Source organism: Pinirhizobacter soli (assembly GCF_015905305.1).
GTDB classification, from domain to species: domain Bacteria; phylum Pseudomonadota; class Gammaproteobacteria; order Xanthomonadales; family Rhodanobacteraceae; genus Pinirhizobacter; species Pinirhizobacter soli.
In genome coordinates this window covers 1387744-1500563 of record NZ_JADZLQ010000001.1, presented here as the reverse complement: position 1 = coordinate 1500563, position 112820 = coordinate 1387744, and the positions used below count along the sequence as shown (strand labels likewise).

Here is a 112820-nt window from a genome sequence, read left to right as displayed (position 1 = left end):
CAACTACGTCGACGAGCAGCGCAAGGCGGGGCGTTTCCGTTGGCCGAACAACGTGCGCCTGCGCGATGTGATGGATTTCCTCGATGCCGAGCACGTGGTGCCGGCCGAGACGCAGATCTCGCTGTTCGTATCGCTGGGATTCCTGGTGATCTGCCTGGTCAATACCGTAGGCCTGCTGCTGGCGAAGTTCATGCGCCGTGCGCCGGAAATCGGCGTGCGCCGGGCCCTTGGGGCCTCGCGTAAGGAAATTTATTTCCAGTTCCTGCTGGAGGCGGCCGCCGTGGGCGTGGCCGGCGGTGTACTGGGCCTGCTGTTGACGGGCCTTGGCGTGATGGGCGTGGGGCTGGTATTCGAACCGGCCATCGCCCGCCTGGCGACGCTCGATATCTCGCTGGTGCTGATCACCTTGCTGGTTGCCGTCGCTGCCACCTTGCTGGCGGCCTTTTATCCCACCTGGCGCGCAGCACAAGTGCAGCCAGCCTGGCAGCTGAAATCCAACTGAGGCCACCACGATGATGATCAAGCCGATTTTATCCGCGCTGCGCCGGCACAAGGCCGGCACCATCCTCATCGCCCTGCAGATTGCGCTGACCCTGGCCATCGTCTGCAATGCGCTGTTCATCATCCATCAGCGCGTAAGCCACCTGTCGCGCGGTACGGGCATCGATGAATCGAACCTGGTCATCGTGACCAACCGCCTGGTGGGCAACACGGAGAATTTCGTTCCGCTGATAAAATCCGATCTCCAGGCACTGCGCCAGATGCCGGATGTGGAGGCGGTTTACGCCACCAATTCCTACCCGCTGCGCAACGGCGGCTGGTCGATGGGCGCGCGGACCAATCCCGACCAGAAGAAATCCACCGGGCAGACGGCGATTTATTTCGTCGACGAGCATGCGCTTGCCACCCTGGGCGTCAGGCTGGTTGCCGGGCGCAATTTCAATGCTGGTGACGTCATCGACCAGGACCCGAAGAAATCCATTGCAGGTCCCGTGACGATCGTGACCAAGGCGCTGGCGGACAAGTTGTTCCCGGACGGTTCGGCGCTCGGCAAGAACATTTACCTGACCGAGGAAAAGAAGCCCAGCACCATCGTTGGCATCGTGGAGAAGACCCAGGTGCCATGGGTGAGTTCCTTTGCCTCCACGTGGGACCAGTACGTGACGTTCCTGCCGGCTGTGCTCAACACCGACTACAACGCCTATCTGGTGCGCGCCAAGCCAGGACAGGAGGCAGCCGTGCGCGCGCATGTGCTGGACGTGCTGGTGAAGAACAACCGCATGCGCACCTTGCCCGACGAGAACGGCGTGCAAACCTTTGCCGATGTGCGAAGCAAGGCTTATGAGCGCGATCGCGGCATGGCAATCATGATGGGCATCGTCTGCGCGGTGCTGCTGGCGATCACCGCGGCCGGCATCGTGGGTCTGACCAGCTTCTGGGTGGGCCAGCGCCGCAAGCAGATCGGCGTGCGGCGGGCACTTGGGGCCACCAAGCGTGACATCCTCACCTATTTCCTGACCGAGAATTTCCTCATCGGCGGGGCGGGCGTGGTGGTGGGCAGCGCCATGGCCATTGGCATGTCGATGTGGCTGCAGCAGCACTTCGAGACCGAGCGGATGTCCGTGGTGTACGTGCTGGTGGGCATGGTGCTGTTGCTGCTGCTGGGGCAGGGCGCGGTACTTGCGCCGGCCATGCGGGCCTCGAAGGTGTCGCCGGTGGAAGCCACGCGCAACGCCTGAACGACGGGCCTGCTAGAATTTTTTGGCGGGCCCTTTCAACCTTTCGGCGTGGAGATGCATCCATGCCTCTATGCGACGAGCAAAGATGCGAACTGTCCTGATCATCGACGACAACCCGGCCGTGGGCGACGCACTGTCGCTGGCCTTGTCGTTGCGCGAGATACGCCCCCTGGTGGCCCTTACGCCGGAAGACGGCCTGGCCATCCTGGAGCGCGAGAGCGTGGACGTTCTTGTCCAGGACATGAACTTCACCGCCGATACCACTTCCGGCAAGGAAGGCGTAACCCTGTTCCGCGCCGTGCGCGAACGCCACCCGGACCTGCCGGTGATCCTGCTCACGGCATGGACGCACCTGGAAACCGCCGTGGAACTGGTCAAGGCAGGTGCCGCCGACTACCTGGGCAAGCCCTGGGACGACGCCAAGCTGCTGGCCACGGTTGAAAACCTGCTGGAACTGGCGGAGTCCACCAAGGAAGTCACCCGGGCCCGGGTCGAGCGCCGCAAGCGCCGCGAGGCGCTGCAGCGCAAGTACGAGCTCGATGGACTGGTATTCGCCTCCGAGGCCATGGGCCGCACGCTGGAGCTGGCCTGCCAGGTGGCCCGTTCCGACGTCCCGGTGCTGGTCACCGGCCCCAACGGCGCCGGCAAGGAGCGCATCGCGGCGATCGTGCACGCCAACTCACCGGTAAGCCGAGGCGCTTTCATCGCGGTCAACTGCGGTGCACTGCCGGGTGAATTGATCGAAGCTGAATTGTTCGGTGCCGAAGCCGGTGCCTACACTGGCGCCAACCGGGCCCGCGAGGGCCGTTTCGAAATGGCTGATGGCGGCACCTTGTTCCTGGATGAAATCGGCAACCTGCCGCTGCCAGGGCAGATGAAGCTCCTGCGCGTTCTGGAGACCGGGCAGTTCGAGCGGCTGGGCTCAGGCCGCACGCACAAGGTGAAAGTGCGCGTGATCAGCGCCACCAACGCCGACCTCAAGGCCATGATCCGCGCCGGTACCTTCCGCGAGGACCTCTTCTATCGCCTGAACGTGATCGAAGTGAACCTGCCGCCGCTGTCCGAGCGCGTGGACGACATCCTTCCCCTGGCCGAGCATTTCCTCGATGGCCGGGCCAGGCTATCGGAGGAAGCCCGCGATGCCTTGCTGGCACACGACTGGCCGGGCAACGTACGGGAGCTGAAGAACGCCATCGAACGTGCCCGCCTGCTGGCCAGCGACGGCGTGGTCGCCGTGCGCGACTTGAACCTCCCGGCCGCTTCGCCCTCGGCCATGCGCAACCTGGACGAACCCTCCCGCGAGGCCGTCGAAACCGCGTTGGCCAGTTCCGGTGGCGTGGTGAGCCGTGCGGCGCAGACGCTGGGACTTTCGCGCCAGGCCCTGTATCGCCGGATCGAGCGCTACGGCCTGGCCGTGGCCGGCTGATTCCTTCCGGCCCTGTCGCGCGTCACACCAAGTGAGGTACAACGTGCCTCACGTGCCTGATCGAGGATGTAGCGCCATGGTCCGTCCTTTTGCCCTTGCCCTGTGCCTGGCCACGTTCGCCGGGGCGAGCTTCGCCCAGTCCGCGTCGCCTCAGGCGGCCGACCAGTTTGGGCCCGCCCGCAGCACCACGGCTGCCGCGGCCGCCGACGCTTACAACAATGCCCGGTCGTCCCGTACTGGCGAAGCCGACAGCCACTTCAAGTTCCGCGACAATAAACCCGCGTCGCTCAAAGATCCGTACCCGGATCGCCGGCCTTTCGAGAAAGCCGGCCAGCCGCCCACCGCGCAGGATGGCCGTCCGCCAGTGCAATGCGCACAGACCCCGATGGATCCTGCATGCCGGTGAGCCCATGCGGCTGTTAAGCCTTGAGGGCCGGCTGACCCTGCTGCTGGCCGCGGCCGCGTTGTCGGGCGCGCTGGTTTATGTCGGCGTGACCGTGTGGCCGCTGCCGCAGGTCATCGAAGCGATCAACACATGGTTCAAGCTCACCATTGCCGCGCCCGGTGGCGTAGGGTCGCTGGGCGCGATGCTTGCCACGGTCGTGGTTCTGCTGCCGTTGGCAAGCATGCTGGCCCATCGGGTGACCCGGCCCCTGCAGCGGCTGCTGCGCGCGCTGGAAGGTGCCGTGGCAAGTTATCGCGACGGCGATTTCAGCTTCTCCATCGCCTCGCATCGTCGCGATGAGCTCGGCGCGCTGATCCGTTCGCACAATGCCCTGGGCAATACCCTTCGCGAGCAGCGGCAGAACCTGGCCCAGCGCGAACTGCTGCTGGACACCGTGGTGCAGAATACGCCCGTGGCGCTGGTGCTCACCGACGCGGCGGGCAAGGTGACCTATGCCAACATCGCGGCGCGGCATTTGTTCAACGAAGGCCGCAGCCTGCACGGGCTGGGTTTCGAAGAGATCCTGGCAGGCACTTCCGAATCGCTGCGCAAGGCGATCGCCTCGGGCGAAGACGCCCTGCTCACCGTGGAGATGGAAGGAAGCGAGGAAACCTTCCATATCTCGCAACGCAATTTCCGCCTGCAGGGAAGACCGCATCGCCTGCAGTTGTTCCGCCGCATGACGCGCGAGCTTTCGCGGCAGGAAGTAGCCACCTGGAAACGGGTGATCCGCGTGATCAGCCATGAACTGAACAATTCCCTGGCGCCGATCTCGTCGCTGGCGCACTCGGGCGCCGAACTTGCGCGGCGAGGCGATACCGACCGGCTGCCCGGCGTCTTCGGCACCATCGCCGAACGCACGCGCCACCTGCACGGTTTCATCGCCGGCTACGCCAGCTTCGCGAAGTTGCCGGCGCCGCAACCGGTGGCGATCGATTGGCCGCCATATATCGAGTCGCTGGCCTTGCATTGCCAGTTCCGGCTCGACGGCCGCCTGCCGGAAGAACCGGGACACTTCGACGCCGCGCAGATCGAACAGGTGCTGATCAACCTGATCAAGAACGCCCACGAATCCGGTGGCCCGGACGACGAAGTGGCGGTGTCGGTAGCAGTGGTGGCGCGGATGGTTCGCCTGGAAGTGTCCGACCGCGGGCCCGGCATGAGCGAAACGGTGCTGGCGCAGGCGCTGCTGCCGTTCTATTCCACCAAGCGCTCAGGCACGGGCCTGGGCCTTGCGCTGGCGCGCGAGATTGCCGAGGCCCATGGCGGCCGCGTGGCGCTGGCCAACCGCGAGGGCGGCGGCCTGCGGGTGAGCCTGTTCCTGCCGCTCTGAACCCCTGCTGGTGGGTATACTGCGGCTTCACCTGCATGGAGCTTAGGTCATGGGAAGCATGGTTGCACTCGTTGTCGTCGTCCTGGTGGTCATCACCATTACCCGCCTGGTACGTATCGTGCCGCAGGGCTGGGAATGGACGGTCGAAACATTCGGCAAATACACCACCACCCTTAGCCCCGGGCTGCATTTCCTGATCCCGATCTACCATGCGGTGGGGCGCAAGATAAACATGATGGAGCAGGTGCTCGACGTGCCTTCGCAGGATGTCATCACCAAGGACAACGCGGTGGTGCGCGTCGACGGCGTGGTGTTCTACCAGGTACTCGATGCCTCCAAGGCAGCCTACGAGGTGGCCAACCTCGAGGGCGCCGCGCTGGCGCTGATCATGACCAATATCCGTACCGTGCTCGGTTCCATGGACCTGGACGAATCCCTGAGCCAGCGCGACGCGATCAACGCCAAGCTGCTGAATGTGATTGATGAGGCCACCCATCCGTGGGGCGTAAAGGTCAACCGCATCGAGATCAAGGATATTTCCCCGCCGCGCGATCTCGTCGATGCGATGGCCCGCCAGATGAAGGCCGAGCGCGAAAAGCGCGCCAATATTCTCGACGCCGAGGGCTTCCGCCAGGCGGCGATCCTGAAGGCCGAGGGCGAAAAGCAGTCGGCCATTCTTTCGGCCGAGGGCAAGAAGGAAGCGGCCTTCCGCGAGGCCGAGGCCCGCGAACGCCTGGCCGAGGCCGAGGCCAAGGCGACCACGATGGTGTCGCAGGCGATTGCCAACGGCAACGTCAACGCGCTGAACTACTTCGTGGCCAACAACTACGTCGAGGCGCTGAAGGAAATGGCCAAATCGCCCAACCAGAAAACCCTGCTGTTGCCGATGGAGACCACCGGCATCCTGGGCTCGCTGGCAGGTATCGCCGAGCTTGCGCGTGACGCGGTTTCCCAGCAGGCGGCGGCGCGCGCGCAACCGCCGCGTCCGGTGGGTTGACGGCCATGCCTGGATTGGCGATGCACTACCTGTGGTGGATCCTTGCGCTGGTGCTGATCGCTGGCGAGATGTTGGTGCCGGGCTATTTCCTCCTGTGGATCGGCATCGCCTCCGGCGCCATGGGCGTGGTGTTGTTCGCTGCGCCCGGCATGGGCGTGCTGACCCAGGCCATCCTGTTCGGGGTGTTCACCTTCGCCTCGTGCTTCGCCTACTGGAAATGGCTGCGTCCGCGTCTTGAGCGTGGCGAGCCCTCGGCTTCGTTGCTCAACCGGCGCGGGGAACAACTGGTGGGCCAGCATCTGGTGCTGGTAGAACCGATCGTCAACGGCCGGGGCAAGGCCCGCGTGGGCGACGGCGTGTGGCTGGTGTCGGGGCCGGAGTTGCCCGCAGGCATCGAAGTGGAGGTGGTGTCGGTGAGTGGCAGCCTGCTGCAGGTACGACCCGCGGCATGAACGCGGCGGACAGGCAGGCCGCGCCCGCCATCGGCTTCGCCACGGCGGCGCTGAATACGCGCATCGCGTTCCTGGTGGAGTTGGCGCGCCGCCTTCACCAGTACGGCACCACCGCGCCGCGCCTGGAGGGTGCCATGTCCAGCGCCGCCCAGCGCCTGGGACTCACGGCCGAAGTATGGTCCAGCCCCACCGCCATCATCGTCTCCTTCGCCGACCTTGCCCAGGGCGAGGAGGGCGTGGCCCAGGTTACCCAGGTGATGCGGCTGCCGCCCGGTGATGTCAACCTGGGCCGTCTGGTCGAGGCCGACCGCATCGCCGACGGCGTGATCGACGGCAAGATCGACTTGCGCGAGGGCTTTCGCCTGCTGCGAGCCTTGGGCGCACCGGAGTCAGCCAGAGCCCACGCAGCCGTCATCGCCAGCTATGGCTTGGCTGCAGCGACCGTGGTGGGCCTGCTGTTGCACTCATCGTGGGTGGACCTGCTTACCGCCGGATTCATCGGCGTTGTGATCGGTGCCATCACCGTGCTGTCGGTAAGTCGGCCGCGACTGTCGGTGGCAAGCGAGGCCATCAGCGCCCTGGTCGCCACCCTCATCGCCACCTTGGTCAGCGCATACATCGTGCCGCTGGCGCTGAAATCCGTGATCCTGGGCAGCCTGATCGTGTTGCTGCCCGGCATGGCGCTCACCACCGCCGTGCGTGAGATATCCAGCCAGCACCTGGTTTCCGGCGTCGCGCGCATGGGCGGCGCGGTGGCGACTCTACTCAAGCTCACCTTTGGCACCGTCGCCGCTACCCAGGTGTGCGCCGCGCTGGGCGTGGTACCACGCGATTACGCCCTGCCGGCGCTGCCCGGCTGGGCCGATTGGCCCACCCTGATCGTGGGCGCCTTCGCCTTCGCCATCCTGTTCCGCGCCGCCCGCCGCGATTGGCCGGTGGTGATGGCAGCGGTGGTGCTGGGGTACCTCACCACGCGCTGGGGTGGGGCGATTTCCGGTGCACCCTTCGGCGTTTTCGTCGGCGGCATCCTGCTGGGCGCGCTCAGCAACCTTTATGCGCGTTTCGCCCACCAGCCCGGTGCGGTGGTTCGCGAACCGGGCATCATCTTGCTGGTACCCGGAAGCGTGGGTTTTCGCAGTGTTTCCTACCTGCTCGATCGCGACGCGGTACTGGGCATGGATACCGGGTTGCTGCTTATTACCCTTCTGGGCTCGCTGGTGGCGGGTCTGCTGTTCGGCGATTTGCTGATTTCTCCGCGTCGCTCCCTTTAGCCTTCCAGCAAGGGCCACCTGCTGCTACGCATCGCACTTACCACGCGTAGCGCAAGCCGATATGTGCATCGAAGCCACGACGCTGGACGTTGTCGCCATTGCCCAGTTCGTGCTCGTAGCCGGCAGCGCCATAAAGTGACAGCCGTGGCGACAGCTGCGCGGTAAGGCCGCCGCCCAGCGATGCACGCGTGGCCTGGGGCACCATTGGCAAGGCGCTGGCCTCGCCGCTGCTTGCGCCGAATTCCGTGGTGCTGCGCGCTCCCCAATCGCGGCGGACATCCAGCCCGATGTAGGGCATCCACAACTGGCCGTTATGCCCGGTCAGCTGCCATTTGCCGCGCAGGCCGGCGCGCCCGGTGTTGCCGTGGGTGCTGCCGATCGTCACCTGGCCAAGCCCATCGTTGCGCGGCCCGAAGTTCACGTACTGGTAGATCGCCTGCAGTTGCGGTTCCAGCACGAAGCTTTCGCCCAGCCGCGGCATGGCGATGGGATAGCCAAATTCCAGCGAAGCAATGAAGCCCGTGCCCGGCAGGTTCAAGCGAGTGACTGACGTGGAAGCCGAACCGCGATACGTACTGGCCTGCGCAACGCCATCGAGATACCAGCCGGTGGGACCGTAGTGCGTCCAGTAGGCGCCCACCGAGGTCGCATGCAGGCTCAGCGAGCCGGTATGTTGCCTGACGTAGTCGGTAGCATCGGCATTGGTGACCAGGCCCCGTACATCGACGTTGGCACTGCCATAGGCCAGGTAACCACCGAAGCTGTCGGTATGGCCCGGCAGCGACTGTCCCTGCCACATGTCGACGCCCACCTGGAAGCCCGACAGATTGCCCTTGGATGCAGGTGCTGCATAAGCCCGGTAGCTTTGGTCGATCGTGGCGCCGAAAACGCGGCCCCAGGTTGTGGGGCCATGATCGACGTCGGCCTGGGCAGCGGTGGCCGGCACGCTGTCGCCGATGCGGTCGTGCAGGGTCGATAGCGTGCGCTGGCCAAGCTCGCGTGCGAGTGGCTGCACCGAAGCATAAGTGGCCAGCTCCGGACCGATGATCGGATAGGTGCCCGGCGGCAGTTCGTCAGGGGGCGGATCGGTCGGCAATTCCGGATCCGGGGGATTGGGCGGCTCAGGCGGCGGCGGTTCGGGTGGTTCGGGTTCGGGCGGCGGCACGACGAACTCGTTGCGCAGATACCAATTGTCCGCCTGGGTGCCGTCCAGGCTGCCGCGGAACAGGCGATAGTCGAGCGCGCCGCTGCGTACTTCGCCGGGCAGGTTGAAGGCGTCGGCGGTGGTGGTTCCGCCATTGATGGCCGATACGACCAGGATGCCGTCGCCTCGCGTTCCGGCACTGGCGGTCGCGGTGTCATGGACGATGACGGATGTATCGCCGCTGGCCGTACCGCCGTCGATCACCAGCCGGTCCGACGGCGAGCCATCGCCATCCAGGAAGGTGTTCAGTACGAGCATGCCGCCCTGGCCGACGTAGTTTCCGCGCACGGTCAGGCTGGCGTAGTCGGTTGCGCCCGCGACCGCGCTGCCCGGCCACACACGCCCCTGGTTGAGGACGTCGCCGTTAATGATGCCCGTGCCGGACAGCGTCGCCCCAGGCGCCACGGTGACGTTATTGGATTGCAGCGATCCGATGAGGGCCAGGGTGCCGGCCGATATCTGGGTCGGGCCGGTATAGGTCTGGTCGCCGTCCAGTTGCAACGTGCCCGGGCCGAGCTGGTTTACGCCGCCGGTGCCGCTGATGATGTTGGAAAACGCGACGGTGTCGGAACGGTTGAACGCCAGCGTACCGTTGTTGGTGATGTTGCCCAGAATGCTGCCGCTGGTGCCGCCGGCGCCCAGTTGCAGCGTGCCTGCGGCGATGAAGCTACCACCGGTATAAGTGTTGTCGGCGGTCAGGATGGTGGTGCCGGTACCGCGCTGCGACAGCGCGCCACTGCCGGAGATCGTTCCAGGCAGGGTCAAGGTATCAGTACGGTTGATCGTCAGCGCGCCGTCGTTCAAAACGTCGCCGACAATGCTGCCGCTGGTACCGCCATTGCCCAGTTGCAGCGAACCGGAGCTGGCGGCGATCGTCGTGCCACCCGTATACGTATTGTCGGCGGTAAGGATGGTGATGCCGCTGCCGAGTTTTGTTACGGCACCCATGCCCGAGATCGTGCCGTCGAAAGTGAGCGTATTGGACCGGTTGAAGGTAAGCATGCCATTGTCGACGACGTCGCCGACGATGCTGCCCGAGGTGAACCCATTGCCGACCTGCAGCGTGCCAGCATTGATCGTGGTGCCGCCCGTGTAGGTGTTGGCGGCGGAGAGTACAGTGCGACCCGCTCCCCGCTGCACCAATGCACCGCTACCGGTAATGGGCGTCAGGAAAAAAATGTCGTTGGAGTGATTCACCGCCAGCGTACCGTTGTCGACGATGTTGCCGGCCACGCTGCCGGTGGTTCCGCCGTCGCCAAGCTGCAGGGTGCCGCCGCTGATCGTCGTGCCGCCCGTATACGTATGGTCGGCCGTAAACACCGTGGTGCCGACGCCGCGCTGCTCCACTGCGCCGCTGCCGGAGATCAGGCCGGCGAGGGTGAGGGTGCCGGCCCGATCGAAAACCAGGTTGCCGTTGTCGACGATGTTGCCGACGACGCTACCACTGGCGCTGCCATTGCCTAGCTGCAGCGTTCCTGCACTGATGGTGGTGCCACCGGTATAGGTGTTGTCCGCCGCCAGGATCGTGGTGCCGGCACCGGCGTTGACCAGCCGGCCGCTACCGGAAATCACGCCCGGCAAGGTCACGGTGTCCGAGCGATTGATGGACAGCGCGCCGTTGTTCACCACGTTGCCGACCAGGCTGCCGCTGGTACCGCCGTTGCCCAGTTGCAGCGTGCCCGCGGAGATAAGGGTACCGCCGGTATAGGTCTGGTTGGCGGTGAACGTGGTGGTGCCCGTGCCCAGCTGCGATACGCCGCCGCTGCCGGAAATGCTGCCGGCGAATGTCAATGCATCGGAGCGATTGAACGCCAGCGAGCCATTGTCCACGACGTTGCCGGCCAGGCTGCCCAGCGTGCCTCCGGCGCCGATCTGCAAGGTGCCCCCATCTATACGCGTTCCGCCGGTGTACGTGTTCGTGCCCGTCAACGTCCATGTCGCCGGACCCGTTTTGGCAAGCGCCAGCGTGCCCGAACCGCTGTTGGCCAGGGTGCCGGCAAACTGGATGTTGTCGGTGATGTTTACGGTAAGCGAATTCCCCGCGCCCGCACCGGTCACCGTTGACCCTGCCACGCCACTCAAATTTCCGATACTCACTGCCGTGTTGGCATTGAGGAGCTGCAAACTGGCATTGCTCGCTGTCAGATCAACCGAAGCGTTGGGATTGGTCCAGTTGGCGGCAGCATAAATCAGCGAAAGATTGCCTACGCTGACACCGCTCAACGAATTCAGGCCGTCGGCGACAGCATTTCGCAACGCTGAGTTGGTAAGCGTTACGGTACCCGTGCCCAGAGCATTGGGCGCAAGTGCTGAAAGCCAGCCCAGCCGGCTTGCTGTCGCATTAGTTGATGTAACAACCCAGTTGCCCGTAAACGCATTGTTGGCACTAAGCACTCGAAAGTTTTTTACAACAATCCCGGTAGCACCATTCGCATCGATATTCAGATTGATGTTCGCGCCACCGCTGAGCGCTGATCCGAATGAGAGGCCTTGGGAGGCGCTGGCGCCGCCGCCTGAAACCATGTTTATGGTTACGCTACCGGTACTTGCCAGGGTGACCGGTGACATGATCGTCCACAGTGTCGTCGACGCCGAACTCGCTCCGACCAGCGTGGAACCGCTGTCTAGAATGAGTCCGGACCCGACGGTGTAGTTACCTGTTTGACCGTTGGAGGTGGTGCTGCTTGAAAATGTCAGTGTTCCGCCGGATTGCACTTGAAGGGAGCCACCCTGGAAGGAGTAGCTCGTCGTACCGCCATTGGAGCCGGCCAGGGTGTTGGCATTGACATTGAAGCCGCTGCCGATCAGGTAATTATTGTCGGTGCTTGGCGCGGAGCCATCGCTCCAGACCGTTGCCAGATTCCATTGGCCGTTGGCCACCGTGGTGACAGGCGCCGCCTCGACAGGCGCTCCGGCGATCCCAAGCAGGATCGCTCCATACATGCACGACATCTTAAGGGAGCGGAACAAGGCGGCTCTCCCCCTTATCTGGCATCGATGCACGCTATTTTCATTTTGCGTGCCCACATCGCCATCCTTGTGGCCGGCACTATTGAAAGGTACAACCGTCGCAAAAGGTGGTTTGCGTGCTACAGGCTTGCGGCCGTCCATATCAATGTCCTTTGATGTCACTTCAAGATTGGGGGTTCCATCCCCAATCTGTTCTTTCCCCTGAATCTGCAACTTCCCGGTTCGGTTTTTCTTCTCGATACATACATCTATCGAGGAATAACAGCAGCGAATAGCAAGCCGGGAATTCTATGGATGGACTTATAGACCTTTCTTTTAACCCCGACAACTGGCCGTCGGCCCAGCTTGGATCATTTCAGAAGATTTCTATGCAGCAGGAGCTAAACCTTTTCCCGCGCCACGACGTCATTGCCGAAAATGTCCCATCGCATGGGATCAAGCTGCGCGGGCGCCGCAAGAATTTCGAAGGAATGGGCGTGCCCTGTGCCAGGCATGGTAAATGCACCAGCCCGAAGCGAGCTGGTGCATTCATCGTGGACGAGGATCTGAGTGAACGCCGGTCGCCAGCGATCATGGGTACGGGTGCCCGTATATATCGCTATCCCATACGGCCGTGCCGGCATCGAAGCCCGGTATCGGCATGCAACCTCACGCGTATTAACCGATCAACAGGTCTTTTTCTTTCTTCCCGGCTTTGAGCGCATCGGAGAACCAGTGCGGGCGCTTGCCACGGCCTGTCCATGTCTGTTCCGGATTGGCCGGGTTGCGGAACTTGGGCTTGACCTTGCCGATGACCCGGCGCGGTTTGGCGCGGCCGCCGAAGACATCGTCGAAGGAATAACCTTCGGCCTTGATCAGTGCGTGGATCTTGTCCCGAAGCTTCACCACGCGCTCCTTGCGAAGCTCTCCCTGGCGCACCTGGGCGCGGGCGATCAGCTCATTGAGCTGGTTGTGGGTCAGGTTTTTCAAGTCGACGGCCATGATTAACTCCGTGGGTAATGGGCTGGATTCTCGCCGATGCGTTCGGGCAATGCAAAAATCCTTTTTGCAAACGTTATGAAGCCGGTTATTTAAAGCGATTAACGAGAAGGTTTGATGAAAACCGTGAAGATGACAAAAAAGGCCGCCCGGAGGCGGCCTTTTCATTACACCGCTGGCGCCTCTTACCCAAGCAGGGTGATGAGGTCCTCGCGGGGCAGGTTGCGGCTTTCGCTTTCGCTGCGGGAGCGATATTCGAAACTGCCTGCGGCCAGACCGCGTTCGCTTACCACCACCCGGTGCGGAATGCCCAGCAGCTCGATATCGGCGAACATCTGTCCCGGGCGCAGGCCGCGGTCATCGAGTACAGCGTCGATACCTTGTTGGCGGAGCGACTGATAAAGGTCTTCGGCTGCCTGGGCTACCTGGGCGTCGTTCTTGGGATTGATGACGCATACGGCCACGCGCCATGGCGCCATCGGCTCGGGCCAACGGATGCCCGCCTCGTCATGGCACTGTTCGATGGCGGCAGCGACGATGCGGCTGACGCCGATGCCGTAGCACCCCATGGACATCACGCGGATCTTGCCGGCGTCGTCCAGCACCGTGGCGTTCATCGCCTGGGCGTATTTCTCGCCAAGCTGGAACACATGCCCCACTTCGATGCCGCGAGCCAGGCGCAAGGTGCCATGGCCGTCGGGCGAGGGATCGCCTTCGACCACCTTGCGCAGGTCCGCCACGCGGTTGATGCGTGCGTCGCGCTGCCAGTTCGCGCCGGTGTAGTGGGTGCCGTCGGCGTTGCCGCCGCAGACGAAATCGGCCAGATGCGCGGCGGCATGGTCGACGATCACCGGGATGTCGTCGGGGAGGCCCGCTGGGCCGATGAAACCCGGGCGGGTGCCGGTAGCGGCAAGGATCTCCGCCTCGGAAGCCAGTTCCGATGTATCGGGAAGCTCGGGCAAGTGGGCTGCCTTGACTTCGTTCACTTCGTGATCGCCGCGCACGCATAGCGCCACCAGGCCACTGCGGCCCTTGACCAGGATGGTCTTCACGCACTGGGAGGGAGCCACCTTGAGGAAGGCTGCGACGTCGTCGATGGTCTTCTGGGTGGGGGTATCCACGCGGGTGAGCGCAGCCGAGGGCGCGGGCCGTTCGCCGCTAGGCGGCATCGCTTCGGCCTTCTCGATGTTGGCGGCATAGTCCGAGCCGTCGGAGAAGGCGATGGCGTCTTCGCCCGCGTCGGCCAGTACCTGGAACTCGTGGCTGGCATTGCCGCCGATGGCGCCGGTGTCGGCCTGCACGGCACGGAACTTCAGCCCGAGGCGGGTGAAGATGCGCGTGTAGGCGTCGTACATCGCCTTATAGGTTTCGGCCAGGGACTCGGGCGTGAGATGGAAGGAGTACGCATCCTTCATCAGGAACTCGCGCGCGCGCATCACGCCGAAGCGCGGTCGGATCTCGTCGCGGAACTTGGTCTGGATCTGGAAGAAGTTCAGCGGCAGCTGCTTGTAGCTGCGCAGCTCGTTGCGCGCGAAGTCGGTGATGACTTCCTCATGCGTGGGCCCGTAGCAGTATTCCTGCTCTTTCCGGTCGCGCATCTTCAGTAGCTGCGGGCCGAATTTCTCCCAGCGCCCGGTTTCTTCCCAAAGGTCGCGCGGCTGCACCGAGGGCATCAGCATCTCGATGGCGCCGGCACGCAGCATTTCCTCGCGGACCACGGCCTCGACCTTGCGCAACACCATGAGGCCCAGCGGCGACCAGGTGTACAGGCCCGCGGCCAGGCGGCGGATCATGCCAGTGCGCAGCATCAGCCGGTGGCTGGCGATCTCGGCCTCGGCCGGGACTTCCTTGACGGTATTGAGGTGGAACTGACTAAGACGCATGACGGGTCCGGTGGGGCGTGGAACCGTCGATTATAGGGCGCGCTGGCTCGCGGCGGCCCTACTTGGCGCAGTTCTGCTTGTATTGGTCCTGCGCCAGGGAAAGCTCTTGCCGGCGGTGGGTGTCGTCAAGGGCAACCTGTTTGCCGTTGGGGCCATCGATGCTCAAGGGCTCGGTGCCGCTGAGCAAGGCCATGTTCTTCTGCAGGTCCGTGCAAACGGACTTGTTTCCGGCGTCGGCGGAGGGCTTGGCGGCGCTGGACGATGGCGTGGGAACGGCCGAGGGGCCCAGGGGCGAGGTGCTGCCAGTGGTCTTGACGTTCTTGTAGTCGGTGCCGGTGGGAGGCGGGGTGTCGGAATAGTGCACCGTGCCGCTGGCATCCTTCCATTTGTAGGCCTGGGCTGAGGCCGCGGTGGCAACGACGATCAGCAAGAGGGGCAGCAGGCGGCGCATGGGAGATCCCGGCAAAGGTCGTGCGCACTAGTTAACATCCCGGACCCCGGGGCACAAGCTCCGGGGCCGCCGGGACTGGCAAATGTGGGATGCGGCCCATGGTTTACACTGTGGGCGTCATCTTACGGACGAGCCCATGAGCGACGCGTTGCCGCCCCGCCGGCCACCCCATCGCGGTATCTACCTGCTGCCGAACCTGTTCACCACGGGGGCGATGTTCGCCGGGTTCTACGCGATCGTGGCTTCCATCGGTGGGAACTACCGGGACGCGGTGATCGCGGTGTTCGTCGCGGCGATCCTGGATGGCCTGGACGGGCGGGTGGCCCGCATGACCCATACCCAGACCGAATTCGGCGTGCAGTACGACTCGCTTTCGGATCTTGTCAGCTTCGGCCTGGCGCCATCGCTGGTGCTCTACAACTGGTCGCTTAAGTACTTGGCGCTGCACGGGGAGGCCTGGGGCAAGGCGGGCTGGGCAGCAGCATTCCTTTACGCTGCGTGCGCAGCGCTGCGCCTGGCCCGGTTCAATACCCAGGTGGGCGTGGCCGACAAGCGCTACTTCCAGGGGCTTGCCAGTCCTGCCGCGGCGGGGTTGTGCATGTCGTTTGTCTGGGCCATGGAAGAGTTTGATATTCCCGGTAACGACGTCGATATCCTGTCGCTGATCGTGGCGGTGGTGGCAGGCCTCCTGATGGTCAGCCGGTTCCGCTATTTCAGCTTCAAATCGTGGCCAGAACGGGTGCCGTATACGTGGCTGGTGCTGATGCTGCTGGCGCTGGTGGCGTTGGCGGTGGCCACGGGAAGCGTGATGTTTTCCATCGCGCTGGTCTACGTGGCGTCGGGTCCGGTCATTACCCTGTGGGGACGCGCCACCCATCGGCGCCGCCCCCGCCGTATGTCGGAAAAGTCATGAACGCAAGTCTCCGCCAGCGCGAGGTCAATCGCCTGCTCGGGCTGTCGCCCGTGCGTCTTCGCGCGCGCGGCCCGATGATGGCTGACAGCGCTACGCCGGCAGCCGGCGAGCCGGCGGCGGACATGTCTGGCGCGGCCTGCGTACTGATCCTTCCGGCTGGCTGCAGCCCGAGCGCGCTGGACATGCTCGGCAGGGCCGTCCAGGCCTACGGCCCGACATTGGCGCGCGCGGCGCGCATCGAGGTTCGTGACGGCAGGCTGCCGGACGTCCCGGCCGCGCGTGCCTACCTTGCCTTTGGTAGCGAGCAGGCCCAGGCGCTCGGGCGCGAACTTCCTGCCGCGGTGCTCGCCGCCGCTGAAGTGGTGCTGGTGGATTCGCCGACGACCCTGCAAGGCGATGCTGCCGCCAAGCGGCGACTATGGACCGCCATGCGCACGGTACGCCGTGCGCTGCGGCCGAGGGCATGACCGATGGTGACCGCGGCCCTCCCTGCGGTGGAACTGCGTGCCATGCGGCGCGAGGACCTCGACCAGGTGCTTGCCCTGGAACTGGCCAGTTATGAATTCCCCTGGACACCGGGCATCTTTCGCGATTGCCTGCAGGCTGGCCACAACTGCTGGGTTTTGTTGCACGACGGTCAGGTCGCCGGTTACGGCATCCTGTCGGTAGCCGCCGGCGAGGCGCACGTGCTGAACCTGTGCACCGGGCCGATGTACCGCGGCATGGGATACGGACGACGGCTGCTTAAACGCCTGACTGATCTCGCCCGCTGGTATGGCGCCGAGCGCATCTACCTGGAAGTGCGCCCATCCAACCCGCAGGCGCAGGAGCTGTACCTGTCGGTGGGTTTTGTCGAGATCGGCCGCCGCCCGAACTATTACCCCGCGCATATGGGGCGCGAGGAGGCCATCGTGATGGCCTACGAGATCAAGCCGCTGGGAAGCACGCGACCATAGGGTCGCGGCAGCTAAAGCTTCCCGGACTGTTCCCGCAAGCCCTCAAGCTGCGCCGTCCAGTCGGTAATGCGCGCACGCTCCTGCGCCACCACTTCGGCCGGTGCATTGGCCACGAAATTGGCGTTGCCGAGCTTGCCCTCGCACTTGCGGATTTCACCTTCGATGCGGGCGATTTCGCGGGCAAGACGGGTTTTCTCAGCTTCCACGTCGATCAGGCCGGCCAGCGGGATCAGTACGCGCAGGGTGCCGACCACGGCGACCGCAGCGGCAGGTTCATCGGCCTTGGACTCGACCCAACGCGGTGGCTCGACACGTCCGAGGAAGGCCAGCTGCGCTGCGAACTTGGCCGAGCGCTCGCGATCCCTTGCATCGCCATCGGCGAACAGCAACGGTATGGCCTTGCCCGGCGGGATGTTCATCTCGGCCCGGATGCGGCGAAGGCCGGTGAGCACGCCCTTGATCCACTCCACTTCCGCTTCCGCCGCGGCATCTGCGGCGATGTCGGTGGCCTCGGGATAGGCGCGGGTCATGATGGTGTCGCCTGCAAGTCCCAACGGCGCCGCCACGGCGTGCCAGATTTCCTCGGTGACGAACGGCACCATCGGATGCAGCGCGCGCAGCAGGGTTTCGAGCACGTAAAGCAGCGTGTGGCGCGTTGAGGCGATGGCTACCGTGTCATCGCCATTCAGGGCAGGCTTGGAGAGTTCAAGGAACCAGTCGCAGAACTCGTTCCAGGTGAATTCGTACAGCGCCTGCGCGGCGAGGTCGAAACGATATGCGGCCAGCTGCGCATGCACCTCGGCTACCGTGTGGTGCAGGCGCGCCAGGATCCAACGTTCGGCTTCGGTGGCGGGCCTGGCAGGTGCCTGCACGGGCGCCTCGCCGACATTCATCAGCACGAAGCGCGCGGCATTCCAAAGCTTGTTGATGAAGGCCTTGTAGCCGCCGCAGCGTTCCAGGTCGAACTTGATGTCGCGCCCGTGCGTGGCAAGCGATGCGAAGGTAAAACGCAGCGCGTCGGCACCGAAGGCGGGGATGCCTTCGGGGAATTCCCTGCGCGTGGCTTTTTCGATCTTCTCGGCCATCTTCGGCTGCATCAGGCCGCCAGTGCGTTTCTCTACCAGCGCGTCGAGCGCGATACCGTCGACCAGGTCGATCGGATCGAGCACGTTGCCCTTGGACTTGGACATCTTCTGGCCGTCTTTGTCGCGCACCAGGCCGGTGATGTAGACGTCCTTGAAGGGCACTTCGCCGGTGAAGTGGTCGGTCATCATGATCATCCGGGCGACCCAGAAGAAGATGATGTCGAAGCCGGTCACCAGCACGCTGGAGGGCAGGTAGCGTGCGTAGCCTTCGCTATCCATCGCTGCAGGATCGGGCCAGCCCAGCGTGGAGTGGCTCCACAGCGCCGAACTGAACCAGGTTTCCAGCACGTCGTGTTCGCGGGTAAGTTCACCCAGCCCGCGTTCGGCTGCCTGCGTCTTCGCATCGGCCTCGTCGCGGGCCACGACGATCTCGCCGTTGGCCGCATACCAGGCGGGAATCTGGTGGCCCCAGGTGAGCTGGCGGCTGATGCACCAGTCCTGGATGTTGCCCAGCCAGTGGCGATAGGTGTTGATCCAGTTTTCCGGGACGAAGCGGACCTTCCCCGATTCGACCAGTTCCAGGCCGCGGGCGGCGAGGGTGTCCATCTTCACGAACCACTGCCAGGTAAGGTACGGCTCGATCACCTGGCCGGTACGGTCGCCGCGCGGCACCTGCAGCTTGTGTTTCTTCGTTTCGACCAGGTAGCCCTGGGCTTCGAGGTCGGCCAGCACCGCCTTGCGCGCAACGTAGCGGTCCATGCCGCGGTAGGCGGCAGGCGCGTTGTCGTTGACCGCGGCCTCGGGGGTGAAGATGTTGATCATCGGCAGGCCGTGGCGCTGGCCGATGGCGTAGTCGTTGAAATCGTGGGCCGGGGTGATCTTCACGCAGCCGGTGCCGAATTCCCGCTCCACGTAGTCGTCGGCGATGATCGGGATCTCGCGGCCGGACAGTGGCAGGCGGAGCGTCTTGCCCACCATCGCGGCGTAGCGTTCATCTTCCGGATGGACGGCCACGGCGACGTCGCCGAGCATCGTTTCCGGACGCGTGGTGGCAACCACAAGCGAACCTGAGCCATCGGCCAGGTCGTAGCGGATCGACCAGAGCGAACCGTCTTCCTCGGCGCTGACCACTTCCAGGTCCGAGATGGCGGTTTTCAGCACCGGGTCCCAGTTCACCAGGCGTTGGCCGCGATAGATGAGTTTTTCCTCGTACAGGCGCACGAAGGTCTCGATCACCGCGGTGGAGAGCGACCGGTCCATGGTGAAGCGCTCGCGCGACCAGTCGCCGGAGACGCCCAGGCGGCGCATCTGGCGGCCGATGGTGCCGCCGGACTCGCCCTTCCACTTCCACACGCGCTCGATGAAGGATTCGCGGTCGAGGTCCGAGCGCTTCTTTCCTTCCGCTTCGAGCTGGCGGGTGACCACCATCTCGGTGGCGATGCCGGCGTGGTCCATGCCCAACTGCCACAGCGTGTCGAAGCCACGCATCCGGTGATAACGGATGAGCGTGTCCATGATGGTGTGCTGGAACGCATGGCCCATGTGTAGCGTGCCGGTGACGTTCGGCGGCGGCAGCATGATGCTGTAGGGCGTGCCCTTGCCCGAGGGCTTGAAGTAACCGTTGGATTCCCAGTGATCGTACCAGCGGGTCTCGATCTGGCTGGGCTCGAAGCTCTTGTCCATGCGGGCGGCGGCAGTTTGCGGGAAAGCCGTTGATTATAGCGGGTTTGGGCTAGCTTCCGCGGATCGTCCGGCCATGGGCGTGGACGGTATCCACCAACACCTTCACGTTTTCGGGGTCTACTTCCGGCGTGATGCCATGGCCGAGGTTGAACACGTGCCCCGGATGGTTGCCGAAGGCGTCCAGCACGGCTTTCGCCTCGCGTTCCACGATTTCTGGCGTGGCCCGCAATACGGACGGGTCCAGGTTGCCCTGCAGGGCTACGCGGCCTCCCACGCGGCGGCGGACCTCGCCGATGTCGGCGGTCCAGTCCACGCCCAGCGCGGTGCAGCCGGTATCGGCCAGGGCCTCGAAATGGCCATTGGCGCCCTTGGAGAAAAGGATCACCGGCAGGTCGCGTGAGGCGGCGTGGGCCTTCAGCGCATCGACCACGCCTGCCATATAGCGAAGCGAGAATTCACCGAAGGCCTTCGGGCCCAGCAAGCCGCCCCAGGTATCGAACACCATCAGCGCCTGGGCGCCGGCCTCGGCCTGGGCGATCAGGTAAGCGGTGACTGACTTTTCAATCACGGATAAAAGCTGGTGCATCAGGGCCGGTTCGTTCCAGCCCATGGCCTTGACCCGGGCGAAGTCCTTCGAGCCGTGGCCCTCGACCATGTAGCAGGCAAGCGTCCAGGGGCTGCCTGAAAAGCCGATCAGCGGTACACGGCCGTCGAGCTCCCGGCGGATCAGGCGTACCGCGTCCATCACGTAGCGCAGTTCGCCGTCCATGTCGGGAACGGCCAGGCGCGCGACATCGGCCGCACTGCGCACGGGACGGTCGAACTGCGGTCCTTCGCCCTGGGCGAAGGTAAGGCCCAGCCCCATCGCGTCGGGAATGGTCAGGATGTCGGAGAAGAGGATGGCGGCATCAAGGTCGAAGCGCGCCAGCGGCTGCAGGGTGACCTCGCAAGCCAGCTCCGGGGCCTGGGCCAGGGCCATGAAGCTGCCGGCGCGTTCGCGCGTGGCGCGGTATTCGGGCAGGTAGCGGCCGGCCTGGCGCATCACCCACAGCGGCGTGGTGTCGGTAGGTTCCCGGCGCAGGGCGCGCAGGAAGCGATCGTTCTTCAATTCAACGGCCATACGGCGAATCCTGTCCCTGGCTGAACATCACTTTGAATCCACGCTTCAACTGCGCATCGCGGGCTTTTTCGAATGCGGCCAGCGCGTCGTCGCGTTCGAGGAACACATCGCGCTTGAGGCTGGCCCGGCCGCCTTGCGTGCCCCATTCCCGATAGAGCGTCCAGCCGCCGAGCAAATCCTGCTCGAGGCTCAACTGGTAGTAGCGCGGCGCCTCGGCGGCGTCGGGCCTGGTTTGCATGTAGATACGCATGGGGTGCCTGGTGGCGCCGCGGAACTTTCTATTGTAGGCGGTTGGCGCGTGTGAGCGTTAGCTGCCGAGCACGGCCAGGACGTCCTGCTCGGCCACGCCAGGCACGATCTCGGCACGGCCGATACCGCGCCAGAGGATCAGCTTCAGCACGCCGGCCGTGGTCTTCTTGTCCAGCATCATCAGGCGCAACAACTCACCCGGGTTGCTGTTTTCCGGCATGGCGACGGGCAGGCCCAGTCGTGTGAGCAGGGCGGCCAGGCGCGCGGCGTCGGAGCTATCGGCCATTCCCAGGCGCGCTGAAAGCTTCGCCGCCAGCACCATGCCCACGGCCACGGCCTCGCCATGCAGGAACGCGGTGTAGTGGCCGGCGGTTTCCAGTGCGTGGCCGAAGGTATGGCCAAGGTTCAACAGGGCGCGTTCGCCTTGCTCGGTTTCGTCGCGGGCCACCACGCCGGCCTTGTAGGCGCATTTGCGGGCAATGGCCTCGGCCATCAGCGTGGGCTCGCGGGCTTTCAGTGCGTCGGCGTGTTCTTCGATCCAGGCAAAGAAGCCGGGATCGCCGATGGCCGCGCCCTTGACGACCTCGGCCATTCCCGCGCTGTATTCGCGGTCGGGCAGGGTGGCCAGGGTGTCGATGTCGGCCACCACCGCGCGCGGCTGGTGGAAGGCGCCGACGAGGTTCTTGCCTTCGGGTACGTTCACGCCGGTCTTGCCGCCCACCGAGGAATCGACCATCGCCAGCAGGGTGGTGGGCATCTGGATGAAGTCGATGCCGCGCATCCAGCAGGCCGCGGCGAAGCCGGCCAGGTCACCAACCACGCCGCCGCCCAGGGCAATGATGCAGGCATCGCGGGTAGCACCCTGGCGGGCGAGCGAAGCCAGCACCTGCCCGACATTGGCGAAGGTTTTTTCCGACTCCCCATCGCCGATCAGGTGGGTACCGACGATGAAACCATCCAGCCCGGCGCGCACGCGCTCGAGGTAAAGCGGCGCCACGGTGGTGTTGGAAACGATCAGCACGTGCCGCCCGCGGATCGCCGCGCGCCAGCGGGGTGCGTCGTCAATGAGGCCTTGTCCGATCCAGACGGGGTAGCTGCGCGCGCCAAGCGCGACGGTGAGTTCTTTCATGAGGCTCGCACCGGACGCCGCCAGTGGGCGTCGATAAGTTCGATGGTAGTTGCCGCCGCCGCAGCCAGGCCTTGGCCCTGCGGGGGCACGATAAGATCGGCGATTTCGCCGTAGAAGGGAGCCCGGGCCGAGGCCATGGCGGCCAAGCGGCCCTGGCGGTCGCCGGTTTCCAGCAGTGGCCGGTTGTGGTCGTGCTCCAGCCGGCTCAATTGCTGGTCCACGTCGACCTGCAACCAGACGACAAAGCCGCGTTCGCGCAAGATTTGCCGGTTGCCCAGGTCCATCACGGCGCCGCCACCGGTGGCCAGCACGACGCCGGGCCGGCGGCTACACTCATCAAGGCAGGCGCTTTCGCGCAGGCGAAAACCGGCTTCGCCCTCCATCTCGAAGATGGTGGTCACCGATACCCCGGTCCTCGCCTCGATGGCTTGGTCCAGGTCGACGAAGGGCAGGCCGTAATGCGCGGCCAGGCGTTTGCCCAGCGAAGTCTTGCCAGCGCCAGTGGGGCCGATGACGAAGAGGTTGGACGACGGATTCATGCCATCGATGCTAACAAGTAATGGCCGGCGGGTACTCATCATCGGTTGCGGCGATGTCGGTTTGCGTCTGGCGCGGCGACTTCTGGCGCGGGGTATCGAGGTACATGCGTTGCGGCGCAGCGCCCAGGCGCCGGACGCCGGGGGCTTGCACTGGCACCAGGGCGATCTGACCGCGCCACCGCCGCTGCCGCGCGTGGATGCGATGGTGTTTACCGCCACGCCCGATGCACGCGACGAAGCCATCTATCGGCGCGTGTTCATTCACGGCCTGGCGCGCATGCTCGATGCAAACCCCGACGCGCGCGTCGTGCTGGCGTCGTCGTCGGCGGTCTACGGCGACCACGACGGCGGCTGGGTGGACGAAGAGACGCCACCTGCACCCCCGGGTTTCAATGGCCGCGTGCTGCTGGAAGCCGAGGCGCTGGTACAGGGGCAGGGTGGGTCGGCGCTGCGCCTGGCCGGCCTGTACGGGCCCGGGCGATTGCAACTGGTCGACCGCCTGCGTGCCGGTGCAGCCCGTGTTCCGCGAGCCCATCCGTTCCATGTCAATCGCATCCACGTCGACGACGCAGCATCGGCGCTGATGCATGTGCTGGACGATCCGGCGCCTGCACCTGTCTACCTGGGCGTGGACGATACGCCGTTGCCGATGCATGAACTCTACGACGCGATCGCCATCGCCTGTGGCGCGCCGCTACCGCCGGAAGGGCCGCCACCTCCGGGCATCGGCAGCAAGCGGCTGCGCAACCATCGTCTTCGCGCGACCGGCTGGCAACCTGCGTGGCCAGACGCGAGGTTGGGCTACTTAGCCCTTGTCTGACATTCGTCGATACTCACCCGTACCTTCTAACCAGGAGCGTTCCCATGGCAGGTCCCGTACAGCGACAGATGGTTTCAACCTCCAACGAAATTCCCGGTCACAGGATTGTCCGCGGACTGGGCGTGGTCCGTGGCATCACCGTGCGTTCGCGCAGCGTGATTGGCAACCTTGGCGCCGCGTTGCAGACCCTGGTCGGCGGCAATATCACGATCTACACCGAACTGTGCGACAAGGCCCGCGAGGAAGCCTTCGAGCTGATGCTCCAGCATGCCGGCGAACATGGTGCCAACGGCGTGATCGCCATGCGCTACGACGCCAATGACGTCGCCGAAGGCGTGACGGAAGTATTGGCCTACGGCACAGCCGTCATCGTCGAGTAATCCTTACCGGCGTGCGCGTGGTGTCCAGCTCCACCAGGACATCCGCGCGCGCTGGCAGGGTGCGCAGGGCATGGCGGCTGATCCGTTCGTAGTGGGACAGGAAACGGTCGAGCGCGGCATCGTCCATCGCACGCGGCGCGCCTGCGTGTTCGCGTTCGGCCTGGCCGCGCCAGGCGCGGACCACATCCCAGCCCGGCGCCTGCAGCACGGCCAGGCGGTCGATGCGCGCCCAGGCCGCTGCATAGGCGCCCAGTTGCGCATTGACGAAGCGCCGCCACGTGCCCTCGGCGTCTTCGTCTCGCTCGAGCGCATTGACCGGTAGGCCAAGCTCGGTATCGTCCTGCGGCGGCACGCCCAGGCACCAGCCTTCGAATACCACCAGGCTCGGCGGCCCGTCCACGTACTGCCAATGTTCTCGCGGCGCGCGGTCGTCACGTCCCTTGTCGAAACGCGGCATGGCCAGTGGCCAGTGCGTGGCCGGATCGACCAGGGCATCGAGGGTCGAAAGAAGAAGGTGAAGGTCGTGCGTGCCGGGCACGCCGCGGGTGGCGAGCAGCGGATGGACTTCCCGGCCCAGGGCCTGGCGCGCGTCGTGGCCGAGGTAGAAGTCGTCCAGCGACAGCGACACCGCGCGCCCGCCGCTTTCAACGGCCAGGCGCACCATCGCCGCGGCCACGGTACTTTTGCCGCTGCCTTGCAGGCCCGACACACCCAGCAGGCGGGGTGCGCCATCGAGCAACCTCACGGCCAGTGCATCCGGCCCCATGTTAGGATTCATCTCGCTCATGGCAGCCGAGCATAGTGCCTGCCATCGCCCGGATCGAATCCTTCGCATGCTCAGCACCGACATCCTCGCCACCTTCCGCGCCCTGCTCGAGGAGGCGCGCGCCAGCGGCGATCCCGAGCCCACCGCGATGAACCTCGCCACCGCCGATGTCGACGGTCGCATTTCATCGCGCATCGTCTTGCTCAAGGGCGTGGACGAGCGTGGCCTGCGCTTCTTCACCAATACCGAAAGCGCGAAGGGCGAGCAGTTGAAGGCCCACCCGCAGGTGGCGCTCACCTTCCACTGGAAGCAGATCGCGCACGGCGTGCAGGTGCGTTTTGAAGGCGGCACCAGCCGCCTGCTGCCGGAAGAGGCCGATGCCTATTTCGCCACGCGGGCGCGCGGCAGCCAGATCGGTGCGTGGGCGTCGGCGCAGTCGCAGACGCTGCCCGACCGCGACACGTTTGAACAGCGCGTGGCCAAATACGAAGCCGAGTTCGAGGGTCGCGATGTACCCCGCCCGCCATACTGGGGTGGCTACCTGATGCAGCCGAACTTGGTGGAATTCTGGTACGGAGCGGAATTCCGCCTGCACGAACGCGTGCGCTGGGACCGCTTCGGTGAAACCTGGCGCAGCCGGTTGTTATACCCATGACCCGCGCGCAGCCCGTGCAGCATGTCGCGCAGCATGGTTTTACCGTGCACACGCGTGGCCGCGGGTTGTTCGACGTCACCCAGCAGGTGCGAGATGCCGTCACGGCTAGCGGTGTAGGTACGGGGCTTGCGCAAATATTCGTGCACCACACCAGTTGTTCGCTGCTGATCGGGGAAAACGCCGACCCCGCGGTGCAGGCCGACCTTGAGCGCTTCTTCGCGCGCCTGGTGCCCGATGGCGATCCGATCTTCCGCCACGACGACGAAGGCCCGGACGACATGCCGGCGCACGTTCGTTCGATCCTCACCGGATCGAGCCTGGCGATCCCCGTGCATGCATCCAAACCAATGCTTGGCACTTGGCAGGGTATCTACCTGTACGAGCACCGTATCGATGCGCACCAGCGCAAGGTGACCGTCACCACGCTGGGGCACTGAGCTTCCGGCCAGTGCCCTGGCGGATCTTCATTTATCTTCTTCGTGTTCGTAGATCTCCGGCTTGAAGGCTCCCCGGTAGACAGAGTCATTCGTTGGGGCGAACAGTCGCGCACCGGCCCGATCGGTACTGGCGATGGCATCGACCAGTGCACGACCCAGGTCGCGCCAGTCATTCTGGGTTACCCAATGGCCAAAGCCGGCGCGACCGTAGGTGGTCTCCAGGGTGATGGCATTGACGTCCCGTCCTGCATGCTTCCACCACCAGCTTTCCGGGAAGAATGAGTTGAGGAAGGTGGCACCACCATCGGCAGGCGGCTGCTCGATGCGTCCGGAATAGTGGCTTGCGACGGCGCGGACAAAGGCGACCTGGCGATTGAACAGTGCCCGCTGGCCCGCGTCGTAACGTGATGGATCGGTGCCGAAATGCGGGAAGAAGAAAGCAGCCGTACCGGGCGAAGAGTTGCTCGAATGCAGGTTCAGCGCCAGCGTCACCGGCTGCTGTCGTTCGAGCAATGCCTGTGCGAAGGTGCCGGCATTGAGCTGCCTGTTCTCGAACGGTGCAGTGGGCGACAGGTAAACGGGAAAGGCCTCGGTGCGATCGTAGGTCCAGGTATTCTCCAGGTTGATGCTGGAGGTGTTGGTCCGATAGTTCCCGGCCACGACGCCATCAGGGTTATGCATGGGCACGATGCGGAAGACATGCGTGCGCCGCAGCCGCCGCGCCGTGTCGGTGTCGGCCAGCGGCGCGCGCACCAGGCCTTCGACCACATACGAGCCGCCGGTTTCGGCGGCGTGGGTCCGTGCGTGGACCACGACGGTACGGCGCGAGGGGTCGAGCCGGTCGACCGGGTCGGTAATGGTGATTTCCTCGATGGGCTTGCCGAATGTCGGTGATTGGGTGAGCAGGCGGCGCGTCACGTTGGGTGAGTGCAGCCCGTCCAGGAAGTTCGACAAGTCTTTTGTGGTGTAGGGAAACGTGCGGGCGATATAAGCGGTGGGCTGCTCAAAACGCTTGTTGACGACCATGCGGCACGTATCGGGCTTTTCCGGCACGCAGCCGGGAGCGATACCGGCCTCGGCATCGCTGAAATATTGCCAGTGCACCCCGTCATACGAGTAGACCGGACGGAAGTCGTCCGAGAATCCAAGGCGGGTGAACTCAAGCCGGGTCGTGGCGCTTGTAGGAATGTTCGCGGCATGGACATACCACCACGTGCGGAAGCTGTCCGGCAATGAGGCATCGTCGTTGTCGTTGCGCAAGGCCAGCTCGAAGGCCAGGCCGGCGGTGTCCAGCGGACGGATCATGCCGATGCTCCCCGACTCGAAATCCGTGCTGAAGTTGATCCCGCCGGGGTTGGTTGGAGCGTTGTTTGCCCAGGCCGCGGCACCCGTCAGTGCAAGGGCCGGAAACAGTAATCGCGTCATCGCAAAACGCAAGGGCGTTTTCATAAGCACATCGTTCCTTGACCAGGTGAAGAGTGCGCACCTTAGTAGTTGGTCGACCGTTACGCAGTCGGCGAACAACTCTTTTCAAGTCAGGGCTCAATAGAGCCTCGCGTGCTAAAATTGCTCGACCCGCCAGGTGGCCGGGTAGAAAAGGCCACCTCTGCGTTCGCGATGGCCAAGGCATGCACGACACCGATCACTTTCCCCAGCGAATCGTCTGCTTGACCGAGGAGCCGACCGAGGTGCTCTACGCCATTGGCGAGGAGCACCGCATCGTGGGTATCTCGGGCTTCACCGTGCGGCCGCCACGGGCACGCAAGGAGAAGCCGAAGGTCTCGGCGTTCACCAGCGCAAAGATCGGCACCATCCTCGACCTCAAGCCGGATCTTGCGATCGGTTTTTCGGACATCCAGGCCGACATCGCCCGTGACCTGATCAAGGCGGGTGTCGAGGTATGGATCAGCAATCACCGCAGCGTCGAAGGCATCGTGGCCTATATCCGGCGCCTGGGCGCGATGGTGGGTGCAACCGATCGTGCCGAAGTACTGGCGCAGCGTGCCGAAGAACAACTCGCGCGTGTTTCAGCACTCGCCGCCGCGTTGCCGCGCCGCCCGAAAGTGTATTTCGAAGAGTGGGACGACCCGCAGATCACCGGCATTCGTTGGGTAGCCGAATTGATCCGCATTGCCGGCGGCGACGACGTGTTCCCCGAACTGATGATGGAGCCGCTGGCCAAGCAGCGCATCCTGGCCGACCCCAAGGAAGCGGCGCGCCGCGCACCGGACATCATCCTGGGTTCCTGGTGCGGCAAGCGTTTCCGGCCTGGCATCGTTGCGGCCCGCGAAGGCTGGGCGGATGTTCCCGCCGTGCGCAACGGCGACCTCTACGAGATCAAATCACCGATCATTCTGCAGCCAGGTCCGGCTGCGATCTTCGATGGACTCGATGCCATTCACGGCATTATTGCCGTGTGGGCGCAGCGATTCGGGTGAGTCGGCGGGGCTACTTACTTTGCCTGGTTCGCACGTGCTACATCAAGCGCAGCCATCATTAGATCAGTGCCTGAAAAATCAAATGAAACACGATGCCCATCAATTACAAATGACTGGAGCTTGCCTCTCACTAGGCGATCCAATTTGTATTCCTGTTCGCGATTTTCTGGGATCCAGATCAGATGGTGACTAGCGCAGGATTCGATCAGATGGATCGACTCCTTGTCCACACTGATCGTCTTCCTGCCTGAACTCCTTTTTCCATCATGGCAATCATGTGCTTTGGCATCCGACGACAGGAATCCAAATTGAACGTGATGGATGGCATCACCGAATGCAACTAGCGTCGCAGTGGGATGTGTCAATGAATCAAGGCGATAACTGCCGTCGCCGATTGGTTTCCAGCGGGCCCCCTTGGGCAATTCTCCAGCGCTCTGCAGTTGATCCAAATGATCGAATGCAGAATCGATCTGACTGCGTTGGCGAGTGTCGGTGACAGCACCCGTTTCATCGGAGCGTCTGTCGTGATTGACTGGTGCCGGCGGAGGCTGTGCTGGGGAATCTTCAAATGATATGACGAAGATCGCGGTCACAAGAAGGAAGCGGATCATTTGCATGTGCGTAACTTGCATATGTAGTCCGCTGCATGAGCCCCTTGCCACTGATATGCGTCCACCATGTCCTGCTGGGTGAAGCCCGGCTTCCACAAGTGCTATGCAGATTCGCTTCTAAGTATTTGATTGACGAATCCCTGCGTTCTGAATGCATGCTCCTCGTGCAGTTTCACGCCCTCTTTAGCGGTGAGATCGAAGAGATGTGGGCCATCCACCAGGTGTTGACCTTCATGTGCAACGGCGGCCGCAAAATCAACTACATTGCTGTAGTGCGGGCCGTTCGGTCCAGTCACATTATCCATTTTGGCCATGTCGAAGTTAACGCTGGCACCGTTGTCTGAATATGTTGTATTACCTGGGGTTTCGCCACTCGCGAACGAAATGATGACGCCATTTCCATCGCCCTTGGTGCCGTATGCAGACACTACGTTCACCAGCGCATGCCTACGAGGATCACTCGTTTGCAATTGGCTGGCTGCGCTCTTGATAGTCCCAAGCGCTGGATCGAGTTTCTTATCGCAATCCTTAGAGTCACTCGCGCAGTCGTATAAGCCCGTTGGATCCTGATGAGTGAGTGGGTTGTTCGAAGCGAAAGAATACTGGTTGAATTCGGAAGCTATTGGATCTGCACTGATAAACCGTCCGATGGAGGGATCGTAGTAGCGAGCTTTCATGTAAACGAAACTGCTGTCGTCCGCATACTGTCCTTGAAAACCAGGGCCGTCGTTCGCGCTAAGGACTGCCTGCCCGAAAGGACGGGCGTCTAGCACTGAAGTTACGTTTCCTGCACTGTCAGTGGTGGCCAGGGGAGTTCCCTGCTGGTCGGTGTAGTAATTAAGTGACCTTTTCAGTGGCTAGCAGATTCGATGATCCTAAGATCGAGGCACACGAAAGCAAGGCCGAAAGTGCGACAGCACGTTTTTTTCCATTGCGCATAGCTCCCCCCGTTGCGTCAAGCGCTTCCGAGATATTTGCACGGCGTAATTGCCAAGTCTATGTTTCTCTCACGACTTGCCGATTGTGATCAACGGAGTAGTCGCCTGCAGCTTATTGGCGGGCTAGGGGCTTGGCGCTGTGTGCTCTGACGTGCATAACGTGCGCCTGCAGCATGCCGGTCGCATGAATGAGGGCGGGGTGTGCAAGCTGCCCTCAGTCGACGATGAAATCCTGGTTGAATTCCGCGTGCTGGGTCGTGCCGCCATTGGGTGTTACATCCAGCGCGAAATGCAGTGAGCCGGAGCTTGGTACGGTGTAGGTGCCCAGGTAAGTGGTGCTGCCGCTTTCGGTGACCTTGCGGAAGGTAATGGGCACGTTTTCGCCGGTGAGCGTGGTGACCTTCGCCTTTACCGTGGCCTCAACGTTCTCGTCGTTGGCGATGCGGCTGGCCGAGACGTTCAGAAGGCCCTGTTCCGGCGTATGCGCCACGCCCTGGGCCTTGGCGGACGCCGCGGGAAGGCCGTCGGCGGAGAGCGCGTTGTAGCGCACGATGAAGTCGCCGGCGCGCATGCTGTCGGCCAGGGCAGGGCCGGCCAGCGCCAGCAACGCAAGAACGAGCACGGTTTTCATGGCAATACTCCCGTCAGGTGCCGCCGGCCAGGCGCATGCCAATGTCGCTGATCATCATCACCAAGGTCACGCGCAGCAACATCAACACCAGGATCACCACGGCGGGCGAGAAATCCAGGCCGCCAAGCACGATGCGGCCGCGCAAGGGCCGCAGCACCGGCTCCACCAGGCTGCCCACCAGGCGGATCACCGGGTGGTAGCGATCGGTACTCATCATGCTCATCAGCGACCATGCGAACACCAGTACCACGTAGAGCATCACGAAATAGTCGACGAGTTCGGCCAGCCCCAGCACCAGCAGGCCCGGCACCGAGGGCATTGCACCCACCAGCGCGAATCCCAGCAACAGCTTGATCAGCTCGGCAAGGTACGCCAGCACCAACGCTGCGCTGTTCCACCGGCGCCAGGTCGGCAGCACCCGGCGCAGCGGCTGCAGGATCGGGTTGGTATAGCGGTACAGCACCTGGCACAGCGGGTTGTGGAAATCGGCGCGGCAGACCTCGGCAAGGAAGCGCAGGACGAAAAGCGTAACGATGGCGCCGAAGACAAAGCCGATGACCAGGCCGCCGGCGTTGGCGAGGTAATTCACGATTGTGCATCCATGGCAGCGGACATCGCCTCGGCCCGCCGGGTGGCGGCGTCGACGGCGCGTGCGACGATAAGGTTGAAATGATCCATGGCGAAGCTCTCCAGCGCCGCCTGGGTGGTGCCGTTGGGCGAGGTCACCCGTTCACGCAGGGTGGCGGCCGGCTCGTTGCCTTCGGTGAGCATTCGCCCGGCGCCGAGGGCGGTTTGCGCGGCCAGTGCACGGGCCGTCTCGGGGGAGAGCCCCTGGGCCACGCCGGCAGCCTCCAGCGCCTCGGCCAGCAGGAAGAAATAGGCAGGACCCGAGCCCGAGATCGCCGTCACCACATCGAGGTCTTCTTCCTGCGGGACCCAGGTGGTGAGGCCGGCCGAATCCAGCAGATGCTGCGCCAGGGCCCGTTGCGGGGGCCCTACCCGCCCGTTGGCGAACAGCCCCGTGGCGCCAGCGCCAATCAGGGCCGGCGTGTTGGGCATGCAGCGGACCACCGCCTGGGGGCCGCCCAGCCAGCGCTCGATCTGGGCGATGCGGATGCCGGCGGCGATGGACACCACCAGCGGCCGCGAGCGCGCCACCACGTGCTTCAATTCCTTGCAGACCGCCGGCATCACCTGGGGCTTGACCGCCAGTACCAGCACGTCGGCGCCCTCGGCGGCCAGCACGTTCTGCGGGTAGGTGGCCACCCCGAACTCGCGGGCGAGCTCCTGGCAGCTATAGGCGCGTGGCTCGGCAACGCTGATGGAACCTGCGTGGCCGCCATGCTTGAGCACGCCGCCGATCAGGCTGCGTGCCATGTTCCCGCCGCCGATGAAGGCTATGCGTGTCATGGATCTCCTTCTTGGGAGGGCTAAGGCGCGTCAACTCGCCGACAGGCGACAATATACCCGCAGCTTGCCCCTTCCCGGCGGCGGTGGTTACCCTAGGCGCGCAAGGGGGACCTGGCATTCAGGACCTGCGGCGACGATGGTGGTCATCCGTTGCCGTTTCGCCGTGCCGCTGGCCGCACCGCCCGTACGTTACGAAGAAATCAGGGGAATACGATGGACATCGCCGAACTGCTTGCCTTCTCGGTGAAGAACAAGGCATCCGACCTCCACCTCTCCGCCGGCCTGCCGCCGATGATCCGCGTGGACGGCGATGTGCGCCGCATCAACATCCCCGCGCTCGAGCACAAGCAGGTGCACTCGCTGATCTACGACATCATGTCGGACAAGCAGCGCCGCGACTACGAAGAGTTCTTCGAGGTCGACTTCTCCTTCGAGATCCCGGGCCTGGCGCGCTTCCGCGTGAACGCGTTCAACCACAATCGCGGCGCGGGCGCGGTATTCCGTACCATTCCCTCCGAAGTGCTTACGCTTGAAGACCTCGCCACGCCGCGCATCTTCCGCGAGCTGATCGAGCAGCCGCAGGGGCTGATCCTGGTCACCGGTCCCACAGGTTCGGGCAAGTCCACCACGCTTGCGGCGATGGTCGACCACATCAACAAGAACGAATACGGTCACATCCTCACCATCGAGGACCCGATCGAATTCGTCCATACCTCGCACAAGTGCCTGGTGAACCAGCGCGAAGTGCACCGCGATACCCACGGCTTCACCGAGGCCCTGCGCTCGGCGCTTCGCGAAGATCCGGACTACATCCTGGTGGGTGAGTTGCGCGACCTGGAAACCATCCGTTTGGCGCTGACTGCCGCGGAAACCGGCCACCTGGTGTTCGGTACGCTGCATACCTCCTCCGCCGCCAAGACCATCGACCGCATCATCGACGTGTTCCCGGCCGGCGAAAAACCCATGGTGCGCTCGATGCTGTCCGAATCGCTGCGCGCGGTGATCTCGCAGACCCTGCTGAAGAAGGTCGGCGGCGGCCGCGTGGCGGCCCACGAGATCATGGTGGCCATCCCGGCCATCCGCAACCTGATCCGCGAGGACAAGGTCGCCCAGATGTACTCGGCGATCCAGACCGGCCAGCAATACGGCATGCAGACCCTCGACCAGACCCTGCAGGACCTGGTCAAGCGCGGCCTGGTCACCCGCCAGCAGGCGGTGGGCTATGCGAAGAACAAGGAAGTGTTCAAGTAAGCCAACGGATGTCCGGGGCAAGCGCGTGATGGCTGCCCCGGCCACCATAATGCCAACTGCATCAGCCTTCTGGCGTACCACTCCCGGGGGTGGGCGCGTGCGGGCCAAAACAGGTATATCCTCGCCTCAGGGGCGCCGGGTGCCGGCGATAGGGCTTTGGTCATGAGCGATTTTGATTTCACTTCCTTCCTGAAGTTGATGGTGCATAAACAGGCCTCGGACCTGTTCATCACTGCAGGCGTGGCGCCATCGATGAAGATCCAGGGGCGCATCGTCCCGATCACGCAAAGCCCGCTTACCGCGCAGCAATCGCGCGACATGGTGCTGAACGTGATGACACCCTCGCAGCGCGAGGAATTTGAAAAGACCCACGAGTGCCAGTTCGCCATCAGTGCCTCGGGGGTAGGGCGCTTCCGCGTATCGTGCTTCTACCAGCGCAATTGCGTGGGCATGGTGTTGCGCCGGATCGAATCGAAGATCCCCACCTTCGAAGATCTTTCCCTGCCGCCGATCCTCAAGCAACTGGCGATGACCAAGCGCGGCATCGTGATCTTCGTCGGCGGTACCGGTACGGGTAAGTCAACTTCGCTGGCCGCACTGGTGGGTTACCGCAACCACAATTCGACCGGTCATATCATTACCATCGAAGACCCGATCGAATACGTGCACAAGCACGAGAATTGCATCATCACCCAGCGCGAAATCGGCATCGACACCGACAGCTGGGAGAACGCGCTGAAGAACACCCTGCGCCAGGCGCCCGACGTGATCATGATCGGCGAGGTGCGTACGCGCGAAACGATGGAACACGCGATCAACTTCTCCGAAACCGGCCACTTGTGCCTGTGCACGCTGCATGCGAACAACGCCAACCAGGCGATGGACCGCATCCTGCACTTCTTCCCCGAAGACCGTCGCACGCAGCTGTTCATGGATCTGTCGCTGAACCTCAAGGGCATCGTGGCCCAGCAGCTCATTCCCACGCCCGACGGCAAGGCCCGCCGTGTGGCGGTGGAAATCCTGCTTGGCACGCCTTTGATCCAGGACTACATCCGCCAGGGCGAGATCCACAAGATCAAGGAAGTAATGCGCGACTCGACCAACCTTGGGATGCAGACCTTCGACCAGGCGCTGGTTACCCTGTATCACGCGGGCGAAATCTCCTACGAAGATGCCCTGCGCCACGCCGACAGCTCGAACGAGGTACGCCTGCGCATCAAGCTCGCCCAGGGCGGCGATGCGCATACGCTAAGCCAGGGCCTGGAAGGCGTTTCGGTGCAGGAAACGTCCGACAAGAACCAGTTCGGCGGCATGCTGCGACGCTGACCGTTTCACGGAAGCATGTGCGAAAGTGCGCGCATAAGATGGATGTCCCCGGTTATTGAGGGTCATCCATGTTTCCCACTACCTCTTCTGCTGCACCTTCAACGGCGATGAATCCTGCCGTGCAGGGTATGGCTTACCCTGCTGCGTCGCCAGTGGTATCTGACGTAGGCAATGTTTATGCGCCGGGAAGTCCAAGACCCTACCTGCCCGACGGATCTCTGGCCGATATCGATCAGACCGAAAAGATTGACGTCAGCGCAGACGCGCTACAGGCCTCTGGTAACCGAGGGCTCAGGGCCGCCGTCGCCTTTGGCGAAGTGATGCATCTGATCTTCAATGTATCGATACCTCCGCGCACTGCCGCCTTCCTCAAGGGGATCGCACCTAGTTTGAAGGATGCGGTTCGTACCGGCTCAGTTCCTTCAATGCAAACTCTGGACGACCTGAGCTGGGCCTGCGGCGTATGCATACCGGAAGGGCCGTTATATAGAGCCTTGCGCCTTGCCTTCGTCATGGTCTCGGACACCGAGAGTGTTAGCCTGGACGGGCTGCCCAGCGAACGCTTGCATCTCGCTCATCTGATCGTGTTGGCGGAATCGACGGCCTATGGGTTGAGTGACAGTCAGGATGGTTCACCCGGCTCCGACGAGGTAATTGGTAGATTGGCCGCATGCGCCACGCTTCAGGAGGCGAAGCTTTATTTGGATCAGCCAATGGATTCAGCGTCGCCGGCCGGGAAGTTCCATCAAGGGCTTGAGTTTGAGCGAGCCTATCTGCAAGAGTGCTTCTCCAACCCCGGATGCAAGCCAAACCGGTTTCCAGTGGAATCTCCGTGGAAGGACGCAATGGATAGCTTTCCCTTGCCAGCCAATTCGCCATCCGATTGATGTCCCTTCCGCAAACCCATGCACTCGACGCAAAAAAAGGGAGCCCGTGAAGGCTCCCTTTTCGTTACACAACAGCGGTGATTACTTCGAAGCGTCGACCGTCAGGCCATCGGCCGAGACGCTCTTCACACCCTTGACCTTCTTGGCCACCTTCTCGGCCTTGGTCTTCGAAGCAGCGCTATCGGTGGTACCCGACAGCGCTACCACACCGTCGTTGGTCTCGACCGAGATATCAGTCGACTTGATGCCCTTGGTCGAGGCCAGCTCGCTCTTCACCTTGGTGGTGATCCAGCCGTCGGCAGCCTTGTCAGGCACCGTCTGGTTGGTCTTGTCCTTCGACATCGAATCCTGCGCACTCACCGTAGCGAGCGGGAGCGCAGCCACGCCAGCAACGAGGGCGGCGGAAAGGATGGTCTTGCGAATCAGGGACGCATTCATGTGGCTAACTCCTGTTAATGGGAACAACGGCCGACAACCCGAAGGCGCCGCTTGCCGTGCCAACATGGAAACAGCCCACGAGTGAACGATCCGTGGGAACTTGCCGGTTTATTCATCGCCCGGTTGGCAAATCCACGTGAAGCGTTCAGGTTGTCGCGGAAGAGCCGCCACGGCCCGCCGACTCTGCCGAACGGTGAGGTTCGCGATGGGAGGGCAGGATGAGATGTCCCATCAAGCCACCTCGGACTGTCTAGAGCCGGGGGCGATCAACCTCGTCGGCGACTTGTGGAACCGAGCGTTGCGGGCGGAAAAAGGCCCGAAGGGGGCCGGCCTCGGTCGGCCGTTTTCGCGAAGGCCGCAGGCCGCCTCGAAAACCCACGCCCGCAGCGCGGGCGCGCCGGGGCGTAAGCCATCAAAAACTGCCGCGCAGCGGCCTCTTCACCCAAGCGCCGGTGCAACCGGAGCGACGAGGTTGATCGCCCCCGGCTCCTGCGACCACGCCCGAGCGAAAAAAAAGGGCGCCACGTGGGCGCCCTTTTCGCAACGCGGTGAATTGCGAGTTACTTGGTTTCGGCCTTGCTGGTGATTACCAGGCCGTTGCCGTCGACCGTCACGTCGCCGGAGAGTTGGACGATGCGCTGGGCTTGGGCGCGCATGGTGTCGAACTGGGCCTTTGAGCGGGCGGCGGCATCGGCGCGTGCCTTCTCGGCGGTGGCCGGGTCGGCGGTGGGGTCGATGCCGGCGCCGGCAGCGCTCATCGCGTCGGCCTTGTCGGCCATCAGGTCGATCCAGGTGCGGTACATGTCGCCGTTCAGATGCACGCGCATCTGGCGGCCCTTGTCACCGATGGTGTCCTTGAGCATGTCGCCGAGCTTGGCGTCCTGGCCGGCACCGATGCCGATGGCCACGGCGTTGTTGGTCATCGCGGCGAAGCCGGGGCCGCCTGCCATCGCTGTCATCTCGGCCGGCAGGGCGACGGGCTTGCCATCGGGGGTGAGCTTGACCTGGGCCAGCGCCGGCATCACCGCGCTACCCATGGCCACCAGGCCCGCCGGGTTGCTGGTGGCGATCAGGATGCGACCGGTGATGGACGGGATCTGCCCAGCCTTGTCGGCCGGCGGCATGCTGAAGCTATCGAGCGCGATGCGGATGCCGCGCAGGTCGCCGAACGGCGGGATGGCCGCCTGCTGCATGGCCGGACCCACCTTGGCGAAGGCCTCGTTCAAACCCGCCAGTGCCGGGCACTGGAACGGCTTGGCGGTGACGGCGTCGGCCTGGGCCGTCCAGAATTCGCGTATCTGCTTCACCGGCAGCGCAAGGGCGAAATCGAACGCGGTGTCCGAATCCTTGCCCAATCCCGGCACTTCCACTTCAAGGCCCGAGAACGCCTGGGTGATGTCCGGCGCCAGGGCGATGTCGAAGCGTGTTTCCTGATGGGTGGCGTCGATCCGGGTGTAGCCGAAGCTGGCCGACGGGAAACGTGCGGCGATGCGCGTGGCATCGGCTTCGCAGGACGGCGGGAAAGGGTTGGCCTGGGCGGTGATCGGCTCGCCGGTCTTGGCGGCATCGGCCTGCATCTTCTGGCGCACCATGGCGGCGAAGAGCGGATCCTTGCCGCTGGCCATCAGCGGCAGCAGGTGCGCGATGTCCACGGCGCCGACGGCGAATTTCTCGTAGCCCTTGTCCTTGGCGATCTTCTCCAGGCGGCCATCGTCTTGCAGGTTCTTTTCCGGACGGTCAAGGCCCAGTGCCTGGCGCAGTTGCGGTTCGGCGGCATCGGAGGGCAGCAGGGTGGCGACCAACTGCTTGCCGACCACGGCCAGCACCACTTCGGTCCCCGACTCGGCCGACACGGCCTTGCGATAAGACTGATCGCCCACCTTGGCCACGTCGAACTTCTGGCCGTAGGCGGCTTCCATGCGATCGACGAAGGCGCTGAAGGCCTTGGGGTCGGCGAGGTCGGCGCGGAGCACCGGCGCCAGGCCCAAGCCGTAGAACGCCATCTTGCCCTTCGGATCCATGCCCAGGGTGGTGACGACATCCTCGGCCTTCTTGCCGTCCAGTTCCTTCACCAGCGCGCGCAGAAGGTTGGCGTTGTTGGTGTGGCCGACCTGCTCCTGGCTGTCGGCCAGCGTCTTCAGCTGTGCCACCTGGCCGGGAAGCTGAAGGTTCCACTGGTTGTAGGCCGATGCGCGCACGTCGTCGGACGGTGCTTCGATGTTGGCGAACACATAGGGGGTATCGGCTGGCACGAAGGCCAGTGGCGCGTCCTTGTCCTTGTGGCCGCAGGCAGCCAGCAGGGCGGTGGCCAGGCCAAGCGCAATCAGTCGCTTCGTCGGTCGCATCTTCAAGTTCCTTTCCCCATATTCGGTGTCGTTGGCTACCCGGCCAGACCGGGAGCGAAGCCCCATTATGCCCGTAAGAAGTGGAGGCAAGGCGACAAAAACGGGGCAAATTCCGCTTTATTCAGCGTCCAAGCACTTCGGCCAGGACCGCCATGCGCACGAATACACCGTTGCCCACCTGTTCGAGGATGCGCGACTGGGCGCCGTCGGCCACGTCCGGGGCAATCTCGATGCCGCGGTTGATCGGGCCCGGATGCATCACCAGGCAGCCTTTGTCGGCCCGCGCCAGTCGCCTCTTGTCCAGGCCATAGCGGGCGAAGTAGCTGGCCTCGTCGGGCAGCTCCGTGGCCGCCATGCGCTCTTTCTGCAGGCGAAGCATGATCACCGCGCCGGCACCTTCGATGGCGGCATCGAAATCGTGGCTGATTTCTACCCCGGGTAGTTCTTCGGCCCCGGGCAGGAGCGCTGCCGGGCCGCACAGGCGGATGGTCTTTGTGCCCAACGCCTGCAGCGCATGGACATCCGAGCGCGCCACGCGCGAATGCAGTACATCGCCGCAGATGGTGACGGTGAGCTGGTCGAAGTCGGGCCGGTGCTGGCGGATGGTGAGGGCATCGAGCAAGCCCTGCGTGGGATGGGCGCGGTTGCCGTCGCCGGCGTTGATCACCGCCACCCCGCTCATGGCGTGCTTGACCAGCGACTCCGGCGTGCCCGATTCCTTGTGGCGCACGATGATCGCATCAAGGTGCATGGCCTCGAGCGTGTGCAACGTATCGAAGAGCTCCTCGCCCTTGGCGGTGGAGGAAAGCCCGATGTCGAAGTTGATCACATCCGCGCCCAGCCGCCGCGCCGCCAGTTCGAACGAAGTTCGCGTGCGCGTGGATGGTTCGAAGAACAGGTTCAGCACCGTGCGCCCGGCCAGCAGGTTGAGTTTGCGCGTGCCGTGGGCGCAGGCTTCGCGCATCGTCTCGGCCCGGTCCAAGAGGCGCGTGATCGCTTCGGTGGGCAGGCCCGCAAGCGTGGTGAGGTGGCGCAGGCGTTGGCTCATGGAACCCTCGTGGCAGGGAAGGACGGTTGGTTACGAATCATGCCTGGGCAAGCCAGGCCTCGAGGATCACCGCCGCGGCTTCGGCATCGATGGTGGCGGCATCCCTGCGTTTCTTCAGGCCCGCGGCGCGCTGGCCTGCGAACCGCCGCGCGGCCTCCTGCGAAGTGTGGCCTTCGTCGGCGAACTCCACCGGCAGTTGCCAGCGTTCGGCAAGCACGGCTCCGAAACGGCGCGCGGTGCGCGTCATGGGTTGCTCTTTGCCCTCGGCATCGAACGGCAAGCCCACGATGGCGCGTTCGGGAAGCCATTCCCGCCGCAGGGCATCAAGGCGGGTCCAGTCGGGTTGACCCTCGCGTACGGCGACGGCGGCAATGCCGCGGGCGGTGGCGGTGAGCGTGTTGCCCACCGCTACGCCGATCAACCGTGTGCCGACATCGAAGCCGAACAGGCAGGCCATGCCTTCAGGCGTGACCGGCATAGCCGGCCAACTGCGCGGGGTTCACCCCCATCAGTCCGGCGGCGGCGTTCCAGCGGTCTTCAAGCGGAGTGTCGAAGACGACACGTGCATCGGCCTCGGTGGTGAGCCAGGCGTTTTCCATCAGCTCCTGTTCGAGCTGGCCGGGGCTCCAGCCGGCATACCCCAGCGCCAGCAGCGCTTGCGCGGGACCTTCGCCCGCAGCCATGGCGACAAGGATGTCGCGCGAGGTGGTGACCGACCAGGCTTCGTTGATGCGATAGCTCGATTCCCACTGGCCCGGTTCGCGATGCAGCACGAAGCCGCGTTCCTGCTTGACCGGGCCGCCGATCAAGACGGGGTGGTCGGCGATTTCGTCGTCCTGGCATTCCAGGTCCATCTGCGCCAGCACGTCGGCCAGGCGGTATTCGGACATCTGGTTGATCAAGAGGCCCACCGCGCCATCGTCGCCGTGCTGGCACAGGAACGTGACGCCGCGGGCAAACGGTGGCTCGACGAGGCCCGGCATGGCGATGAGAAATTGGCCGGCGAAGCTGGTGGGATGGTTCATGGCTTGATTGTAGCGGGGCGCGATGCACTCCGGGTGTCAGCGGTTGCGCAGGATATCCCCGGGGAGAAACTGCCATGTCCGCGTGATGTAGAGCTCGTCCACGCGTGTCTTGTCAGGTGGCAGCGGCGGGAAGGGCCCGGCCAGGCGCACGATGCGCTGCGCGGCGTCGTCCAGCAGCTTGTGTCCGGAGGAGTCGATCACGTCCACGCTCTTGATGCTGCCGTCGCGGTTAAGGCCGACGGTAAGCACCACATCGCCGTGCAGGCCCTCGCGGCGAGCCTGGTCGGGATAGTTCTGGTTGCCGATCCGTTCCACGCGCTTGACCCAGCCGTTCATGTAGGCGGCGTAGGCATATTCCTTGGTGTTGGCCGAAATGAATTTCTTCTTCGGCCGCTTGGCGTACTTTTCGGACTGGTCGCGCACCTCGGCGGCGAGGGCGGCCATTTCCTCGGCGCGCCGGGTCTCCTCGGCCGAGGCCTGGTCGTCCTGGCGGGTGCTGGCCTCGTTGCGCGTCACGGTGAAATCGCTGCTGCCGGCCGTGGTGACCAGGCGCGGATCTCTGGCCGGCGTCGGGTTGGCGGTGGAAGCCGCCACCCGCGTGGGCGCGGTGCCGTGGGCGTCGGTGGGAAGAAGCCCCGACGCGCGCTCGGAAGGCCGTGCGGCCTTGTCGCTTTCGCCGCCGCCGGCGTTGTTGGCCTGGGCCAGGAAGTCAGCCTTGTCCGGCGACTGGTCGTTGGCGACGTCCACCAGGGTGACATCCAGCGACGGCAAGCCGGCCTTCGGGCGCGAGGCGCTGAAGGTCACGCCCAGCAGGATGATGCCGTGCAACACGATGGAAAACAGCAGGGTGGGGCCGAACAGGTCGGGCCCTGCGGAACCTCTTGTGGTCATGACCCCTCAATGGCGTCGAACATCAACCCGGCGATGTTAAGGCCGAACTGGGCATCGAGTTCACGGATGCAGGTGGGGGAGGTGACGTTGATCTCGGTGAGGTAGTCGCCGATCACGTCCAGGCCGACGAAACGCAGGCCGCGGCGGCGCAGTTCCGGCGCCACCTGGGCAGCGATCCAGCGGTCGCGATCGGACAGCGGCACGCCTTCGCCGCGGCCGCCGGCGGCGAGGTTGCCGCGGAATTCATCGCCCTGCGGGATGCGCGCCAGGGCGTAGGGCACTGGCTCCCCGTCGATCAGCAGGATGCGCTTGTCGCCGGAGGTGATCTCCGGGATGAACTTCTGCGCGATGGCGAAGTGCCGGTGGCCGTCGAGCAGGGTTTCCAGCATGGAATTGAGGTTGCTGTCGCCATGGCGCACCTTGAAGATGCCGCGCCCACCCATGCCGTCCAACGGCTTGAGCACCGCCTGGCCCTGCTCGGCAACGAACGCGCGCAGCTCGCCGGCATCGCGGGACACCAGGGTCGGTACGATGCACTGCGGGAACTGCAGGGCGAACAGCTTCTCGTTGCAGTCGCGCAGCGACCGGGGGTCGTTGACCACCCGGCAACCCCGTCCCTGAGCCAGTTCCAACACCATGGTGTCGTAGATGAACTGGGCATCGACCGGCGGATCCTTGCGGGCCAGGACGATATCCACGGTGCCCAGGTCGTGCCATTCAGGCTCGCCCAGGCTGAACCAGGAGGTTTTGTCCTCGCGTACGCTCAAGGGGCGCAGCCGGGCCATGGGCACGCCGTCACGGATGGCCAGATCGCCCTGTTCCATGTAAAGCAGGCCATGGCCGCGGCGCTGGGCTTCCAGCAGCATGGCAAAGGTGGAGTCCTTGGCGATTTTGATGTGGCTGATGGGGTCCATCAGCACCGCAACGCGCAGCGGCATGGGGAGGGGCTCTCCGAAAGCTAAAGTTGGCCCCCGGACAGCCGATAAGGGCCAACGACGGGGCAAACTCCAAGTGTAGGGGATGGCCGCATAAAAGCGTGCCACACGGGCATTTGGTCAGTTTTGCTTGACGGCACGGTACCCAGGCGTTAAACAGCCACGCTTGGGGTGCACCGCCGAAGAGCGGTCACTTGGCGTGCCATCGGGACAAGGTCCGTCGATTGGCGCACGGTCGGGCGAGGGTTAATCGCGCTACCGTGTGCATGGCTTCGTGGTGGGGTTTACGGGGGCGGTAGTGAACGAAAACGGACGCAGTAATAGCCTGACCGGCTTGCGGGTCATGGTGATCGACGACTCCAAGACCATTCGCCGGACGGCGGAGACCCTGCTGAAAAAGGAGGGCTGCGACGTCCTTACGGCGGTCGATGGCTTCGAGGCGCTCGCCAAGATCTCCGACCAGAAGCCGCATATCATCTTCGTCGACATCATGATGCCGCGCCTGGACGGCTACCAGACCTGCGCCCTGATCAAGAACAACCCGCAGTTCCGGCCTACGCCTGTGATCATGCTCAGTTCGAAGGACGGGCTGTTCGACAAGGCGAGGGGGCGCATCGTCGGCGCCGAGCAATACCTCACCAAACCTTTCACCCGCGACGAGCTCTTGGGCGCTATCCAGCGCTACGCCATCGCCAGCTAGCCTTAAGGCGTCGATTACGTCGCTTTCGAAGTCATTGCAGTTTTTCGTGGGGACGCGGCTTTAAGGCCGCGACCCGACACCAGGGGAACCACCGCTTTGCCCAACATCCTGATCATCGACGATTCACCGACCGACGTGCGCGTGTTCACCACGCTGCTGGAGAAGGCCGGTTTTGCCGTGTCCAGCGTCGATAACGCCGAGGCCGGCATCGAGCGCATCCGCGCCAACCGCCCGGATCTGGTCATCATGGACGTCATCATGCCGGGCATGAATGGTTTCCAGGCCACGCGAACGCTCAGCCGCGACCCGGCCACGGCCGAGGTCCCGGTGGTGATGATCACCACCAAGTCGATGGAAACCGACCGGGTCTGGGGCCTTCGCCAAGGCGCACGGGCCTTCATCACCAAACCGGTGAACGAGAAGGAATTGCTCGCCACCATCGACAACCTGCTGCCCAAGCCGCACTGAAGGCATACCCATGACCGACGTCGCCGCCTTCAACCCGTTCGAGCTGCTGGCCTACTACGAGCGCCGGTGCCTGGCGCATTCGGCGGCGACCCCCGAGCAGACCGATGCCCCAAGCCTGTGGCGCGGCATCGGTTTTCGTGTGGGCACGCGTTCGTTCGTAGCCAGCATCGATGAGATCAACGAATTGCTGGCTCCGCCGTCGCTGACCCCCGTGCCTGGCACCCGGCCATGGCTGATGGGCGTGGCCAACGTGCGCGGCAACCTGGTGCCGGTGGTCGACTTCGGCCGTTTTCTCTTCAACGTCCGTACGCCGTCCTCCGAGCGCACGCGCCTGCTGCTGGTGCGCCAGCAGAACGGTACGGTGGGCCTGCTGGTCGATGAAGTGTTCGGACAGCGCCTGGTAGACGAAGAACAGCGCCGCCTGGCGGGCACCGAGGAAGACCCGCGCCTGACGCGATTCGTTTCGGAAAATGTCACCGTGGGTGACCGGGAATACGGGATGCTGAGCATGACGCGCCTGGTGCGCGCGCCGGACTTCCGTCAGACCGCGGTGTAGCGGGCGGGTTTGGATACAAGCGCGTGGCAGCCTTGATGGCAGGCCACGCGTGGCAATACCGAGCAGGCCGGCAGCAGCGCGCCGGACAGGGGGCGAAGCGGATCTTGAAGCTTCGCAGGCAAAGACAGCCTGTCCTAAGGCTGCCTTGCCATGTGGATCGACGTATAACGTGCGTGTGACGAGGTGAGTATGAGTACGACCACAGGGGGCGCGAAGGATCGCAGCAACTTGATCCTGATCGCGGCGCTGGTGCTGTCCATCGGCATCGCGGCAGTCGATTTCTACATGCTCAATACCAAGAACGACGAGGATCGCCAGGCTGTCGGGCTCACCACCCAGATCCAGGTGATCTCGCAGCAGACGGCCAAGGACGCGCTGGAAGCCTCCGACGGTAACGCCGACGCCTTCCGCGAGCTGCAGGCTGCCCGCAATACCATCGATTCGGCCGTGCAGCGCCTGAACAAGGGCGACGACAAAACCCGCATGCCGGCCTACGCCGACAACAACGCCACCGCGGCGGGCAAGTCGGTCGCGGCGCTGACGAACGCGTGGAACCAGCTGGATTCGGACATCGGCAAGATCCTGTCCAACAAGCAGCTGGTGATCGATTCCACCCAGCGAGCGGGTACGTTCTCGCGCCAGATGCCGTTGCTGAACGCGCGCAATGACGAGGTGCTGACCATCCTGCAGCAGCGCAACGGTTCGGTGGAACAGACCTACACCACCGCCCGCCAGCTGCTGCTGGGCGATCGCATGATCCGCCGCGTATCGGAAATCCTGCAGGGTGGCGACGCCGGCCAGCCGGCCGCCGATGGCCTGTCCCGCGACGCCCAGCTTTATGGGGCGGTGCTCAAGGGCCTGACCTCCGGCAGCGAAGACAATTCGGTCAAGCCGATCAGCGATGCCAACGCCAAGAAGATCCTCGAGGCCATGCAGGCCAGCTGGGGCGAGTTGAACGATCCGGTCGCCCAGCTGGTGGCCGCCTCGCCCAACCTGCAGGACGTCAAGCGCGCCGGCAACCAGGCCTCGCTCGATTCGCAGACGGTGCTCCTTCGCGCCAACGACGTCGCCAGCCAGATCGGCAAGCTGCCGCTCACGCGCCTGTTCCCGAACATCTGGTTCGGCCTGCTTGGTGCCGTGGGCGCCGCGGTATTCGCCCTGCTGCTGGTGATCACCCAGATCCGCGACCAGCGAGCGCGATTTGAGTCCACGAACGCCTTGAACCGCAAGAACGAAGCGGCCATTGGCCGTCTGCTGGATGAAATGGTGACGCTCGCCGAGGGCGATCTGACGGTGAAGGCCACCGTGACCGAGGACATCACCGGCGCGATCGCCGACTCGATCAACTCCGCCGTGGACGAACTTCGCCGACTGGTGGCCACGATCAACGAGACCGCCGTGCGCGTGTCGGCAGCCGCCCAGGAAACGCAGGCCACGGCCATGCACCTGGCCGACGCCGCCGAGCAGCAGGCTACGCAGATCAGCACGGCCACCACCGCCATCAACCAGATCGCGACCTCGATGGATACCGTGTCCCGCGACTCGGCTGAATCCGCGGACGTGGCCCAGCGCTCGGTGCAGATTGCCTCGCGCGGCGCCGAAGTGGTGCGCGAAACCATCCAGGGCATGGATTCGATCCGTGACCAGATCCAGGAAACCTCCAAGCGAATCAAACGCCTGGGTGAGTCCTCGCAAGAGATCGGCTCGATCGTGGAACTGATCAACGACATTGCCGAACAGACCAACATCCTGGCCTTGAACGCTGCCATCCAGGCGGCCTCGGCCGGCGAGGCGGGCCGAGGTTTCGCGGTGGTGGCAGACGAAGTGCAGCGCCTGGCCGAACGCTCGGCCAGCGCCACCAAGCGAATCGAAACCCTGGTGCAGACGATTCAGTCCGATACCAATGAAGCGGTCAGTTCCATGGAACAGACCACCGCCGAAGTGGTGGCCGGCGCCCGCTTGGCCGAGGACGCCGGTACCGCGCTGGGGGACATCGAGCGCGTCTCGAACGATCTGGCCGGCCTGATTCAGAACATCTCCACCGCCGCGCGCCAGCAGTCGGTCGCGGCAACCGATACCTCGGCAACGATGAACGTGATCCAGGAAATTACCTCGCAGACCTCGCTGGGCGCGAGCCAGACGGCCGAATCGATCGGCAACCTGGCGCAGCTGGCCAACGACCTGCGCCTGTCGGTGGCGAACTTCAAGCTTCCGGGCTGAGCCCGGTCTTTTTGCTCTTCGGGTTTCGAATTTTGGGACGTGGATCACATGAATTGGATGCTTGCTGGCATTGCCCTTGCTGGAGAGAAGCGATGAATACCTTCGCTTCCGCCAGCCGTGCCTGTACGCCCAAGCGGTGCGTGTCTTCTGCCCATAGCAACGCCAGCCACACCCGAGCTCCAAAAGCCTCACCCGGATGCGCCCAATGAGACTCCAGGACCACAACGATTTCACCACGCTCAACTGGGTCAAGGCGGAGCTGGACGAGGCGCTTTCCAAGGCACGCCAGGCCCTGGAGGCCTACGTCAGCGAGCCGGGCGACATCCATGTCATGCGCTCGTGCGCGGCCGACCTGCACCAGGTGCACGGCACCTTGCGCATGGTGGAGCTCTATGGCGCGGCCATGGTGGTGGAGGAAATGGAGCAACTGGTGGCGGCGCTCATGGCCGGTACCGTTGCCCAGCGCGACGATGCCTATGCCGCGCTGATGCGCGGCATGGTGCAGATGCCCGACTATCTCGAGCGCCTGCAGAGCGGGCACCGCGACGTGCCCATCGTGCTGCTGCCATTGCTCAACGACCTGCGTGCCAGCCGTGGCGTGGACGGCCTGCACGAATCGGCCCTGTTCACCCCTAACCTCGACGTCGCGCTGCCGATGGACGCCCCTGGCGCCACCGAGCCCCACGCCACCGAGTTCTACCGCGACGAGATCGCCGCACTGCGCCTGCGTTTCCAGCAGTTGCTGCTGGCCTGGTTCCGCGGCCAGGGTAGCGACCGCCAGCTCCAGGGCATGCGCGCCACGCTCGATTCGCTGGCGGCCCGTTGCTACACCATCGCCGGCCGCCGCCTGTGGTGGATCACCGCCGGTGTGCTCGATGGCCTGGAGCGCGGCGTGCTGAAGACGCACGCGAAGGAAGTGCGGCAACTGATCGGCCGCGTCGACCGTTGCATCCGCCAACTGCTCGAGCATGGCGAGGAAGCCCTGCTGGGCGGCGATGCTGACGAACTTTCGCGCAAACTGCTTTATTTCGTCGCACAGGCACGCCCGGGCAGCGACCGGCTGGACGAACTGCGCCGGGTTTACCGCCTGGACGGCCTGCTCCCGGATGCCGCCGAACTCGAACATGCCCGTGGCTCGATGTCCGGTCACAACCGTGCGCTGCTCGATACGGTGGCCTCGGCCATCAAGGACGACCTGCTTCGCGTCAAGGACGCCCTGGACCTCTTCCTGCGCCGCCGCGAAGGCGATCCCGCGGAACTGGCGCCCCAGGTGGAAGTGCTCGAGCGCGTCGGCGACACGCTTGGCATGCTTGCCCTGGCCGTGCCGCGCCGGGTCGTGAACGAACAACGCCGCGTCATGGAAGAAATCGCCACCCGCATGCATGCCCCCGACGAGGAGGCACTGCTGGACGTCGCCGGCGCCCTGCTTTATGTCGAAGCCTCGCTCGACGACCACATCGAACGCCTGGGCGCCGAAGGCGCTGCCGAGGATACCGGCGACGGTCCAGCGCCGCTGCCGCGCAGCGAGGCGCGCCACATTCTCGCTTCGCTGATGCGCGAGGCCACGGCCAATACCGCCAAGGTCAAGGACGCCATCGTCGGCTTCGTCGAGTCCAGCTGGGACCACACGCAGCTGGTCGAAGTACCGCGCCTGATGGGCGAGGTCTCCGGCGCCATGCAGATGCTCAGTGCCGCGCGCCCCTCGCAACTGGCGGTGGGCATCGGTCGCTTCGTCGATCACGAGCTGGTCCAGGACCGCCGCGTTCCCTCGGGCGTGCAGATGGACCGCCTGGCCGATGCGCTGGCCGCGCTCGAGTACTACCTGGAGGCCGCGCGCGAACATCGCGGCGGACTTGAACACATCCTTGACGTGACCGAGCAGAGCCTTGCCGCGCTCGGTTACTGGCCGCTGCCCGAAGCACGCGGCACCGGTGAAGAAGCCACCGATGCGGCCGCGGACGAATTTGCCGCCGCCTCGCACGAAGTCACCGCCGGGGAGCCGGTGGGCCTGCTGACCGACACCGGCGGCGTGCCGCCGATCTTCAACGAAAAGCCTGCAGCCGAAACCGCAGGCTCGCCCCTGCCGTCGTCCGAACACGCCTTCGTACCCCATGTCGCCGCCTTCGACGACAACGACTGGGTGGAAGTGGAAGAGGAAGTCGAGCAGGAAGTCGGTGGCGATGACATGGCCGATTTTGCTGGCTTCCAGGTCACCGTCGATGGCATCGACGATGAGATCCGCGAGATCTTCCTGGAAGAAATGCTTGAGGAGATCGCCAATCTCCAGCAAGGCGTGGCCACCTGGATGGCCGATCCGGAAAAGCGCGAGTCGCTGATACCGGTCCGCCGCTCATTCCATACCCTGAAGGGTTCCGGTCGCCTGGTCGGTGCGCGCCTGCTGGGCGAGTTCGCCTGGAAGGTCGAGAACATGCTCAACCGCGTGCTCGATGGCACGATCGCGCCCGACGCCGACGTCCAGGTGCTGGTCGCCCATGCCCTGGCAGCGCTCCCGGAACTGCATATCGCGCTGTCCGGCGGTCCTGCGCCGATGGCGCCGCTGGCGGCGATCATGACCGTCGCCGACCGCCTGGCTTCGGGTGCCTCCGGCCGCATCGAAGACGTCCTCACCGCGCGCCAGACCGTGCGCACCAAGGTGCGTCGCCGCGTGCCGCGCGCGACGGTCGAGTCCATCCCCACCGCCGCCTTCGCGCCTGCCTCCACGCTCGAGATGCCGTCCGCCGTTTCGGCCGCCGCGGCCGGGACCGAAGCGTTCCATGCCGATGAAACGGACACGCCGCCGGCGATGTTCATCGGTCCGGCACTGCCGCCGATCGACCCGGTGCTGCTGGACATCCTGCGCACGGAAGTGAGCCAGTACCAGCAGACCATCCGTACGGCGCTCTCGCGCACCGACGATGGCCACCTGCCGGTGGACGATGCGCTCCTGCGTGCCGTGCATACCCTGCATGGCGCCATCGGCATGGTGGATATCGCACCGTTGATCCAGGTGCTGGCGCCGATGGAAGGCCTGCTCAAGCGCGTGCGCGCCGGCACCGGGTCGTTGTCGCCCGAAGGCGTGCTCGCCCTGGGTGACGTTGCCGACCTTGTCGAACACATCATGGCCCAGTTCGACGACGACGAGCCCTACGTGCCCGCCGTCGACCAGCTTGCCGATCGCATCAGCCGCATGCGTGACGAGCAGCCCGCCGTGCAGGTGGCGCATGTCCTGTTCGAACACGCACCCGACGAAGCCCTCGAAGCGCTCAAGCACGACGCGGAGCTCGATGCCGCGGCGTCCGTTTCGACGGGCCACGAGGGTTCCGATGCCGGCGCTGGCGCCGCCGAAATTGCTGCAACCCACGTCGACACCGACGAAGACCTGACCGCCGATTTCCTCGCCGCGATGGATGGCGAGGAACCGTCGGACGCCGGCACGCACGCCATCACCACGCCCGCTGTCGACGACGACGCGGCGTGGGATGCGCTGATGGCCGAGCTCGACGAGGAAGCCGCCCAGGTGCCTGCGCCCACCGTCGCGGAGCCTGAGCAGAGCGTGGCGCTGGAAGAGGCATCGGTGTCGCTTGCCGATGGCCTGGATCTGCCCCCGGCTGATCTTGAAGACACAACTTCGCTCAACGACGCCGAACTCGAAGCGGAACTGGAAGCCCAGTTGCAGGCCGAGCTCGACGCCGAGGGCCCGATGTCGAGTGCCGACGAGGTGCCGTCCACCGTTGCATACGATTCGGCGAACGACGACGACCAGCTTGCGGCCGAAGCGGAACTCGAAGCCGAGCTCACCGCCGAGCTGGATGCCAGCACCACCTTGCCGCCGCAGACGGACCTGGAAGTCCACGCGCAGGCGCCAGTGGCCATGCCGCTGGCAGGCGCCTCCGAACCGGTCCAGCCGGGCATGGTCGACCTCTCCGCCATCGATCCGGACCTCCTGGAAGTGTTCGTCGAGGAGGGGCGCGAGATCCTGGACCACGCCGATGGCGTACTTGCCCTGTGGCGTGGCACGCCCAGCGAGCCCCAGCACGTGGCCGGCCTGCAGCGCGACCTGCATACGCTCAAGGGCAGCGCCCGCATGGCCGGCGTGCCGCCCGTGGGCGATCTTGCCCACGCCATGGAAGCGGTACTCGATGCGGTGGCCGGTGGCCGCCGCGACGGCGACTTGGTCGCCATCCGTGCCATGGAGCGTGGTTTCGACCACCTCCACGGCATGATCCAGCGCCTGGCCCAGGGCCAAAGCGTCGGCCTTGATCCGCACACCATCCATCCGTTCGTGGAACTGGCCGGCGGCGTCATTGGCCCGATCGAGGACGAGCCCACCGTCTTCGCCGCGCCCGAGCGCGAAGCCGCGCCGTTCGTGCCACCGGTATTTGCCGAAGACGCCGACGAAGTCGAGCCCATCGATCCACGCGAACTTCCGGACCTGCTGCCCGAGTTCGAGGAAGAACAGCGCGCACCGCAGGAACAGATCCGCGTTCGCGCGGAACTGCTCGATACGCTGGTCAACCACGCCGGCGAGATGTCGATCTACCGCTCGCGCCTTGAACAGCAGATCACCGGCTTCCGCTTCAACCTGATCGAACACGAACAGACGGTGAGCCGACTGCGCAGCCAGCTGCGCATGCTGGAGATCGAAACCGAAGCGCAGATCATCGCCCGCTACCAGCAGGAACATCGCGAAACGGGTATTGCCTCGTTCGACCCGCTGGAACTGGATCGCTTCTCCGGTCTGCAGCAGTACTCGCGCGCCCTGGCCGAGTCGGTCTCGGACCTGGTGTCGATCCAGGGCATCCTGGACGATCTCACGCGCCAGTCCGAAACCTTGCTGCTGCAGCAGTCGCGGGTGAACTCCGAGCTGCAGGACGGCCTGATGCAGACGCGCATGCTGCCGTTCGACGCCATGGTGCCGAACCTGCGCCGCACGCTGCGCCAGGCCGCCCAGGACCTGGACAGGCGCGCCACGTTGCAGGTGGATGGCGCCCACGGCGAAATGGACCGCAACCTGCTCGACCGCATCAAGGCGCCGTTCGAGCACATGCTGCGCAACGCGGTGGCCCACGGCATCGAGTCGCCTGCCGAACGCGAGGCCGTCGGCAAGAACCCCGAAGGCACGGTACGCATCCAGGTGAGCCGCGAAGCCACCGAGGTGGTGATCCGCGTGTCCGACGACGGCCGCGGCCTCGACCGCGAAGCCATTCGCGCCAAGGCGATCGAACGCGGCCTGTTGCGCCGTGATGCGCGTGTCGGCGACGACCAGCTGCTGGGCTTTATCGCCACCCCTGGCTTCTCTACCGCTCAGGAAGTCACCCAGCTGGCCGGACGCGGCGTGGGCATGGACGTGGTGGCCAACGAGATCAAGCAGCTCGGTGGCACGCTGTCGATCGACTCGACCCAAGGGCAGGGCAGCACCTTCACCCTGCGCCTGCCGTTCACCCTGGCGGTGACCCAGGCCATCCTGGTGCGCATCGGCGAGTCGCATTTCGCCATCCCGATGACCTCGGTGCAGGGCGTGGCGCGCATTTCGCCTGAAGACATGCTCGCGCGCCTGTCCGAGTCCGACCCGAACTTCAGCTATGGCAACGACGACTACAGCGTGCACGACCTGCCGCAGCTGCTCGGCCTGCCGCCGGTCACCGTGCTCGAGGAAGGCCAGCAGCCGCTGCTGCTGACCCGCAGCGGTGATCTGCGCGCTGCGATCCGCATCGACGAGGTGCTTGGTTCACGCGAAATCGTCGTCAAGCCGGTGGGGCCGCAGGTGAGTTCGGTGCCTGGCATCCTGGGCGCCACGATCATGGGCGACGGCTCGGTGCTGATCATCCTTGACCTGGCACCGCTGGTCCGCCACAACGTGGCCCGCCGCGCGCAGGCCGCCGACGACCGCACGCCCATCGTGCCGGCGCTGCCCGACGAAGTGCGCGTGCGTCCGCTGGTGATGGTGGTGGACGATTCGATCACCATGCGCAAGGTCACCGGCCGCGTGCTCGAGCGCAACGAGTTCGAGGTGATGACCGCCAAGGACGGTGTCGACGCCATCGAGAAACTGCACGAACGCGTGCCCGACCTCATGCTGCTGGACATCGAGATGCCGCGCATGGACGGCTACGAGCTTGCCACGCACATGAAGGCCGATGCCCGCCTGCGCGATGTCCCGATCATCATGATCACTTCGCGTACCGGCGAAAAACACCGCCAGCGCGCCTTCGACATCGGCGTGGAGCGCTACATCGGCAAGCCCTACCAGGAGAACGACCTGGTGGTGCAGATCAACGACGTGCTCGGGGTAACGCATGGCTGACCGCGGCGTCGCCGTCGCCCTGTTGTTCGGTGACGAGGAACTTGGCGCCCAGTTGCGTGCGGCCCTGGTGGAACTGGGCGCGCGCATCGTGCACGAAGGCGCCGTGGCGTCGTTCGGTGCCGATGAGATCAAGGCCACCGGCGCCGATATCGTGGTGGTTAACCTCGACGACGATGCGGATGACGAACTGGATCGCCTCTACGACGCCATCGACGGCGACCACCCGCGCCTGATGTTCAACGATGCCGCCGCCTCCCGCAGTCTGGAGGGGTGGGATCGTGCGCGCTGGGCGCGCCATCTTGCCGCCAAGCTTCTGGAAGGCACCGACATCGATCCACCGCGGCCGGCCGATGCCCGGGAAATCGAGCTGCCCGAGCCGCCGGCGCCGGCCGTGCACGCAGACACCAGTCATGCCGACGTGCCGCCGCTGGCCGAGACCGAAGCCAAATCCGAGGAACTGGAAGCCGAACTCGAGGCGCTGCTGTCCCAGGAAGACGAATCCGCTCCCTTCCAGGGCATGGAGTTGGGTAGCGACGAGGCACCCCTGACGATCTTTGAACCGGAGGCTGCCTTCGCTGCCACACCGGTTCCCGATCTGTCGGTTGCGGTTGACGTCGACCATGGGACCGTGGAAGAGCCTGTTGTCGCCTTTGGCCCTGTCCACGAACCAGACGCCGCGCCCGCACCCGCGCCGATCGACTTTGATCCAGGTTTCGTCAATGCGGCATTGAGCGAGGTCACCGTCAGCGAATACGAAGACCTCGAAGCGACACCGGCATCGCCGCTGGTGTTCAACGAGGATCTGGCCGCCGACCTGGCTACCGAGCTTCCCGCTGGGGACGACTACGTCTTTGGCGATGCCGGCCCGATGGCGCCGCAGCCCGCCGCGCGCGACGAAGCGCTTTCCTTCAGCGAGGAATTCGGCGACCTGGCGAACCTCGCCACCGACACCGAGGCGGAACCGGATTATCTCTTCGGCGCCAGTGACAACGGCGGCCACGCTGCGCCTGCCGCCGAGTATCTTTTCGACGCCCATGAAAATGGCGGCGACACGGAGCCTGCTCCCGCGGCGACGGCGTCGCACGAGGATTTCGCCGGCCTCTCGTTGATGGACGACGAAGAAGACTTCGGAGCAGCACCGGCGAAAAACGTGGCCGCTCCGTCCGCGCCGTCGCCCGATGCCAGCCGTTTCAGCCTGGCGCCGATGGACGATGCCGAAACGGCCAGCGTCCAGCCGCCACCGGACGAGGACATCGTGTTGCCCGAGATCGAATCACGGGCCACCGAGATCGCCCAGCCCATCCCGCCGGACTGGAGCCTGGTCGACGACGAGGAACCGGCTACAGGCGAAGCGGCGCCCGCAAATCAAGAACCCAACCCCTTCGGCATCGAGAAGATGTCGGCTGAGGAATTCCTCGCCCCGGAAAGCGATGCCGGCGACGACCACCTGCTGGAGCCAGGCCTGGGCCTGGAGCTGGTGTCGATGGAGGAAGCCGTGGCGCCGCGCGCCTCGGACAGCGAGTATTTCGCCGAGACATTCCTGGACAGCGCCGCGGCCAGTGTGCGCCGCGTACTGGCCCTGGTCGTGGCGCAGGACAGCGAAGACGCGGCCCGGTTGTTCCTTGCCTCCGTTCCCTCGCGCCTTCCCGCGCTGGTGCTGGTGCTGCAACAGGGTGACGCGGCGGTCTTCGCCCGCGGCCTTGCTGCCACCACGACGCTTCCCTCGCGCGTGGCCGAAGCCGACCGCTTCGCTGCGCAATCGAGCGTGCTGGTGCTGCCGCCGGGCCATCGGTTGGCCTTGCGTCGCGATGGACAGGTAAGCCTTACCGGCGATGACGTCGGTGGTGTCGACGCTACCCTTACCCAGCTGGCCGCGACCTTCGGTGCCGACCTCACCACGGTGGTCTTCGTCGGCAGTGGACGCGATGGCGTCGCCGGCTGCCAGGCCGTTGCCGATCGCGGCGGCAGGGTCTGGGTGGAAGATCCGGGCGACCGCGCGTCGGCCACCATTGCCGGCATCCATGCCGAGCGCATCGAAAGCTTCACTGGCAGCGTGGCCGCCATGGCCGCGCGCCTGATCGAGGAATTCCCATGAGTGACCTCTTGCCGCGCGAAATCCGTTGCGTGCTGATCCCCAGCGGTGGTGCCCGCCTGCTGCTGCCGAACGCCACGATTTCCGAAGTGATCACGCTGTCCACGCCAGAGCCGGTGGAACATGCGCCTGCATGGCTGCTCGGTCGCATCGCCTGGCGAGGCTGGCGCGTGCCGCTGGTGTCGTTCGCCACGCTCACCGGCATCGATCCGGCGACTGAAAGCGGCAATTCCCGCGTCGCGGTACTGAAAGCGCTCGGTGGCAATCCGAAGCTACCTTTCATCGCCGTGGTGACCCAGGGTTTTCCCCGCCTGACCACGCTGAACGCGGAACTGATCCTGCCGACGCATGATGGGTCGGCGCTGCCGTTCGGCGTGCGCGCCAATGTGCTGGTGCGCGATGACACCGCGGTGATCCCGGACCTCGAGGCGATCGAGGCGGAACTGGTCGCCGTGCTCGAAGCGGCCTAAGGCCTTACCAGTCGCCGTACACCGATTGCAGCGCGGCCAGTGCCGCAAGGCCTGCCGTCTCGGTGCGCAGGATGCGCGGCCCAAGCTGCAAGCCTGAGAAGCCTGCCGCGGCCAGCGCCTCGACGTCGCGCTGGCCCAGGCCACCTTCGGGCCCCACCACCAGGTAGGCTCCGGCTCCGCCCAGGGCAAGCTCACCCACGCGGCGGCCCTCGCCGGGCATCAGCGCCAGGCGTCGGCGGCCATCGTCAGCCAGTGACGACAGCCACGTGGGCAATGCCACCGTCGGCGATACCACCGGCACCACCGCACGGCCGCTTTGTTCACAGGCGCCCACCACCACGGCCTGCCAGTGCGCCAGACGCTTCTCCGCGCGTCCGGCATCGAGCTTCACTTCCGAACGCTCTGTGGTGACCGGCACGATCGCCGCCACGCCGAGTTCCGTGGCCTTCTGCACGATGAAATCCATCTTGTCGCCACGGGCCACGCCCTGCACCAGCACCAGCGGCAGCGGTGATTCACTACCTGCGGGCGTCACCGACTCCACCACCACGCGCAGTTCCCGCTTGCCGATCTCGAGGAGGCGGCCTTCATAGTGGTTGCCGTCACCGTTGAACAGGGTGATGGCATCGCCCGCCTGCATGCGCAGGACACGGCCGACATGGTCGACGGCCTGGCCGGTGATGATGGCCTCGCCGCCTGCGGCGAGGGTTTGCTCCACGTGGACTCGAATGGTTCGCATCGGCCCATTGTAGGTTCGTTTCAGGCGACCGCGCGCTCGATCCCGGCGATGGCCACATCCACCAGGTGGTCGATCTCGTCGGTAGTCACCACGTAAGGCGGCATGAAATACACCACATTGCCCAGCGGCCGCAGCAAGGCGCCGTGGTCCAGGCCATGCAGGTACACGCGAAGGCCGCGGCGCTCGTCGGCTTGGAAGGGTCGGCGCGTTGCCTTGTCAGCCACCAGTTCCACCGCGGCGATCATCCCCGTCTGCCGGACGTCGGCCACGTGCGGATGATCGGCGAGCGGCGCAAGCCTCGCGCGCAAGTGCGCGGCCAGCAGGCGGTTGCGCTCGAGCACGGGCTCATCGGCGAAGATGCGCAAGGTCTCCACCGCGGCGGCGCAGGCCAGCGGATTGCCGGTATAGCTGTGCGAGTGCAGGAAGGCCTTGCCGCTGCGGTACTCATCGTAGAACGCCGCATACACCTTGCCGGTGGTGAGCACCGCCGACAGCGGCAGGAAGCCGCCGGTAAGCCCCTTGGAAAGGCAAAGGAAATCGGGCGTGATCGCCGCCTGCTCGCAGGCGAACAGGGTGCCGGTGCGGCCGAAGCCGACGGCGATCTCGTCGGCAATCAGGTGCACTTCGAATTCGTCGCACAGCGCACGCAGTCCCGTGAGGTAACTGGCGTCGTGCATGCGCATGCCGCCGGCGCATTGCACCAGGGGTTCCACGATCACCGCGCAACATTCGTGGGCGTGCCGTTCCAGCAGCGTGCGCATCTGTCCCAGGCGGCGCGTTGCGACTTGCACGGGCGTTTCCCCAGGCTCGCCTTCATAAGCGTCGGGGGAAGGTGCGAGCTCCGGGTGCAGCAACAACGGCGCATAGGTGCGGCGGTAGAGCGCCACGTCGCTCACCGACAGCGCGCCCAGTGTTTCGCCGTGATAGCTGCCGGTGAGTGCAATGAAGCGTGTCTTTTCGCCGTGGCCGATGTTCTGCCAGTAGTGGAAGCTCATCTTCAGCGCCACTTCGATGGCGGCCGAGCCGTTGTCGGCCAGGAACACCCGCTCGAGGCCCGGCGGCGCCACGCGGAGCAGCGACTCGGCCAGTTCCACCGCAGGTTCATGGGTAAACCCGGCGAAGATCACATGCTCGAGGGTGTCAACCTGTTTTTTTACCGCCGCACCGATTCGCGGGTTGGCGTGGCCGAACAGGTTCGTCCACCAGCTGCTGATGCCATCGAGGTATCGTCGGCCCCCGGCATCGACCAGCCATGCCCCTTCACCGCGCGCGACAGGTACCATGGGGATCGTTTCGTGGTCGTGCATCTGCGTGCAGGGGTGCCAGAGCACGGCAAGGTCGCGCGTGGCTAGTGACGCGCTGGATGGGTTCAAGGCGTGATGATTCATCCACCCATGATGACACCGGAGGCGATGGACGTGGCAGGAGCGGGCGGGTGAAACGGTATACCGGCATGGTGGTGTTATTGGCGGTGCTGGCCCTGTTCGCGCTTTTCTGGGCGCTGCCGGCCAGTTGGGCGCTGCCGCTGTTGCAGCGGCGCATGCCTGGCGTACACCTGGATGCCGTGGGAGGCAGCCTCTGGCAGGGCCACGCCGAAAACGTCAGCGACGACAAGGGCCGCTTGCTCGGTCGCGTGGACTGGACCCTCTCGCGCCGCGTGGTGCTGGGACAGCTGGCCTTCTCCTTCGATTTCCACGGCCCTGCGGGCACGGCCGGCGGCGAACTGGAAGGCGAGGGCGACGTGCAGGCCTGGCGCCATGTCCGCCTGGATCTGGACATCAGCCGCCTGAAGCTGCCGCCTGCCTGGCGCCTGGAAGGCGCCACCGGGCGCCTGTCGGGCACCTTCGACACGCTGACCTTGCGTTCGAACTGGCCGCAGGATCTCATCGGCACGCTACGTTGGCGCAACGCCGCAGTGGTGTCACGCGGCGAGACGGCGAACCTTGGCGACCTGCGTGCCGATCTTGCGGGCATGGCCAACGTCATCCACGGCGAACTGCGCGACGAGGGCGATGGCCCGATAGCGTTGCAGGGCAACCTGTTGGTGGCGCCGATCGGCTGGCGGCTGGTGGCCAACCTTCGTCCACGTCAGGCCGATGCCGCGCTCGAGCGTGTGCTCGCCCGCTGGGCGCGCAAGGCTGCCGACGGCAGCTACCCCGTCAACCTGCATGCGGGCGTGGTGCCCGCGGAGGCACCATGAGCATCATCGACGACGCCACCCTGGATCACGCGCTTGCCGGCGCCCTGGAGGCCGCCGAGGCTGCCTCAGCCATCATCTGCCACTACTGGCGCGAAGGCGTGGCGGTGGAGCTGAAGGACGATGCCACGCCCGTCACCATCGCCGACCGCGAGGCCGAGCAGGCCATCCGCCACGTGCTTGCCCGTACCTTGCCGGAGGCCTCCATCCACGGCGAGGAATTCGGCCGCGGCGACGACCGCGCATTGACCTGGCTGGTGGACCCGCTTGACGGCACCAAGAGCTTCGTCCGACGCACGCCGTTCTTCTCTACCCAGATCGCCCTGATGGCCGGCACCGAATTGGTGCTTGGCGTATCCAAGGCACCGCTCTATTGCGAAACCATGTGGGCGCGGCGCGGTGGCGGCGCGTGGCTCGATGGCGAACGAGTACATGTAGCGGACACATCCAGCCTCGACCAGGCGTCGGTCTCCACGGGCAACGTGCGCAGCCTCACTTCAGGTCGCGGGTGGGATGCCCTGGGTGCGTTGATCCGCGACACCAATCGCATCCGTGGCTACGGCGATTTCTGCCATTACCACCTGCTGGCGCGAGGCGGGCTGGACCTGGTGATTGAATCGGACGTCAATATCCTGGATATCGCCGCGCTCGCAGTGATCGTTCGCGAAGCGGGCGGTATCTTCACCGATCTTGACGGCGGCGAGCTGGATATCCATACGCGCAGCGTGCTTGCCGGCGTGCCGGCCATCCATACGCTGGCCGCCCCGCGGCTGCGCGGCGCTACAATACCCTGATGAACAAGCGCCCGATCATCCACGCCACGCGGGACGTCACCGACAGCCATTTCCTGCATGTGGAGGCGGTCGATCTTGAATTCTCCAACGGCCAGCGCCGCACCTACGAGCGCATGAAAAGCTCAGGCCTGGGCGCGGTGATCATCGTGCCGATGCAGGACGACGAAACGGTGCTGCTGGTGCGCGAATACGGCGTGGGCGTGGAACGCTACGAACTTGGCCTGCCCAAGGGCCGTCTCGACCGCGGCGAAACCGTGCTCGAGGGCGCCAACCGCGAGTTGAAGGAAGAAGTGGGCTATGGCGCGCGGGAGCTCAAATCCCTGGGCGTGTTGTCGCTTTCACCCTCCTACATGACCCACCAGACCCACGTGGTGCTGGCACGCGACCTCTACCCCGAACGCCTGGAAGGCGACGAGCCGGAAGAACTCGAAGTGCTGCCGTGGAAAATGTCCGACCTGCACACCTTGCTCGGGCGCGAGGAAGTCAGCGAGGGCCGTTCCATCGCCGCGCTGTTCATGGCCCGCGAGTTCCTCGCCGGCAGGTTCCGGCCCGCGTGAGCACGGCCTTGCACCTGCTCGAGCCGCTGGCGGCACTCGCGCGCCGCGCCGGCGATGCGGTGATGGACGTTTATGCCAGCGATTTCGCCGTGCATTGCAAGGACGACGATTCCCCCGTCACCGCCGCCGACCTTGCCGCCCAGCGCGTGATCGTCGAAGGCCTGGCGACGTTTGCGGAAGTCCTCCCGGTGGTTTCCGAGGAAGCCACCGCGGCGCGCTGGAGCGAACGGCGCCAGTGGCAGCGGTACTGGCTGGTGGATCCGCTCGATGGCACGCGCGAATTCATCAAGCGCAACGGCGAGTTCACCGTGAACATCGCCCTGGTGGACGGCCACGATACCGTGGCCTCGGTGGTGCTGGCGCCAGCCAGTGGCGATGGCTATCTAGCCGTGCGCGGCGCGGGCGCCTTCCGCCAGCAGGCTGCGGGTGGCTCCTTCACCCGCATCCACGCGCGCAGCAAGGCCGAGCCGCCGCTCCTGGCCGGCAGCCGCTCGCACGGGCTTGGACGCCTGGCCGGCATGCTCGAACCCCTGGGGGCCTACGACACCTTCGCGCTGGGCTCGTCGCTGAAATTCTGCGTGATCGCCCGCGGCGATGCCGACGCTTACCTCCGCCTGGGCCCCACCTGCGAATGGGATACCGCCGCCGGCCAGTGCGTGCTCGAAGAAGCCGGTGGCAGCGTGATCGATCTCGCCGGTGAACGCCTTCGCTACAACACGCGCGACAACCTGGTGAATCCTGAATTCCTAGCCGTTGGCGATGCCGGCTTCGACTGGCTCGGCCACCTGGCCGTTTCATAACAAGGCACTCGATGGCACATCCCGACATCACGCCCCTGGCCGAGATCATGGCGCGCCTGCGCAACCCGGAAAACGGGTGCCCATGGGACGTCAAGCAGACCTTCGCCACGATCGCGCCGTACACCATCGAGGAAGCCTACGAGGTGGCCGACGCCATCGACCGCGGCGATCACGGCGCCCTTCGCGACGAACTCGGTGACCTGCTGCTGCAGGTGGTGTTCCATGCACGCATGGCCGAAGAAGCGGGCCATTTCGAACTGCGTGACGTGATCGAAGGCATCTGCGCGAAGATGATTCGCCGGCATCCGCACGTGTTCGGTGACAAGCGCTATGCCGATCTTGCCGAGCAATCGCGCGCATGGGACCAGATCAAGGCCGACGAGCGCGCCGCCGATGGCCACGAAGACACCAGTGCGCTGGCCGGCATTTCGCGCGGACTGCCCGAGTGGCAGCGTGCGCTGAAACTGCAAAAGCGCGCCGACAACACCGGCTTCCGTTGGCCCGACCACCGCGGCGTGCTGGACAAGCTCGCCGAGGAGCTGGAAGAAGTGCGCGAGGCCTTCGACGACGGCGCCGACCCCGCCCACCTGGCCGACGAGATCGGCGACGTGTTGTTCGTGGCGGTGAACCTTGCCCGGCATGCCAAGGTGGACGTGTCCACGGCGCTGCGCGGGGCCAACACCAAATTCGAGAGGCGATTCAGGCACATGGAGGCCCTGGCAAGCTCTTCCGGCCGGGAATTCTCAAGCCTGTCGCTGGCAGAACAAGAAGCCCTCTGGCAGCAGGCCAAGACGGAGCTTTCCACCTAGTTCAAACCTTTTAGCCGCCGCCCGCATCGATACCTGTGACCTTTTCGCTGGTATCGGAGTCTCACGACATGCGCAAGATCTTCCTGCTTTGCATCGCCCTGGCGGTGATTCCCTTCGGCGCCCGCGCCGAGATGCCCTGTGCACATTCGGCACAACGCAACCTCGACGCCAACCTGGCTGGCGTGAACCTGGTCCGCGTGGAAACGCGGAGCCACGACCTGAAGCTCGACGGCGGCGGCAGCGGCGCCACGCTCGCCCTGCGCGGCACCGCTTGTGCCTCCAGCCAACAGGGCCTGGAGCCGCTTACCGTGCAGCAGCGTCGCGAAGGCAGCACGCTGGTGATCACCCTCGGCGCCGACCGTGGCTCGGTCGACGGCGGCTTCGGTGGCTTCTACGCGTACCTCAAGGTGAGTGTGACGATGCCCGGGAATATTCCCGTGCAGCTTCAATCCGGCTCGGGTGACGCGGAGGTCCGGCGCGTGGCATCCCTGGACGTCAGCACCGGTTCCGGGGACATCAATGTCGCCGATGTCGCGGGCGCGGTCAGCGCCAATACCGGCTCCGGCGATCTGACGATCGATCGCGTCGGCAGCGTCCAGCTGCAAGGCATCGGTTCTGGCGATGCCAAGGTGCACGGCGTGCGCGGCCCGGTGAAGGTGGGCAGCGTCGGTTCCGGCGACCTGGAATTCGGTGACATCGGTGGCAATGTCGAGGTCGATTCCATTGGCTCAGGCGACATCAACGCCCGCGGCATCAAGGGCAATTTCACCGTGCACTCGAAGGGCAGCGGTGACGTCGACTATGCCGATGTCAGCGGCAAGGTCGACGTGCCCCAGCGCGACTGATCACGCCCCGCGTAGCAAGGCCAGCGGGGACGTGCGCGTGACGCGCCGCGTTCCCGCCAGGCCAATCAGCATCACCACGATGCCCGCGGCGGCTGAAGCCGCCGCCAACGGCATCAATGGCGGGATGAAGCCATCGATGTGGAAGACGGCGCGGCCAAGCCACCATCCGGCGCCACCGGCGCCCAGCGCGGCGGTGAGCCCCGCTACCAGGCCCAGCATGGCGAACTCGCACGCCGCCGCCAGGCGAAGCTGCGAGCGATGGGCTCCGAGGGTTCGCAGCAAGGCCGCTTCATGCTGGCGCTCCTGCGCACTCGCCGCCATCGCCGCGGCCAGCACCAGCGCTCCGGCGCCCAGGCTGAAACCCAGCACCCAGCGCACCGCCGACCCCACGCGGTCGACGATCTCGCGCACGCGATCGAGCAGGGAATCGACATCGATCAGGCTGAGGTTGGCGTAATCGCGCGAAAGCTTCGCCAGCGCATCGGCATGGCCGCGCGGCACATGGAAGCTCGCCAGCCACGTATGCGGAAGGTCGGCGGCATGGGCAGGATCGAGCAGCAGGAAGAAATTGACGCGGAAGGAACTCCAGTCGACCTTGCGCACGCTACCGACTTTCGCCTCGATGGTCGCTTCGCCGATCGAAAAACTCATGCGGTCGCCGATCTTCAGCTGGTACATGTCGCGCCAGCTTTCATCCACCGAAACCTCGGCCGCCGTGGCTTGGGCGCCGGGCCAGCTACCTGCGACCACCTGGTTGGAAGGTGGCAGCGCTTCGCTCCAGGACAACCGCAGCTGGCGATCGGCCGACTCCTTGGCCCGTTGGTCCTTCAGCGGCAGCTGGTCGACGGGTACGCCGTTGATCGCAGTGAGCTTGCCCACGGCCAGCGGCAGCATGTTCAGCTGGTCGCCGCCGATGCCGGCCAGGGCATTGGCAAAGGCGTCGCGCTGGTCATCCTGCAGGTTCAGGGCAAACCAGTTGGGTGTGTTCGCCGGCAGTTCGCGCCGCCAGCCTTCCAGCAGCGATGGCGCCACCACGGCCAGCAACAGCAGCGCGGTCAGGCCCAGCGACAACGCCGTGGCCTGCACCAACGACAAGCCGCGGCGCCGTGCCAGTGCACCCAGGCCAAGACGCAGCGCCGGATGCACGCCGGGAGCCACGCGCCGTGCCAGCCACAGCAGCAGGGCGGCCAGCAGCGCCGAGACCACCGCGACGCCGGCAAGGCTTGCGGCGAGGATCCCGGCCAATCGCGCCGAGCCGCTCTGCGTCCACAGCAGGCCCACCGCCACGGCCAGCGGCACAAGGTAGAGCCAGTCGAAGCGGCGGCGGCGGCGCGCCAGGCTTTCGCGGAACACTGCTACCGGCGGTACTTCTGCCAGGCGCACCAGTGGCGGCAGGGCGAAGCCGGCGAGCACGGCAAGGCCTAGGCCCCCGGCCACGAAGGCAGGGCCCAGCGGCAATACGGTGGGAATGTTGCCGACCATGGAACCGGCGAAATGCCAGGCCAGCGCGGCCAGGCCAAGCGCAAGACCGGCGCCCAGCAGGCTCGCCGGGATGGCAAGCAGCGCCAACGTGGTGCACAACAGCGCCACCACGCGGCGGCGCGGCGTACCCAAGGCGCGCAGGAGCGCCACTTCATTCACCTTGCGCCGCGCATAGCGCTGTGCAGCCAGCGCGATCGCCACGCCGGAGAGCAGGGCGGAAAGCAGCGCCGTCAGCCGCATGAAGGCGCTGGCGCGGTCGAAGGCCACGCGCATGCGTTCTTGCGTCTGCTCAGGAGTAATCATCTCCGCGCCGGTCGGAAGCGACTGGCCCTCGGCCCAGCGACGCCAGGCGGACACATCGCGCGGGTCGCCGGCAAGCAGCAGGCGGTGACGGGCGCGGCTGCCACTGCCCAACAGCCCCGCGGCCTGGGCGTCGGCCAGGCTCATCATCGCCCGGGGCGCGAGCGCGAACAGCTCTCCGCCGTCGGGCTGGCGCACCAGTTCGGCGGCGATGGTGAGGTCACGGCCGCCCAACTGGATGCGCTGGCCCGGTTTCACGCCCAGCGCCACCAGTGCCCGGTGATCGAGGTAGAGCTGGCCTTCCGCCGGCGCGCGGCTGGCGAGCGGCCGGCCATTGGCGTCGCTGAGTTCCAGCGTGCCGCGCAGCGGATAGCCCTGGTCGGCTGCCATCACATCCAGCAGTTGGCTGCGCTGATCGACGAAGGCCACCGACGGGAAGCTGGCGCTGCGCAGTACCGCCAGGCCATCCTTGCGGGCCTCGTCGGCAAAGCTGGCGGGAAGCTGGTTCGGTGCCGATATGCCGACATCGCCGCCGATCAATTCCGCAGCGCTCGCCAGCAGCCCCCGTTCGATGCGCGTGGCAAGCGTGGCCACCACGCCCAGGGCCACCACCGCCAGTACCAGGGAGGCCGCCAGCGTGCGCAGCTCCGGCAGGTGCCACTCGCGGCGCAGGGTACGCAGGGCGAGGGTAAGGATCCTCATGCAGCCACGCCCAGGCGGCCACCGGTGAGTTCGGCGCTGCGCGCGCAGCGTGCGGCAAGGCGCGCGTCATGGGTGACCAACACCAGGGTGGTGGCGTGCTCCCGGTTCAGCGCGAACAGCAGGTCGCCCACCTGCTGGCCGGTTTTCTGATCGAGGTTGCCGGTGGGTTCATCGGCGAAGAGCAGGCGGGGCCCATGGACGAAGGCCCGGGCCAGCGCCACGCGCTGCTGCTCGCCGCCGGAGAGCTGCGCCGGGTAGTGTCGCCGCCGCTCGGCCAGGCCTACGTTGGCCAACGCCGTGCGGGCACGGCTGCGGGCGTCGTCGTCGCCCTCCAGTTCCAGCGGCAGCATGACGTTTTCCTCGGCGGTAAGCGCCGGCAGCAGGTGGAACGACTGGAACACGAAGCCCACCAGGCGGCGTCGCACCGCCGCGCGGCGTTCTTCGTCGAGCTCACCCAGTTCGTGGCCGTCCAGGCGGATGCTGCCGCCGCTGGCGGTATCCAGGCCGGCAAGCAGGCCCAGCAGAGTGGTCTTGCCCGAGCCCGAGGCGCCGACGATGGCGAAACTTTCACCGGCGGGAATGGAAAGATGCACTCGGTGCAGGATGTCCAGGCGCCCATCGGGGCCCTGAACGTACTTGCTAACATCGATGGCTTCCAATACCGGCCGGGAATCACTCATGCGTCGTTGCCTCGGGGTTGTCTTGCTGTTGGTGGCTTTGGCGATGGGGCCGGTGCATGCCGCCGCGCCGCGAACCATCCTGGTGCTGGGTGACTCGCTATCGGCGGCCCACAACATCCCGATCGAGAAGGGATGGGTGAGCCTGCTGCAGGCGCGTTATTCGAACATGGTGCCGGGCTGGTCCCTCGTCAATGCCAGCATCAGCGGGGAAACCTCGCTCAGTGGACGCAACCGGCTGCCGTCCCTCCTGGCCAAGTACCAGCCGGCCGTGGTGGTGATCGAGCTTGGAGCAAACGACGGCCTGCGGGGCCTGCCGCTGGAGCCGCTCAAGGCCAACCTCGCAGCGATGGCGCAGGCGTCAAAGGATGCCGGAGCCCAGGTGCTGCTATTGGGCATCGAGCTTCCGGTGAACTATGGACCGCAGTACCGCGACGGCCTGCGCGCGGCCTTCAAAGGCCTGGCCGATACCCAGCACCTGGCGCTTTTGCCATTCCTGCTCGACGGCGTGGCCACCCATCCCGAACTGATGCAGGACGACGGCCTGCATCCCACCGCCGAAGGCGAACCGCGCGTGGCGGACAATGTTGACGCTGCCTTGAGACCTTTGTTGCATTAATACCTGGCAGAGGGATTTCTAACCCGCGTTAAACCGCCCAAGCCGCCATTCACGCTCGCATCACTGGCGCGGCCGCTACCTTTTCACAAATGTGAAGCGAACCACGGAGACCCTTAGATGAGTGCACATGACGAACAGAGCGGCCTGATCCTGCTGGTGGAAGACAACCGCGGCATTGCCGAAATGGTCGGCGAGTTCCTCGAAAGGCGTGGTTACTCGGTGGACTACGCCGCTGATGGCGTCAGTGGCCTGCACCTTGCCGTTTCCAACAGTTACGACGTGATCGTGCTGGATCTGATGTTGCCAGGCATGGACGGCCTGGACCTGTGCCGCAAGCTGCGCAAGGACGGCAAGAAATCCACCCCGGTGCTGATGCTGACCGCCCGCGACACCCTGGAAGACAAGCTGATCGGCCTGGAAGCCGGTGCCGACGACTATCTGGTCAAGCCTTTCGAAGTACGCGAGCTCGAAGCCCGCCTGCGCGCGCTGATCCGCCGCGATCGCCGCCAGGTATCTTCCGAGGTGCTCAACGTGGGCGACATGACGCTCGATACCGCCACCCTGCGCCTGACCCGCGCCGGGCAGGAACTGACTGTTTCGCCGATCGGGTTGAAGCTGCTGGCGATCCTGATGCGTGAGTCACCCCGGGTGGTGAGCCGCCGCGACATCGAACGCGAAATCTGGGGCGACACGCTGCCGGACTCCGACACCTTGCGTTCGCACCTGTACAACCTGCGCCGCGTGATCGACAAACCGTTCGACCGCGCCCTGCTGCATACGATTCACTCCGCAGGCTATCGCCTGGCCGATCTGGATGCAGAGGTCGCGACAGCGTCCCAGCAAACGGCCTGAGGTGTCCCGGCAGAACGACATGGCCGGCGGCCGGGACGGATCGAATGGACGCGCCGGAGCCTTCCGGCGCCGGATGACGGTGGTCTTCGCCCTGCAGATGGTGGTGGTGATCATCGCCACCGTGATGGCCGTGAACAACGTTGCACCGGTGGTCGCGGTGATCGCCATCATCCTTGCCACCAGCGTGCTGGCGTGGATGGCGGTCAGCCGTGCCTGGACGCCGATCGAGACCCTGGCCCGGGTGATGGATGCCTGGGACGATGAACATTCGGATGTGGAAACGTTGCAGCCTTCGCGGCTGTCGCCGCGTACCGATGCCGGCGTGACATCGATCGCGAGGGGACTGCACACCTTCGCCGTGCGCCTGCGCGGCTTCGGCGAACGCGAGCGCAACTTCACCCGCGACGCCAGCCACGAGCTGCGCAGTCCGCTTACCGTCATCAAGATGTCCGCCGACATGCTGGCTGAGGAAACCAACCTCTCCAGCTTCGGTATGCGTTCGCTCGACCGCATCCGCCGTTCGTCGCGCGAGCTGGAGTCGCTGGTGGAAGCCTTCCTGGTGCTCTCGCGCGAGTCCGACAAGGGCCTGCCGGAGGAAGACTTCGTGGTCAACGGCGTACTGCGCAAGGAAGTGGAATCGGCAGCCCAGCAGGTCATCGGCCGCGACGTGCAGATCGTGCTGGAGGAACCTTCCAGTTTCGCCCTGCATGGTTCGCCGCGCGTGTTCGCGGTGATGATCAACCAGCTATTGCGCCACGCCCTGCACCAGACCGAGCAGGGCAAGGTGGTGGTGACGGTGATGCCAGGCGTGATCAGCGTGGCCAACCATGTGGCCGAACCTTCCCGGGAAAACGCGGTGGATACCCACGGCTTCGACATGGCCATCGCGCGGCGGCTCTCCGACCGCTTCCAGTGGCCGATCGAACTGCGCTCGCTGCCTGGCACCGAGCGCATCGCCAGCGTGCGCTTCCCCAATCCCCAGCCGGTGTCCTAGAAAGGCAATCAGCCTTCGTCGGGGCGTTCGCGCACCGGATGCTTGCCGAGCTTGCGCTGCAAGGTGCGGCGGTGCATGCCCAGCCGCCGCGCCGTCTCGGAGATGTTGCCGTCGCACTCGGTAAGCACGCGCTGGATGTGTTCCCATTCCAGGCGGCGCAACGGCAACGGAGCGTCGGGGGCATCGATGAGTTCGTCGTCACCGGCGCCGCCGTCGTCGTCCAGCAGCGCGCGCACCACGGCGTCGGCATCGACCGGCTTGGCCAGGTAATCGTGGGCACCGCGCTTGATCGCTTCCACCGCGGTGGCGATCGATGCATAGCCGGTGAGCAGCAGCACGCGGATCTCCGGGACCAGCGCCTGCAGGTCCGGGATAAGTTTCAACCCGTTCTCATCGCCCAGCTTCAGGTCCAGCACGCAGTAGCGCGGCTGGTGGCGCCGGGCCAGCGCGCGGGCTTCAGTAGCATTATCGGCTGTGAGCACCTCGAAGCCCCGGGAGGCCAACGCGCGGGCGAGCACGCGCGAAAACGTCGGATCGTCGTCGACGATCAGGAGCGGGGCGGCCGGGCCCGGTAGCTGGTTCATGAGGGATCTCCAATCACGGCAAGGGGAAGGCGCAGGCGCATCTCGGCGCCATGCTCGGTATTGGTGGCGATGAGTTCACCGGAAAGTCGCTCGGCCGTGGCTTCGGCCAGCGCCAGGCCGATGCCCAGGCCAGTTTGTTTCTCCGAGCCGCCAATGCGGGTGGCGAAGTCTTCATCGTCGGCAAAGCCAGGCCCATGGTCGATCACGATCCATTCGAGCATGGCCCCGTCGCGGTGCACTTCCAGGCCCACCACGTTTTCATGGCGCAGGGCCGAGGCATCGGCGGCGTTGTTGAGCAGGTTCATCAAGGCATGGCGCAGGGCCGGGGGCGCGCGCAGCCGCAGCTGGCCCACCGAACGGCCCAGGCCCAGTTCAACCTCGGCTTCGGGCCTGAGCAACTGGAACCGCTCCAGGCAGCCGTGGACGAAGGCGTCGACGGTCTGCCGCTCCGGTTCCTGCGACAGCTGGGTCTGGCCGAAGGCCACCATCTCGCGAAGGATCGTACGGCAACGCTCCACCTGGTCCTGCAAGAGCGCCAGGTCTTCGTTCAGGGGGCCGTCGGTGGGGTGCTCGCGGCGCAGTTCCGGCAGCAAGGTGCGCATGGTCGACAGCGGCGTGTTCAGTTCGTGCGCCGCGCCCGCGGCCTGGGTGGCGATGGCAAGGATGCCCTCATCTCGCAGGCCCCGTTCGCGCACGCGCTGCACCTCCATCTGCTGCGCGCGCACCGCGCGGGCGAGCGTGTTGATGAAGAAGCCCAGGAGCAGCGCCATGATGATGAAATTCACCCCCATACCCGCCACGTGCAGGTGGAAGTCGCTGAAACGGCCATCGGTGGCGCCGGGCAGCGGCACGTAGTACCGCGCCAACAACAGGTAGGCGAATCCGGCGAGCCCCGACACCGCCAGTACACCGCCGATGCTCAGGGCCGCCGCCGACAGCGCGATGGGCACCAGCAGCAGGGTAACGAAAGGATTGCTGGCGCCGCCGGTGAAATACAGCAGGTAACCCAGCACCAGCGTATCGGCGGCGATGTGCACGATGGTTTCCCATTCGCGCAGCGGCCAGGGCTGGGTGAGCCGCCAGGCCGCCATTACCGCGAAGACCCCCAGCATGCCCACGCCCAGCAGCAAGGGCAGCAGGGGAATATCAAGGCCCATCGCAAAGGCACAGACCAGTACCGCCATGCTCTGCCCGGCGATGGCGCAGAGCCTCAACCAGGCCAACGTCCGCGCCAGGGCGAACGGACCGGTGCGTTGCAGGGCGATGACGCGCATGGGGCTCATGGACACATGATAAGCCGCCGGCGGGGTTATTCCTCGCTATGGACGGCCGGCAACGGCGTGTGCTGCTGCGAAAGCGCGTGCGTGGTGGAGAGCTTCTTCATCATCGGCAGCACCGCCAGGGCGATCACCGTGCAGCCTAAGCCTACGAAACCGAGCTTGTTGAACAGCGCCGTGTAGATCGGCAGCGACAGGTGCGGGTCGGTGATGTCCGAAGGAATGGCGGCGAAGTTGGCCACCACGCTTCCCAGGTACTGCGACACGCCCACGGCCACGTAGTAGGCGCCCATCATGAAGCCGCCCATGCGCGCGGGCACGTAGCGGGCGATCATGGCCAGCCCCAGGCCGCTCACCAGCAGCTCGCCCAGGGAATAAAGCCCGTAGCCCCACACCATGAACCACGAGGAGATCTTCGCGTCCACGGCGGTATTGCTGCCCACGCCGTACATGAAGAACCCGGCCGCCACCGCGGCAAAGCCCCAGGCGAACTTCGACGCCACGGAAAAATTCTTCCCTCGATCGCCGAAGTAGTTATAGATGAACACCAGCACCGGGCTCAGGATCACGATCCAGATCGCGTTGAGCGACTGGAACTGCTCGGGGATCCAGGTCATCAGGTGGAAGCCGAACAGGTCGAACGACAGGTCCACGTTGCGCTGGGCGAACAGGTTCAGCGAGGTCGACATCTGCTGGTAGAAGATGAAGAAGAAAATGGTCTGGATGGTCAGCACCAGCGCCGCCGACAACCCCGAGCGCTCGCTGCGTTCGCTCGAGCGGATCAGGTGGATGAAGATGCCCAGGATCACCACGCCTGCGCCATACACGCACGCGCGGGCCACCGATTCGCTTTGCAGGATGAAGGCCGAGACGGCCACGGTAATCAGGGAAGCTGCCAGCACGATCGAAGCATTGCGCAGGCTCACCGGCTTCTCATCGGGCGGCGAGCCGATATGGGACAGCGTGCGGTGCATCAGCATGTAATTGCCCAGGCCAAGCAGCAGGCCGATCGAGCACACGCCGAAGGCGGTATGCCAGCCCAGCGAATCGCCGTAGTGTTCGCCCACGTAATCGCGGATCCAGGGCGTGAGCAACATCGACACCGTAGAGCCGACGTTCACCGCCATGTAGTAGATGGTGAAGGCGCTATCGATGCGCACTTCATCGCCTTCGTAGATCTTGCGCACCAGGTTGCCGGCGTTGGGCTTGAAGAAACCGTTACCCACCACGATCACGCCCAGCGCAACGTACAGGAACATCGCGTTCTCGGTAGGCACCCACAGCAAGGCATACCCGAAGGCCAGCACCACCGCGCCGACCAGCATCGTGCGGCGCGTGCCCAGCAGTTTGTCGCCGATCACGCCACCGAGCGCTGGCGTCGCGTAGATCAGCGCGGCGGCCGCGCCCCAGATCAGGTTCGAACTGCTGTCGCCGAAGCCCAGCTTCTTCACCATGTAGGTGACCATCAACACCTGCATGCCGTAGAAGCCGAAGCGCTCCCACATTTCGATAAGGAAAACGGTGCTGAAGGATCGGGTCTGGGAGACCGGAGGCAGGGCTGTCGACATGGTATTTCCGTGCAGGTGGAAGCGGCGGGCGATACGGCGGATGGCCCGTAAACTGGGCAGAACCGCCGAAGGTTAACCGATAAAACCCTCATATGGGCGCTTTGTGAAAGGCGAGGGTATTGTCATCTTTGCCATGCCGCAGTGCAGCATAAGCGACTGTCTCGCAAGGTCTTTCGTGCCGACCCGGCCGCTCCGAGCATTGCGGCAAATCGACGCAACCGGCAGCTGCTACGCGATCTGGCATCATGTGGCGCTTTCCACTGATCGACTGGATTCCATGGCGACCGACCAACCCCGCGGCCCCCGCCAGATATGGGCGGCCTTCCTTTGGTCGATGAAGGGCTTCCGCGCCGCCTTCCGCCACGAGGCATCCTTCCGGCTGGAGGTCTACATCGCCGTGGTGGCGATCCCGCTAGGCCTGTGGCTCGGCAACGGCCCAGTGGAGAAGATCCTGCTGATCCTGGCGCCCGCCCTGGTGCTGTCGGCTGAGTTGCTGAACTCGGCGATCGAGGCGGTAGTGGACAAGGTCAGCCCGGAGTTCCATGAGCTCGCCGGACGCGCCAAGGACATGGGTTCGGCGGCGGTGTTCGTGCTGTTGATGCTGGTGGTGGTGAGTTGGGCGCTGATTCTGGTGCCGCGGTTTCTGTAAAGCGCTATTCGGACGACGCGCGAGTTTGGTCTTTCGCTACTGCTCTAGCTGACTCCTGAAACTAGCATTCATCGAACCGCTCAGGGGTCGGTAAATATATCTGCGAGTATCCGGCAAGCCATCCATCGCTAGGCAAGGTAGTCGGAAGTAAAAGCACTCTCACAGTTTGTGACACGATGTGTGCAATCAATTGCATCGCCGCCAACCTCAAGATTTTCCGAACGTGGCTGAAGGTACTGGAACTCCTCTCAGGAGTCTTTCATGTACGAGTACCACATGGTGCAAGTCCCGCCGAACATCAGCGTGTCCAACAAGCAGCAGGGCAACGAAGCTGCCACGTATCTTCAAAATGTCGTGAACACTATGCTCAGAATGGATGGGAGTTCTTCCGCATCGACCAAATTGGCGTCCAGGTCAGGCCGGGATGTCTCGCAGCTTTGAGTGGGACGAAGACCGAGAATCTCGCCTTCTCGACTCCGCGACGTATGCCTATTTGAGCCCAGCTGCTCTAACTATGCGATAGAAGCAATTCAAAGATTTGGGACGGTTCGGGGCTGGAGCCTGGCGATCGCTCGGATTAGACGATGCGCGGCACCTAACGGTGGGTTCGACCCTGTTCCGCCACGACCCTGATACGACGCCCGCGAGCACTCGATTGAATGCCAGGAACCATGTCCCCTTGTTTCTTCCGCCGCCTAGTGAGCGCTGGTAGTACACGCTTGTGGTCATGAAGTAGAAGGCAGAAGCCTTTCCAACTCAGATTGCTTCCATGGAAATTCGTCGCCACTTTTGCGACCGTTACTATGGACCTCGCTTTCGCTAATAAATAGAAAAGCCACCCCGTTTCCGGGGCGGCTCGTCATGACGCAATGTCAATCTTCGCTTACAGACTACTGAAGTCGTACTGCGCCTTTCGCAATCCAGGCGGGGTTATTTTGCCGGGGCGCCCGCACCGATGTATTTCTCCAGGAACGCCTGCAGGCGGTTGAACATCGCCACGTTGTTGGCGGGCTTGTAGAAGCCATGGCCCTCGCCGGGCACCGACATCCATTCGTAAGGTTTGTGGGCAGCATCCAGGGCCGCTCGCATTTCCTTGGCGCCGGCGTACGGCGCGCGCTCGTCGTCCTCGCCGTGGATAAGCAGCACCGGTACGTCCAGCTGCGATACCAGCGTTACGGGCGAGTTGGCGGCCAGTTCGGCCGGATCCTTACCCATGGTGGTTTCGAGGTAGCTAAGGTCGCGCTTGCTACCGTGCGAATCGCCTTTCTCGTAGCGCATGTGCATGTCGTAGACACCGGCATACCCCACCGCGCACTTGAACATGCCCGGTGCGCGGATCGGTGCCATCAACGCCGAGTAGCCACCGAAGCTGGCGCCGAACACGCAGACGCGCGCCGGGTCGGCGTAGTTCTCGCCGATCGCCCACTTCACGCCGTCGATCAGGTCCTGCTGCATCTTACCGCCCCACTGGCGGTAGCCGTCGTAGACGAACTGCCGCCCGCGTCCGCTGGAACCGCGGAAATTCACCTGCAGCACGAGGTAACCACGATTGGCAAGGAATTGCGCATCGCTGTCGAAACCCCAGTCATCGCGAATGTCATCGGGGCCGCCGTGGGGCATGAGCACCATGGGCAGTTTGCTTTCGTTCCGCCCTGGCGGCAGCGTGAGATAACCCTCCAGTTCTTCGCCGTCGCGGGCCTTGAAGCGGATCGGACGACGCTCGGCCATCTTCGCCGGGTCGATCCACGGGGCTACGTCGAACAAGCGACGCACCTTGTAGGTCGTCAGCTCGATCAGGAAGTAGCTGCCCAGGTCGCGGTCGCTGCTGGTACTGAACAACAATTGCTTGCCGTCGTCGCTGAAGTTGACGAACTGGAGCATCTTGCCCGGGAATTTCGCCGCCAGCGCCTGGTGGAGCTTGGCGTAGGGATTGGCCGGATCGACGTAGATCATCTTGGGAATGCCGGTGAGCGTCCATGCGCCGATCGGCTGGTAGGGCTTGGGCGTCCACATGACGTCGCCAACCGAGGAGAACGGATCGCTGGCCAGCACCTTGGCTTGCCCATCGCCGTCCTGGCGGACGAGTTGGGTCGGGCCACCCTTGGCGCTGTGCAAGGCGATCAGGTCCTTGCCGTCGGCAGACATGGTGAGGGGCTCGTACAGCACGCCGACCACCTTGTGGTCGAGCTTGGTCCAGCCGTTGCCGTCCTGGCGGAAAACCACGCTCTCGAAGTTTTCGTCGCCGCCAAAGGCGTAGCGAACCTGCCCGGCATCGTCCAGGGTAAAGGCCATGCCGCCCACGCCGATATCGGCCATGGTGCGGCGCGCGCCATTGGAGGAATCCACGTCGTACAACGTGCTCGCCTCGTCACGCTGGTACATGTGCGCGCGCATGTAGAACCGGTTGTTGGCCTGGCGCGGCCTGCCTTCAATGAAGCCCCAGCCGCGGTCGGTGCCGCGGGTGGAGGAATGATTGGCGATATCCCATCCGAAGAGATAATCCTGGTGCTTGCCGTCGACGTCGGTGGCGATGATCTCACCGGTGAGGTACGGCTTGTCGATCGAACCCATTTCCTTGGCCTGGCTCAGCACCAGCCGAGTGTTGCTGACCCAGGTGATGTCCTCTGGAAGCATGTAGCGCGGCATGCGCAGGATGCTGGCCGGAGTGGTCATATCGTCGATGTGGTAGATCACCAGCGCGTGCTGGTCTCCGGATTCATCGTGCATGGCCAGGGCGATGTACTTGCCGTCGGGCGAAAGCGCCGGATCGGAGAACATGGCGCGGCGGGTGAAATCCTCGACCGGGATCAGGTCGGCGGCGACGGCCGCGGCGGATACGGACAGACACAGCGCGGCCACGGCGGCGCGCACGATACGGCTTTGCATCAAGTGAGTCCCCTTTGCGGGCGGCTGCCCCCTGGCGGCCGGTCCCGTGGGCGAGTATAGCGAGCCGGCGGGGGGACGCCAGTGGCCGCCAGGCCCCGCCCGGACGGTACAATCGGGGGTCTTCCAGCCCTGCGAACCCCCATGGCAGCTCCTTTCGTCGTCAATTTCAACCCGGTGGCCTTCAAGGCGGGGCCGCTGGCCATCCATTGGTACGGACTGATGTACCTGGGCGGTTTCCTTGGCGGCTGGCTGGCTGGCGAATACCGCCGCCTGAAGGGTCGTTTTCCGGTGTCCCGCGATGCCTATAGCGACCTCATCTTCTACGCCATGATGGGCGTGGTGATCGGCGGCCGCGTGGGCTACATGCTGTTCTACACGCCGATCAACTGGATCTGGCACGACCCGCTGGCGCTGGTGCGTATCTGGGACGGCGGCATGAGTTTCCACGGTGGCCTGCTGGGCGTGGCAGCGGCGAACTGGTGGTGGTCGCGCCGCCATGGCCTGCATGTGTTCGATACGGTGGATTTCATCGCCCCGCTGGTGCCGATCGGCCTGGGCCTGGGCCGGCTGGGCAATTTCATCAACGGCGAGTTGTGGGGCAAGCCCAGCGACGTCGCCTGGGCGATGGTGTTTCCCAATGCGCCCGATGCCCTGCCGCGCCATCCCTCGCAGCTTTATGAATTCGCCCTTGAAGGCGTGGTGATGTTCGCCGTGCTGTGGATCTACTCGATGAAGCCGCGGCCGCGCTATGCGGTGTCGGGGATGTTCGCCCTGCTTTACGGCTGCTTCCGCATCTTCGTGGAATTCTTCCGGCTACCCGATGCCCAGCTGGGCTACCTGGCCTTCGGCTGGCTGACCATGGGCCAGATCCTGTCGATCCCCTTGCTGGTGTTCGGCATCATCTGCCTGGCGTTGTCGCGCCGCTCACCCACCTTGCCCCTCGCCGCGCCAGCGGCGTAGGCTTCAGGCCATGCACGCCTACCTCGACCTCCTGCGCCACGTCCTTGACCAGGGCGCTGAAAAACAGGACCGCACCGGCACCGGCACGCGCAGCGTGTTCGGCTGGCAGATGCGCTTTGACCTGGCCCGCGGGTTCCCGCTGGTCACCACCAAGAAGCTGCACCTGAAGTCGATCGTCCACGAACTGATCTGGTTCCTGAAGGGCGATACCAATATCGGCTACCTCAAGGAGCACGGCGTCCGCATCTGGGACGAATGGGCCGATGCCAATGGCGACCTGGGACCGGTGTACGGGCGGCAATGGCGGGCCTGGCCCACGGCCGACGGCAAGGTGGTGGACCAGATCGGCTGGGTGATCGACGAGATCCGGCGCAACCCCGATTCGCGCCGGTTGATCGTCTCGGCGTGGAACGTTGGCGAGCTGCCGAAGATGGCGCTGATGCCCTGTCACACGATGTTCCAGTTCTACGTGGCCAACGGCCGGCTGTCATGCCAGCTCTACCAGCGGTCGGGCGATATTTTCCTGGGCGTGCCGTTCAATATCGCCAGTTACGCGCTGCTTACGCACATGATCGCCCAGGAAACCGGGCTGGCTCCGGGGGACTTCATCCATACCCTGGGCGACGCCCATCTCTACGCCAACCATGTCGACCAGGCGCGCGAGCAGCTTTCGCGCGAGCCGCGGCCGCTGCCGAAGCTCGTGCTGAATCCCGACGTGAAATCCGTCTTCGATTTTACTTACGATGACATCGCCATCGCCGGCTACGATCCTCACCCGGCCATCAAGGCCCCGGTGGCAGTGTGATCGAACGCTTGTTGGATTGGCGCGTGGCGTGGCAGGCACTACCATAAGCGGGTTTTGACACGTCAACCGGTTTAGAAGGACACCTATGGCCGTATCGATCATCGCCGCGCTGGACGAGAATTTCGCCATCGGCAAGCACGGACAGATGCCCTGGCACCTGCCGGCGGACCTCGCCCACTTCAAGCATCTCACCCTGGGCAAGTACGTGGTGATGGGGCGCAAGACCGCCGAGGCGATCGGCAAGGCCTTGCCCGACCGCCATAACCTGGTGCTGTCGCGCCGCCACGATGCGCCGTTCCCGGGGCAGGTGACGGTTCGTTCGATCCCCGAGGCGCGGGCCACGGCCGGCGGCACCGGCATCACCGTGATCGGCGGCGGTGAGGTCTACCGCGAAGCCCTGCCGTTCGCACAGCGCCTGTACCTGACCTGGGTCTATGCCGCCGTCGATGGTTGCGACGCCTTCTTTCCCGGCATTGATTTCAAGGAGTGGACGGAGATCTCGCGCGTGCACCATGCCGCCGACGCCACCCACGCCCATTCCTTCGACATGGTCGAATATATCCGCGCATGATCCACGTGGCCGCCGGCGCGCTGATCGACGTCGACGGCCGTGTACTGCTGGCCCAGCGGCCCCCGGGCAAGCACCTGGCCCTGATGTGGGAATTCCCCGGTGGCAAGCTAGAACCGGGCGAGGATGCCCTCCAGGGCCTGGCACGGGAACTGGCCGAGGAACTGGGCATCGCCATCGGCGATGCCACGGCGCTCATGCAATTCCCCTGGGACTACGACGGCAAATCGCTGCTGCTTGACGTCTTCATCGTGACCACCTGGGAAGGCGAGCCCCGTTCGCTCGAAGGCCAGGCCCTGCGCTGGGTACTGCCCGCCGAAGCGGACCCGGTCGATCTTGCACCGGCCGACCGGCCGGTACTGGCTGAGCTCGCCCGCACGGTCCTGGTTCGTCCCTGACGTTTACAATGCTTGCCATGACCGACCACGATGCCGCCGCGCTGCTCGGCGCGGATGGCCCCTTTGCCCGCGAGATCCCAGGCTTCCTGCCCCGCGCCGCACAGCAGGCGATGGCTGCCGCCGTGCAGGAGGCCATCGCCCAGGCCGATACGCTGATTGCCGAGGCGGGCACGGGCACGGGCAAGACCTTCGCCTACCTGGTGCCGGCACTCCTTTGCGGACAGCGCGTGATCGTTTCCACCGGGACCAAGGCGCTTCAGGACCAGTTGTTCTTCCGCGATCTCCCGCGCGTTCGCGGCGTCCTGGGCGCGCGCCTGAAGACCGCCCTGCTGAAGGGCCGTGCCAACTACCTTTGCCTGCACCGGCTGGACCAGACGGTCCGCGAAGGCATGCTGGCCAGCCGTGAGGAATCCACGCAACTGGCGGCCATCCGCGCCTGGTCGGCGCGCACGCGCGCCGGTGACCGCATGGAACTGGCCGAGGTGCCCGAGGAATCGCCGCTGTGGCCCCGTGTCACCTCCACACCCGAGAACTGCCTGGGCAGTGAGTGTTCCTTCTTCGACAGTTGCCATGTGGTGCGTGCGCGGCGCGAGGCCCAAGAGGCCGACGTGGTGGTGGTGAACCACCATTTGCTGTTCGCCGATCTTTCGTTGCGGCAGGAGGGTTTCGGCGAGATCCTTCCCGGTGCGCAGGCCTTCATCCTGGATGAAGCGCATCAGGTGCCGGAACTTGCCGGCCAGTTTTTCTCGCAGAGCATCAGTGCGCGCCAGCTCACCGATCTTGCTGGCGACGTGCTCTCCGAATGCAACGGCGTGACCGGTGCCATGGGCCTGTTGCTGGAACCGGTGGAAGCGCTGCAGGGCGTGGTCAAACGCTTGCGCCTGGCGATGGATGCGCTGCCCACGCGTGGCGCCTTCGCCACGCTCGACCGCGATGAATCCATCGGCGCGGCCCTGGCGGAACTGCGCGAGGTGCTGGCGGCACTGGAAGACCTCTTGGGCGGGCAGGCCGAGCGTTCGCGCGGGCTGGCCAACGCGTTCGAGCGCACCCAGGCGATGCTGGTGAAGCTCGACCGCATCGTCGAAGGCGGAGGCGATGCCGACATCCGCTGGTACGAACTCTATCCGCGTGGCTTTGCCTTCCATGCCACGCCGCTGGATCTTGCTCCGCCGCTGCGCGCCATGCGCGAAGCCACGCAGGCCGCATGGATCTTCACCTCGGCCACGTTGTCGGTGGCCGGGGATTTCCAGCACTTCGCCCGTCAGCTGGGCATCGACGATCCGCATTCGCTCAGCCTGGAAAGCCCGTTCGATTACCGATCGCAGGCACTTTGCTACCTGCCGGCCAACGTGCCTGATCCGGCCTCGCGCGACCATACCGATCGCGTCATCGATGCGGTACTGCCGGTGCTGGAAGCGTCCAACGGACGCGCCTTCCTGTTGTTCACCTCGCATCGCGCATTGCGCCGCGCGGCGGAGTTGCTCACCGGCCGCGTGCCTTGGCCCTTGTTCGTGCAGGGCACCGCGCCGCGCCATCGCCTGCTGGAAGACTTCCGCCACAGCGGCCATGGCGTGCTGCTGGGCGCGGCGAGTTTCTGGGAAGGCGTGGACGTGTCCGGCGATGCGTTGAGCGTGGTGGTGATCGACAAGCTTCCCTTTGCCAACCCCGACGATCCCGTACTGCAGGCGCGGCTGGATGCACTTGAACAAACCGGCATCAGCGCCTTCATGGGCTGGCAGGTGCCCACCGCCGCCATCGCCTTGAAGCAGGGTGCCGGCCGCCTGATCCGCGACGTGCACGATCGCGGCGTACTGATGTTGTGCGACCCGCGCCTGGTCACCAAGGGCTACGGCAGGCTGTTCCTGGCGAGCCTCCCGCCCATGCCGCGCACGCGCGAGCTGGCAGACGTGCAAACCTTCTTCGCATCCTCAGGCGAAGCGGCGGCGAATTCGCCCGCCAGCGCCCGAAGTTAGCCATGCCGCGGCCGCGCCTGGCCTCAAGGCGCTGGTGTGATGGTGGCCCGACAGGTGCAAGGAGTACTTAACATGCCAGGCTGGATGCATTCGATAACCGCCAAGGTGCTTGGCGTGGCCGCGCTTGCGCTGCTGATGTTGATTCCGCTGGGCTCCATCCAGTCGATGGTGGGCGAGCGGCAAGAGCTGAATGCGCAGGCGGCCGGCAATGTCGCCAAGGGCTGGGGCGGCAGGCAGGTAGTTGGTGGCCTGATGCTCGCGGTGCCCGCCGAGCAAACCGTACTGGATGCCAACCAGCGCCAGGTGATCACGCGCAGCACCGAGTTCGTGCTGGCCGATCGCATGGCAACGTCGGCGACCATGTCCATCGAGCGTCGGCGCTACGGCATGTACGAAGTGCCGGTGTACGTTGCCGATGTCAGCTTCGTAGGGCATGTGGATGCCGCTGATGTCGCCACCTTCCGCCAGGCCAGTGGCCGTTCCTGGCTTGGAGCCAAAGCCGAGCTGCGCCTTCCAGTAGCTGACCTGCAAGGGTTGAGGGATGTCGGTGATGTACGCGTCAATGGCAAGCAGGTGCGCTTGGTGTCTTCGACCGCCCGGGCCGGTGGGCTTCCGGTGGTGTCCGTGCCGATCGACCTGGATGCGCTGGCGGGGCAATCGATCGACTTCACGGTGCGGATCAAGCTTGCCGGAACCGGTTCCCTGCAGTTCCTGCCCATGGCGCGCACGGGTACCGTCGACCTGCAAGCGCCGTGGCCCGATCCAAGTTTCGTCGGCGCGTCCTTGCCCGTGAGCCGGCGCGTGGACGACCGCGGCTTCCAGGCCCAGTGGCGCGTATTGGACTTGAACCGCGACTACGGGCAGCACTGGAACGAAGGCGATGCCAATGTCGATACCCGGATGGCGGCGTCGGCGTTCGGCGTGGAATTGTTCCAGCCGGGCAGCGTGTACCAGCAGAATGATCGCGCCGGTAAATATGCCCTGCTGTTCATTGCCATGACCTTCGTGGTGTTCTTCCTGTACGAGGTGCTGCAGCGCCTTCGCGTGCATCCGGTGCAGTACCTGCTGGTGGGTGCAGCGATGGTGGTGTTCTACGTGCTGTTGCTGGCGTTGTCCGAGCAGCTGGGTTTCGCGCTTGCGTACCTGATGGCCGCGCTCGCGGTGGTGGGCATCATCGCCGGTTATGCTTCGGCGGTGCTGCGCGCACGCCGCGCTGGCTGGACGCTGGGCGTCGTGCTGGGCCTGCTTTACGCGGTACTCTACGGTTTGATCGGGGCGGAACAATATGCGCTGCTGATCGGCGCCGTCGTCCTGCTGGCGGTGGTGGCGCTGCTGATGTACCTCACCCGCCACATCGACTGGTACACCCAGGGCAGCACGCGAATGAACCGGGAAACGCCTTGAAGATCCTTGCCATCGAAACCTCAACCGAAGCCTGTTCGGTCGCCCTGGTCCATGGCGAGGAAATCCTCGCCCGCAGCGAACTGGCGCCGCGCCGGCACGGCGAACTGGTGTTGCCGATGGCCGATAGCCTGCTGGCGGAGGCCGGCATGTCGCGGCAGGCGCTTGAAGGTATCGCCGTCGGCCGGGGGCCGGGGGCGTTCACAGGTGTGCGCCTTGCCATTTCGCTGGCGCAGGGTATGGCAATGGCGCTGGATCTGCCGGTGGTCACCGTGTCGTCCCTGCAGGCACTGGCCATGGAAGAAGACGCAGGGTCGGACGACATCCTCGCGGTGATCGATGCGCGCATGGGCGAGGTCTACGCGGCGGCGTATCGACGAGGCGCCGATGGCCTGCCCGAATCCCTGTCGGACGAATGGGTGGGGCCGCCTGCTTCGCTCACCGTACCGCCGGGAGGCCCCTGGAGCGTCGTCGGCACGGGCTGGGCCACCTACGCCGCGCAGCTTCGTGAACGTATCGGCAGCGTGGCCGCGCACGACGGCGCGTGCTATCCGCAAGCGCGTAACGTCGCCCTGCTGGCCTTGCCGGCGTTTCGCGCCGGCAAGGGAGTGAGTGCCGAGCACGCGCTACCGGTGTACTTACGCGACAAGGTGGCGCTCACGCTTGCCGAACAAGGCAAGCATTAGAGCGAAACGTGTAAGACGTAAGCCCATTCCTTCCCTACGCTAGTCGGTCGCCGTCAGCGAGTAGGCGGATCAACCGGGAGGGCTACATCGTGTACATCGATTTGCACGCGGCATCGCTGTTCGAATTTCTTGACTGGTATGTCATGCATCCGGAACGCAGCCTGCGCATCAGGCCGACCGAACGTTGCACGCTGCGCCGCTTGCGCGAAGCATTGGGCAGGCGGCGGCTGTCGTCACTAACCGACGATGACTTCGTCGACTATGCGCGGGCGCGGCGACGCGGCCATCACACGGACGACTCCGGCCAGCTTCGTGGACCCTGCGCACCGTCCACGCTCAATATCGAGATCTCGTTCTTCAGCCGGATGTTCGCCTTCGCCCGCCGGCACGGCTGGCCGGCACCGGATGCAGGGTGCATCGAAACGGCCCGGGCGCGCCTGCGCGACGATGCCACCATCGCCCGTGCTGCCCGGCGCGAGCGCATGCCCACGGACGCGGAACTTGCCAAGCTTCGCCGGGCCATGGCCCGCGAAGCCCACCTGCTGCTGCCGCTTGAGGACGTGGTGGAGTTCATCCTGTGCTCGGCGCGCACCCTTGGCGAAACCTTGCGCTTGCGCTGGGCGGATATCGACCTGGGACGGGGCGTGGTGTACCTGCGCACCAGCGATCACGTGATGGGCACCTGGGCCCGCCGGGCACGGCTCACCCTGGAAGCCCAGGAACTACTGGGCCAGCAACCCCGAGGCGAACCCGATGCCCGGATATTCCCCTTCACTGCCGCCGCCATGACAACGGCCTTCCGCCGGGCCTGCATGCAGGCCGGCGTCGACGACCTGCAGTTCCGCGACCTGCGGCGCCTGGCCATCGCCCGCCTGTTGCACGCCGGGCGTCCCGTGCGTGAGGTAGCGGCGGTGGCGGCGTACTCCAAGCTGCATGACCTGCGCCGCTACATGCACACGCTGGTACCCGCCTAAGAGTGGCGGGCTAGAGCTGGTCAAGACCCCACTGCACGCCGAGGCTGGTGACAGCCACGGCGGCCCAGGTGGCCAGGCCCAGCATGATCGGGCGGACGCCACTGGCAGCCATGCGGCGAAGATCCGCCGACAGTCCGATCGCGGTCAGGGCCATCACGATCAACACCTCGGCCAGCTGGTGGATCCAGGGCAATGCCACGGTGGGCACCAGGCCCATGCTGCGCACCGCCGATGCCACCAGGAACCAGAGGATGAACCAGGGGAAGATGCGCGCCAGGCTGAAGTCGGCACCGCCGCTACGTTTTTCGCGCAGGCCTACAAGAATCGACAGCACCAGGCAGATCGGGATGATCAGCGTGGCCCGCGTCAGCTTCACGATGGTGGCGAAATCGCCCGCGGCGTGGCTGTAGCTGTAACCCGCGGCGACCACCGATGAGGTGTCGTTGATCGCCGTACCCGCCCACAGGCCGAAGCCGAGGTCGGAGAGGTCCATCAGGTGGCCGAGCCAGGGGAACAGCAGCACGGCGACCAGGTTGAACAGGAAGATGGTGGAGATCGCAAACGCCGTATCGTGCTCGTTGGCCTTGATGATGGGCACCACGGCGGCGATCGCCGAGCCGCCGCAGATGGCGGTGCCCACGCCGATCAGGATCTTAAGGTCGTCGTGGACATGCAGGGCGCGGCCGACAAGCCACGCGGCCAGGCCTGCCGCGGCCATGGTGCACAGCGTTACCGCCAGCGAGGAGAGCCCGGTATGGGCGACCTGCCCAAGGCTGAGGCCAAAGCCCAGCGCGATGATCGATGCCTGCAGCACCTGCCTTGAGGCAAACCGGATACCCGGTGCAAAGGCGGCGGACGGCGGCCTGGTGTTGCGCACCACGATACCGAGCACGATGCCGCAGACTGCACCGCCCACCAGCGGCATGGCATGGCCGAGCAACAAAGCGATCGCCGCGATGGCGGCCACCAGTAACAAGCCGGGAAGGAGGGTTTTCATGCCAGCCATGATCAGGCCTGCATTCGGATAAGCAAAATATATGTTTCTTATCCATGCTATAAATTTGTCTTATGAGCGGAATATCGCTTCGCCACATGCAGGTGCTGATCGCCGTCGCCGGCGAGGGCACCGTGTCCGCTGCCGCCGGACGCCTGCATCTTTCGCAACCGGCGGTGAGCATGGCGCTGGCCGAACTTGAGCGCCTGCTGGGCGAAGCGGTATTCGATCGTGTTGCCGGCCGCCTGCACCTGAACGAGCGCGGCCACGAATTGATGCCCCGCGCGCGCGAAATCGCCGAGCGTTTCGCTGCCTTCGCAGGTCCGGCCGCCACCGGCGAATCCCTGGCCGGCACGCTCACCCTGGGTACCAGCAATACGGTGGGTAATTACCTTGCCGGGGAACTCCTGGGCGGCTTCGTCGCGGCCCATCCGCGGGTAGCGATCCGCATCGCCGTCGGCAACACGGCGGACATCGCGCGCGGCGTGCTGGAGCATCGGTTCGATGCCGGCTTCATCGAGGGACCGATCGCCGATCCGGCGCTGCAGGTGCATCCCTGGCGACGTGACGCGCTGGCCGTATGCGTGCGCCCGGGTCATCCGCTGGCAACGCGGCGACGCCTGCTACCTGCGCACTTCGCCGGTGAACGATGGGTGCTTCGCGAACGGGGCTCGGCCACGCGTGCCCAGGCCGAGCGCGTGCTTTCGTCGTTGCCACCGGCGGGTGGCGTGCTGGAGCTGGACCAGACCGAAGCGATCAAACAGGTGGTGATCGCGGGCCTTGGCATCGCCTGCCTGCCTCGGGTAGCCATTGGCGATGCCGTGGCAGCCGGCCGGCTGGTGGCGCTGCATACGCCGTTCCTGGACCTGGAGCGGCAACTGGGCATCGTGCTGCCGCAGGGCCGTTACCGCGGCGCGGCGCTGGCGGCGTTCCTTGCTGGGCTTGGTGTCGGCAGCTAAGCGTGCGGCTAGTGCCGCTCCAGCGCCTCGCGCAGTTGTTCTTCCACCGCATCGCGTGTGTAGCAACGCACCAGGCTGGGTGCCAGCGCACGCAGCATGCCATGGTCGAGGTTGGACAGCTTGTCGCGTACGCGCAGCAGCTGCCCCGGGTGCATGCTGAATTCGCACAGGCCCAAGGCCACCAGCATCGGCGCATAGATCGGATCGCCGGCGATCTCGCCGCATAGGCTCACCGGCTTGCCGGCGCGCCGCGCCGCGGAGATCACGTGGCCCAGTACGCGCAGCAGGGCAGGGTGGAGCGGGTCGTAGAGATCGCCCAGGGCGTCGTTGTTGCGGTCGGCGGCCAGCACGTACTGCGCCAGGTCGTTGGTGCCGATGGCCAGGAAATCGGATTTCTCAAGGATGCTGCGTACGCCGATGGCCGCGGCCGGGACTTCGATCATCGCGCCGATGTCGATGCGCTCGGGCAGTTCGTGCCCTTGCCGGCGGAGGTCTTCGCGAGCCTGCCTGACGAGGCTGCGCACGGCGGCCATTTCGCCGGCGTGGGTCACCATCGGCACCAGGATGCGTACCGTGCCGTATACACCCGCACGCAGGATGGCGCGCAACTGCGCACTGAACACATCTGGATAGCGCAGGGAGAGTCGTACCCCGCGCACGCCCAGCGCGGGGTTGTCCTCGCCACGGATCACAAGGCCCGCCGCATCGGCCTTGTCGGCGCCGAGGTCGAGCGTGCGGATGGTGACCGGCAGGCCGCCCATGCCAAGCAGTACGTCGCGATAGGCGATGAATTGTTCTTCTTCGCCAGGCAGTCCACGCTGCCGCAGGAAAAGGAATTCGGAACGGTACAAGCCGATGCCATCGGCACCGCGGTTGCGTGCCTGGGCGATATCGGAGGATTGTTCGGCGTTGGCGAAGAGGCGCAGATGCACGCCGTCGCGGGTTTTCGTCGGCGCGTGCGCCAGCCGTGCCAGGCGCCGGCCCTCGTTGGCAGCTTCGCGCTGCCAGGTGCGGTAGCGCTGGAGGTCCTGTGCGGTGGGATGGACGATCACTTCGCCCTTCTCACCATCCACCAGCACCAGGTCGTCGTCGTTGATGGCCGAGAGCGCATCGCGCACGCCCACCAGCATCGGCAGGTTGAAGCTGCGCGCCAGGATCGCACTGTGCGAATACACGCTGCCGGCCGAACCCACCACGCCCAGCAGGCCGTGGCCGGTGTAGTTGGCCATGTCCGCCGGTGCCACGGTATCGGAGACCAGGATCTCGCCCACGCGCGAGGCGAGCTTGCGTTCTTCCGCGCTGGCCTGCTGCTGCAACGCCGCCATGACGCGGCCGATCACCTGGTCGATGTCTTCGCCGCGGCTCTTGAGGTAAGGATCGTTCATGGCATCGAATACCGCAGCCAGACGGTCACGCTGCAGTTTCAGCGCGGCGCCGGCACGGTAATGACCCACCCGAACCAGTTCATCAAGGCCGCGAAGCAGTTCCTGGTCGTCCAGCAGCAGGCTGTGCGCGTCGATGAAATCACCCACTTCGCGTGCCAGCGCACCGTGCAGCTTGCCGCGCAGCTCGTGCAGTTCCTGGCGCGCGGTGTCCAGTGCCATATGCAGGTGCACGATCTCAGCTTCGACCTCGTCGCTGCGCAGCGGCGTGGTATCAACGTGGAAGATGTTCGGTTGAACCAGGCGCGCGCGACCGAGCGCCATGCCAGGCGCTGCGATGGCACCGGTCAACTGCCGGCGCACGCTCAGCCGCCCTCGTCGAACTTGCGGTCGAAAAGTTCGACCACGGCGTTGAGCGCGGTTTCCTCGTCGGCGCCCTCGGCGCGGACGACGAGCGGGCTGCCGAGCCCAGCGGCCAGCATCATCACGCCCATGATGCTTTGCGCGTTGACCTCGCGCCCACGGTGCACCAGCCAGACGGTGGATTTGAACCCCTGGACCAGCTGGACCAGTTTGGCCGAAGCGCGCGCATGCAGGCCCAGGCGGTTGGATACCACGATTTCGCGCTCAAGCATGATCGATGAAGATTCCCCCGCGGCCGCCCGCGGCGGCCACTTCGACAAGTTCGGACAAGGATTTTTCCGGATAGTTGAGTACCCGCAGCAACATCGGCAGGTTCAAGCCCGATACGCAGCGGATGCGTACACCGAGATCGGCCAGCGACAGGCCGATATTGCAGGGGGTGGCGCCGTAGAGGTCGGCCAGCACCAGCACGCCGTGGCCGCTGTCCAGTTCGCGCGCATGCTGGGCGGTGAGCGAGCGCATGATGTCGGGATCCGCATGCGCGGGTACCTCCACCGCCGCCACGTGCAGCGGCAGCCGCGGCATGACGTGGCGCGCGGCCGAAATCAATGCCTGGCCCACTGCTTCGTGGGTCATCAACAGCACGCCGACGCCGGGGTCGCTCATTCGAGTTCCCGGTGGAAGGTGAGCGCGCTGCCGCGGCCGCTGCGGAAGTGTTCGGCGAGTTTCTCCACCAGGTACACCGAGCGGTGGCGGCCACCGGTGCAGCCGATGCAGATGGTGAGGTAGCTGCGGTCGTCCTTCTCGAACTGCGGCAGCCAGTTCTCCAGCCAGTGCACGGTGTCGTGGAAGTACTGGGCCACCAGCGGTTGTTGCTCGAGGTATTCGCGCACGGGTGCATCCTTGCCCGACAGTGGCCGCAGGCGGGCCTCCCAGTGCGGGTTGGGCAGGCAGCGCGCGTCGAAGACGAAATCGGCATCCAGCGGCAGGCCGCGGCGGTAGGCGAAGGACTCGAACATCAAGGTCATGCCATCGCTGGCGGCCGCGTATCCGGTGGCGATCAGGCGGCGCAGCTGGTGGACGTTCAAGTCGCTTGAGTCGAGCACGCGTTCGGCGATCGCGGACAAGGGGCGCAGCAGCTTGCGTTCGCGCGCAATGGCGTCGGCCAGCGACAGGCCTTCGGACGACAGCGGATGGCGGCGGCGTGTTTCGGAGTAGCGCTTGATCAGTACGTCGTCGCGGCTGTCCAGGAAGATCAGGTGGACTTCCACGCCCGTGGCCGCGATGTCGGACAGCACGCTGGGCATGCGCGAAAGATCGGCCTCGCGGTTGCGCACGTCCACGCCCACCGCGATGTGGGTTTGCGGCCCGTGCTCGCCCTGGCTCACCGCGGCCACCAGCTGCGGGATGAGCGCTGCGGGGAGGTTGTCCACGCAGTAGAACTCGAGGTCTTCCAGGGCACGCAGGGCGACCGTCTTGCCACCGCCGGACATGCCGGTGAGCACGACCAGGCGGATGGATTTGGGGTCGATGATGTTGGGCGGCGTCATGCGTTCACCACGGTGGCAGGCGGCGCATCTGGTGCGCCTGCCGGTCCATGAAGGTTTGCGCCGGGTCGATGCCCTTGCCCTTGAGCGCCTGGCTGCGTACGGCGGCCTCGACCAGCACGGAAAGGTTGCGGCCCGGCGCCACGGGGATGGTGATCATCGGCACGTCGACATCCAGGATGTTGCGGCGGCCGACGTCGCCGGTGATACGCGTCATGGCGTCGGTGTCCTCGCCTTCGCGCAGCGGCTTCAAGTGGATCACCAGGCGCAGGTACTTGGACGGCTTCACCGCGGTGTGCCCGAACATCTCGCGTACGTTCAGCACGCCCAGGCCGCGTACTTCCAGCAGATCCTGTAGTAGTTCAGGACAGGCGCCGTCGATGACGTCGGGAGCGATCAGGGTGAACTCGGTGGCGTCGTCCGCCACCAGGCGGTGGCCGCGGCTGATGAGTTCGAGCGCTAGTTCGCTTTTGCCGGAGCCCGATTCACCGGTGATCAGCACGCCGATGGAAAACACTTCAAGGAATACGCCATGCAGCGTGACGCGCGGTGCCAGCGTGCGGGCCAGGTGGTATTGCAGGTAGGTGAGAAGTTCGTGTCCACGCTTGGAGCTGAGCCAGAGCGGGGTATCGGTTTCCTCTGCCATTTCGCGCAGGTCCGCCGGGACGGGTTGTTCCTTGGTGACGATGAGCGCGGCGGGGCGGTAGGCGGCGATCTTCTGGATGGCTTCCCAGCGCTGGCGCGAATCGCGCCCGTCGAGGTAATTGAGTTCCTCGGTGCCGATGATCTGCACCTTGTTGGGGTAGATCACGTTGAGGTAGCCCACCAGCGACGGGCGACGGCTGACCGATTGACCGTGTTCGAGCACGCGCCCTTCGCCGCGCAAACCGGCGATCCAGCGCATGCCCATGCGCTCGTGGGTGCTGTCGAAGAGTTGTCGGGCGGTCAGCCGGTCCAAGCGTGGGGTGTCCCCGGGTAAGCAGGCCTCATTGTGCCATGCGCCCGGGGCGCCCGGGGTCAGACCTGGTTTATTGCCCGCGCTTCGCGCTGGTGGTGGTCGCTTTGCTTTTCCTTGTGCTTGCGCAGCTGTGCGACCAGTTTCTCGGCCATGGTGTCGATCGAGGCGTACATGTCCTGTTCCACGGCCTGGGCATGCAGGCGGTTGCCGGACACCAGCAGGGTACCTTCGGCCTTCTTTTCCGCATCGTCGACGCAGAGGACGACATTCAAGCCCGTGATGTTTTCGTAAAGGCGTTCCAGGCGGTCGAGCTTGGATTCGACATGGGTACGCAGGGCATCGGTGATGTCGATATGGTGGCCGCTAAGCTGAAGTTGCATGGTTTCTCGCCTCCTGTTGCTGCGGGTCCGGCCGGATTCTAGGGCCGGTGAACGGCGGTGCCGCTATCTTCAAACACTTCACTTACAAGGATTGGGACGGATTAGACGGGCTCAAGTTCCCTTGGGTGATCAACCGGCGCGGACGCGGTCGGACGAACTGGGGATCCGCATGCCTTCGCGGTACTTGGCCACCGTACGGCGTGCTACCTGAATACCCCGTCGATGCAGGTCTTCGGCCAGGGCCTGGTCGGAAAGGGGCTTTCGCGGGTCTTCGCCGGCGATGAGCTTGCGCAACATGGCCTGGATCGCGGTGGCCGAGGCGCTGCCGCCATCCTCGGTGGCAACACCCGATGAAAAGAAATGTTTCAGCTCGAACGTGCCCCGCGGCGTGTGCAGGTACTTGCGGGTGGTGACGCGCGAGATGGTGGACTCGTGCATGCCTACTTCCTCGGCCACCTCGCGCAGCACCAGCGGGTGCATGGCCTCGGGGCCGTAGTCGAGGAAGGCGCTTTGCCGGCGGACGATCACCTCGGCCACCTTCTGCAGGGTTTCGGCGCGCGACTGCAGGCTCTTGAGCAGCCAGCGCGCTTCCTGCAGCTGGCCCTTCATCCAGGTGGCGTCCTCGCCGCGGGCGCGGGCGATCAGGTTGCAGTAGTGCTGGTTCAGTCCCAGGCGCGGCTGGCAATCGGGGTTGAGCGACACCAGCCAGCGGCCGTTCTCGCGCCGTGCGTAGGCGTCGGGGGCAACGTATTCGACCGGTGTGGCGTCCAGCGCCGCGCCGGGCCGCGGATCGAGCGAGCGGATCAGGCCCAGGGCCCCGGCGACGTCAGCTTCTTCGCAGCGCAGCTTGCGCGCCAGTTTGCCCGAGTCGTTGCGGGCGACCAGTTCCAGCTCGAACTCCACGATGCGCAGGGCGACGTCGCGGAAGGCGGTATCCGGGGCGAACTGCCGCAGTTGCATCGACAGGCAGTCACGCAGATCCAGGCTTGCAACGCCAGTGGGATCGAAATGCTGCAGGCGCTTGCGCACCGCTTCGATTTCGGCAGGATCGGCATGGAAATCGGTGGGCAGAGCGGCGGCGACCGCATCGATGCCCTCGTGCAGGTAGCCGTCCTCGTCCAGCGCGTGGATGATCGCCGTGGCGATGGCATGGTCGCGCGGCGTGAATTGCGAGAGGTTCAGCTGCCAGGACAGGTGTTCGGTAAGGCTCGGCGCCGAGGCATTCTGCGGTTCGAAACCGTCGTCTTCGTCGCCCTGGCTGTTGCGGCTGCCGCCGGAAGAGTAGTCCCCCACTTCGCCATGGCGAGGCTCCGCTTCCCAGTCACCGTGGGTGTCGTCGACGTCGGGCGGCGACTCTACCGTTTCCTTCTCGGCGGTGGTCTTGGGCGCGGCATCGATGAAGCGGTCGGACTCGAACTCCTCGTCGGCTTCGGCAGCTTCCGCAGGCTCGGCGTCTTCCTCGAATTCAAGCAGCGGATTTCCCTCGGCGATCTGCCGAAGTTCGGCCTCGAGCTCCAGCTGCGACAGCTGGAGCAGGCGGATGGCCTGCTGCAACTGGGGCGTCAGCGTGAGCTGCTGGTTGAGGCGAAACTGGAGTCCGGGTTTCATGCCTGCCATGGTCGCCTTGGTCAGTCCCATCCTAGCGCGTCGGCATAGGGCCGGCCAGCAGGCCCTTTGGCCAGATGGCCCGGTCCGGCACCGGCGCTAGAGGCGGAATTCACGGCCCAGGTACACCTCGCGGACCTTCTCGTCGGCGAGGATGTGGGCCGGGGTGCCGCGGGAAAGCACCTCACCATCGTTCATGATGTAGGCGCGGTCACATATGCCCAGGGTCTCGCGCACGTTGTGATCGGTGATCAGCACGCCGATGCCGCGGTCCTTCAGGTGCCTGACAATGCGCTGGATTTCGCCGACTGAAATCGGGTCGACGCCTGCGAAGGGCTCGTCCAGCAGCATGTAGCGCGGCTTGGCGGCCAGCGCGCGGGCGATTTCCACGCGGCGGCGCTCACCGCCGGACAGGCTGATGCCCTTCTGGTCGGCGATGTGGCTGATCTTCAATTCATCGAGCAGACCTTCAAGCTCCTGCATCTGCTGCTTCTGGCTGAGGTTCTCGCGCAGTTCCAGCACGGCCAGGATGTTGTCGGTGACCGAAAGGCGGCGGAACACCGAGGCTTCCTGGGGCAGGTAGCCGATGCCCAGCTTTGCCCGCGAGTGCATGGGCAGCGCGGTGATGTCCTGTTTGTCGAGCTTGATGGAACCGGCGTCGGCCTCGATCAGCCCGACCACCATGTAGAAGCAGGTAGTTTTGCCGGCCCCGTTGGGGCCAAGCAGGCCCACGACCTCGCCCTCACGGATGGAAAACGCGAAATCCCGCACCACCTGGCGCGCGCGGAAACTCTTTTGCAGGCCCTGGGCTGAAAGCATCGGTCAGGGCTTGGCGGCGGTGGAGGCGGCCGCCGGTGCGTTGGCGAGCTTGCCCGCGGCAGGCGCCTTGGGGGCTGCCTTGGGCGTGGGCGTACAGTTGGGCACCGACTGCGGGCGTACCGGCGCGGGCTTCCCGTCCGCCCCCTTGGGTTTGGGCAGGAACTGCATGGTCACCAGGTTCGTGTCGCCGCTTTGGCCTGTCATGTTGCTGGTGTCGGTGTGGTAGACGAGCTTGTCGCCGTTGGATTCGCCGCGGCCCTGCTGCTTCACCCACGCGTTGGTGGTGAGGGTGACCACGTTCTGTTCCACCACGTAGTCGATGTTCAGCGCATGGCCGTCGACGTTGTTGCAGTTGTCGTCGATCTCGTGGAAGGTCGCCGGCTTGCCATCGACCACGGCACGCACTACCTGGTTATCGGAGTCCAGGTAGATGTGCGCGATGTCGCCGGTGACCTTCAGCGTGCCCTGGGTCATCACCACCTTGCCCTTGTAGATCACCAGGCCGTTGGTGCCCTGGGTGGCGTCGACCGATACGCCCTGGGCGTTGATTGGTTCATTGCGGTCGCTTTGCCTGGCGCTGGCGCCCGTCGTGGCGGCGAGCATGCATGACAGTCCGAGCGCCAGGAGCAGCCTACGGCGTGCGCTTTTTTGGCATGAACGAGCTGTGGACGTCATCGAGGAGCTCCAGGTGCTTGGAATCGAGGTTGGCCCGCATGCCAACGCCCTTCATTGTAGAGGTTCCCTGCACGATCGTGGCGGGGGCGTCGGTGGCCAGGCGGTTCTCCTTGGGCCAGGAAGTGACCTCGGAGGTATCCATCTGGGTGGCGGCCGTGGTGCCGAAGGCATTCCGGTGCATGTGTACCTCGCCCTGGAGCTTCAGGATATCGCCGCCGGAGTCCACCCACCCGTACTGGGAGTGGCCCGTCCAGTCGGGGGTGCCCGCTTCCTTGGGCGGCATACGGAAGTCGGGGGAGATCAGGTACAGGGCGTCGTCGCCCTCGCGGCGATCAAGCCGGGGCGCATGCAGGCGGAAGCTGAAGGCGCCTTCCTCGTTCCAGGAATCGAGGATGAAGTTGTGCAGCACGTAGCCCGATCGGGGCGGGCCGACGAAGTCGGACACCTTGGCCTGGGGCTGGATGTACCAAGACACCAGGGTTGCGATGAGCGCCGCAACGGTGAGTGCAACGATGGCAGCCGGGACTTTCCGGTCGCGCAGGTACAGTCGCAGGTTCAAAGCCAGCGTTCCAGTTCGGCATCGGCCTTGCCCTGGGCTGCCAGGATCAGGTCGCAGGCTTCGCGGGCGGCGCCATGGCCGCCAGCGCGGCGGGTCACGTAGTGAGCGTGCTCGGCCACCGTCGGGTGGGCGTCGGCCACAGCCACGGCCAGGCCCACCATGCGCATCGGGGCGAGGTCGGGCAGGTCGTCGCCGACGAAAGCGGCCTCGTCGGGCGTGAGGCCCAGTGCGTCGATGATTTCCAGCACGCAGGCCCGTTTGTCCTGCTGGCCCTGGTAGAGGTGTTCGATGCCCAGTTCCTCGGCGCGCAAGGTGACCGGGTGGCTGATCCGCGCGGTAACGATGGCCACCTGCACCCCGTTTTCGTGCAGGCGCTTCAGGCCCAGGCCGTCATGCACGTGGAAGACCTTGGTTTCATGGCCGTCCTCGCCCACGAAGAGACCGCCGTCGGTAAGGGTGCCGTCCACGTCGAAGACGGCCAGCCGTATACGGGCGGCACGGGCGCGGATATCGGCGTCCAGGTCACTGAAGTGGCGGTAGGGCATGGCGGGAGCAGGCGGGGGCGGGAGGCGAATCAGACCACGCGGGCCCGGAGCAGATCATGAATGTTCAGCGCGCCGACCACCTTGTGGGATTCGTCGACCACCAGCAACGCATGGATTTGGTGTTTTTCCATCAGCTGGGCCGCTTCGATGGCGAGCTTGTCGGCGCCGATGGTCTTCGGGCCGCGGGTCATGAGTTCGGCCACCGTGGCATTGCGCAGGTCCACCGCGTGGTCGTCCAGGGCACGGCGCAGGTCTCCGTCGGTGAACACGCCCAGCAGGTGGCCGGCGTCATCGACCACGGCCGTCATGCCCAGCTGCTTGTGGGTCATTTCCATCAGCGCCTGGGTGACCGAGGCCCCCGGCGGCACGCGGGGAATGGCGTCGTCTTTGTGCATGATGTCGGCGATATGCAGCAGAAGTCGGCGGCCAAGGCTTCCGGCGGGGTGCGAGCGGGCGAAGTCGTCGGAGGTGAAGCCGCGGGCCTCGAGCAGGGCCACGGCCAAAGCATCGCCCACCACCAGGGCCGCCGTGGTGCTGGCGGTGGGTGCGAGGCCCAGCGGGCACGCCTCCACGGGAATGCTTACGTCCAGGTTGAGGTCCGCTTCCCGGCCCAGCGACGAGCGCACATTGCCTGTCATGGCGATCAACGGAATGCCCTGGCGCTTGAGCACAGGCAGGATGAAGAGCAGTTCGTCCGTCTCGCCGGAGTACGAGATGGCGATGACGATATCCTGCGGTTGGATCATGCCCAGGTCGCCGTGGCTGGCTTCGCCGGGGTGTACGAAGAATGCAGGCGTGCCGGTGGACGCCAGGGTGGCGGCGATCTTCCGGGCGATATGACCGGATTTGCCCATCCCCGAGCACACCACGCGGCCTTCGCATTTCAGGATCAGCTGGCAGGCGGCGACGAAGTCGGCACCGATCCGCGGCTCGAGCAACCGGATGGCCTCTGCCTCGATGCCGATCACGCGCCGGGCACTGGTGACCAGGGCGGCGGGGTCTACGGCAGCAGGGGCGGGCGGGGCGATGCGAGCGTTCATGCGGGCCTATGCGTGGGGTGCTGTCGTTTCTGCGCCACAGATTTTCCATTACCATGGCCGCTTGTCATTCTATCCTCTTTGTCATCGCCGGGTTGCGGACCCCTTGGTACGCCCCGCATTCGGGTCCCATCGGGGCCCGGAACCGCGATAGACCACCCATTGGTTAAGGAATTTATGGACGCAGCCTCCATCCAGGCTCTGATCGAACAAGGGCTGCCCGGCGCCAGCGTGAGCGTGCGGGGCGACGATGGCGTGCATTTCGAGGCCGACGTCGTGGCCAGCCAGTTCACCGGCAAATTGCCCCTGGCCCGTCACCGCATGGTCTACGCCACCCTGGGTGATCTCATGGGCGGTGCCATCCATGCGTTGGCGCTCAAGACGCTTACCCCCGAAGAGCGGTCCGCGCGCGGCCCTTGAGGTCGCAGCGCCCACCTCCTTTAAGTTTCCCCCTTTCGAGTTTCCCATGGCCAAGATCCTTATCACCGGCGGCGAGCCGCTCAATGGCGAAGTCGGCATTTCCGGCGCCAAGAACGCTGTCCTGCCGATCCTTGCTTCCTGCCTGCTGGCCGACGAGCCGGTAAGCATCGGCAACGTGCCGCACCTGCACGACGTCACCACGTTCATTGAGCTCCTGGGGCAGATGGGCACCCGGCTGGTGCTGGATGACCGCATGAAGATGCACGTCGATCCGCGTTCGACCAGCAGCACCTGCGCGCCCTATGATCTGGTCAAGACGATGCGCGCGTCGATCCTGGTGCTCGGCCCGCTGGTGGCCCGTTTCGGCCATGCCGAAGTGTCGCTGCCTGGCGGTTGCGCGATCGGTTCGCGCCCGGTGGACCAGCACATCCGCGGCCTGCAGGCGCTGGGCGCCGAGGTCACGGTGGAAGCCGGCTTCATCCGCGCCACCGCCAAGCGCCTGAAGGGCGCCCGGGTGGTGATGGACATGGTTACCGTCACCGGCACCGAGAACATCATGATGGCCGCGGCGCTTGCCGATGGCACCACCATCATCGAGAACGCGGCGATGGAGCCGGAGGTCGTCGACCTTGCCAATTGCCTGATCGCCATGGGCGCCGACATCGAAGGCGCGGGAACGCCCATCGTGACCATCCACGGCGTCGAGCGCCTGCACGGCTGCCACTACGAAGTACTGCCCGATCGCATCGAAACAGGCACGTTCCTGGTCGGCGCCGCGATCACCGGCGGCAAGGTGCGTTGTCGCAATGCCCGCGCCGATACCCTGGATTTCGTTCTGGCCAAGCTCGAGGATGCAGGCGCCCACATCAGCACCGGCGATGACTGGATCGAACTGGACATGCGCGGCCGTAAGCCCAAGGCCGTGAACATCACCACCGCGCCGTACCCGGCGTTTCCCACCGACATGCAGGCGCAGTTCACCGCGCTCAACTGCGTGGCCGAGGGCGTGGGTGTCATCACCGAAACGGTGTTCGAAAACCGCTTCATGCATGCGCACGAGCTGCAGCGCCTGGGCGCCGATATTCGCCTGGAAGGCAACACGGCCATCATCAAGGGCGTGGGCAAGATGAGCGGCGCGCCGATCATGGCCACCGACCTTCGCGCCAGCGCCTGCCTGGTGCTGGCGGGCCTGGTGGCCGAGGGCGATACCACGGTCGACCGCGTGTACCACATCGATCGCGGCTACGAGAACATCGAGGAAAAGCTCGGCGTGCTCGGCGCGAAGATCCGCCGTCTGCCGAACTAACTTAAGTTGATTGCCGCGCGCAGGTTTACTGCGCGCGGTAGGACACCAGCATCAGCGTGATGTCCTGGTCGCCCTGGGTCATCTTCACCGGCACCGCGTACTTCGACGGTGCATACCATGCGGTCAGGCCGCGGTCGGCGTCGGTACGGGCCATCTTCACCGTGTCGAAACTGCCGGCGGGCACCTGCACTTTTTCCTTGCCCATCACCTTGTACTGCTGGTTCTCGACGTTCGATTTCACCGCCACCGGCAGGGTGATTTCCTGCTTGCCTGCCTGCAGGGCAAGCCCCAGGGCAAGGCTCGCCAGGTTCCGCTCCACCATGCCCGGGACGGCGGCGAAGGTGTAGTTCTTCTTGCCGTCATCGACCGTGGCCTGCTTGCTGGCCCAGTCCACTTTCAGGTGGCGTTCCTTGGTTTTGATCGAGGCGTCCAGGCGGTAGTCGTAGCTCACCGATTCCGGTCCGCCACCGGTCCAGCGGAACGTGGACACTTCGCTGGTATTGGCCGCGACCATGGCAGCAAGGCCCGCTGTGCCCTTCGATGCCGTGCTGAAGGCGAACTGGCCGCTCCCGGCAGGCTTGAGGGAGACGGTTGCTTCACCCAAAGGCGAGCCGCCCTGGAGCACCTGATACTGCGCGGTGAAGGCGTGCGGCGTGGCGGCGAGGGCTGCCGGCGCATGGGCGGCAAATCCGACGGCGAGGGCGGCGGCGAGCAGGGTCGTTTTGGTCATGGGGCGAAAGTCTACGGCAGGTGCCTGAACCTCAGGTGGCAGCGCCCAGGCTTCCGTCGCTGCATAGCGTTAAGGGCGTGTCGATGGCTCGCCCGTCGAACGTTGGGTTCCCTTCGTTCCAGGCGATCCGGCCGGCGGCGATGGCGCCGACCACAGCCGGCAGCAGGCGGTGTTCGTGCACCAGCAGGCGTGTGGCCAGGGTCGCTTCGGTATCGCCCGGGCCGATGCTGATGCGTGCCTGCGCCAGCACCGGACCACCGTCGAGTTCGGCGGTGACGAAATGCACGCTGGCACCATGCTCGGCGTCGCCCGCGGCCAGTGCCTGGGCGTGGGTGTGAAGTCCACGGTAGAGCGGCAGCAGGGAAGGGTGAACGTTCACCGCGCGGCCTGCCCAGGGCATCAATACCGACGGATCGATGATGCGCATGTATCCGGCCAGGACCAGCAGATCTGCATTGCTGGCGGCGAGGGCATCGAAGAGCGCGTGGTCGAAGGATCGACGGTCGGGGTAGTCGCCAGGCCGCAGCGCCAGCGTAGGCACGCCGGCCTCGGCGGCCACGGTGAGCGCGGCGCACTTGGCCTTGTCGCTGGCCAGCAGGACGAACTTGCCGTCGATGCGTCCGTCGGCGCAGGCGTCGAGCAGTGCCGCAAGATTGCTGCCGCGCCCGGATGCCAGCGCGGCAATGCGCAGCGCGGGCATGAGGTCAGGCGATCCGGACGCGCTCGTCGCCGCTGGCGCGAACGACTTCGCCGATCGGCCAGCTGGCAAGGCCGTGGGCCGCCAGCATGCGCGTGGCGTCGGCCACCGCGTCGCGCGGCAACAGCACCGTGAAGCCGATGCCGCAATTGAACGTGCGCCACATTTCCTGCTGCGCCACGTTGCCTTCGCGCTGCAGCCAGTCGAACACCGGGGGCAAAGTCCAAGCGCTGGATTCAAGCGCGATGCCAAGGCCGTCGGGGACGACACGGATGATGTTTTCGGTGAGGCCGCCGCCGGTGATGTGGGCCATGCCGTGCACCGGGGATTCGCGATGCAGCTGCAGCATGGCCTTGACGTAGATGGTGGTGGGCGCCATCAGCGCATCGCCCAGCGTGGCGCCGCCGAGCTTGTCGCCCAGCGGGCTGCCGGCCCGGGCCAGGATGCGGCGGATCAGCGAGTAGCCGTTCGAATGCGGACCCGACGACGCCACGCCCAGCACGACGTCGCCGGCAACGATGGCGCTACCGTCGACCATGCGCGATTTCTCCACGGCGCCCACGGTGAAACCGGCCAGGTCGTATTCGCCGGGCGGATACATGTCGGGCATCTCGGCGGTCTCGCCGCCGATCAGCGCGCAACCGGCCAGCTCGCAGCCCCGGGCGATGCCGCCGACCACGGCCACGGTGGTCTCGACATCCAGCTTGCCGGTGGCGAAGTAGTCGAGGAAGAACAGCGGCTCGGCGCCCTGTACCAGCACGTCGTTGACGCACATGCCCACCAGGTCGATGCCGATGGTGTCGTGGCGGTTCAATTCCTGGGCGAGCTTCAGCTTGGTGCCCACGCCGTCGGTGCCGGAAACCAGCACTGGTTCGGCATATTTCCCCGACAGGTCGAATAATCCGCCGAAGCCACCCAAGCCCCCCATCACCTCGGGGCGGAAGGTTTTCTTCACCAGCGGCTTGATCCGCTCCACCACGGCATTGCCCGCGTCGATGTCCACGCCGGCGGCACGATAGGTGAGCGATTCGTTCTCGGAGGACATGGGGCGCGTCTTGGCGGGGTGGGAAACAGCCGATTGTACCCGCAAAGCAGGCCCTTCATTAGACGAAAGGGGCCCCATTGGGCACACTTGCCTTCTTGAAGGATCACAAAAAGAGCCCCGCCATGCGCACCCGTTGGATCGTCTTGTTGCTGGCCCTGCTGGTGTTCCCGGCGTTTGCCCAGAATTCCCCTTATGCCGTCACCGTCCCGGTGAACGACACGGCGGCGGCCAGCCGCGACGAGGCCATTGCCGCGGCGCTCACCCAGGTGCTCACCCGCGCCAACGGCGGCCAGGATCCACGCTCCAAACCCGGTTATGCCGATGCCATGAAGCAGCCCGGCGCCCTGGTTCAGCAATACCAGTACAAGAAGGGCCAGCCGGGGTCCGCCCCGCTGATGCTGGAAGTGAGCTTCGATCCGGCGGCCATCCGGCGCGCGTCGGGCGCGGCCGACCCCACGGCCGGCGGCACGGCGAACACCCTGCTGGTGATCGTGCGCAACGGGCAGGGCCAGCTGATGACTCCCGATGCGTTAGCCCCCTTGGCGCAGGCGGCGCAGGCACGCGGCTACCAGGCGGTGTTTCCGCCCGACGGCCTGCCGTCGGCTTCTGCGGTAAGTTCGGCCGATCCGGCCACGATTGCCGCGCTTACCGCCAAGTACCACACCGGGCTGATCCTGCAGGGCCGGATCGACCAGGGCAACGCCGACTGGACTGTGATCACGGGTGGCAAGGCGCAGGCCTGGCAGGACAGCGGCGAGGCCGATGATGCCGTGCTTGCCAACGGCGCCAACGGTGCCGGCGACCGCATCGACCGGCAGCTGGGGGCCAATTCTTCCGTCGGCAATGCAGCCAGTGTCTGGGTGTCGGGGTTGAAGTCGGCTGCCGATTTCGCTGCCCTGATGGGCGCGCTGCACGAGGACCCCTCGATTCGCTCTGCGGTGCCGGCCCAGGCCGATGGCGACGGCGTGCTGCTGCAGGTGAAGGGCAATGGATCGTTGCGTGCACTGGCTTCGGGCGTGGGTGCCTCCGGGCACCTGCTGGTAGCCCAGGGCAGCCATGATGGCGCCTCGGTCAACCTGCGTTGGATCCCATAAAGATCGTGCGCATCACCCTCACGGACGTTCGAAGACGATGCAAGCACCCAACCAAGGCCATCCTCCGCCGATGCTGACCCCCGACGTTTCACGCCGCTGGCAGATGCTGGCGCTCGTCGCCGTGATCGGCTTCCTGGTCTGGCTGCTGGCGCCGGTACTGATGCCCTTCGCCATCGCGGCAATGCTGGCTTACCTGGGCGACCCACTGGCCGATCGCCTGCAGCGCCTTGGCTTGGGCCGCACCATGGCGGTGAGCATCGTCTTCAGCGTGATCGTACTGGTGACCATCGGCGCGCTGTTGCTGCTGGTGCCGTTGATCCAGCGCCAGGTGGCCAGCGTCTACGACAACGTGCCCACCTACGTGCAATGGGGCCGTAACGTGGCGCTGCCGTGGCTGCAGACCAAGCTGCACCTGGACCCGGGCACCTTCGACAGCGACCGCATCATCGCCGCGGTGAAGGAACACATCGGCTCGGTGAGTTCCATGGTGGCCTCGGCGGTGGCGCGCGTGTCCCGTTCGGGCATGAGCATCGTCATGTGGTTGACCAACCTGGTGCTGATCCCGGTGGTGGCCTTCTACCTGTTGCGCGACTGGGACACCATGGTGGCGCACATCGCGCGCCTGTTGCCGCGTTCGGTGGAACCCACCGCCGTACGCCTGGCGCGTGAGTCGGACCAGGTGCTGGGCGCCTTCGTGCGCGGCCAGTTGCTGGTGATGCTGGCCCTGGGCGTGTTCTATGGCCTCGCCTTGAGCGTCGTGGGTCTTTCCGTCGGTCCGCTGATCGGCATGGTGGCAGGCCTCTTGAGCTTCGTGCCGTACCTGGGCTTCATGATCGGTTTCGGCGCCAGCCTGATCGCCGTCCTGGTGCAATACGGCGACTGGACCCATGTACTGATCGTCTGCGGTGTCTTCGTGGTGGGCCAGTTGCTCGAAGGCTACGTCCTGGTGCCGCGCCTGGTGGGCGGAAAGATCGGCTTGCATCCGGTAGCCGTGATCTTCGCCGTGCTGGCCGGTGGACACCTGTTCGGTTTCCTGGGCGTGCTGCTGGCGCTCCCGGCGGCCTCGGTGGTGGTGGTGGTGATGCGTTACCTGCTGGAGCGTTACCGGCAGAGCGAGCTTTACACCGAAACGGCCACGGTGGCGAAATTGCGTGAGGACGAAGAAGGCGCGTTGCCGCCGCCGGAACCACCGGACAACCCTTCGCCATGATCACGCAGTTGCCCCTGGCGCTGCGCTGGCCGCGGCGGCAACGGTTCGACCAGTTCTTCCCCGGCGCGGCCAACGCGGCGGCGCTGGCGATCGTTGAAGGCGCGGCCACCGGCGGCAATGGATGCGTGTACGTGGCAGGCCCTGCCGGCAGCGGCAAGACGCACCTTTTGATCGCCGCCTGCCAGGCCGCGACGGATGCGGGACTGTCGGCGCAATACCTGGGGCTGCGGCATGTTCGAGGTGCCCGATCCGAGGCGATCGCAGGCGTAGGCGGCAGCCACCTGCTGGCACTGGATGACGTGGATCTTGTCACCGGCGATGCGGACGCGGAGCTTGCCCTGTTCGCTACCTACAACCGCTACCTAGATGCCGGTGGCGTGTTGCTGCTGGCCGCCGAGGCCTTGCCGGTGGCGCTTCCGGTGCAACTACCTGACTTGCGTTCCCGGCTGGGCGCCTGCACCCAGGCACGCCTTGTAGCTCTGGATGATGGTGAGCGCCGCCACGTGTTACAGGCCCAGGCGCGCCATCGGGGCATCGTGCTGGACGAGGTGGTACTTGATTGGATGTTCGCGCGCTATCCCAGGGATCTTGGCGCGTTGCTTGATCTTCTTGACCGCGTCGACCGCGCGTCGCTTGCGGCGCAACGGCGGGTGACCATTCCCTTCCTTCGATCGCTGCTGCGCGAAGGGTGAGGCCCTAGGCCCGCAGCATCGTGGGCGTGGCGTGGGCGCCGATCACCGGCGTCATGGCCTGGACGATCTTGTGGTTGCCGGCGATCAGGTTGCCCGATTCAGGCATGCCGTCGCGGCCGGAAAAATCGTTGTAGATGCCGCCGGCTTCGCGCACCAGCAGGCAGCCGGCAGCCATGTCCCAGGGTTTCAGGCCCAATTCGAAATAGCCGTCCAGACGGCCGGCGGCAACGTAGGCTAAATCCAGCGCGGCGGAGCCTGAGCGGCGGATGTCCTCGGCATCTTTAAGCAGGGCCTGGGTCATGCCCAGCTGGGCTTCAAGATGGGTGCGCTGGCGGTAGGGGAAGCCGGTGCCGATCATGGCGCCGGCGATGTCCTCGCGCTTGGACACGCGGATGCGGCGGTCGTTGAGGTAGGCGCCGTCGCCCCTGCTGGCGGTGTAGAGCTCATCGCGCAGGGGGTCGAAGATCACGCCATACACAGGCTCGCCGCGTTCAACCAGGGCGATGGATACGCAGAAATGCGGGATGCCGCGCAGGTAGTTGTGGGTGCCGTCGAGCGGGTCGATCACCCAGGTCAGCGGACCCTTGCCCTGCAGGCCCGATTCCTCGCCCAGGAAGGCATGGGTGGGGTAGGCGCGCTTCAATTCCTTGATGACCTCGGCCTCGGCCAGGCGATCGACTTCGGAGGCGAAGTCCATGCGGTCTTTCTCGACGACGTTCAGGCCCTCGATGCGGTTCATGTAGCGCAGGAGGATGTTTCCTGCGGAGCGCGCGGCGCGCGCCGCGACATTGACGGCGGGTCTTGGCATGGCTGGTCGACTTCGAAAGAGCGGGGCGGCGCCAGGGCCGCTAGACCGGGCATTCTAACAGCCTCGGTTCGGCAGGTGCCATGTAAACTCGGCCGCTGCCCGCCATACCGTACCCCGCCGATGGACATTGCCGCCCTGAACCCCCTGTTTCGTTATGTCCTGGTGCGTACCTCGCATCCAGGCAATATCGGCTCGGCCGCACGGGCCATCCGCACCATGGGCTTTACGCGGCTTGAGCTGATTGCGCCCCACCGCTTCCCCGACGACGAGGCTACGGCGATGGCCGCCGGCGCCGACGACGTGCTGGCCGGGGCGGGCATCCACACCGATCTGGTGGGGGGGTTGGCCGGCGCTACCCTGGTACTGGGCCTGTCTGCACGCCGGCGCGGCGTGACCTTGCCGGAACTCGATCCCAGGCAGGCGGCCGCCCAGGCCGTGGCCGCTGCCGGCCGCGGCGAACAGGTGGCATGGGTGTTCGGCAACGAGCGCACTGGCCTGGAAAACGACGAGCTCGCCCGGTGCCACGCCATGGTGCGCATTCCCAGCGTGGACGATTTCAGCTCGCTCAACTTGTCGCAGGCAGTGCAGGTGGCAGCTTATGAAACCCGCATGGCGCAGCTTGCGGGAGCCGGTGGCGGAGAAGCCGTGCCGTCGAACGACGAACCGCCGGCGGACGCCGAGCAGCTGGAGCGTTTCTTCGAACACCTGGCCCAGACCCTGGACGACATCGAATTTCATAAGGGTCGGCAGCCAGACACCATCCTGCTGCGCCTGCGCAAGCTATTCCTGCGCGCGCGCCCTGATCTTCGGGAATTGCGCGTGATGCACGGCGTTTTCGCCGACGCGCAACGGATGGCGAGCCTGGCCAGGAAAAACAGCGGCGGTTAGCCGGTGCCGTCGTCCTCGCCTTCGTCGTTGGCGGCGGGCACCACCAACACCTTGTCGATGCGGGCGCCATCGAGGTCGAGCACTTCGAAATCGTGGCCTTGCCAGCTGAAGCGTTCGCCGACCGCCGGGATGTGGCCGAACTGCGCCACCATCATCCCGCCGACCGTGCGGTACTCGTGTTCGGCCTCGTGGGGCAGCGCATGGGCCTGCAACAACTCGCGAAGGTCGTCGGCCGGCAGCGCGCCATCCACTAGGTAGCTGCCGTCGGCGCGGCGCACGATGGGGCCGGCGACGTCGTCGTTGTTGTCGCTGGGCGCGGTGGCGCCGACCACGGCTGCCAGCAGGTTGTTGATGGTGACCATGCCCTCGATGTCGCCGTATTCATCCACCACCAGTGCCATCGAGGTGCCCGCTTCGCGGAAGGCCTCCATCAGGTCGAGCGCGCGCGCAGTCGCCGGCACGAACAGCGGCTTGACCATGTCGGTGAAGATGTCCTGCTGGCCGATGGATACATGGTGCAGCAGGCGCTTGACCTCCACCACGCCCACCACGTCGCTTTCGTCGCCGCGATAGACCGGATAGCGGGAATACGGCGTCTGCCGCATCACCTGGATGTTTTCCTCGCGCGGGGCTGCGATGTCGAGCCAGGCGATGCGCTTGCGCGGGGTCATCACGCCGTCGACGGTGCGATCCCCCAGGCGAAGCACGCGGCTCACCATATTGCGCTCGTCGGCATCGAGCACGCCCTGTTCGGCGCTCTCGGCCACCAGCATGCGGATCTCTTCTTCGCTGGCGGCACTGCGCGAAATGCGATGCAGGCCGAAGATGCGCAGGATCAATGTGCTGGCGTGGTTCACCAGCCAGACGAACGGCAGGCAGATCCGCGAGAGCACCAGCATCGGGATGGCGATGGCGCAGGCGACTTTTTCAGGTGCTGCCAGTGCGGCGCGCTTGGGCACCAACTCGCCGATCACGATCTGCATGAAGGCGCTCAGCCCGAAGCCGGCCAGCCAGCCCAGCACGCGGGCGTAGGGAGCGAGCCAGGTGGGCTCGCCGTTATGCAGCAGGGCGGTGAAGTGCTCGCCCAGGGCATCGCCGGCGGCGGCGCCGGTGGCAAGGATCACCAGGGTAATACCCACTTGCACCGTGGACAGGAAGCGTTCGGGTGATTCTGAGAGCCTGACCGCCACGCGGGCGCGGCGACTGTCGCGCGCCATCTGCTTCAGGCGACTCTTGCGCGAGGCGACGATCGCCATCTCGGAGAGGGCGAAGAAGCCATTGACCACGGCCAGGACGAAGACGACGAAAATTTCGCTGAGCATTGCTCGACTTTGCACGAGGCAAGGCCAACCAGTGTAGCGCCCTGGCAGGCTTGCGGATGTGCCGCCAGGGACCTTGCCGAATGCCCGGCTCCTGTAACATTACCGACTTATTGCCTTCACATATTCCGTCATCAGGGCGTAAGTACATGTTTTCACTGCAAACGATGTTCGGCAAAGGCGACAAGTTCTACGGCCTGCTGGAACAGAGCGCCGAGGCTGCCCGGGAGAGTGCCCGAGCCATGCACGAGCTGGTGACCCGATCCGATCGCGCCCCGGTGATGGCCGCCTTCAGCACGGCTCGCGCCCGCGAGAAAGCCCTGCACCGGCAGATCGGCGAGGAACTGGTCAATACCTTCGTCACCGCGCTCGACCGCGAGGACATCGAAGCGCTGAATTCCGCCCTTTACAAGATTCCCAAGTCGATCGAAAAATTCGCCGAGCGCTACGTGATCGTGGCCGACCGCCTGCACGGCATCGATTTCGACCAGCGCGCGGCGCTTCTGGAACAGTCAGCCTCGGTGGTGGTGCAGATGATCGGCGAGCTCCGCAAGGGGCTGAAGATCGACCGGGTGAAGAAACTGCGCGATAGCCTGAACGCGCTCGAATCCGAAGCCGACCGCCTGCTGCTTGAGCCCTACCGCACGCTCTACGCCGAGGGCTCGGACCCCTTGCGCGTGATGCTGGCGAAGGATCTGTTCGAACTCTTCGAAAAGGCCGTGGACAAGTGCCGTGACGTTGGCAATGTCGTCTATTCGATCGTCTTGAAGAACTCCTGAAGGACGCCACGGTGCCTACGAACGTCACCATTGCCGCGCGGGTGCGCGCATGAGCCTTGGCATGTTGCTGGCAGTGGTGCTGATTGCCCTGGCCTTCACCTATATCAACGGTTTCCACGATACGGCCAACTCGATCGCCACGGTGGTGGCGACCAAGGTGCTTACGCCAGGGCAGGCGGTGGTGCTGGCCGCGGTTACCAATCTCGCCGGTGCCTTGTGGGGTACCGCGGTGGCAGCCACCATCGCCGCCGGCCTGATCAACACCGGCGTGCTGGATGTCGGTCCGCAACTGCTGATCTGCGGATTGCTCGGCGCCACGCTATGGAACCTCCTCACCTGGTGGCTGGGCTTGCCATCCAGTTCCAGCCACGCCCTGGTGGGCGGCCTTTGCGGTGCGGCGCTGGCGGCGTCGTCCAATGACATCCATTCGATCATCTGGCTGCAGCCCGGTCCGCACTGGTGGCTCGGCAAGGGCGTCATTCCCAAGGTGATCCTGCCGATGGTGATCTCGCCGATCGCGGGCCTGGTGATCGGTTTCGTGCTGATGGGCAGCCTCTACGCGCTCTTGGGCTGGTTCGCTTCGCGCCAGGGGTTCGCGCGGCGCTTCGGTCGCACGCCCTTCGTCAACAGCTTCTTCGGCAAGGCGCAGATCGTGTCGGCCTCGGCGATGGGCCTTGCCCATGGCATGAACGATGCGCAGAAGAGCATGGGCATCATCGCCCTGGCACTGGCATCGGCCACGGCCGCCGGCCAGTTCGTCCACCTGCCCGAATGGCTGTCGTGGCTACGCATCCCGCACGATCCCAACGGTGGGTTCCCCGTGCCGGTATGGGTGAAGGTGGTCTGCGCGCTCACCATGGCGGCCGGTACCGCCGGCGGCGGTTGGCGGATCATCAAGACGCTCGGCCACAAGATGGTCAAGCTCCATCCGATCAACGGGTTTGCCGCGGAGTTCAGTTCCGCCGCGGTGATCCTGGCCGCGTCCGTCGCCGGCATCCCGGTGTCGACCACGCATAACGTGTCGGCGTCGATCATGGGCGTGGGCGCCGCCAAGCGGCTCAACGCCATTCGCTGGTCGGTGGTCGAGCGCATGGTGTGGGCGTGGATCCTCACGCTTCCCGTGACAGCGCTCGTGGCCTATGGGCTGGTGATGCTTACCCGGGGCCTCTGGTAACGGCCTTGTGCCCGCTAGAACTCGTCGTCGTCCGAGGCGATGGCTTGCTCCAGGACATCGCCCAGGGTGGATAGCTCCTCTATCAGGCGGTCCAGCTCGGCCACGTTGAGCAGGGCGTAGGGCCGGTTTTCGCACAGGTGCAGGTAGGGCGAGCCGTCGAGGTCGGCCGAGGCCAGGTAGCCCGTGCGCTGTTCCCAGTTGAAGCGCAGGCAGCGCCGGGCATCGGTGCCGGCCAGGGGGCCTACCGGGGTGGAAATGCGCAAGTAACGCAGCCCGGCGTCGTCTTCCAGCTCCGCCAGGTAAATGCCCTGGTGGCGCCCACCGGCCACGATGACGTCGAAGCTGATGAGGTACGGGTCGTTGTGCTTGAGTTCGTGGCTGGAAGCCAGGTGCGAACGTACCGCCTCGAAGTGGCGCATGGGATGTGCGTCCGGCTGGAAGGTGACCACGATGGTAACCTGCCGTTCCTGCAAACGGGGTCGGGATATGGCCGGAAAACGTGACGAATCCACCGACATCGACCTGCGCAACCAAGCGATCTGGGATGCCGTGTACGCCATTCCCGCCGGGCGCGTGGCCAGCTATGGCGCCATCGCCCAGCGTGCGGGTTTTCCGGGCCGTGCCCGGTTGATCGGCAAGGTGCTGGGGCAGGCCCCGGATCGCTCTACCCTGCCGTGGCACCGCGTGCTCCGCTCCGACGGCCGCATCGGCATCCCGGCAGGTTCGCGGGGTTACCTCGAGCAGTGCCGGCGGTTGCGCAAGGAAGGCGTGAAGGTGGTCGATGGCCGCGTGCCGATGGCGAGCTTCGGGCTGGACGCGGATCTGGATCGCGCGATCTGGGGTTGAACGCCGACATCGGGTTGCCGTGTCGCGCCTGCTAAAATCGATGGGCATGCAGCCTTCCGCCCACCATATCCTTTCATCCGTCTTCGGTTATCCCGGCTTCCGCGGCCAGCAGGAAGCCATTGTCGGCCATGTCGCCGAAGGCGGCGACGCCCTGGTGCTGATGCCCACCGGTGGCGGCAAATCGCTGTGCTTCCAGGTGCCGGCACTGATGCGCGCGGGCACGGCCATCGTGGTCTCGCCGTTGATCGCCCTGATGCAGGATCAGGTAGACGCGCTTGTCGAGGCCGGCGTGTCCGCCGCCGTACTGAACTCCAGCCTGTCGGCTGAAGAACAACGCGATGTCGAAGGGCAGTTCCTCGCAGGTTCGCTGAACCTCTTGTACGTGGCGCCGGAACGCTTGCTCACCGGGCGCTTCCTGGCATTGCTCGAGCGTACGGAAGTGGCCTTGTTCGCTATCGACGAAGCACATTGCGTGTCGCAATGGGGACACGACTTCCGGCCTGAATACCGGCAGCTGGCGGTACTGCACGAACGCTTTCCCCATGTACCCCGCATCGCCCTTACAGCCACCGCCGATCATCGTACGCGCGAGGAGATCATCGAGCGCCTGTCACTGCAGGACGCACAGGTTTTCCTTTCAAGCTTTGATCGACCCAATATCCGCTACCACGTCGCGCCGCGCGGCAACCCGCGCCGGCAGGTGCAGGATTTCCTCGACGCGCATCGTGGCGAGGCTGGCATCGTGTACTGCCTTAGCCGGCGAAAAGTGGAAGACACTGCGGCATGGCTGTCCGACGCCGGCATCGAAGCGTTGCCCTACCACGCGGGCCTCGATGCCGCCACGCGCACGCGCAACCAGCAAAGGTTCCTGCGCGAAGACGGCGTGGTGATGGTGGCCACGGTGGCCTTCGGCATGGGCATCGACAAACCCGATGTCCGTTTCGTGGCCCATCTTGATCTTCCGCGCAGCATCGAAGGCTACTACCAGGAAACCGGCCGTGCCGGCCGTGACGGCTTGCCCGCCGATGCCTGGATGATCTACGGCCTGGCCGATGTGGTGACCATGAGCCAGATGATCGCCCAGTCCGAGGCCGGCGACGATCGCAAGCGCGTGGAGCGGCAGAAGCTCGAATCGCTGCTGGCATATGCCGAAGCCACGCGCTGCCGCCGCGCACTGTTGCTCGAAGCTTTCGGCGAGGCGGCGCCGCCCACCTGCGGCAACTGCGACAACTGTCTTTCGCCACCGAAGACATGGGATGCCACGGTGGCGGCGCAAAAGGCACTGTCGGCCGTCTACCGCAGTGGCCAGCGATTCGGTGCCGGGCATGTCATTGATATCCTGCGCGGCCAGGACAACGAGCGCATGACCTCGCTCGGCCATGACCGGCTCACCACCTTCGGCATCGGCCAGGACTTCGATGCCACGCAATGGCGGTCGGTGTTCCGGCAGCTGCTGGCGGCGGGCCTGCTCGAAGCCGAGGGCGAGTTCGGCACGCTCAGGCTCACCGACGACAGCCGCGCCGTGCTCAAGGGTGAACGGTCGGTACAGCTGCGCGAGGACGCCCGTCCCGCCCGCGGCCGCCGGACGCGCGATAAACCCGCGGCGGGCGCTGCCACGCTGGGCATCGAGGCTACCGAACAGGAATTGTGGGACGAACTGCGAAAACTTCGCGGCGAGCTCGCCCGTCAGCACGGCGTGCCGGCCTATGTGATCTTCCACGATGCAACCTTGCTTGCGATGTTGCGTGCGCTGCCGGCCAACGAAGACGACATGGCGCAGATCAGCGGCGTGGGTGAGGCCAAGCTCAAGCGCTACGGCCGCGACTTCCTGGCAGTGCTTAACCGCTAAAAACGCGGCCATAATGGGGCTAAATTGCCCATAGGTTCGCCACGGAGGTTCCATGCACGATGCCCAGCCGCTTATTCTCACCCTGGTGGGTGGTTTGGTCCTGGCGTTCATCTTCGGCATGGCGGCGCACCGGTTGAAGCTTCCAGCCCTGGCCGGTTATCTGCTGGCAGGCGTGGTGGCCGGGCCCTTCACCCCGGGCTATGTCGCCAACGCGCACCTGGCCCAGGAACTGGCGGAACTTGGCGTGATCCTGCTGATGTTCGGCGTGGGTTTGCATTTTTCCCTGAAAGACCTCCTTGAAGTAAAAGCCGTAGCCATTCCCGGCGCGTTGGTGCAGATGGCAGTCACCACGGTGATGGGCATGGGCCTGGGCTGGGCCCTGGACTGGCCGCTGGCGCAGGGTTTTGTCTTTGGGCTGGCCTTGTCGGTCGCAAGCACGGTGGTGTTGCTGCGCGCGCTCGAAGAGCGACATCTATTTGAAACATCCCGTGGCCGCATCGCGGTGGGCTGGCTGATTGTCGAAGACCTCGCCATGGTGCTTGCACTGGTGCTGCTGCCGGCGTTGGCAAGCGTGGGCTCGCCCGAGCAGGCCGAAAGCAGTCGCAGCCTGTGGGTGACCATCGCCATCACCCTGGGCAAGGTGGGCCTGTTCGTGGCCCTGATGCTGATTGTCGGCAAGCGCTTCATCCCGTGGCTGTTGAAATTCGTGGCGTATAGCGGCTCGCGCGAACTGTTTCGCCTGGCGGTGCTGGCGATCGCGCTGGGCATCGCCTTCGGGGCTGCGCACCTGTTTGGCGTGTCGTTCGAATTGGGCGCGTTCCTGGCCGGCATGATGATGGGCGAATCCAAGCTCGCCCAGCAGGCGGCGGAAGACACCCTGCCACTGCGCGATGCCTTCGCCGTGCTGTTCTTCGTGTCCATCGGCATGCTGTTCAATTGGCACGTGCTGCTCGAGCACCCCCTTACCGTGCTTGCAGCCTTCCTGATCATCACCCTCGGCAAGGGCCTGGTGGCCTATGTGATCGTGCGTGCGTTTGGACGTCCAAAACGCACAGCCATGACCATTGGCATCAGCCTGGCGCAGATCGGTGAATTCTCGTTCATCCTGGCGGGTCTCGGCGTGAGCCTGGGTTTCCTTTCCGGTCCCGCGCGCGACATCCTGCTGGCCGCGGCGATCGTTTCGATCCTGGTCAATCCGCTGATGTTCAAGTGGCTCGATCGCCTGCGCGAGGAACCGGCCAGCGAACCGGTCACGGACATTCCCTTCGTGGTCACGGGGCTGGCAGGCCACGTCGTGGTGGTGGGTTACGGTCGCGTGGGCCGAGCCACGGTACAGGACCTGCGTGCCGCCGGTCGCCAGGTGCTGGTGGTGGACGTCGTCGACGAGCGCGTGGCGGAGCTCCGGGCGCAGGGCGTGGAAGCGGTGCTTGGCCAGGCCTCGGGCGACGACGTCCTTGATGTGTTGAACCTGCCCGGCGCTGCCGCGCTGATCGTCACCATCCCCGACCCCTTCGAGGCGGGCGAGGTGGTGCGCGTAGCGCGTGCCAAGCATCCGGGCCTTTTCATCGTGGCGCGTGCCCACGATGCGGAACCTGCCGTGCACCTGGCGACACAAGGGGCAAGCGAAGTGGTGATGGCCGAGACCGAGACCGGGCGGGCGATGGTGGCCCTGCTGCCTGCCGCTGGCTGAAACCGTAAGGAAAGCCGAAGGACACGCCGCGCTTACATCAGCGTCGCTACACTGGCTGGCGTTCTCCCCGCAAGGAACGCCCCTTGGCTGCTCGGATCGAAGACTACGCCATGATCGGCAACTGCCGGTCGGCTGCCCTGGTCTGCCGCAACGGCTCGATTGACTGGCTCTGCCTGCCGCGTTTCGATAACGCCGCATGCTTCGCGGCGATCCTGGGGAGCAGCGGGCACGGCCGCTGGTTGCTGGCGCCACTGGATCCTGCCGCGCGCAGCTCGCGGCGGTATCGCGACGGCGGACTGGTGCTGGAGACCACCTGGAAAACGGCCGACGCTGCGGTGCGCGTGATCGATTTCATGCCCGTCGATGGCGAACGTGTCGGCGTGATGCGTGTGGTCGAGGGCCTCCGGGGTTCGATGGACATGCATGAGGAACTGGTGATCCGTTTCGACTACGGGCGCAGTATCCCCTGGGTCACGGGCATGGACGACGGCAGCCTGCGTGCCATCGCCGGGCCCGACCTGCTGGTGCGGCGCAGTCCCGTCACCGTGCAGGGACGCGACATGCGCAGTGTCGCCACCTTCACCGTGAGCGCCGGCGAAGCGGTTCCGTTCTCACTCGAATATGGTCGCTCGTACCTGCCCATGCCCGAGGCGCGCGACGTGCGTGAAGCGCTGGAGGCCACCGAGGCGTTCTGGGCGGGCTGGTCACGCGGCTGCCCGGAAACGGGACAATGGGCAGAGCTGGTGCATCGCTCGCTGATCACCCTCAAGGGCCTCTCGTATCTCCCCACGGGAGCCATCATCGCCGCGCCCACCACGTCGCTGCCCGAAGCGATCGGTGGCGAGCGGAACTGGGACTACCGCTACTGCTGGGCCCGGGACGCCACCTTCGTACTGACGGCGCTGATGAACGCCGGCTACCACGAGGAGGCCGTGGCCTGGCGCGACTGGATCCGCCGCGCCATTGCCGGGGCGCCTGACCAGATCCAGATCATGTATGGCGTGGCCGGCGAGCGCCGCATGCACGAACACGAACTGCCCTGGCTTCCCGGCTATGAGAATTCCGCTCCCGTGCGCATCGGCAACGCGGCCAGCGAGCAGTTCCAGATGGACATCTACGGCGAGATGGTGGGCGTGTTCGACCATGCCATCCGCTCGGGCATCTTTTCAGCGCCGAACGACTTCGACCACGAATACGCCGCCGACACCCTCCAGGTGCTTTTCATCGACCACCTGGCCAAGGTGCTCAACGATCCGGACGAAGGCATATGGGAAATCCGTGGCCGTCCGCGCTGCTTCGTGCACTCACGGGCGATGGCCTGGCTGGCCCTGCGGCGATCGGCCGACAGTCCCAACGAACAACTGCCGCCGGAAAAACGCGCGGCATGGTCGAAGCTCGCCGATGAACTGCGCCAGGAGATTCTCGAACATGGCGTGCATCCGGAGGGGCAGTATTTCGTGCAGTCCTACGGCTCGGACGAACTGGACGCCTCGCTGCTGCTGGTGACCCTCTGTGGCATCGTGCCGGCGGACGATGCAAGGGTGGCCAACACGGTGGCGGCGATCGAACGCGAGCTGCTGATGGACGGCCTGGTCAAGCGCTACCACACCGCCACCGGCGTCGATGGCCTGGCGCCGGGCGAGGGCCTGTTCCTGGCCTGCAGTTTCTGGCTGGTGGAGAACTATGTGATGCTCGGCCGCATGGATGACGCCAACCTCTTGTTTGCACGCCTTGCGGGCCTGGCCAACGACGTGGGGTTGCTGGCTGAGGAATACGATCCCGTAGCCAAACGCCAGCTGGGCAATTTCCCGCAGGCTTTCTCGCACGTAGCGCTCGTCAACGCCGCCTATAGTATTGCCCGGTCCACCAGCGTCACCGCGAAGTCGCGCGAGGGCCTGGACGCCGCCAACATCAGTTAGCCAAGCTCACTACACGGAGATCCCCCGATGGCCAAACGCACATCGACGCTGCCCAAAGATGCAACCACTTCGCGGGCCGGCGATGCCGGCCGGCCGCCGCAGGCCAATCCATGCGCCATGGTGATCTTCGGGGCCAGCGGCGACCTTACCTCGCGGCTGGTCGTGCCCGCGCTGTACAACATGCGGCGCAGTGGCCTGCTGCCCGATGACTTCGCGCTGATCGGGGTCAACCATGGCAGCGACTCAGACGTCATCTGGAAGCGCAACCTGCGCCGTTCGATGGATAGCTTCGTGGCCAATTCCTCCAGCGAGGAGCAACTGGCCAGAGTCGACGAGGAAGCATGGACCTGGCTCACCCAGCGCATGTCGCTGGTGCTGGGCGAGTTCGACGAAACGGCTACCTATAGCCGCCTGGGCAAGACGCTGGAAACCATCGCCGGCCGCTTCGGCACCCAGGGCAACGTGCTGTTCTACCTGGCCACGCCAGAGCGGTTCTTCGGCCCCGTCATCGACATGCTCCATGGTGCAAAACTTACCCAGGAGAACGTCAACGGAGCCGGCTGGCGCCGC

The 112820-nt window shown here is 65.3% G+C and carries 109 protein-coding genes (2 of these 109 only partly in view); 59 read left to right on the top strand and 50 right to left on the bottom strand.

Annotation, left to right across the window (positions count from 1 at the left end; translation table 11 throughout):
* The 8 genes from NDK18_RS06515 to NDK18_RS06480 all read left to right on the top strand — a co-directional run.
* Positions 1-502 carry the 3' portion of an ABC transporter permease gene (locus NDK18_RS06515; protein ID WP_250625124.1) on the top strand. The gene continues 806 nt to the left of window position 1, outside the view, so 502 of the gene's 1308 nt are visible here — the last part of the coding sequence; its start codon lies off the left edge, out of view; the stop codon is at positions 500-502.
* Positions 503-512: 10 nt separating this feature from the next.
* Complete coding sequence (locus NDK18_RS06510; RefSeq protein ID WP_250625125.1) at positions 513-1739, top strand: ABC transporter permease; 1227 nt, start codon at positions 513-515, stop codon at positions 1737-1739.
* 85 nt (positions 1740-1824) lie between these two features.
* Positions 1825-3165 carry a sigma-54-dependent transcriptional regulator gene (locus NDK18_RS06505; RefSeq protein WP_250627355.1) on the top strand — a complete coding sequence of 447 codons (1341 nt, stop codon included), beginning with the start codon at positions 1825-1827 and terminating at the stop codon, positions 3163-3165.
* Positions 3166-3241: 76 nt separating this feature from the next.
* Complete coding sequence (locus NDK18_RS06500; RefSeq protein WP_250627354.1) at positions 3242-3571, top strand: hypothetical protein; 330 nt, start codon at positions 3242-3244, stop codon at positions 3569-3571.
* A gap of 4 nt (positions 3572-3575) precedes the next feature.
* A complete protein-coding gene (locus NDK18_RS06495; RefSeq protein ID WP_250625128.1) occupies positions 3576-4943 on the top strand; it encodes a sensor histidine kinase in 1368 nt (455 codons plus the stop codon).
* A gap of 49 nt (positions 4944-4992) precedes the next feature.
* The gene (locus tag NDK18_RS06490) at positions 4993-5940 is read left to right on the top strand and encodes an SPFH domain-containing protein (protein WP_250625129.1); all 948 of its coding nucleotides are present in this window, start codon (positions 4993-4995) and stop codon (positions 5938-5940) included.
* Positions 5941-5945: 5 nt separating this feature from the next.
* The gene (locus NDK18_RS06485; protein WP_250627353.1) at positions 5946-6392 is read left to right on the top strand and encodes an NfeD family protein; all 447 of its coding nucleotides are present in this window, start codon (positions 5946-5948) and stop codon (positions 6390-6392) included.
* Positions 6389-7663, top strand: a complete 1275-nt coding sequence (locus NDK18_RS06480) for a threonine/serine exporter family protein (RefSeq protein WP_250625131.1) — start codon at positions 6389-6391, stop codon at positions 7661-7663. Before NDK18_RS06485 ends, NDK18_RS06480 begins: the two co-directional genes overlap by 4 nt.
* A gap of 37 nt (positions 7664-7700) precedes the next feature.
* On the opposite strand, the gene NDK18_RS06475 is transcribed toward NDK18_RS06480, so the two are convergent.
* The 4 genes from NDK18_RS06475 to NDK18_RS06460 form a co-directional block, all read right to left on the bottom strand.
* A complete protein-coding gene (locus NDK18_RS06475; RefSeq protein ID WP_250627352.1) occupies positions 7701-11837 on the bottom strand; it encodes an autotransporter-associated beta strand repeat-containing protein in 4137 nt (1378 codons plus the stop codon).
* Positions 11838-12494: 657 nt separating this feature from the next.
* Positions 12495-12818: an H-NS histone family protein gene (locus NDK18_RS06470; RefSeq protein ID WP_250627351.1), complete on the bottom strand. Its 324-nt coding sequence runs from the start codon at positions 12816-12818 to the stop codon at positions 12495-12497.
* A 182-nt stretch (positions 12819-13000) separates the two neighbouring features.
* Positions 13001-14698, bottom strand: coding sequence for a proline--tRNA ligase (locus NDK18_RS06465; RefSeq protein ID WP_250625134.1), 1698 nt, complete (start codon positions 14696-14698; stop codon positions 13001-13003).
* A 58-nt stretch (positions 14699-14756) separates the two neighbouring features.
* On the bottom strand, positions 14757-15149 hold the full coding sequence (locus NDK18_RS06460) for a DUF4124 domain-containing protein (RefSeq protein ID WP_250625135.1): 393 nt from the start codon (positions 15147-15149) through the stop codon (positions 14757-14759).
* Positions 15150-15285: 136 nt separating this feature from the next.
* Between NDK18_RS06460 and pssA the strand changes: the two genes are divergently transcribed.
* Genes pssA through rimI form a run of 3 tightly spaced genes read left to right on the top strand, consistent with a single transcriptional unit; the run spans position 15286 to position 17018 of the window.
* Entirely contained in the window at positions 15286-16062 is a 777-nt protein-coding gene (gene pssA / locus NDK18_RS06455; protein ID WP_250625136.1) for a CDP-diacylglycerol--serine O-phosphatidyltransferase, read from the top strand.
* A complete protein-coding gene (locus NDK18_RS06450) occupies positions 16059-16529 on the top strand; it encodes a hypothetical protein (RefSeq protein ID WP_250625137.1) in 471 nt (156 codons plus the stop codon). The genes pssA and NDK18_RS06450 overlap by 4 nt, the downstream gene beginning before the upstream one ends.
* Positions 16530-16532: 3 nt before the next feature.
* Positions 16533-17018 carry a ribosomal protein S18-alanine N-acetyltransferase gene (gene rimI, locus NDK18_RS06445; protein ID WP_250625138.1) on the top strand — a complete coding sequence of 162 codons (486 nt, stop codon included), beginning with the start codon at positions 16533-16535 and terminating at the stop codon, positions 17016-17018.
* Between the two features lie 11 nt (positions 17019-17029).
* On the opposite strand, the gene NDK18_RS06440 is transcribed toward rimI, so the two are convergent.
* The 5 genes from NDK18_RS06440 to NDK18_RS06420 are packed head-to-tail and all read right to left on the bottom strand — an operon-like array spanning position 17030 to position 22823.
* A complete protein-coding gene (locus NDK18_RS06440; protein ID WP_250627350.1) occupies positions 17030-19786 on the bottom strand; it encodes a valine--tRNA ligase in 2757 nt (918 codons plus the stop codon).
* Between the two features lie 49 nt (positions 19787-19835).
* Entirely contained in the window at positions 19836-20906 is a 1071-nt protein-coding gene (hemE, locus tag NDK18_RS06435) for a uroporphyrinogen decarboxylase (protein ID WP_250627349.1), read from the bottom strand.
* Positions 20896-21156, bottom strand: a complete 261-nt coding sequence (locus tag NDK18_RS06430; protein WP_250625141.1) for a WGR domain-containing protein — start codon at positions 21154-21156, stop codon at positions 20896-20898. The genes hemE and NDK18_RS06430 overlap by 11 nt, the downstream gene beginning before the upstream one ends.
* Before the next feature lie 57 nt (positions 21157-21213).
* Positions 21214-22284, bottom strand: a complete 1071-nt coding sequence (aroB, locus tag NDK18_RS06425) for a 3-dehydroquinate synthase (RefSeq protein ID WP_250625142.1) — start codon at positions 22282-22284, stop codon at positions 21214-21216.
* Positions 22281-22823 carry a shikimate kinase gene (locus NDK18_RS06420; RefSeq protein WP_250625143.1) on the bottom strand — a complete coding sequence of 181 codons (543 nt, stop codon included), beginning with the start codon at positions 22821-22823 and terminating at the stop codon, positions 22281-22283. Before NDK18_RS06420 ends, aroB begins: the two co-directional genes overlap by 4 nt.
* A 7-nt stretch (positions 22824-22830) precedes the next feature.
* On the opposite strand from NDK18_RS06420, the gene NDK18_RS06415 reads away from it, so the two are divergent.
* Positions 22831-23643 carry an NAD-dependent epimerase/dehydratase family protein gene (locus tag NDK18_RS06415; RefSeq protein WP_250627348.1) on the top strand — a complete coding sequence of 271 codons (813 nt, stop codon included), beginning with the start codon at positions 22831-22833 and terminating at the stop codon, positions 23641-23643.
* 44 nt (positions 23644-23687) lie between these two features.
* Entirely contained in the window at positions 23688-24023 is a 336-nt protein-coding gene (locus tag NDK18_RS06410; protein ID WP_250625145.1) for a YbjQ family protein, read from the top strand.
* Here the strand turns inward: NDK18_RS06410 and NDK18_RS06405 are convergent.
* Positions 24010-24801 (bottom strand): kinase, encoded by a 792-nt coding sequence (locus tag NDK18_RS06405; protein WP_250627347.1) that lies wholly within the window; start codon positions 24799-24801, stop codon positions 24010-24012. The two genes, NDK18_RS06410 and NDK18_RS06405, sit on opposite strands and share 14 nt — an antisense overlap.
* Positions 24802-24856: 55 nt before the next feature.
* Between NDK18_RS06405 and pdxH the strand changes: the two genes are divergently transcribed.
* Both pdxH and NDK18_RS06395 read left to right on the top strand, forming a co-directional pair.
* Positions 24857-25444 (top strand): pyridoxamine 5'-phosphate oxidase, encoded by a 588-nt coding sequence (gene pdxH / locus NDK18_RS06400; protein WP_250625147.1) that lies wholly within the window; start codon positions 24857-24859, stop codon positions 25442-25444.
* The gene (locus tag NDK18_RS06395) at positions 25441-25881 is read left to right on the top strand and encodes a secondary thiamine-phosphate synthase enzyme YjbQ (RefSeq protein ID WP_250627346.1); all 441 of its coding nucleotides are present in this window, start codon (positions 25441-25443) and stop codon (positions 25879-25881) included. The genes pdxH and NDK18_RS06395 overlap by 4 nt, the downstream gene beginning before the upstream one ends.
* A gap of 27 nt (positions 25882-25908) precedes the next feature.
* Here the strand turns inward: NDK18_RS06395 and NDK18_RS06390 are convergent, their stop codons facing one another.
* The gene (locus NDK18_RS06390; RefSeq protein ID WP_250627345.1) at positions 25909-27330 is read right to left on the bottom strand and encodes a M14 family zinc carboxypeptidase; all 1422 of its coding nucleotides are present in this window, start codon (positions 27328-27330) and stop codon (positions 25909-25911) included.
* 179 nt (positions 27331-27509) lie between these two features.
* Here NDK18_RS06390 and NDK18_RS06385 point away from each other — a divergent pair, with 179 nt between their 5' ends.
* Positions 27510-28319: a cobalamin-binding protein gene (locus NDK18_RS06385; protein WP_250627344.1), complete on the top strand. Its 810-nt coding sequence runs from the start codon at positions 27510-27512 to the stop codon at positions 28317-28319.
* 14 nt (positions 28320-28333) lie between these two features.
* Here NDK18_RS06385 and NDK18_RS06380 read toward each other — a convergent pair whose 3' ends face one another.
* The 5 genes from NDK18_RS06380 to proC all read right to left on the bottom strand — a co-directional run bounded on the left by NDK18_RS06380 (position 28334) and on the right by proC (position 31909).
* Positions 28334-28936, bottom strand: a complete 603-nt coding sequence (locus tag NDK18_RS06380; protein ID WP_250627343.1) for a hypothetical protein — start codon at positions 28934-28936, stop codon at positions 28334-28336.
* A 95-nt stretch (positions 28937-29031) separates the two neighbouring features.
* Positions 29032-29784, bottom strand: coding sequence for an RHS repeat-associated core domain-containing protein (locus NDK18_RS06375; RefSeq protein WP_486644316.1), 753 nt, complete (start codon positions 29782-29784; stop codon positions 29032-29034).
* A 298-nt stretch (positions 29785-30082) separates the two neighbouring features.
* On the bottom strand, positions 30083-30499 hold the full coding sequence (locus tag NDK18_RS06370; protein ID WP_250627341.1) for a DUF4426 domain-containing protein: 417 nt from the start codon (positions 30497-30499) through the stop codon (positions 30083-30085).
* 13 nt (positions 30500-30512) lie between these two features.
* Entirely contained in the window at positions 30513-31088 is a 576-nt protein-coding gene (locus NDK18_RS06365; protein ID WP_250627340.1) for a YggT family protein, read from the bottom strand.
* Positions 31085-31909 (bottom strand): pyrroline-5-carboxylate reductase, encoded by an 825-nt coding sequence (proC, locus tag NDK18_RS06360; RefSeq protein ID WP_250627339.1) that lies wholly within the window; start codon positions 31907-31909, stop codon positions 31085-31087. The genes NDK18_RS06365 and proC overlap by 4 nt, the downstream gene beginning before the upstream one ends.
* Before the next feature lie 213 nt (positions 31910-32122).
* Here proC and NDK18_RS06355 point away from each other — a divergent pair, with 213 nt between their 5' ends.
* From NDK18_RS06355 to NDK18_RS06345, 3 genes are all read left to right on the top strand, one after another.
* Positions 32123-33160: a type IV pilus twitching motility protein PilT gene (locus NDK18_RS06355; RefSeq protein WP_250627338.1), complete on the top strand. Its 1038-nt coding sequence runs from the start codon at positions 32123-32125 to the stop codon at positions 33158-33160.
* Between the two features lie 162 nt (positions 33161-33322).
* Positions 33323-34486, top strand: a complete 1164-nt coding sequence (locus NDK18_RS06350; protein WP_250625155.1) for a PilT/PilU family type 4a pilus ATPase — start codon at positions 33323-33325, stop codon at positions 34484-34486.
* Positions 34487-34554: 68 nt separating this feature from the next.
* Positions 34555-35373, top strand: a complete 819-nt coding sequence (locus NDK18_RS06345) for a hypothetical protein (RefSeq protein WP_250627337.1) — start codon at positions 34555-34557, stop codon at positions 35371-35373.
* 81 nt (positions 35374-35454) lie between these two features.
* Here NDK18_RS06345 and NDK18_RS06340 read toward each other — a convergent pair whose 3' ends face one another.
* The 7 genes from NDK18_RS06340 to gshB all read right to left on the bottom strand — a co-directional run bounded on the left by NDK18_RS06340 (position 35455) and on the right by gshB (position 42058).
* Entirely contained in the window at positions 35455-35811 is a 357-nt protein-coding gene (locus tag NDK18_RS06340) for a BON domain-containing protein (RefSeq protein ID WP_250627336.1), read from the bottom strand.
* Between the two features lie 560 nt (positions 35812-36371).
* A complete protein-coding gene (locus tag NDK18_RS06335; protein ID WP_250627335.1) occupies positions 36372-38156 on the bottom strand; it encodes a hypothetical protein in 1785 nt (594 codons plus the stop codon).
* Between the two features lie 121 nt (positions 38157-38277).
* Positions 38278-39204 carry an aspartate carbamoyltransferase catalytic subunit gene (locus tag NDK18_RS06330; protein ID WP_250627334.1) on the bottom strand — a complete coding sequence of 309 codons (927 nt, stop codon included), beginning with the start codon at positions 39202-39204 and terminating at the stop codon, positions 38278-38280.
* Between the two features lie 37 nt (positions 39205-39241).
* A complete protein-coding gene (gene ruvX / locus NDK18_RS06325) occupies positions 39242-39661 on the bottom strand; it encodes a Holliday junction resolvase RuvX (RefSeq protein ID WP_250627657.1) in 420 nt (139 codons plus the stop codon).
* A gap of 4 nt (positions 39662-39665) precedes the next feature.
* Positions 39666-40229 (bottom strand): YqgE/AlgH family protein, encoded by a 564-nt coding sequence (locus NDK18_RS06320; RefSeq protein WP_250625160.1) that lies wholly within the window; start codon positions 40227-40229, stop codon positions 39666-39668.
* Positions 40230-40265: 36 nt separating this feature from the next.
* Entirely contained in the window at positions 40266-41120 is an 855-nt protein-coding gene (locus tag NDK18_RS06315; protein ID WP_250627333.1) for an energy transducer TonB, read from the bottom strand.
* Positions 41117-42058: a glutathione synthase gene (gene gshB, locus NDK18_RS06310; RefSeq protein ID WP_250625162.1), complete on the bottom strand. Its 942-nt coding sequence runs from the start codon at positions 42056-42058 to the stop codon at positions 41117-41119. The genes NDK18_RS06315 and gshB overlap by 4 nt, the downstream gene beginning before the upstream one ends.
* Before the next feature lie 340 nt (positions 42059-42398).
* Between gshB and pilG the strand changes: the two genes are divergently transcribed.
* From pilG to NDK18_RS06275, 7 genes are all read left to right on the top strand, one after another.
* Entirely contained in the window at positions 42399-42755 is a 357-nt protein-coding gene (gene pilG, locus NDK18_RS06305; RefSeq protein ID WP_250625889.1) for a twitching motility response regulator PilG, read from the top strand.
* Between the two features lie 96 nt (positions 42756-42851).
* Positions 42852-43223 (top strand): response regulator, encoded by a 372-nt coding sequence (locus tag NDK18_RS06300; protein ID WP_250625163.1) that lies wholly within the window; start codon positions 42852-42854, stop codon positions 43221-43223.
* 10 nt (positions 43224-43233) lie between these two features.
* Complete coding sequence (locus NDK18_RS06295) at positions 43234-43779, top strand: chemotaxis protein CheW (protein WP_250625164.1); 546 nt, start codon at positions 43234-43236, stop codon at positions 43777-43779.
* A 189-nt stretch (positions 43780-43968) separates the two neighbouring features.
* Positions 43969-45999, top strand: a complete 2031-nt coding sequence (locus NDK18_RS06290; protein ID WP_250625165.1) for a methyl-accepting chemotaxis protein — start codon at positions 43969-43971, stop codon at positions 45997-45999.
* Between the two features lie 205 nt (positions 46000-46204).
* A complete protein-coding gene (locus NDK18_RS06285; protein ID WP_250625166.1) occupies positions 46205-52303 on the top strand; it encodes an Hpt domain-containing protein in 6099 nt (2032 codons plus the stop codon).
* Positions 52296-54398, top strand: a complete 2103-nt coding sequence (locus NDK18_RS06280; RefSeq protein ID WP_250627332.1) for a chemotaxis protein CheB — start codon at positions 52296-52298, stop codon at positions 54396-54398. Before NDK18_RS06285 ends, NDK18_RS06280 begins: the two co-directional genes overlap by 8 nt.
* Positions 54395-54865 carry a chemotaxis protein CheW gene (locus NDK18_RS06275; RefSeq protein ID WP_250625168.1) on the top strand — a complete coding sequence of 157 codons (471 nt, stop codon included), beginning with the start codon at positions 54395-54397 and terminating at the stop codon, positions 54863-54865. Before NDK18_RS06280 ends, NDK18_RS06275 begins: the two co-directional genes overlap by 4 nt.
* Positions 54866-54869: 4 nt before the next feature.
* On the opposite strand, the gene NDK18_RS06270 is transcribed toward NDK18_RS06275, so the two are convergent.
* Together NDK18_RS06270 and NDK18_RS06265 are read right to left on the bottom strand one after the other, a co-directional pair.
* Entirely contained in the window at positions 54870-55604 is a 735-nt protein-coding gene (locus NDK18_RS06270) for a 16S rRNA (uracil(1498)-N(3))-methyltransferase (protein WP_250627331.1), read from the bottom strand.
* 20 nt (positions 55605-55624) lie between these two features.
* Positions 55625-56992 (bottom strand): adenosylmethionine--8-amino-7-oxononanoate transaminase, encoded by a 1368-nt coding sequence (locus NDK18_RS06265; protein WP_250625170.1) that lies wholly within the window; start codon positions 56990-56992, stop codon positions 55625-55627.
* 47 nt (positions 56993-57039) lie between these two features.
* Here NDK18_RS06265 and gspN point away from each other — a divergent pair, with 47 nt between their 5' ends.
* The 6 genes from gspN (at position 57040) to NDK18_RS06235 (ending at position 61606) form a co-directional block, all read left to right on the top strand.
* A complete protein-coding gene (gspN, locus tag NDK18_RS06260; protein WP_250625171.1) occupies positions 57040-57804 on the top strand; it encodes a type II secretion system protein N in 765 nt (254 codons plus the stop codon).
* Positions 57801-58595 (top strand): inositol monophosphatase family protein, encoded by a 795-nt coding sequence (locus NDK18_RS06255; RefSeq protein ID WP_250625172.1) that lies wholly within the window; start codon positions 57801-57803, stop codon positions 58593-58595. Before gspN ends, NDK18_RS06255 begins: the two co-directional genes overlap by 4 nt.
* On the top strand, positions 58595-59152 hold the full coding sequence (nudE, locus tag NDK18_RS06250; RefSeq protein ID WP_250627330.1) for an ADP compounds hydrolase NudE: 558 nt from the start codon (positions 58595-58597) through the stop codon (positions 59150-59152). The genes NDK18_RS06255 and nudE overlap by 1 nt, the downstream gene beginning before the upstream one ends.
* Positions 59149-59952 (top strand): 3'(2'),5'-bisphosphate nucleotidase CysQ, encoded by an 804-nt coding sequence (gene cysQ, locus NDK18_RS06245; RefSeq protein WP_250627329.1) that lies wholly within the window; start codon positions 59149-59151, stop codon positions 59950-59952. Before nudE ends, cysQ begins: the two co-directional genes overlap by 4 nt.
* Positions 59953-59963: 11 nt before the next feature.
* Positions 59964-60761, top strand: a complete 798-nt coding sequence (gene mazG, locus NDK18_RS06240; RefSeq protein WP_250627328.1) for a nucleoside triphosphate pyrophosphohydrolase — start codon at positions 59964-59966, stop codon at positions 60759-60761.
* Between the two features lie 68 nt (positions 60762-60829).
* Entirely contained in the window at positions 60830-61606 is a 777-nt protein-coding gene (locus NDK18_RS06235; RefSeq protein ID WP_250625176.1) for a DUF4097 family beta strand repeat-containing protein, read from the top strand.
* Here the strand turns inward: NDK18_RS06235 and NDK18_RS06230 are convergent, their stop codons facing one another.
* Both NDK18_RS06230 and NDK18_RS06225 read right to left on the bottom strand, forming a co-directional pair.
* A complete protein-coding gene (locus tag NDK18_RS06230) occupies positions 61607-64090 on the bottom strand; it encodes an ABC transporter permease (protein ID WP_250625177.1) in 2484 nt (827 codons plus the stop codon).
* The gene (locus NDK18_RS06225) at positions 64087-64770 is read right to left on the bottom strand and encodes an ABC transporter ATP-binding protein (protein WP_250625178.1); all 684 of its coding nucleotides are present in this window, start codon (positions 64768-64770) and stop codon (positions 64087-64089) included. The genes NDK18_RS06230 and NDK18_RS06225 overlap by 4 nt, the downstream gene beginning before the upstream one ends.
* On the opposite strand from NDK18_RS06225, the gene NDK18_RS06220 reads away from it, so the two are divergent.
* The 3 genes from NDK18_RS06220 to NDK18_RS06210 all read left to right on the top strand — a co-directional run bounded on the left by NDK18_RS06220 (position 64769) and on the right by NDK18_RS06210 (position 67232).
* Entirely contained in the window at positions 64769-65386 is a 618-nt protein-coding gene (locus NDK18_RS06220; RefSeq protein ID WP_284691501.1) for an arylesterase, read from the top strand. The two genes, NDK18_RS06225 and NDK18_RS06220, sit on opposite strands and share 2 nt — an antisense overlap.
* 117 nt (positions 65387-65503) lie before the next feature.
* Complete coding sequence (locus tag NDK18_RS06215) at positions 65504-66238, top strand: response regulator transcription factor (protein ID WP_250625179.1); 735 nt, start codon at positions 65504-65506, stop codon at positions 66236-66238.
* Position 66239: 1 nt separating this feature from the next.
* Positions 66240-67232: a sensor histidine kinase gene (locus tag NDK18_RS06210; RefSeq protein WP_250625180.1), complete on the top strand. Its 993-nt coding sequence runs from the start codon at positions 66240-66242 to the stop codon at positions 67230-67232.
* Positions 67233-67240: 8 nt separating this feature from the next.
* On the opposite strand, the gene NDK18_RS06205 is transcribed toward NDK18_RS06210, so the two are convergent.
* Genes NDK18_RS06205 through NDK18_RS06195 form a run of 3 tightly spaced genes read right to left on the bottom strand, consistent with a single transcriptional unit; the run spans position 67241 to position 70661 of the window.
* The gene (locus tag NDK18_RS06205; RefSeq protein ID WP_250625181.1) at positions 67241-67816 is read right to left on the bottom strand and encodes a response regulator transcription factor; all 576 of its coding nucleotides are present in this window, start codon (positions 67814-67816) and stop codon (positions 67241-67243) included.
* Positions 67813-69090: an ATP-binding protein gene (locus NDK18_RS06200; RefSeq protein ID WP_250625182.1), complete on the bottom strand. Its 1278-nt coding sequence runs from the start codon at positions 69088-69090 to the stop codon at positions 67813-67815. Before NDK18_RS06200 ends, NDK18_RS06205 begins: the two co-directional genes overlap by 4 nt.
* Before the next feature lie 35 nt (positions 69091-69125).
* Positions 69126-70661: a peptide MFS transporter gene (locus tag NDK18_RS06195; protein ID WP_250627327.1), complete on the bottom strand. Its 1536-nt coding sequence runs from the start codon at positions 70659-70661 to the stop codon at positions 69126-69128.
* A gap of 277 nt (positions 70662-70938) precedes the next feature.
* Here NDK18_RS06195 and NDK18_RS06190 point away from each other — a divergent pair, with 277 nt between their 5' ends.
* Entirely contained in the window at positions 70939-71310 is a 372-nt protein-coding gene (locus NDK18_RS06190) for a diacylglycerol kinase (RefSeq protein WP_250625184.1), read from the top strand.
* 441 nt (positions 71311-71751) lie between these two features.
* Positions 71752-71943 (top strand): membrane protein insertion efficiency factor YidD, encoded by a 192-nt coding sequence (gene yidD / locus NDK18_RS06185; protein ID WP_250625185.1) that lies wholly within the window; start codon positions 71752-71754, stop codon positions 71941-71943.
* Positions 71944-72240: 297 nt separating this feature from the next.
* Here the strand turns inward: yidD and NDK18_RS06180 are convergent, their stop codons facing one another.
* A complete protein-coding gene (locus tag NDK18_RS06180; RefSeq protein ID WP_250627326.1) occupies positions 72241-74196 on the bottom strand; it encodes an alpha/beta hydrolase family protein in 1956 nt (651 codons plus the stop codon).
* A 141-nt stretch (positions 74197-74337) separates the two neighbouring features.
* Between NDK18_RS06180 and lgt the strand changes: the two genes are divergently transcribed.
* The 8 genes from lgt to NDK18_RS19405 all read left to right on the top strand — a co-directional run bounded on the left by lgt (position 74338) and on the right by NDK18_RS19405 (position 81961).
* Positions 74338-75156, top strand: coding sequence for a prolipoprotein diacylglyceryl transferase (gene lgt, locus NDK18_RS06175; RefSeq protein ID WP_250625187.1), 819 nt, complete (start codon positions 74338-74340; stop codon positions 75154-75156).
* Positions 75157-75166: 10 nt separating this feature from the next.
* Positions 75167-75961, top strand: a complete 795-nt coding sequence (locus tag NDK18_RS06170; protein ID WP_250625188.1) for a thymidylate synthase — start codon at positions 75167-75169, stop codon at positions 75959-75961.
* A gap of 85 nt (positions 75962-76046) precedes the next feature.
* Positions 76047-76532 (top strand): dihydrofolate reductase, encoded by a 486-nt coding sequence (locus NDK18_RS06165; RefSeq protein ID WP_250625189.1) that lies wholly within the window; start codon positions 76047-76049, stop codon positions 76530-76532.
* Entirely contained in the window at positions 76529-76927 is a 399-nt protein-coding gene (locus NDK18_RS06160; RefSeq protein WP_250627325.1) for a (deoxy)nucleoside triphosphate pyrophosphohydrolase, read from the top strand. The genes NDK18_RS06165 and NDK18_RS06160 overlap by 4 nt, the downstream gene beginning before the upstream one ends.
* A gap of 17 nt (positions 76928-76944) precedes the next feature.
* The gene (gene yoaA, locus NDK18_RS06155; protein ID WP_250627324.1) at positions 76945-78900 is read left to right on the top strand and encodes a DNA repair helicase YoaA; all 1956 of its coding nucleotides are present in this window, start codon (positions 76945-76947) and stop codon (positions 78898-78900) included.
* A 72-nt stretch (positions 78901-78972) separates the two neighbouring features.
* Positions 78973-80304, top strand: a complete 1332-nt coding sequence (creD, locus tag NDK18_RS06150; protein ID WP_250625192.1) for a cell envelope integrity protein CreD — start codon at positions 78973-78975, stop codon at positions 80302-80304.
* Positions 80301-80987: a tRNA (adenosine(37)-N6)-threonylcarbamoyltransferase complex dimerization subunit type 1 TsaB gene (tsaB, locus tag NDK18_RS06145; protein WP_250625193.1), complete on the top strand. Its 687-nt coding sequence runs from the start codon at positions 80301-80303 to the stop codon at positions 80985-80987. Before creD ends, tsaB begins: the two co-directional genes overlap by 4 nt.
* An 89-nt stretch (positions 80988-81076) precedes the next feature.
* Positions 81077-81961 (top strand): tyrosine-type recombinase/integrase, encoded by an 885-nt coding sequence (locus NDK18_RS19405; RefSeq protein WP_250625194.1) that lies wholly within the window; start codon positions 81077-81079, stop codon positions 81959-81961.
* Between the two features lie 10 nt (positions 81962-81971).
* Here the strand turns inward: NDK18_RS19405 and NDK18_RS06135 are convergent, their stop codons facing one another.
* Positions 81972-82958 carry a YeiH family protein gene (locus tag NDK18_RS06135; protein WP_250625195.1) on the bottom strand — a complete coding sequence of 329 codons (987 nt, stop codon included), beginning with the start codon at positions 82956-82958 and terminating at the stop codon, positions 81972-81974.
* Positions 82959-83029: 71 nt separating this feature from the next.
* On the opposite strand from NDK18_RS06135, the gene NDK18_RS06130 reads away from it, so the two are divergent.
* Positions 83030-83914 carry a LysR family transcriptional regulator gene (locus NDK18_RS06130; RefSeq protein ID WP_250625196.1) on the top strand — a complete coding sequence of 295 codons (885 nt, stop codon included), beginning with the start codon at positions 83030-83032 and terminating at the stop codon, positions 83912-83914.
* 8 nt (positions 83915-83922) lie between these two features.
* Here the strand turns inward: NDK18_RS06130 and ptsP are convergent, their stop codons facing one another.
* The 12 genes from ptsP to NDK18_RS06070 all read right to left on the bottom strand — a co-directional run bounded on the left by ptsP (position 83923) and on the right by NDK18_RS06070 (position 93787).
* Entirely contained in the window at positions 83923-85659 is a 1737-nt protein-coding gene (ptsP, locus tag NDK18_RS06125) for a phosphoenolpyruvate--protein phosphotransferase (protein ID WP_250625197.1), read from the bottom strand.
* Between the two features lie 2 nt (positions 85660-85661).
* A complete protein-coding gene (locus NDK18_RS06120) occupies positions 85662-85931 on the bottom strand; it encodes an HPr family phosphocarrier protein (RefSeq protein WP_250625198.1) in 270 nt (89 codons plus the stop codon).
* Positions 85924-86325, bottom strand: coding sequence for a PTS sugar transporter subunit IIA (locus NDK18_RS06115; protein WP_250625199.1), 402 nt, complete (start codon positions 86323-86325; stop codon positions 85924-85926). The genes NDK18_RS06120 and NDK18_RS06115 overlap by 8 nt, the downstream gene beginning before the upstream one ends.
* Positions 86322-87209: an RNase adapter RapZ gene (gene rapZ / locus NDK18_RS06110; RefSeq protein WP_250625200.1), complete on the bottom strand. Its 888-nt coding sequence runs from the start codon at positions 87207-87209 to the stop codon at positions 86322-86324. The genes NDK18_RS06115 and rapZ overlap by 4 nt, the downstream gene beginning before the upstream one ends.
* A gap of 4 nt (positions 87210-87213) precedes the next feature.
* On the bottom strand, positions 87214-88164 hold the full coding sequence (hprK, locus tag NDK18_RS06105) for an HPr(Ser) kinase/phosphatase (RefSeq protein ID WP_284691502.1): 951 nt from the start codon (positions 88162-88164) through the stop codon (positions 87214-87216).
* A 59-nt stretch (positions 88165-88223) separates the two neighbouring features.
* Positions 88224-88544, bottom strand: coding sequence for a ribosome hibernation-promoting factor, HPF/YfiA family (gene hpf, locus NDK18_RS06100; RefSeq protein ID WP_250625201.1), 321 nt, complete (start codon positions 88542-88544; stop codon positions 88224-88226).
* Positions 88545-88673: 129 nt separating this feature from the next.
* Entirely contained in the window at positions 88674-90152 is a 1479-nt protein-coding gene (locus NDK18_RS06095) for an RNA polymerase factor sigma-54 (protein ID WP_250627323.1), read from the bottom strand.
* A gap of 96 nt (positions 90153-90248) precedes the next feature.
* Positions 90249-90968, bottom strand: coding sequence for an LPS export ABC transporter ATP-binding protein (gene lptB, locus NDK18_RS06090; protein WP_250625203.1), 720 nt, complete (start codon positions 90966-90968; stop codon positions 90249-90251).
* 3 nt (positions 90969-90971) lie between these two features.
* The gene (lptA, locus tag NDK18_RS06085) at positions 90972-91571 is read right to left on the bottom strand and encodes a lipopolysaccharide transport periplasmic protein LptA (protein ID WP_250625204.1); all 600 of its coding nucleotides are present in this window, start codon (positions 91569-91571) and stop codon (positions 90972-90974) included.
* 28 nt (positions 91572-91599) lie between these two features.
* On the bottom strand, positions 91600-92202 hold the full coding sequence (gene lptC, locus NDK18_RS06080) for an LPS export ABC transporter periplasmic protein LptC (RefSeq protein WP_250625205.1): 603 nt from the start codon (positions 92200-92202) through the stop codon (positions 91600-91602).
* Positions 92199-92747, bottom strand: coding sequence for a KdsC family phosphatase (locus NDK18_RS06075; protein ID WP_250627322.1), 549 nt, complete (start codon positions 92745-92747; stop codon positions 92199-92201). Before NDK18_RS06075 ends, lptC begins: the two co-directional genes overlap by 4 nt.
* A 29-nt stretch (positions 92748-92776) precedes the next feature.
* Positions 92777-93787, bottom strand: coding sequence for a KpsF/GutQ family sugar-phosphate isomerase (locus NDK18_RS06070; protein ID WP_250625207.1), 1011 nt, complete (start codon positions 93785-93787; stop codon positions 92777-92779).
* A 174-nt stretch (positions 93788-93961) separates the two neighbouring features.
* Between NDK18_RS06070 and NDK18_RS06065 the strand changes: the two genes are divergently transcribed.
* On the top strand, positions 93962-94204 hold the full coding sequence (locus NDK18_RS06065) for a BolA family protein (protein WP_250625208.1): 243 nt from the start codon (positions 93962-93964) through the stop codon (positions 94202-94204).
* Positions 94205-94250: 46 nt separating this feature from the next.
* Positions 94251-95510 (top strand): UDP-N-acetylglucosamine 1-carboxyvinyltransferase, encoded by a 1260-nt coding sequence (murA, locus tag NDK18_RS06060; protein WP_250625209.1) that lies wholly within the window; start codon positions 94251-94253, stop codon positions 95508-95510.
* Between the two features lie 25 nt (positions 95511-95535).
* On the opposite strand, the gene NDK18_RS06055 is transcribed toward murA, so the two are convergent.
* The 3 genes from NDK18_RS06055 to purM are packed head-to-tail and all read right to left on the bottom strand — an operon-like array spanning position 95536 to position 98069.
* Complete coding sequence (locus tag NDK18_RS06055) at positions 95536-96240, bottom strand: DUF3108 domain-containing protein (RefSeq protein ID WP_250627321.1); 705 nt, start codon at positions 96238-96240, stop codon at positions 95536-95538.
* Between the two features lie 31 nt (positions 96241-96271).
* A complete protein-coding gene (purN, locus tag NDK18_RS06050) occupies positions 96272-96940 on the bottom strand; it encodes a phosphoribosylglycinamide formyltransferase (protein ID WP_250625211.1) in 669 nt (222 codons plus the stop codon).
* Between the two features lie 4 nt (positions 96941-96944).
* Positions 96945-98069: a phosphoribosylformylglycinamidine cyclo-ligase gene (purM, locus tag NDK18_RS06045; protein ID WP_425600627.1), complete on the bottom strand. Its 1125-nt coding sequence runs from the start codon at positions 98067-98069 to the stop codon at positions 96945-96947.
* 35 nt (positions 98070-98104) lie between these two features.
* Here purM and NDK18_RS06040 point away from each other — a divergent pair, with 35 nt between their 5' ends.
* The 3 genes from NDK18_RS06040 to hda are packed head-to-tail and all read left to right on the top strand — an operon-like array spanning position 98105 to position 100978.
* On the top strand, positions 98105-99076 hold the full coding sequence (locus NDK18_RS06040; RefSeq protein ID WP_250627319.1) for a DUF2066 domain-containing protein: 972 nt from the start codon (positions 98105-98107) through the stop codon (positions 99074-99076).
* A gap of 37 nt (positions 99077-99113) precedes the next feature.
* Positions 99114-100286, top strand: a complete 1173-nt coding sequence (locus NDK18_RS06035) for an AI-2E family transporter (protein ID WP_250627318.1) — start codon at positions 99114-99116, stop codon at positions 100284-100286.
* Complete coding sequence (hda, locus tag NDK18_RS06030) at positions 100283-100978, top strand: DnaA regulatory inactivator Hda (protein ID WP_250625215.1); 696 nt, start codon at positions 100283-100285, stop codon at positions 100976-100978. The genes NDK18_RS06035 and hda overlap by 4 nt, the downstream gene beginning before the upstream one ends.
* A 4-nt stretch (positions 100979-100982) precedes the next feature.
* On the opposite strand, the gene NDK18_RS06025 is transcribed toward hda, so the two are convergent.
* Positions 100983-101786, bottom strand: a complete 804-nt coding sequence (locus NDK18_RS06025) for an inositol monophosphatase family protein (protein ID WP_250627317.1) — start codon at positions 101784-101786, stop codon at positions 100983-100985.
* Between the two features lie 120 nt (positions 101787-101906).
* Between NDK18_RS06025 and NDK18_RS06020 the strand changes: the two genes are divergently transcribed.
* Positions 101907-102674, top strand: coding sequence for an RNA methyltransferase (locus tag NDK18_RS06020; RefSeq protein ID WP_250627316.1), 768 nt, complete (start codon positions 101907-101909; stop codon positions 102672-102674).
* Here the strand turns inward: NDK18_RS06020 and NDK18_RS06015 are convergent.
* Positions 102671-103996, bottom strand: a complete 1326-nt coding sequence (locus tag NDK18_RS06015; RefSeq protein WP_250625218.1) for a hemolysin family protein — start codon at positions 103994-103996, stop codon at positions 102671-102673. The genes NDK18_RS06020 and NDK18_RS06015 overlap by 4 nt on opposite strands.
* Positions 103997-104142: 146 nt before the next feature.
* On the opposite strand from NDK18_RS06015, the gene NDK18_RS06010 reads away from it, so the two are divergent.
* Positions 104143-104772, top strand: coding sequence for a DUF47 domain-containing protein (locus NDK18_RS06010; protein ID WP_250625219.1), 630 nt, complete (start codon positions 104143-104145; stop codon positions 104770-104772).
* Positions 104773-104821: 49 nt separating this feature from the next.
* Positions 104822-105946, top strand: a complete 1125-nt coding sequence (locus tag NDK18_RS06005) for an inorganic phosphate transporter (protein WP_250625220.1) — start codon at positions 104822-104824, stop codon at positions 105944-105946.
* Between the two features lie 14 nt (positions 105947-105960).
* On the opposite strand, the gene NDK18_RS06000 is transcribed toward NDK18_RS06005, so the two are convergent.
* Positions 105961-106365: a hypothetical protein gene (locus NDK18_RS06000; RefSeq protein WP_250625892.1), complete on the bottom strand. Its 405-nt coding sequence runs from the start codon at positions 106363-106365 to the stop codon at positions 105961-105963.
* A 67-nt stretch (positions 106366-106432) separates the two neighbouring features.
* Between NDK18_RS06000 and NDK18_RS05995 the strand changes: the two genes are divergently transcribed.
* The 5 genes from NDK18_RS05995 to zwf form a co-directional block, all read left to right on the top strand.
* Positions 106433-106792, top strand: coding sequence for an MGMT family protein (locus NDK18_RS05995; protein WP_250625221.1), 360 nt, complete (start codon positions 106433-106435; stop codon positions 106790-106792).
* 46 nt (positions 106793-106838) lie between these two features.
* The gene (gene recQ / locus NDK18_RS05990; RefSeq protein WP_250625222.1) at positions 106839-108641 is read left to right on the top strand and encodes a DNA helicase RecQ; all 1803 of its coding nucleotides are present in this window, start codon (positions 106839-106841) and stop codon (positions 108639-108641) included.
* 52 nt (positions 108642-108693) lie between these two features.
* Positions 108694-110331, top strand: coding sequence for a cation:proton antiporter domain-containing protein (locus NDK18_RS05985; protein WP_250625223.1), 1638 nt, complete (start codon positions 108694-108696; stop codon positions 110329-110331).
* Between the two features lie 83 nt (positions 110332-110414).
* A complete protein-coding gene (locus NDK18_RS05980; protein ID WP_250627315.1) occupies positions 110415-112250 on the top strand; it encodes a glycoside hydrolase family 15 protein in 1836 nt (611 codons plus the stop codon).
* A gap of 117 nt (positions 112251-112367) precedes the next feature.
* Positions 112368-112820, top strand: the start of a protein-coding gene (gene zwf / locus NDK18_RS05975) for a glucose-6-phosphate dehydrogenase (RefSeq protein WP_250627656.1). The gene runs 1284 nt beyond the window's last position; only the first 453 of its 1737 coding nucleotides appear in the window; its start codon is at positions 112368-112370; the stop codon falls past the right edge of the window.

Bases quoted from the DNA above. Each gene is read 5' to 3' on its own strand.
- NDK18_RS06510 (WP_250625125.1), top strand. From the start codon at position 513: ATGATGATCAAGCCGATTTTATCCGCGCTGCGCCGGCACAAGGCCGGC.
- NDK18_RS06505 (WP_250627355.1), top strand. From the start codon at position 1,825: ATGCGAACTGTCCTGATCATCGACGACAACCCGGCCGTGGGCGACGCA.
- NDK18_RS06500 (WP_250627354.1), top strand. From the start codon at position 3,242: ATGGTCCGTCCTTTTGCCCTTGCCCTGTGCCTGGCCACGTTCGCCGGG.
- NDK18_RS06495 (WP_250625128.1), top strand. From the start codon at position 3,576: ATGCGGCTGTTAAGCCTTGAGGGCCGGCTGACCCTGCTGCTGGCCGCG.
- NDK18_RS06490 (WP_250625129.1), top strand. From the start codon at position 4,993: ATGGGAAGCATGGTTGCACTCGTTGTCGTCGTCCTGGTGGTCATCACC.
- NDK18_RS06485 (WP_250627353.1), top strand. From the start codon at position 5,946: ATGCCTGGATTGGCGATGCACTACCTGTGGTGGATCCTTGCGCTGGTG.
- NDK18_RS06480 (WP_250625131.1), top strand. From the start codon at position 6,389: ATGAACGCGGCGGACAGGCAGGCCGCGCCCGCCATCGGCTTCGCCACG.
- NDK18_RS06470 (WP_250627351.1), bottom strand. From the start codon at position 12,818: ATGGCCGTCGACTTGAAAAACCTGACCCACAACCAGCTCAATGAGCTG.
- NDK18_RS06465 (WP_250625134.1), bottom strand. From the start codon at position 14,698: ATGCGTCTTAGTCAGTTCCACCTCAATACCGTCAAGGAAGTCCCGGCC.
- NDK18_RS06460 (WP_250625135.1), bottom strand. From the start codon at position 15,149: ATGCGCCGCCTGCTGCCCCTCTTGCTGATCGTCGTTGCCACCGCGGCC.
- pssA (WP_250625136.1), top strand. From the start codon at position 15,286: ATGAGCGACGCGTTGCCGCCCCGCCGGCCACCCCATCGCGGTATCTAC.
- NDK18_RS06450 (WP_250625137.1), top strand. From the start codon at position 16,059: ATGAACGCAAGTCTCCGCCAGCGCGAGGTCAATCGCCTGCTCGGGCTG.
- rimI (WP_250625138.1), top strand. From the start codon at position 16,533: ATGGTGACCGCGGCCCTCCCTGCGGTGGAACTGCGTGCCATGCGGCGC.
- NDK18_RS06440 (WP_250627350.1), bottom strand. From the start codon at position 19,786: ATGGACAAGAGCTTCGAGCCCAGCCAGATCGAGACCCGCTGGTACGAT.
- hemE (WP_250627349.1), bottom strand. From the start codon at position 20,906: ATGGCCGTTGAATTGAAGAACGATCGCTTCCTGCGCGCCCTGCGCCGG.
- NDK18_RS06430 (WP_250625141.1), bottom strand. From the start codon at position 21,156: ATGCGTATCTACATGCAAACCAGGCCCGACGCCGCCGAGGCGCCGCGC.
- aroB (WP_250625142.1), bottom strand. From the start codon at position 22,284: ATGAAAGAACTCACCGTCGCGCTTGGCGCGCGCAGCTACCCCGTCTGG.
- NDK18_RS06420 (WP_250625143.1), bottom strand. From the start codon at position 22,823: ATGAATCCGTCGTCCAACCTCTTCGTCATCGGCCCCACTGGCGCTGGC.
- NDK18_RS06415 (WP_250627348.1), top strand. From the start codon at position 22,831: ATGCTAACAAGTAATGGCCGGCGGGTACTCATCATCGGTTGCGGCGAT.
- NDK18_RS06410 (WP_250625145.1), top strand. From the start codon at position 23,688: ATGGCAGGTCCCGTACAGCGACAGATGGTTTCAACCTCCAACGAAATT.
- NDK18_RS06405 (WP_250627347.1), bottom strand. From the start codon at position 24,801: ATGAATCCTAACATGGGGCCGGATGCACTGGCCGTGAGGTTGCTCGAT.
- pdxH (WP_250625147.1), top strand. From the start codon at position 24,857: ATGCTCAGCACCGACATCCTCGCCACCTTCCGCGCCCTGCTCGAGGAG.
- NDK18_RS06395 (WP_250627346.1), top strand. From the start codon at position 25,441: ATGACCCGCGCGCAGCCCGTGCAGCATGTCGCGCAGCATGGTTTTACC.
- NDK18_RS06390 (WP_250627345.1), bottom strand. From the start codon at position 27,330: ATGAAAACGCCCTTGCGTTTTGCGATGACGCGATTACTGTTTCCGGCC.
- NDK18_RS06385 (WP_250627344.1), top strand. From the start codon at position 27,510: ATGCACGACACCGATCACTTTCCCCAGCGAATCGTCTGCTTGACCGAG.
- NDK18_RS06380 (WP_250627343.1), bottom strand. From the start codon at position 28,936: ATGCAAATGATCCGCTTCCTTCTTGTGACCGCGATCTTCGTCATATCA.
- NDK18_RS06370 (WP_250627341.1), bottom strand. From the start codon at position 30,499: ATGAAAACCGTGCTCGTTCTTGCGTTGCTGGCGCTGGCCGGCCCTGCC.
- proC (WP_250627339.1), bottom strand. From the start codon at position 31,909: ATGACACGCATAGCCTTCATCGGCGGCGGGAACATGGCACGCAGCCTG.
- NDK18_RS06355 (WP_250627338.1), top strand. From the start codon at position 32,123: ATGGACATCGCCGAACTGCTTGCCTTCTCGGTGAAGAACAAGGCATCC.
- NDK18_RS06350 (WP_250625155.1), top strand. From the start codon at position 33,323: ATGAGCGATTTTGATTTCACTTCCTTCCTGAAGTTGATGGTGCATAAA.
- NDK18_RS06345 (WP_250627337.1), top strand. From the start codon at position 34,555: ATGTTTCCCACTACCTCTTCTGCTGCACCTTCAACGGCGATGAATCCT.
- NDK18_RS06340 (WP_250627336.1), bottom strand. From the start codon at position 35,811: ATGAATGCGTCCCTGATTCGCAAGACCATCCTTTCCGCCGCCCTCGTT.
- NDK18_RS06335 (WP_250627335.1), bottom strand. From the start codon at position 38,156: ATGCGACCGACGAAGCGACTGATTGCGCTTGGCCTGGCCACCGCCCTG.
- NDK18_RS06330 (WP_250627334.1), bottom strand. From the start codon at position 39,204: ATGAGCCAACGCCTGCGCCACCTCACCACGCTTGCGGGCCTGCCCACC.
- ruvX (WP_250627657.1), bottom strand. From the start codon at position 39,661: ATGGCCTGCCTGTTCGGCTTCGATGTCGGCACACGGTTGATCGGCGTA.
- NDK18_RS06320 (WP_250625160.1), bottom strand. From the start codon at position 40,229: ATGAACCATCCCACCAGCTTCGCCGGCCAATTTCTCATCGCCATGCCG.
- NDK18_RS06315 (WP_250627333.1), bottom strand. From the start codon at position 41,120: ATGACCACAAGAGGTTCCGCAGGGCCCGACCTGTTCGGCCCCACCCTG.
- gshB (WP_250625162.1), bottom strand. From the start codon at position 42,058: ATGCCGCTGCGCGTTGCGGTGCTGATGGACCCCATCAGCCACATCAAA.
- pilG (WP_250625889.1), top strand. From the start codon at position 42,399: ATGGTGATCGACGACTCCAAGACCATTCGCCGGACGGCGGAGACCCTG.
- NDK18_RS06295 (WP_250625164.1), top strand. From the start codon at position 43,234: ATGACCGACGTCGCCGCCTTCAACCCGTTCGAGCTGCTGGCCTACTAC.
- NDK18_RS06290 (WP_250625165.1), top strand. From the start codon at position 43,969: ATGAGTACGACCACAGGGGGCGCGAAGGATCGCAGCAACTTGATCCTG.
- NDK18_RS06285 (WP_250625166.1), top strand. From the start codon at position 46,205: ATGAGACTCCAGGACCACAACGATTTCACCACGCTCAACTGGGTCAAG.
- NDK18_RS06280 (WP_250627332.1), top strand. From the start codon at position 52,296: ATGGCTGACCGCGGCGTCGCCGTCGCCCTGTTGTTCGGTGACGAGGAA.
- NDK18_RS06275 (WP_250625168.1), top strand. From the start codon at position 54,395: ATGAGTGACCTCTTGCCGCGCGAAATCCGTTGCGTGCTGATCCCCAGC.
- NDK18_RS06270 (WP_250627331.1), bottom strand. From the start codon at position 55,604: ATGCGAACCATTCGAGTCCACGTGGAGCAAACCCTCGCCGCAGGCGGC.
- NDK18_RS06265 (WP_250625170.1), bottom strand. From the start codon at position 56,992: ATGAATCATCACGCCTTGAACCCATCCAGCGCGTCACTAGCCACGCGC.
- NDK18_RS06255 (WP_250625172.1), top strand. From the start codon at position 57,801: ATGAGCATCATCGACGACGCCACCCTGGATCACGCGCTTGCCGGCGCC.
- nudE (WP_250627330.1), top strand. From the start codon at position 58,595: ATGAACAAGCGCCCGATCATCCACGCCACGCGGGACGTCACCGACAGC.
- mazG (WP_250627328.1), top strand. From the start codon at position 59,964: ATGGCACATCCCGACATCACGCCCCTGGCCGAGATCATGGCGCGCCTG.
- NDK18_RS06235 (WP_250625176.1), top strand. From the start codon at position 60,830: ATGCGCAAGATCTTCCTGCTTTGCATCGCCCTGGCGGTGATTCCCTTC.
- NDK18_RS06230 (WP_250625177.1), bottom strand. From the start codon at position 64,090: ATGAGGATCCTTACCCTCGCCCTGCGTACCCTGCGCCGCGAGTGGCAC.
- NDK18_RS06220 (WP_284691501.1), top strand. From the start codon at position 64,769: ATGCGTCGTTGCCTCGGGGTTGTCTTGCTGTTGGTGGCTTTGGCGATG.
- NDK18_RS06225 (WP_250625178.1), bottom strand. From the start codon at position 64,770: ATGAGTGATTCCCGGCCGGTATTGGAAGCCATCGATGTTAGCAAGTAC.
- NDK18_RS06215 (WP_250625179.1), top strand. From the start codon at position 65,504: ATGAGTGCACATGACGAACAGAGCGGCCTGATCCTGCTGGTGGAAGAC.
- NDK18_RS06205 (WP_250625181.1), bottom strand. From the start codon at position 67,816: ATGAACCAGCTACCGGGCCCGGCCGCCCCGCTCCTGATCGTCGACGAC.
- NDK18_RS06200 (WP_250625182.1), bottom strand. From the start codon at position 69,090: ATGCGCGTCATCGCCCTGCAACGCACCGGTCCGTTCGCCCTGGCGCGG.
- NDK18_RS06195 (WP_250627327.1), bottom strand. From the start codon at position 70,661: ATGTCGACAGCCCTGCCTCCGGTCTCCCAGACCCGATCCTTCAGCACC.
- NDK18_RS06190 (WP_250625184.1), top strand. From the start codon at position 70,939: ATGGCGACCGACCAACCCCGCGGCCCCCGCCAGATATGGGCGGCCTTC.
- NDK18_RS06180 (WP_250627326.1), bottom strand. From the start codon at position 74,196: ATGCAAAGCCGTATCGTGCGCGCCGCCGTGGCCGCGCTGTGTCTGTCC.
- lgt (WP_250625187.1), top strand. From the start codon at position 74,338: ATGGCAGCTCCTTTCGTCGTCAATTTCAACCCGGTGGCCTTCAAGGCG.
- NDK18_RS06170 (WP_250625188.1), top strand. From the start codon at position 75,167: ATGCACGCCTACCTCGACCTCCTGCGCCACGTCCTTGACCAGGGCGCT.
- NDK18_RS06165 (WP_250625189.1), top strand. From the start codon at position 76,047: ATGGCCGTATCGATCATCGCCGCGCTGGACGAGAATTTCGCCATCGGC.
- NDK18_RS06160 (WP_250627325.1), top strand. From the start codon at position 76,529: ATGATCCACGTGGCCGCCGGCGCGCTGATCGACGTCGACGGCCGTGTA.
- yoaA (WP_250627324.1), top strand. From the start codon at position 76,945: ATGACCGACCACGATGCCGCCGCGCTGCTCGGCGCGGATGGCCCCTTT.
- creD (WP_250625192.1), top strand. From the start codon at position 78,973: ATGCCAGGCTGGATGCATTCGATAACCGCCAAGGTGCTTGGCGTGGCC.
- NDK18_RS06135 (WP_250625195.1), bottom strand. From the start codon at position 82,958: ATGAAAACCCTCCTTCCCGGCTTGTTACTGGTGGCCGCCATCGCGGCG.
- NDK18_RS06130 (WP_250625196.1), top strand. From the start codon at position 83,030: ATGAGCGGAATATCGCTTCGCCACATGCAGGTGCTGATCGCCGTCGCC.
- NDK18_RS06120 (WP_250625198.1), bottom strand. From the start codon at position 85,931: ATGCTTGAGCGCGAAATCGTGGTATCCAACCGCCTGGGCCTGCATGCG.
- NDK18_RS06115 (WP_250625199.1), bottom strand. From the start codon at position 86,325: ATGAGCGACCCCGGCGTCGGCGTGCTGTTGATGACCCACGAAGCAGTG.
- rapZ (WP_250625200.1), bottom strand. From the start codon at position 87,209: ATGACGCCGCCCAACATCATCGACCCCAAATCCATCCGCCTGGTCGTG.
- hpf (WP_250625201.1), bottom strand. From the start codon at position 88,544: ATGCAACTTCAGCTTAGCGGCCACCATATCGACATCACCGATGCCCTG.
- NDK18_RS06095 (WP_250627323.1), bottom strand. From the start codon at position 90,152: ATGAAACCCGGACTCCAGTTTCGCCTCAACCAGCAGCTCACGCTGACG.
- lptB (WP_250625203.1), bottom strand. From the start codon at position 90,968: ATGCTTTCAGCCCAGGGCCTGCAAAAGAGTTTCCGCGCGCGCCAGGTG.
- lptA (WP_250625204.1), bottom strand. From the start codon at position 91,571: ATGCTCGCCGCCACGACGGGCGCCAGCGCCAGGCAAAGCGACCGCAAT.
- NDK18_RS06075 (WP_250627322.1), bottom strand. From the start codon at position 92,747: ATGCCCTACCGCCACTTCAGTGACCTGGACGCCGATATCCGCGCCCGT.
- NDK18_RS06070 (WP_250625207.1), bottom strand. From the start codon at position 93,787: ATGAACGCTCGCATCGCCCCGCCCGCCCCTGCTGCCGTAGACCCCGCC.
- NDK18_RS06065 (WP_250625208.1), top strand. From the start codon at position 93,962: ATGGACGCAGCCTCCATCCAGGCTCTGATCGAACAAGGGCTGCCCGGC.
- murA (WP_250625209.1), top strand. From the start codon at position 94,251: ATGGCCAAGATCCTTATCACCGGCGGCGAGCCGCTCAATGGCGAAGTC.
- NDK18_RS06055 (WP_250627321.1), bottom strand. From the start codon at position 96,240: ATGACCAAAACGACCCTGCTCGCCGCCGCCCTCGCCGTCGGATTTGCC.
- purN (WP_250625211.1), bottom strand. From the start codon at position 96,940: ATGCCCGCGCTGCGCATTGCCGCGCTGGCATCCGGGCGCGGCAGCAAT.
- NDK18_RS06040 (WP_250627319.1), top strand. From the start codon at position 98,105: ATGCGCACCCGTTGGATCGTCTTGTTGCTGGCCCTGCTGGTGTTCCCG.
- NDK18_RS06035 (WP_250627318.1), top strand. From the start codon at position 99,114: ATGCAAGCACCCAACCAAGGCCATCCTCCGCCGATGCTGACCCCCGAC.
- hda (WP_250625215.1), top strand. From the start codon at position 100,283: ATGATCACGCAGTTGCCCCTGGCGCTGCGCTGGCCGCGGCGGCAACGG.
- NDK18_RS06025 (WP_250627317.1), bottom strand. From the start codon at position 101,786: ATGCCAAGACCCGCCGTCAATGTCGCGGCGCGCGCCGCGCGCTCCGCA.
- NDK18_RS06020 (WP_250627316.1), top strand. From the start codon at position 101,907: ATGGACATTGCCGCCCTGAACCCCCTGTTTCGTTATGTCCTGGTGCGT.
- NDK18_RS06015 (WP_250625218.1), bottom strand. From the start codon at position 103,996: ATGCTCAGCGAAATTTTCGTCGTCTTCGTCCTGGCCGTGGTCAATGGC.
- NDK18_RS06010 (WP_250625219.1), top strand. From the start codon at position 104,143: ATGTTTTCACTGCAAACGATGTTCGGCAAAGGCGACAAGTTCTACGGC.
- NDK18_RS06005 (WP_250625220.1), top strand. From the start codon at position 104,822: ATGAGCCTTGGCATGTTGCTGGCAGTGGTGCTGATTGCCCTGGCCTTC.
- NDK18_RS06000 (WP_250625892.1), bottom strand. From the start codon at position 106,365: ATGCGCCACTTCGAGGCGGTACGTTCGCACCTGGCTTCCAGCCACGAA.
- NDK18_RS05995 (WP_250625221.1), top strand. From the start codon at position 106,433: ATGGCCGGAAAACGTGACGAATCCACCGACATCGACCTGCGCAACCAA.
- recQ (WP_250625222.1), top strand. From the start codon at position 106,839: ATGCAGCCTTCCGCCCACCATATCCTTTCATCCGTCTTCGGTTATCCC.
- NDK18_RS05985 (WP_250625223.1), top strand. From the start codon at position 108,694: ATGCACGATGCCCAGCCGCTTATTCTCACCCTGGTGGGTGGTTTGGTC.